Source organism: Citrobacter enshiensis (assembly GCF_029338175.1).
Taxonomy (GTDB): domain Bacteria; phylum Pseudomonadota; class Gammaproteobacteria; order Enterobacterales; family Enterobacteriaceae; genus Citrobacter_D; species Citrobacter_D enshiensis.
In genome coordinates, this window is record NZ_CP119862.1 from 2,473,374 (window position 1) to 2,586,331 (window position 112,958).

Annotated in this window: 117 protein-coding genes and 2 pseudogenes (2 of these 119 cut by a window edge); 60 read left to right on the forward strand and 59 right to left on the reverse strand. The window is 52.4% G+C overall.

The annotated features are described in order from the left end of the window. Positions 1-30, forward strand: partial view of a formate dehydrogenase-N subunit gamma gene (gene fdnI / locus P2W74_RS12050; protein ID WP_162382270.1) — the 3' portion only. The gene continues 624 nt to the left of window position 1, outside the view; 30 of the gene's 654 nt are visible here — the last part of the coding sequence; its start codon lies off the left edge, out of view; the stop codon is at positions 28-30. 72 nt (positions 31-102) lie between these two features. After that, positions 103-573, forward strand: a complete 471-nt coding sequence (locus P2W74_RS12055) for an NUDIX hydrolase (protein WP_276291760.1) — start codon at positions 103-105, stop codon at positions 571-573. Here P2W74_RS12055 and P2W74_RS12060 read toward each other — a convergent pair whose 3' ends face one another. The 6 genes from P2W74_RS12060 to sra all read right to left on the reverse strand — a co-directional run bounded on the left by P2W74_RS12060 (position 574) and on the right by sra (position 7,303). Then, positions 574-858 (reverse strand): HigA family addiction module antitoxin, encoded by a 285-nt coding sequence (locus tag P2W74_RS12060; protein WP_276291761.1) that lies wholly within the window; start codon positions 856-858, stop codon positions 574-576. Next, a complete protein-coding gene (locus P2W74_RS12065; protein ID WP_276295183.1) occupies positions 855-1,136 on the reverse strand; it encodes a type II toxin-antitoxin system RelE/ParE family toxin in 282 nt (93 codons plus the stop codon). Before P2W74_RS12065 ends, P2W74_RS12060 begins: the two co-directional genes overlap by 4 nt. Before the next feature lie 185 nt (positions 1,137-1,321). Beyond that, positions 1,322-2,332, reverse strand: coding sequence for an alcohol dehydrogenase AdhP (gene adhP, locus P2W74_RS12070; RefSeq protein ID WP_276291762.1), 1,011 nt, complete (start codon positions 2,330-2,332; stop codon positions 1,322-1,324). A 238-nt stretch (positions 2,333-2,570) separates the two neighbouring features. Then, positions 2,571-4,289, reverse strand: coding sequence for an ABC-F family ATP-binding cassette domain-containing protein (locus P2W74_RS12075; protein ID WP_276291763.1), 1,719 nt, complete (start codon positions 4,287-4,289; stop codon positions 2,571-2,573). A 996-nt stretch (positions 4,290-5,285) separates the two neighbouring features. Continuing rightward, complete coding sequence (maeA, locus tag P2W74_RS12080; RefSeq protein ID WP_276291764.1) at positions 5,286-6,983, reverse strand: malate dehydrogenase; 1,698 nt, start codon at positions 6,981-6,983, stop codon at positions 5,286-5,288. 179 nt (positions 6,984-7,162) lie between these two features. Further along, on the reverse strand, positions 7,163-7,303 hold the full coding sequence (gene sra / locus P2W74_RS12085; RefSeq protein WP_203357834.1) for a stationary-phase-induced ribosome-associated protein: 141 nt from the start codon (positions 7,301-7,303) through the stop codon (positions 7,163-7,165). 227 nt (positions 7,304-7,530) lie between these two features. On the opposite strand from sra, the gene osmC reads away from it, so the two are divergent. After that, positions 7,531-7,968: a peroxiredoxin OsmC gene (gene osmC / locus P2W74_RS12090; RefSeq protein ID WP_192612216.1), complete on the forward strand. Its 438-nt coding sequence runs from the start codon at positions 7,531-7,533 to the stop codon at positions 7,966-7,968. Between the two features lie 57 nt (positions 7,969-8,025). Here osmC and P2W74_RS12095 read toward each other — a convergent pair whose 3' ends face one another. The 6 genes from P2W74_RS12095 to P2W74_RS12120 are packed head-to-tail and all read right to left on the reverse strand — an operon-like array spanning position 8,026 to position 13,741. Beyond that, positions 8,026-8,796: a 3-hydroxybutyrate dehydrogenase gene (locus tag P2W74_RS12095; RefSeq protein ID WP_276295184.1), complete on the reverse strand. Its 771-nt coding sequence runs from the start codon at positions 8,794-8,796 to the stop codon at positions 8,026-8,028. 11 nt (positions 8,797-8,807) lie between these two features. Further along, positions 8,808-10,202: a GntP family permease gene (locus tag P2W74_RS12100; protein ID WP_203357835.1), complete on the reverse strand. Its 1,395-nt coding sequence runs from the start codon at positions 10,200-10,202 to the stop codon at positions 8,808-8,810. A 43-nt stretch (positions 10,203-10,245) separates the two neighbouring features. Next, positions 10,246-11,169, reverse strand: coding sequence for a 3-hydroxyacyl-CoA dehydrogenase family protein (locus P2W74_RS12105; protein ID WP_276291765.1), 924 nt, complete (start codon positions 11,167-11,169; stop codon positions 10,246-10,248). Beyond that, a complete protein-coding gene (locus P2W74_RS12110) occupies positions 11,159-12,364 on the reverse strand; it encodes an acetyl-CoA C-acetyltransferase (protein ID WP_276291766.1) in 1,206 nt (401 codons plus the stop codon). Before P2W74_RS12110 ends, P2W74_RS12105 begins: the two co-directional genes overlap by 11 nt. Before the next feature lie 10 nt (positions 12,365-12,374). After that, the gene (locus tag P2W74_RS12115) at positions 12,375-13,031 is read right to left on the reverse strand and encodes a CoA transferase subunit B (RefSeq protein ID WP_192612212.1); all 657 of its coding nucleotides are present in this window, start codon (positions 13,029-13,031) and stop codon (positions 12,375-12,377) included. A 2-nt stretch (positions 13,032-13,033) separates the two neighbouring features. After that, the gene (locus P2W74_RS12120) at positions 13,034-13,741 is read right to left on the reverse strand and encodes a CoA transferase subunit A (protein ID WP_276291767.1); all 708 of its coding nucleotides are present in this window, start codon (positions 13,739-13,741) and stop codon (positions 13,034-13,036) included. A gap of 142 nt (positions 13,742-13,883) precedes the next feature. On the opposite strand from P2W74_RS12120, the gene P2W74_RS12125 reads away from it, so the two are divergent. Then, positions 13,884-14,774 (forward strand): LysR family transcriptional regulator, encoded by an 891-nt coding sequence (locus P2W74_RS12125; RefSeq protein ID WP_276291768.1) that lies wholly within the window; start codon positions 13,884-13,886, stop codon positions 14,772-14,774. Positions 14,775-14,787: 13 nt separating this feature from the next. On the opposite strand, the gene P2W74_RS12130 is transcribed toward P2W74_RS12125, so the two are convergent. The 7 genes from P2W74_RS12130 to P2W74_RS12160 form a co-directional block, all read right to left on the reverse strand. Continuing rightward, the gene (locus P2W74_RS12130) at positions 14,788-15,726 is read right to left on the reverse strand and encodes an oligopeptide/dipeptide ABC transporter ATP-binding protein (RefSeq protein WP_276291769.1); all 939 of its coding nucleotides are present in this window, start codon (positions 15,724-15,726) and stop codon (positions 14,788-14,790) included. After that, entirely contained in the window at positions 15,719-16,705 is a 987-nt protein-coding gene (locus P2W74_RS12135; protein ID WP_276291770.1) for an ABC transporter ATP-binding protein, read from the reverse strand. The genes P2W74_RS12130 and P2W74_RS12135 overlap by 8 nt, the downstream gene beginning before the upstream one ends. Next, entirely contained in the window at positions 16,702-17,598 is an 897-nt protein-coding gene (gene ddpC / locus P2W74_RS12140; protein WP_276291771.1) for a D,D-dipeptide ABC transporter permease, read from the reverse strand. The genes P2W74_RS12135 and ddpC overlap by 4 nt, the downstream gene beginning before the upstream one ends. Then, positions 17,595-18,617, reverse strand: a complete 1,023-nt coding sequence (locus P2W74_RS12145; RefSeq protein WP_203357844.1) for an ABC transporter permease — start codon at positions 18,615-18,617, stop codon at positions 17,595-17,597. The genes ddpC and P2W74_RS12145 overlap by 4 nt, the downstream gene beginning before the upstream one ends. A 44-nt stretch (positions 18,618-18,661) precedes the next feature. Then, positions 18,662-20,158 carry an ABC transporter substrate-binding protein gene (locus P2W74_RS12150; RefSeq protein ID WP_412767242.1) on the reverse strand — a complete coding sequence of 499 codons (1,497 nt, stop codon included), beginning with the start codon at positions 20,156-20,158 and terminating at the stop codon, positions 18,662-18,664. A 78-nt stretch (positions 20,159-20,236) separates the two neighbouring features. After that, complete coding sequence (gene ddpX / locus P2W74_RS12155; protein ID WP_276291773.1) at positions 20,237-20,818, reverse strand: D-alanyl-D-alanine dipeptidase; 582 nt, start codon at positions 20,816-20,818, stop codon at positions 20,237-20,239. A 14-nt stretch (positions 20,819-20,832) separates the two neighbouring features. Further along, entirely contained in the window at positions 20,833-21,699 is an 867-nt protein-coding gene (locus P2W74_RS12160) for a MurR/RpiR family transcriptional regulator (RefSeq protein ID WP_276291774.1), read from the reverse strand. Positions 21,700-22,103: 404 nt separating this feature from the next. Here P2W74_RS12160 and hdeB point away from each other — a divergent pair, with 404 nt between their 5' ends. The 7 genes from hdeB (at position 22,104) to P2W74_RS12195 (ending at position 28,560) form a co-directional block, all read left to right on the forward strand. Further along, positions 22,104-22,433: an acid-activated periplasmic chaperone HdeB gene (gene hdeB, locus P2W74_RS12165; protein ID WP_276291775.1), complete on the forward strand. Its 330-nt coding sequence runs from the start codon at positions 22,104-22,106 to the stop codon at positions 22,431-22,433. A gap of 167 nt (positions 22,434-22,600) precedes the next feature. Next, positions 22,601-24,547 carry a methyl-accepting chemotaxis protein gene (locus P2W74_RS12170; RefSeq protein ID WP_276291776.1) on the forward strand — a complete coding sequence of 649 codons (1,947 nt, stop codon included), beginning with the start codon at positions 22,601-22,603 and terminating at the stop codon, positions 24,545-24,547. A 138-nt stretch (positions 24,548-24,685) separates the two neighbouring features. Next, the gene (locus tag P2W74_RS12175; protein WP_276291777.1) at positions 24,686-25,000 is read left to right on the forward strand and encodes a helix-turn-helix domain-containing protein; all 315 of its coding nucleotides are present in this window, start codon (positions 24,686-24,688) and stop codon (positions 24,998-25,000) included. Next, a complete protein-coding gene (locus tag P2W74_RS12180) occupies positions 24,993-26,261 on the forward strand; it encodes a type II toxin-antitoxin system HipA family toxin (RefSeq protein WP_276291778.1) in 1,269 nt (422 codons plus the stop codon). Before P2W74_RS12175 ends, P2W74_RS12180 begins: the two co-directional genes overlap by 8 nt. 197 nt (positions 26,262-26,458) lie before the next feature. Then, entirely contained in the window at positions 26,459-26,857 is a 399-nt protein-coding gene (locus P2W74_RS12185) for a RidA family protein (protein WP_192612199.1), read from the forward strand. Between the two features lie 19 nt (positions 26,858-26,876). Further along, positions 26,877-27,845: a threo-3-hydroxy-L-aspartate ammonia-lyase gene (locus P2W74_RS12190; RefSeq protein ID WP_276291779.1), complete on the forward strand. Its 969-nt coding sequence runs from the start codon at positions 26,877-26,879 to the stop codon at positions 27,843-27,845. A 79-nt stretch (positions 27,846-27,924) separates the two neighbouring features. Continuing rightward, positions 27,925-28,560, forward strand: a complete 636-nt coding sequence (locus P2W74_RS12195) for a helix-turn-helix transcriptional regulator (RefSeq protein ID WP_276291780.1) — start codon at positions 27,925-27,927, stop codon at positions 28,558-28,560. A 70-nt stretch (positions 28,561-28,630) separates the two neighbouring features. Here P2W74_RS12195 and P2W74_RS12200 read toward each other — a convergent pair whose 3' ends face one another. Both P2W74_RS12200 and P2W74_RS12205 read right to left on the reverse strand, forming a co-directional pair. Beyond that, positions 28,631-29,947, reverse strand: a complete 1,317-nt coding sequence (locus P2W74_RS12200) for a glycoside hydrolase family 10 protein (protein ID WP_276291781.1) — start codon at positions 29,945-29,947, stop codon at positions 28,631-28,633. A 105-nt stretch (positions 29,948-30,052) separates the two neighbouring features. Beyond that, positions 30,053-30,340: a VF530 family protein gene (locus P2W74_RS12205; RefSeq protein ID WP_276291782.1), complete on the reverse strand. Its 288-nt coding sequence runs from the start codon at positions 30,338-30,340 to the stop codon at positions 30,053-30,055. 298 nt (positions 30,341-30,638) lie between these two features. Between P2W74_RS12205 and P2W74_RS23600 the strand changes: the two are divergent. The 3 genes and pseudogenes from P2W74_RS23600 to P2W74_RS12215 form a co-directional block, all read left to right on the forward strand. Continuing rightward, positions 30,639-30,798: pseudogene (locus tag P2W74_RS23600) on the forward strand (ISNCY family transposase); the annotation flags it as partial. A 258-nt stretch (positions 30,799-31,056) separates the two neighbouring features. Next, the gene (locus P2W74_RS12210; RefSeq protein WP_276291783.1) at positions 31,057-31,446 is read left to right on the forward strand and encodes a hypothetical protein; all 390 of its coding nucleotides are present in this window, start codon (positions 31,057-31,059) and stop codon (positions 31,444-31,446) included. 47 nt (positions 31,447-31,493) lie between these two features. Then, positions 31,494-32,120 (forward strand): SMI1/KNR4 family protein, encoded by a 627-nt coding sequence (locus P2W74_RS12215; RefSeq protein ID WP_203357859.1) that lies wholly within the window; start codon positions 31,494-31,496, stop codon positions 32,118-32,120. Positions 32,121-32,213: 93 nt separating this feature from the next. On the opposite strand, the gene P2W74_RS12220 is transcribed toward P2W74_RS12215, so the two are convergent. Further along, a complete protein-coding gene (locus P2W74_RS12220; protein ID WP_276291784.1) occupies positions 32,214-32,945 on the reverse strand; it encodes a hypothetical protein in 732 nt (243 codons plus the stop codon). A gap of 171 nt (positions 32,946-33,116) precedes the next feature. Continuing rightward, positions 33,117-34,031 (reverse strand): M14 family metallopeptidase, encoded by a 915-nt coding sequence (locus P2W74_RS12225; protein ID WP_276291785.1) that lies wholly within the window; start codon positions 34,029-34,031, stop codon positions 33,117-33,119. A 246-nt stretch (positions 34,032-34,277) separates the two neighbouring features. Between P2W74_RS12225 and P2W74_RS12230 the strand changes: the two genes are divergently transcribed. Further along, positions 34,278-34,628, forward strand: a complete 351-nt coding sequence (locus P2W74_RS12230) for a GFA family protein (RefSeq protein WP_276291786.1) — start codon at positions 34,278-34,280, stop codon at positions 34,626-34,628. On the opposite strand, the gene P2W74_RS12235 is transcribed toward P2W74_RS12230, so the two are convergent. The 6 genes from P2W74_RS12235 to sad form a co-directional block, all read right to left on the reverse strand. Beyond that, positions 34,591-35,505 (reverse strand): bestrophin family protein, encoded by a 915-nt coding sequence (locus P2W74_RS12235; protein ID WP_276291787.1) that lies wholly within the window; start codon positions 35,503-35,505, stop codon positions 34,591-34,593. The genes P2W74_RS12230 and P2W74_RS12235 overlap by 38 nt on opposite strands. Positions 35,506-35,738: 233 nt before the next feature. Continuing rightward, on the reverse strand, positions 35,739-37,190 hold the full coding sequence (locus tag P2W74_RS12240) for a tagaturonate reductase (RefSeq protein WP_276291788.1): 1,452 nt from the start codon (positions 37,188-37,190) through the stop codon (positions 35,739-35,741). A gap of 105 nt (positions 37,191-37,295) precedes the next feature. After that, a complete protein-coding gene (locus P2W74_RS12245; protein WP_276291789.1) occupies positions 37,296-37,823 on the reverse strand; it encodes a GNAT family N-acetyltransferase in 528 nt (175 codons plus the stop codon). Between the two features lie 152 nt (positions 37,824-37,975). Beyond that, a complete protein-coding gene (locus P2W74_RS12250; protein WP_276291790.1) occupies positions 37,976-38,335 on the reverse strand; it encodes a DUF4186 domain-containing protein in 360 nt (119 codons plus the stop codon). Beyond that, complete coding sequence (gene glsB / locus P2W74_RS12255) at positions 38,335-39,261, reverse strand: glutaminase B (protein WP_203357873.1); 927 nt, start codon at positions 39,259-39,261, stop codon at positions 38,335-38,337. The genes P2W74_RS12250 and glsB overlap by 1 nt, the downstream gene beginning before the upstream one ends. Before the next feature lie 110 nt (positions 39,262-39,371). Further along, entirely contained in the window at positions 39,372-40,760 is a 1,389-nt protein-coding gene (gene sad / locus P2W74_RS12260; protein WP_276291791.1) for a succinate-semialdehyde dehydrogenase, read from the reverse strand. A 102-nt stretch (positions 40,761-40,862) separates the two neighbouring features. Between sad and ptrR the strand changes: the two genes are divergently transcribed. Both ptrR and P2W74_RS12270 read left to right on the forward strand, forming a co-directional pair. After that, positions 40,863-41,729 (forward strand): putrescine utilization regulator PtrR, encoded by an 867-nt coding sequence (ptrR, locus tag P2W74_RS12265; protein ID WP_276291792.1) that lies wholly within the window; start codon positions 40,863-40,865, stop codon positions 41,727-41,729. 209 nt (positions 41,730-41,938) lie between these two features. After that, positions 41,939-43,135 (forward strand): sugar transporter, encoded by a 1,197-nt coding sequence (locus P2W74_RS12270; RefSeq protein WP_276291793.1) that lies wholly within the window; start codon positions 41,939-41,941, stop codon positions 43,133-43,135. Positions 43,136-43,178: 43 nt separating this feature from the next. Here the strand turns inward: P2W74_RS12270 and P2W74_RS12275 are convergent, their stop codons facing one another. Continuing rightward, on the reverse strand, positions 43,179-43,844 hold the full coding sequence (locus tag P2W74_RS12275) for a MarC family NAAT transporter (protein ID WP_276291794.1): 666 nt from the start codon (positions 43,842-43,844) through the stop codon (positions 43,179-43,181). A 259-nt stretch (positions 43,845-44,103) separates the two neighbouring features. Here P2W74_RS12275 and marR point away from each other — a divergent pair, with 259 nt between their 5' ends. The 3 genes from marR to marB are packed head-to-tail and all read left to right on the forward strand — an operon-like array spanning position 44,104 to position 45,189. Continuing rightward, positions 44,104-44,538 carry a multiple antibiotic resistance transcriptional regulator MarR gene (marR, locus tag P2W74_RS12280; RefSeq protein ID WP_162382108.1) on the forward strand — a complete coding sequence of 145 codons (435 nt, stop codon included), beginning with the start codon at positions 44,104-44,106 and terminating at the stop codon, positions 44,536-44,538. Positions 44,539-44,556: 18 nt separating this feature from the next. Further along, complete coding sequence (gene marA, locus P2W74_RS12285) at positions 44,557-44,940, forward strand: MDR efflux pump AcrAB transcriptional activator MarA (RefSeq protein WP_162382109.1); 384 nt, start codon at positions 44,557-44,559, stop codon at positions 44,938-44,940. A gap of 30 nt (positions 44,941-44,970) precedes the next feature. Then, positions 44,971-45,189, forward strand: a complete 219-nt coding sequence (marB, locus tag P2W74_RS12290; protein ID WP_276291795.1) for a multiple antibiotic resistance protein MarB — start codon at positions 44,971-44,973, stop codon at positions 45,187-45,189. A gap of 31 nt (positions 45,190-45,220) precedes the next feature. Here the strand turns inward: marB and eamA are convergent, their stop codons facing one another. Further along, positions 45,221-46,120 carry an O-acetylserine/cysteine exporter gene (gene eamA / locus P2W74_RS12295; RefSeq protein WP_276291796.1) on the reverse strand — a complete coding sequence of 300 codons (900 nt, stop codon included), beginning with the start codon at positions 46,118-46,120 and terminating at the stop codon, positions 45,221-45,223. A 195-nt stretch (positions 46,121-46,315) separates the two neighbouring features. On the opposite strand from eamA, the gene ydeE reads away from it, so the two are divergent. The 3 genes from ydeE to P2W74_RS23805 all read left to right on the forward strand — a co-directional run bounded on the left by ydeE (position 46,316) and on the right by P2W74_RS23805 (position 48,220). After that, positions 46,316-47,503, forward strand: a complete 1,188-nt coding sequence (gene ydeE, locus P2W74_RS12300) for an efflux MFS transporter YdeE (protein WP_276291797.1) — start codon at positions 46,316-46,318, stop codon at positions 47,501-47,503. A 409-nt stretch (positions 47,504-47,912) separates the two neighbouring features. Then, a complete protein-coding gene (gene mgtS, locus P2W74_RS12305) occupies positions 47,913-48,008 on the forward strand; it encodes a protein MgtS (protein WP_000901367.1) in 96 nt (31 codons plus the stop codon). Then, on the forward strand, positions 48,008-48,220 hold the full coding sequence (locus tag P2W74_RS23805) for a hypothetical protein (RefSeq protein WP_456064463.1): 213 nt from the start codon (positions 48,008-48,010) through the stop codon (positions 48,218-48,220). Before mgtS ends, P2W74_RS23805 begins: the two co-directional genes overlap by 1 nt. 23 nt (positions 48,221-48,243) lie before the next feature. On the opposite strand, the gene P2W74_RS12310 is transcribed toward P2W74_RS23805, so the two are convergent. Next, entirely contained in the window at positions 48,244-49,182 is a 939-nt protein-coding gene (locus P2W74_RS12310; protein WP_276291798.1) for a diguanylate cyclase, read from the reverse strand. A 508-nt stretch (positions 49,183-49,690) separates the two neighbouring features. Then, positions 49,691-50,473 (reverse strand): AraC family transcriptional regulator, encoded by a 783-nt coding sequence (locus P2W74_RS12315; RefSeq protein WP_276291799.1) that lies wholly within the window; start codon positions 50,471-50,473, stop codon positions 49,691-49,693. A 97-nt stretch (positions 50,474-50,570) separates the two neighbouring features. Between P2W74_RS12315 and P2W74_RS12320 the strand changes: the two genes are divergently transcribed. Beyond that, a complete protein-coding gene (locus P2W74_RS12320; protein ID WP_276291800.1) occupies positions 50,571-51,716 on the forward strand; it encodes a multidrug effflux MFS transporter in 1,146 nt (381 codons plus the stop codon). Between the two features lie 427 nt (positions 51,717-52,143). Here P2W74_RS12320 and P2W74_RS23605 read toward each other — a convergent pair. Further along, a pseudogene (locus P2W74_RS23605) lies at positions 52,144-52,290 on the reverse strand (DNA polymerase V subunit UmuC); the annotation flags it as partial. 266 nt (positions 52,291-52,556) lie between these two features. Here P2W74_RS23605 and P2W74_RS12335 point away from each other — a divergent pair. After that, positions 52,557-52,928: a hypothetical protein gene (locus tag P2W74_RS12335; protein WP_276291801.1), complete on the forward strand. Its 372-nt coding sequence runs from the start codon at positions 52,557-52,559 to the stop codon at positions 52,926-52,928. 18 nt (positions 52,929-52,946) lie between these two features. Here P2W74_RS12335 and P2W74_RS12340 read toward each other — a convergent pair whose 3' ends face one another. Together P2W74_RS12340 and dcp are read right to left on the reverse strand one after the other, a co-directional pair. Continuing rightward, positions 52,947-53,084, reverse strand: coding sequence for a hypothetical protein (locus P2W74_RS12340; protein WP_276291802.1), 138 nt, complete (start codon positions 53,082-53,084; stop codon positions 52,947-52,949). Positions 53,085-53,374: 290 nt separating this feature from the next. Then, complete coding sequence (dcp, locus tag P2W74_RS12345) at positions 53,375-55,420, reverse strand: peptidyl-dipeptidase Dcp (RefSeq protein ID WP_276291803.1); 2,046 nt, start codon at positions 55,418-55,420, stop codon at positions 53,375-53,377. 137 nt (positions 55,421-55,557) lie between these two features. Between dcp and ydfG the strand changes: the two genes are divergently transcribed. The 3 genes from ydfG to ydfZ all read left to right on the forward strand — a co-directional run bounded on the left by ydfG (position 55,558) and on the right by ydfZ (position 57,468). Next, entirely contained in the window at positions 55,558-56,304 is a 747-nt protein-coding gene (gene ydfG / locus P2W74_RS12350) for a bifunctional NADP-dependent 3-hydroxy acid dehydrogenase/3-hydroxypropionate dehydrogenase YdfG (protein WP_276291804.1), read from the forward strand. A gap of 86 nt (positions 56,305-56,390) precedes the next feature. After that, positions 56,391-57,077: a GntR family transcriptional regulator gene (locus P2W74_RS12355; protein WP_276291805.1), complete on the forward strand. Its 687-nt coding sequence runs from the start codon at positions 56,391-56,393 to the stop codon at positions 57,075-57,077. Positions 57,078-57,264: 187 nt separating this feature from the next. Further along, positions 57,265-57,468, forward strand: coding sequence for a putative selenium delivery protein YdfZ (gene ydfZ / locus P2W74_RS12360; RefSeq protein ID WP_192612166.1), 204 nt, complete (start codon positions 57,265-57,267; stop codon positions 57,466-57,468). Between the two features lie 104 nt (positions 57,469-57,572). Here ydfZ and P2W74_RS12365 read toward each other — a convergent pair whose 3' ends face one another. The 5 genes from P2W74_RS12365 to P2W74_RS12385 all read right to left on the reverse strand — a co-directional run bounded on the left by P2W74_RS12365 (position 57,573) and on the right by P2W74_RS12385 (position 63,843). Further along, complete coding sequence (locus tag P2W74_RS12365) at positions 57,573-59,039, reverse strand: mannitol dehydrogenase family protein (RefSeq protein WP_276291806.1); 1,467 nt, start codon at positions 59,037-59,039, stop codon at positions 57,573-57,575. Positions 59,040-59,189: 150 nt separating this feature from the next. Next, a complete protein-coding gene (locus tag P2W74_RS12370) occupies positions 59,190-60,731 on the reverse strand; it encodes an MFS transporter (RefSeq protein ID WP_276291807.1) in 1,542 nt (513 codons plus the stop codon). A gap of 22 nt (positions 60,732-60,753) precedes the next feature. Further along, entirely contained in the window at positions 60,754-62,160 is a 1,407-nt protein-coding gene (gene uxaC, locus P2W74_RS12375) for a glucuronate isomerase (protein WP_276291808.1), read from the reverse strand. 33 nt (positions 62,161-62,193) lie between these two features. Then, positions 62,194-63,408 (reverse strand): starvation-sensing protein RspA, encoded by a 1,215-nt coding sequence (gene rspA, locus P2W74_RS12380; RefSeq protein ID WP_276291809.1) that lies wholly within the window; start codon positions 63,406-63,408, stop codon positions 62,194-62,196. Between the two features lie 108 nt (positions 63,409-63,516). Then, positions 63,517-63,843, reverse strand: coding sequence for a YnfA family protein (locus P2W74_RS12385; protein WP_276291810.1), 327 nt, complete (start codon positions 63,841-63,843; stop codon positions 63,517-63,519). Between the two features lie 154 nt (positions 63,844-63,997). Between P2W74_RS12385 and P2W74_RS12390 the strand changes: the two genes are divergently transcribed. Beyond that, positions 63,998-64,339, forward strand: coding sequence for a DUF1283 family protein (locus P2W74_RS12390; RefSeq protein ID WP_192612160.1), 342 nt, complete (start codon positions 63,998-64,000; stop codon positions 64,337-64,339). Positions 64,340-64,372: 33 nt separating this feature from the next. Continuing rightward, positions 64,373-64,933 carry a spermidine N1-acetyltransferase gene (gene speG, locus P2W74_RS12395; RefSeq protein WP_276291811.1) on the forward strand — a complete coding sequence of 187 codons (561 nt, stop codon included), beginning with the start codon at positions 64,373-64,375 and terminating at the stop codon, positions 64,931-64,933. 8 nt (positions 64,934-64,941) lie between these two features. Here the strand turns inward: speG and P2W74_RS12400 are convergent, their stop codons facing one another. Together P2W74_RS12400 and P2W74_RS12405 are read right to left on the reverse strand one after the other, a co-directional pair. Further along, positions 64,942-65,616: a YnfC family lipoprotein gene (locus P2W74_RS12400; RefSeq protein WP_276295186.1), complete on the reverse strand. Its 675-nt coding sequence runs from the start codon at positions 65,614-65,616 to the stop codon at positions 64,942-64,944. A gap of 187 nt (positions 65,617-65,803) precedes the next feature. Next, on the reverse strand, positions 65,804-66,187 hold the full coding sequence (locus P2W74_RS12405) for a cupin domain-containing protein (RefSeq protein ID WP_276291812.1): 384 nt from the start codon (positions 66,185-66,187) through the stop codon (positions 65,804-65,806). Between the two features lie 245 nt (positions 66,188-66,432). Here P2W74_RS12405 and P2W74_RS12410 point away from each other — a divergent pair, with 245 nt between their 5' ends. The 6 genes from P2W74_RS12410 (at position 66,433) to clcB (ending at position 73,135) form a co-directional block, all read left to right on the forward strand. Next, the gene (locus tag P2W74_RS12410; protein WP_407649481.1) at positions 66,433-66,738 is read left to right on the forward strand and encodes a DUF1161 domain-containing protein; all 306 of its coding nucleotides are present in this window, start codon (positions 66,433-66,435) and stop codon (positions 66,736-66,738) included. A gap of 375 nt (positions 66,739-67,113) precedes the next feature. Continuing rightward, a complete protein-coding gene (gene ynfF, locus P2W74_RS12415; RefSeq protein WP_276291814.1) occupies positions 67,114-69,549 on the forward strand; it encodes a selenate/tellurate reductase subunit YnfF in 2,436 nt (811 codons plus the stop codon). A gap of 10 nt (positions 69,550-69,559) precedes the next feature. Further along, complete coding sequence (locus P2W74_RS12420; protein WP_276291815.1) at positions 69,560-70,177, forward strand: DMSO/selenate family reductase complex B subunit; 618 nt, start codon at positions 69,560-69,562, stop codon at positions 70,175-70,177. A gap of 1 nt (position 70,178) precedes the next feature. Next, on the forward strand, positions 70,179-71,036 hold the full coding sequence (locus P2W74_RS12425) for a dimethyl sulfoxide reductase anchor subunit family protein (RefSeq protein ID WP_276291816.1): 858 nt from the start codon (positions 70,179-70,181) through the stop codon (positions 71,034-71,036). Between the two features lie 42 nt (positions 71,037-71,078). Then, a complete protein-coding gene (gene dmsD / locus P2W74_RS12430) occupies positions 71,079-71,693 on the forward strand; it encodes a Tat proofreading chaperone DmsD (RefSeq protein ID WP_276291817.1) in 615 nt (204 codons plus the stop codon). 152 nt (positions 71,694-71,845) lie between these two features. Next, a complete protein-coding gene (gene clcB, locus P2W74_RS12435) occupies positions 71,846-73,135 on the forward strand; it encodes a voltage-gated ClC-type chloride channel ClcB (protein WP_276291818.1) in 1,290 nt (429 codons plus the stop codon). Here clcB and bioD read toward each other — a convergent pair. The 3 genes from bioD to P2W74_RS12450 all read right to left on the reverse strand — a co-directional run bounded on the left by bioD (position 73,091) and on the right by P2W74_RS12450 (position 76,160). Then, complete coding sequence (bioD, locus tag P2W74_RS12440) at positions 73,091-73,786, reverse strand: dethiobiotin synthase (RefSeq protein WP_276291819.1); 696 nt, start codon at positions 73,784-73,786, stop codon at positions 73,091-73,093. The genes clcB and bioD overlap by 45 nt on opposite strands. 125 nt (positions 73,787-73,911) lie before the next feature. After that, on the reverse strand, positions 73,912-75,132 hold the full coding sequence (gene mlc, locus P2W74_RS12445) for a sugar metabolism global transcriptional regulator Mlc (RefSeq protein WP_276291820.1): 1,221 nt from the start codon (positions 75,130-75,132) through the stop codon (positions 73,912-73,914). A gap of 128 nt (positions 75,133-75,260) precedes the next feature. Next, a complete protein-coding gene (locus P2W74_RS12450) occupies positions 75,261-76,160 on the reverse strand; it encodes a LysR family transcriptional regulator (RefSeq protein ID WP_276291821.1) in 900 nt (299 codons plus the stop codon). A 218-nt stretch (positions 76,161-76,378) separates the two neighbouring features. Between P2W74_RS12450 and P2W74_RS12455 the strand changes: the two genes are divergently transcribed. Next, on the forward strand, positions 76,379-77,632 hold the full coding sequence (locus P2W74_RS12455) for an MFS transporter (RefSeq protein ID WP_276291822.1): 1,254 nt from the start codon (positions 76,379-76,381) through the stop codon (positions 77,630-77,632). Between the two features lie 76 nt (positions 77,633-77,708). Here the strand turns inward: P2W74_RS12455 and P2W74_RS23610 are convergent, their stop codons facing one another. Further along, entirely contained in the window at positions 77,709-77,801 is a 93-nt protein-coding gene (locus tag P2W74_RS23610) for a KPN_01571 family protein (RefSeq protein ID WP_407649543.1), read from the reverse strand. Between the two features lie 131 nt (positions 77,802-77,932). Here P2W74_RS23610 and P2W74_RS12460 point away from each other — a divergent pair, with 131 nt between their 5' ends. The 4 genes from P2W74_RS12460 to P2W74_RS12475 all read left to right on the forward strand — a co-directional run bounded on the left by P2W74_RS12460 (position 77,933) and on the right by P2W74_RS12475 (position 81,029). Then, the gene (locus P2W74_RS12460) at positions 77,933-79,429 is read left to right on the forward strand and encodes a carboxypeptidase M32 (protein ID WP_276291823.1); all 1,497 of its coding nucleotides are present in this window, start codon (positions 77,933-77,935) and stop codon (positions 79,427-79,429) included. 176 nt (positions 79,430-79,605) lie between these two features. Continuing rightward, a complete protein-coding gene (gene asr, locus P2W74_RS12465) occupies positions 79,606-79,935 on the forward strand; it encodes an acid resistance repetitive basic protein Asr (protein WP_276291824.1) in 330 nt (109 codons plus the stop codon). Between the two features lie 88 nt (positions 79,936-80,023). Further along, entirely contained in the window at positions 80,024-80,107 is an 84-nt protein-coding gene (gene ydgU / locus P2W74_RS12470; protein WP_276295187.1) for a small membrane protein YdgU, read from the forward strand. 100 nt (positions 80,108-80,207) lie between these two features. Beyond that, positions 80,208-81,029 (forward strand): trypsin-like serine peptidase, encoded by an 822-nt coding sequence (locus P2W74_RS12475; protein ID WP_276291825.1) that lies wholly within the window; start codon positions 80,208-80,210, stop codon positions 81,027-81,029. Between the two features lies 1 nt (position 81,030). Here the strand turns inward: P2W74_RS12475 and P2W74_RS12480 are convergent, their stop codons facing one another. The 4 genes from P2W74_RS12480 to P2W74_RS23810 all read right to left on the reverse strand — a co-directional run bounded on the left by P2W74_RS12480 (position 81,031) and on the right by P2W74_RS23810 (position 84,248). Continuing rightward, on the reverse strand, positions 81,031-83,193 hold the full coding sequence (locus P2W74_RS12480; protein ID WP_276291826.1) for a putative bifunctional diguanylate cyclase/phosphodiesterase: 2,163 nt from the start codon (positions 83,191-83,193) through the stop codon (positions 81,031-81,033). Positions 83,194-83,288: 95 nt separating this feature from the next. After that, positions 83,289-83,618, reverse strand: a complete 330-nt coding sequence (gene mdtI / locus P2W74_RS12485; RefSeq protein ID WP_276291827.1) for a multidrug/spermidine efflux SMR transporter subunit MdtI — start codon at positions 83,616-83,618, stop codon at positions 83,289-83,291. Continuing rightward, complete coding sequence (gene mdtJ, locus P2W74_RS12490; protein ID WP_276295188.1) at positions 83,605-83,970, reverse strand: multidrug/spermidine efflux SMR transporter subunit MdtJ; 366 nt, start codon at positions 83,968-83,970, stop codon at positions 83,605-83,607. The genes mdtI and mdtJ overlap by 14 nt, the downstream gene beginning before the upstream one ends. 107 nt (positions 83,971-84,077) lie before the next feature. Next, positions 84,078-84,248, reverse strand: coding sequence for a protein YdgV (locus P2W74_RS23810; RefSeq protein ID WP_456064468.1), 171 nt, complete (start codon positions 84,246-84,248; stop codon positions 84,078-84,080). A gap of 136 nt (positions 84,249-84,384) precedes the next feature. On the opposite strand from P2W74_RS23810, the gene P2W74_RS12495 reads away from it, so the two are divergent. Then, positions 84,385-85,419: an AI-2E family transporter gene (locus P2W74_RS12495; RefSeq protein WP_276291828.1), complete on the forward strand. Its 1,035-nt coding sequence runs from the start codon at positions 84,385-84,387 to the stop codon at positions 85,417-85,419. A 57-nt stretch (positions 85,420-85,476) separates the two neighbouring features. On the opposite strand, the gene pntB is transcribed toward P2W74_RS12495, so the two are convergent. Both pntB and pntA read right to left on the reverse strand, forming a co-directional pair. Further along, positions 85,477-86,865: a Re/Si-specific NAD(P)(+) transhydrogenase subunit beta gene (gene pntB, locus P2W74_RS12500; protein WP_203357910.1), complete on the reverse strand. Its 1,389-nt coding sequence runs from the start codon at positions 86,863-86,865 to the stop codon at positions 85,477-85,479. 10 nt (positions 86,866-86,875) lie between these two features. Next, positions 86,876-88,405, reverse strand: coding sequence for a Re/Si-specific NAD(P)(+) transhydrogenase subunit alpha (gene pntA, locus P2W74_RS12505; RefSeq protein ID WP_276291829.1), 1,530 nt, complete (start codon positions 88,403-88,405; stop codon positions 86,876-86,878). Positions 88,406-88,930: 525 nt separating this feature from the next. Between pntA and ydgH the strand changes: the two genes are divergently transcribed. The 3 genes from ydgH (at position 88,931) to folM (ending at position 92,205) form a co-directional block, all read left to right on the forward strand. After that, positions 88,931-89,875 (forward strand): DUF1471 family protein YdgH, encoded by a 945-nt coding sequence (ydgH, locus tag P2W74_RS12510; protein ID WP_276291830.1) that lies wholly within the window; start codon positions 88,931-88,933, stop codon positions 89,873-89,875. 187 nt (positions 89,876-90,062) lie between these two features. After that, positions 90,063-91,445 carry an amino acid permease gene (locus P2W74_RS12515; protein ID WP_203357912.1) on the forward strand — a complete coding sequence of 461 codons (1,383 nt, stop codon included), beginning with the start codon at positions 90,063-90,065 and terminating at the stop codon, positions 91,443-91,445. A gap of 37 nt (positions 91,446-91,482) precedes the next feature. After that, positions 91,483-92,205 carry a dihydromonapterin reductase gene (gene folM / locus P2W74_RS12520; protein ID WP_276291831.1) on the forward strand — a complete coding sequence of 241 codons (723 nt, stop codon included), beginning with the start codon at positions 91,483-91,485 and terminating at the stop codon, positions 92,203-92,205. Here the strand turns inward: folM and P2W74_RS12525 are convergent. Further along, positions 92,202-92,537: a GlpM family protein gene (locus tag P2W74_RS12525; RefSeq protein WP_276291832.1), complete on the reverse strand. Its 336-nt coding sequence runs from the start codon at positions 92,535-92,537 to the stop codon at positions 92,202-92,204. The genes folM and P2W74_RS12525 overlap by 4 nt on opposite strands. Positions 92,538-92,663: 126 nt before the next feature. On the opposite strand from P2W74_RS12525, the gene rstA reads away from it, so the two are divergent. Further along, complete coding sequence (rstA, locus tag P2W74_RS12530) at positions 92,664-93,386, forward strand: two-component system response regulator RstA (protein ID WP_276291833.1); 723 nt, start codon at positions 92,664-92,666, stop codon at positions 93,384-93,386. A 469-nt stretch (positions 93,387-93,855) separates the two neighbouring features. Here rstA and P2W74_RS12535 read toward each other — a convergent pair whose 3' ends face one another. Next, positions 93,856-94,668, reverse strand: coding sequence for a class I SAM-dependent methyltransferase (locus P2W74_RS12535; protein ID WP_276291834.1), 813 nt, complete (start codon positions 94,666-94,668; stop codon positions 93,856-93,858). Positions 94,669-94,967: 299 nt separating this feature from the next. Between P2W74_RS12535 and P2W74_RS12540 the strand changes: the two genes are divergently transcribed. The 4 genes from P2W74_RS12540 to tus all read left to right on the forward strand — a co-directional run bounded on the left by P2W74_RS12540 (position 94,968) and on the right by tus (position 98,269). Continuing rightward, complete coding sequence (locus P2W74_RS12540; protein WP_276291835.1) at positions 94,968-95,270, forward strand: hypothetical protein; 303 nt, start codon at positions 94,968-94,970, stop codon at positions 95,268-95,270. A 43-nt stretch (positions 95,271-95,313) separates the two neighbouring features. Beyond that, the gene (locus tag P2W74_RS12545) at positions 95,314-95,934 is read left to right on the forward strand and encodes a site-specific integrase (protein ID WP_276291836.1); all 621 of its coding nucleotides are present in this window, start codon (positions 95,314-95,316) and stop codon (positions 95,932-95,934) included. Positions 95,935-95,963: 29 nt separating this feature from the next. After that, a complete protein-coding gene (gene rstB / locus P2W74_RS12550; protein ID WP_276291837.1) occupies positions 95,964-97,271 on the forward strand; it encodes a two-component system sensor histidine kinase RstB in 1,308 nt (435 codons plus the stop codon). A gap of 68 nt (positions 97,272-97,339) precedes the next feature. Next, complete coding sequence (gene tus / locus P2W74_RS12555; RefSeq protein ID WP_276291838.1) at positions 97,340-98,269, forward strand: DNA replication terminus site-binding protein; 930 nt, start codon at positions 97,340-97,342, stop codon at positions 98,267-98,269. On the opposite strand, the gene fumC is transcribed toward tus, so the two are convergent. Beyond that, a complete protein-coding gene (fumC, locus tag P2W74_RS12560; protein ID WP_276291839.1) occupies positions 98,266-99,669 on the reverse strand; it encodes a class II fumarate hydratase in 1,404 nt (467 codons plus the stop codon). The two genes, tus and fumC, sit on opposite strands and share 4 nt — an antisense overlap. A gap of 142 nt (positions 99,670-99,811) precedes the next feature. Next, a complete protein-coding gene (gene fumB, locus P2W74_RS12565) occupies positions 99,812-101,458 on the reverse strand; it encodes a class I fumarate hydratase (protein ID WP_276291840.1) in 1,647 nt (548 codons plus the stop codon). Positions 101,459-101,656: 198 nt separating this feature from the next. On the opposite strand from fumB, the gene manA reads away from it, so the two are divergent. Then, positions 101,657-102,832, forward strand: coding sequence for a mannose-6-phosphate isomerase (gene manA, locus P2W74_RS12570; protein WP_276291841.1), 1,176 nt, complete (start codon positions 101,657-101,659; stop codon positions 102,830-102,832). Between the two features lie 101 nt (positions 102,833-102,933). Next, positions 102,934-104,442, forward strand: coding sequence for a YdgA family protein (locus P2W74_RS12575; RefSeq protein ID WP_276291842.1), 1,509 nt, complete (start codon positions 102,934-102,936; stop codon positions 104,440-104,442). Between the two features lie 84 nt (positions 104,443-104,526). On the opposite strand, the gene P2W74_RS12580 is transcribed toward P2W74_RS12575, so the two are convergent. Further along, positions 104,527-105,555, reverse strand: coding sequence for a Mal regulon transcriptional regulator MalI (locus tag P2W74_RS12580; protein WP_276291843.1), 1,029 nt, complete (start codon positions 105,553-105,555; stop codon positions 104,527-104,529). 200 nt (positions 105,556-105,755) lie between these two features. Between P2W74_RS12580 and malX the strand changes: the two genes are divergently transcribed. The 3 genes from malX (at position 105,756) to add (ending at position 109,635) form a co-directional block, all read left to right on the forward strand. Then, positions 105,756-107,348, forward strand: a complete 1,593-nt coding sequence (gene malX, locus P2W74_RS12585; RefSeq protein WP_276291844.1) for a maltose/glucose-specific PTS transporter subunit IIBC — start codon at positions 105,756-105,758, stop codon at positions 107,346-107,348. Positions 107,349-107,358: 10 nt separating this feature from the next. Beyond that, positions 107,359-108,531, forward strand: coding sequence for a MalY/PatB family protein (locus P2W74_RS12590; RefSeq protein ID WP_276291845.1), 1,173 nt, complete (start codon positions 107,359-107,361; stop codon positions 108,529-108,531). A gap of 102 nt (positions 108,532-108,633) precedes the next feature. Next, positions 108,634-109,635, forward strand: coding sequence for an adenosine deaminase (add, locus tag P2W74_RS12595; protein WP_276291846.1), 1,002 nt, complete (start codon positions 108,634-108,636; stop codon positions 109,633-109,635). A 55-nt stretch (positions 109,636-109,690) separates the two neighbouring features. Here the strand turns inward: add and P2W74_RS12600 are convergent, their stop codons facing one another. Beyond that, on the reverse strand, positions 109,691-110,731 hold the full coding sequence (locus P2W74_RS12600) for an oxidoreductase (protein ID WP_276291847.1): 1,041 nt from the start codon (positions 110,729-110,731) through the stop codon (positions 109,691-109,693). A 241-nt stretch (positions 110,732-110,972) separates the two neighbouring features. On the opposite strand from P2W74_RS12600, the gene blr reads away from it, so the two are divergent. From blr to rsxB, 5 genes are all read left to right on the forward strand, one after another. Next, entirely contained in the window at positions 110,973-111,098 is a 126-nt protein-coding gene (gene blr / locus P2W74_RS12605) for a division septum protein Blr (RefSeq protein ID WP_192614340.1), read from the forward strand. A 304-nt stretch (positions 111,099-111,402) separates the two neighbouring features. Then, positions 111,403-111,618, forward strand: coding sequence for a transcription modulator YdgT (gene ydgT / locus P2W74_RS12610; RefSeq protein ID WP_045442575.1), 216 nt, complete (start codon positions 111,403-111,405; stop codon positions 111,616-111,618). A 91-nt stretch (positions 111,619-111,709) separates the two neighbouring features. Continuing rightward, positions 111,710-112,150: a DUF2569 domain-containing protein gene (locus tag P2W74_RS12615; RefSeq protein WP_276291848.1), complete on the forward strand. Its 441-nt coding sequence runs from the start codon at positions 111,710-111,712 to the stop codon at positions 112,148-112,150. 76 nt (positions 112,151-112,226) lie between these two features. Then, positions 112,227-112,808 (forward strand): electron transport complex subunit RsxA, encoded by a 582-nt coding sequence (gene rsxA / locus P2W74_RS12620; protein ID WP_005121199.1) that lies wholly within the window; start codon positions 112,227-112,229, stop codon positions 112,806-112,808. After that, positions 112,808-112,958, forward strand: the beginning of a protein-coding gene (gene rsxB / locus P2W74_RS12625) for an electron transport complex subunit RsxB (protein ID WP_276291849.1). The gene runs 428 nt beyond the window's last position; 151 of the gene's 579 nt are visible here — the first part of the coding sequence; it begins with the start codon at positions 112,808-112,810; its stop codon lies off the right edge, out of view. The genes rsxA and rsxB overlap by 1 nt, the downstream gene beginning before the upstream one ends.

Genomic DNA, 112,958 nt, shown 5'->3' on the forward strand with positions numbered 1-112,958 from the left:
GCCAAAAAAGAGAGTGAAGAAGGGTTATAATCTCTTTTGACTCTATACAGTAAAAATGGCGCTGAAAAAGGCGCCATTTTTTTATCAAACACGGAGGTTATCATGCACACACGTCCTTCATCCAGGCTCATTGTTCTGAGTTCTGATAACCGGGTACTTCTGTTTCGTTTTGAGCATACAAATGATGCGCTGGCTGGACGGTCATATTGGGCAACACCTGGCGGTGGGCTGGAAAGTGCCGAATCATTTGAAGAGGCAGCATTAAGGGAATTATATGAAGAAACCGGAATCTTACGCGAATTTGCGGGACCGCAGATAGCCAAAAGAAGCTTCACGATGATGTTACCCAGTGGAGAAAGCGTTATTGCTGATGAGCGTTTCTTTTTGATTCGTGTTGAAGGTAAAGAGGCCGAATTTTCTGGCTGGAGCAACCATGAAAAGGCCGTTATCGGCGATCACCGCTGGTGGTCATTAAATGAGTTACGCCATACAGAGGATACGGTGTATCCACTGGATTTGGTGATTGATATCCTTTTGCAGCAAGAAATCCAGGCTCCGGGCCTTAACGATTGATTATTGCGCTGCCAGATGACGGAGCCTTGAAATATCAACGGTTTTTTCGGCTTCTGTCAGACTCCAGGCGGTTTGCAGATTCAGCCACATTTGCGGTGAGCTGCCGATCACCACGGAGAGCTTAATCGCCATTTCTGGGGTTAGCGCCGCTTTTCCGGTTAGCAACCGGCTTGCTGTAGAGGGAGCAATGTCCATTGCTCTGGCAAATTCGCGCAGACTGACGTTAAGTTCGTTCAGCGCTTCCTGAATAATGTCTCCCGGGCGGGGATGATTTGCCATTTTCATGCGTGATAGTCCTCGTAATCCAGTAGGTATGCATCGCCATTGACGAACTCAAAGGTTATTCGCCAGTTCCCCGAGACAGATATCGCCCAAACGCCATCACGATCGCCGCTCAACGGGTGCAGCCTGTAGCCAGGCATGTCGATATCGTTAATATGGCAGGCGGCATCAATAACAGCGAGACGGTGACGCAATCGTTTTACCTGCGTTGCCAGAACGCCTGACGTGCGCCCATGAAGAAACAAGTCACGCAATCCCTTGTGTCTGAAACTCATGATCATCCAAATCATTCTTGTTCCTTCAGGAGGAACGCTATCATTGTTGTTCCGTATGGCGCAACAACATTCGCTACGATGGTCGAAATTTTGTGGGGAACTCGTTTAAAGAGGAAGCAGGAGAGGATATTTGTGGAAAGCGCTTCGCAAAACAAACGGCGACGAGCAGTAAAGCCGTCGCCGTTTACCGATTAACGGCGGAAATCAATCACCATACGGCCACGAATCTGGCCTTGTTCCATCTCTTTAAAGATAGCGTTGATGTCGCCGATCGGACGCAGGGCCACTTTAGGCACCACTTTGCCTTCTGCGGCAAACTGGAACGCTTCGGTCAGATCCTGACGCGTTCCCACCAGCGAACCGACCACCTGAATACCGTCCAGCACCAGACGTGGAATATCCAGACTCATGGCTTCCGGTGGCAGACCAACGGCAACCACACGACCGCCAGCACGCACGGCATCAACCGCCGAGTTAAACGCCGCTTTCGCAACGGCAGTCACCACCGCTGCGTGTGCGCCGCCCGTTTTCTCCTGCACGATTTTCGCCGCATCGTCAGTGCGTGAATTGATGACCAGATCGGCGCCCATTTCTTTGGCGAGTTTCAGCTGTTCGTCGTTCACGTCGATGGCAATCACTTTGGCATTAAAGACGTTTTTCGCATACTGCAGTGCCAGGTTGCCCAGACCGCCGAGACCGTAGACCGCAATCCACTGACCGGGTTTAATCTTCGCGATTTTCACGGCTTTATAGGTGGTGACGCCCGCACAGGTGATGCTACTTGCTGCGGCGGATTCCAGACCATCCGGTACTTTCACCGCATAATCCGCCACCACAATGCACTCTTCAGCCATACCGCCATCAACGCTGTAACCTGCGTTTTTGACGCTCCGGCACAGCGTCTCGTTGCCGCTGTTACAGTATTCACAGTGACCACATCCTTCAAAAAACCATGCCACGCTTGCGCGGTCGCCTGGCTTAAGGGAGGTCACCCCTGGCCCAATAGCAGTGACAACGCCAATGCCTTCATGTCCCAGGATAACGCCGGTTTTGTCGCCAAAATCGCCGTTTTTAACATGGAGATCGGTATGACACACACCACAGCACTCCATTTTCAGAAGCGCTTCACCGTGTTGCAGCGAGCGTAGCGTTTTCTCAGTGATATCAACCTGATGATCTTTAGTGACAACAGCAGCCTTCATAGTCTTCTCCTTATCATGATGGTGAACTGCATAGCGAGTAAAGCGAGTGAGTCTTATTATCCTCTACCTCGTAAGGATTAATTTTTCTGATGATATATGCAAGTGTGAAGAACGATAATTTACGTGTTTTAGCCTGTTTTAACCGTTCACGGACCTGTCAAAGCATAATAAATACTAATATTAATAGCTTGACGAGACTGGCGAGAAAGGGCACCTGGCCGGTGCCCTGATGTCATGCTTATTCTAGCCGCAAAATCAGCGCGTCGATTTCCTGACGCCATTGCGCCTGCAAATGCGGCTTCTGGTGCTTTGGCTTACGCGCCAGGTCATTCGCTAATTGCTGTTCCAGCACAAGCAGCTTTTCCAGCAGGCTATCACTGTCATCCGGGAGGGGATGGGCCGACTCCTGAGCCGTGATAGTCGCCGTCGGCCACGCGACAGACGTTTCCCGAATACGCGTGTTGATCGCCTCGAGATCGTGCCATTCACTCAACACACCCCGCTCAATAAACCAGAAACGGTTACAGCTTTGGCTGATCAACTGTCGGTCATGACTCACCAGCAGCACGCCGCCGCTGAAGGTTTGCAGGGTTTGCGCCAGCGCCTCTTTCCCATCCATATCCAGATGGTTAGTCGGCTCGTCAAGCATCAACAGACTAAACCGCGCCAGCGATAATCCCACAAACAATAACCGTGAACGTTCGCCGCCGCTCAACGTTTTGACCTGCTGCTGATGACGGACCCAGGGAAAACCCGCGCCAATTAGCGCCATCTTGCGTACGTCGGGCTGCGGGGCAAACGGTTCAAGCGCATCAAACAGCGAATCATTATCTGCGAGCTGCTGCAGCGTTTGATCGTAATAGCCCAGTGAGACGCGAGGGTGCAGACGCACACTTTCATTGTCCTGTTGAGACTGAAACTGTTGCCAGAGAAGCCGAAGCAGCGATGATTTTCCGCAGCCGTTACGCCCGACAATGGCAACCCGGTCACCGCTTTTTAGCCGCGCCCCCGGAACAGAAAACAGCACTGGGGTTTCCGCCGCCGGTGACACGAACAGGTCGTTCATCTCCAGCAAACGGTCAGCGCGGACGCTATCACCCTGTAATGTTAGTGACCACTGACTTCCTGCCGTGACGTCTGTCTGCGCGGCTTTCAGACGGGAAACCTGTTTTTCCATCTGCTTCGCTTTGCGGGACAAATCTTCGTTGTCATAAACCCGTCCCCAGTTCGCCAGCCGTTTGGCGCTGGCGGTGACTCTGTCGATCTCTTTTTGCTCTGCTTTGCGGCGTAGCGCATCGCTGACATCCGTGTCCGCTAATGCCTGTCTTGCCGCGCTACAGGGCAGCGCGAACGCGTGCAGGCGACGATCGCGCAGGATCCAGGTGCCGTTGGTGACCGCATCCAACAGATTAGGGTCATGGGAGACCACAACGAAACTGCCTGACCAGCGTTGTAAGAACTGTTCCAGCCACAATAAGGTGGGGAGATCCAGATGGTTGCCAGGTTCGTCCAGTAACAGCAGGTCAGGATTACGCATCAACGCACGGGCCAGTAACAGACGCGTATGCTGTCCGCCACTCAGCACTTGCGCTGACAGTGAAAAATCCTCAGCAGCAAACCCCATTTCCGCGAGTAATGACTCCGCCTGCCATTGCTGGCTGAGGCGCTCGCGTTCCGGCAGTTGCGCCAACAGCGCTTCCCGCAGGGGCAACGAGAGAATGTCAGGCGGTAAATGTTGTTCAACACGGGCGAGATGACAGTGACTGGCCAGAGAAACAGTGCCTGAGGTCGGCGTTTCGCTGCCGTCGAGAATTTTTAGCAGTGTGCTTTTGCCACAGCCGTTGTCACCGATAAGACCTATACGATCGCCTTTTTTCAGCGCAAAGGTGAGATCACGGAATAACGGGCCAAACGCCGTATCAACGTGTAAAGATTGTGCGGTTAATAAAGTGCTCATTGTTGCTTACTCAAGAGTTACAGGCGTGAAAACGCCTCGTCAAACATCGCTGACGATAACCCGGTAAGCCCGAGAGAAGAGGAAAGAGAAGGTAGCTTCGCTCAAGCCGAAGTTATCGCAGCACGATACCGATAACGCTTGAGCACTGACGATCGCCTAATGTATGTGAAGCGATGAAACGTTCACAGTACAGCATAAGTATCCTCCTTTTATTTTCCGAATGTTAATGGGTGGTGAAAGTGTAAGCACAAAGGGGAAATTTCGCCACTGTAAACATCGGCGGGAGGAGAGCCTAATGTTGGTCAGTTAAAGAATCAGGGAGAACCTTTTACTCTGGTGAAGGGTGACGTTCACCTTATGTCCACTGCTTCTCTGCAATCACCCTACCTGTGAACGTGCAAGGGAGGCTCGCCGCCGCCTCCCTTGCAACCCTGGCTCCCGGCGGGAAAATCGTCGCTTCGCGATATATTCACCTTATTCCGTCTGCCTTTCGGGTCGGGGTCGAGCCTGCATCCCTGCAGGCCGTCCCCTCCGCCCGAGTCCCTGCGGGCGGCCCCGGTCAGCCGTCAACGTCTCATCGATTTTCAGCCGGACCGTGGTGTCGCTTCAGCATTCTGACTTTCAGTGATTTCCGTTTGGCTGTTTAAACAACAGCTCAGGTGGTCAGGTGTGGGGAGAGTCCGGCCGAAAATTGCCGACGTGTTTTCGTAAGGCCGGGGGAACCCGCAGGGATGCGGGTTCAGGGCGCGTTTTACAGGGACGTTACCTCGCGCCCGACCCGGTAGCCTGGAGGAATAAGCGGAGGGAGACCGCGAAGCGGCAATTTTCCTGCCGGGAGCCGGGATTGTTAAGGGTGCGGCGATAGCACCCTTAACCCGTTCACGGGGCATGAAATGCCAGAGAAGCGAAGAACATGAAGTGAACGGAACCGTTCGCAAAACCAGCAAATTGGGAGAATAGCCCGGCAAGCATTGCGCCGCCGGGCCATAGGGGGAGTTAGATGGACGTACGGCGGTAATCGCGATATTCCGCCTGCCAGAAGTTATCGTCGATAGCCTGTTGCAGCGCCTCGGCGGAGGTTTTCACCGCCACACCCTGTTGCTGGGCCATTTTACCGACGGCAAACGCAATGGCGCGCGACACGGCCTGGATATCTTTCAACTCCGGTAACACCAGCCCTTCACCGTTGAGCACCATCGGCGAATATTTCGCTAACGTTTCACTGGCCGACATCAGCATCTCGTCGGTAATACGTGACGCGCCTGCGGCGATCACGCCCAGACCGATACCCGGGAAGATATAGGCATTATTACACTGGGCGATAGGATAGGTTTTGTCTTTCCACACCACCGGAGCGAACGGACTGCCCGTCGCCACCAACGCGCAACCTTCCGTCCAGGCGATGATGTCCTGCGGTGTCGCTTCCACGCGAGAAGTCGGGTTAGACAACGGCATCACGATCGGACGCGGACAATGCTTGTGCATCTCGCGAATGATCTCTTCGGTAAACAGCCCCGTCTGGCCGGAAACGCCGATCAAAATATCCGGCTTCACATTTCTCACCACATCAAGCAGGGAGAGCACGTCGTTTTGCGTATCCCACTGGTGCAGATTTTCACGTTTTTGCACCAGTTTGGTCTGGAATGGCAGCAAGTTAGGCATCTGGTCGGTTAACAGACCAAAGCGATCCACCATAAATACGCGCTGGCGAGCAGCTTCTTCGCTCAGTCCTTCGCGCTGGATCTGCGCAACTATCTGCTCGGCAATGCCGCAGCCTGCGGAACCTGCGCCGAGGAAGACGATTTTTTGCTCGCTTAACTGGCTACCCGCAGCATGGCTGGCCGCAATGAGCGTGCCGACGGTGACTGCTGCAGTCCCCTGGATATCATCGTTAAAAGAGCAAATTTCATCACGATAGCGGTTGAGTAACGGCATCGCGTTTTTCTGGGCAAAATCTTCGAACTGCAACAGCACGTCCGGCCAGCGTTGCTTCACCGCCTGGATGAAGTCATCGACAAATTCATAGTACTCATCGTCGGTGATACGCGGATTACGCCAGCCCATGTAGAGCGGATCGTTCAGCAGTTGCTGGTTATTGGTGCCGACATCCAGCACCACCGGAAGGGTGTACGCCGGGCTTATCCCGCCACAGGCGGTGTACAGCGACAATTTACCGATGGGAATACCCATACCGCCAATCCCCTGGTCGCCCAGCCCCAGAATACGCTCACCGTCAGTGACCACGATCACTTTGATATTGTGGTTCGGGACGTTTTGCAGGATATCGTCCATGTTGTGGCGGTTCTGGTAGGAGATAAACACGCCGCGCGAACGACGATAGATCTCAGAAAAACGCTCACAGGCAGCACCAACCGTTGGGGTATAGATGACCGGCATCATCTCATCGAGATGGTTATGCACCAGTCGGTAGAACAGGGTTTCGTTGGTATCCTGAATGTTGCGCAGGTAAATGTGTTTGTCGATTTCAGCTTTGAATCCCTGATACTGGATCCAGGCGCGTTCGGCCTGTTCTTCAATCGTTTCGACGACTTCCGGTAGTAACCCCAGCAGGTTGAAGTTACGACGCTCTTCCGCACTGAATGCGCTGCCTTTGTTCAGGAGAGGAAATTCAAGCAGTACAGGGCCAGCGTAGGGGATGTAAAGGGAACGCGGTTTCTTGGTTTTGATGTCCATGTCACTCACTCTTTTTTGAATTACCGACCCTGGCATTGTCGTTTATCTTCATATGTTGCCTTGCCGCCAGGGAATCGGGCACAGATTATAAAGCATTGTGTATAGGTAGAGGGGTTTTATAAGCAAAAACACCATTGCGGTGGCAATGGTGTTTGTCGTCATATCAACACAGGCGGGGACTAGTTGCTGTCAGCGCGGCGTTTTCTTCCGGTTGGATTGTTGACCACGCTGGTTTTGTCGCCTTCGGTCACGGTTTTACGTTGGTTGGAGATTTTGTGGTCCTGTCCAAGAATATGACGGGCCTGACGGTTCGATTTCATTCTAACTCCTTAATCCTGTTAATGGTTTCAAGGATGAGTCCGCGCGATGTCGGACGAAATACAACCCCATAGAAAGCCGCTCTCAGCGAAAACGGCTTACTGGATGGTCGACCATTTTATCTGAAAGGTCAATGTTTAAGCGGTAATTCAGAACGTTCTCTTATCTATCCGGTTTGCGTACAGGCGTCCTATACTTGTTATCCCGACGACAATTAAGGAGAGTAGCAATGACGATCCATAAGAAAGGTCAGGCACACTGGGAAGGCGACATTAAACGCGGAAAAGGCACCGTTTCAACCGAAAGCGGCGTGCTGAACCAGCAGCCTTACGGGTTTAACACGCGCTTTGAAGGCGTCAAAGGCACCAACCCGGAAGAGCTGATTGGCGCCGCGCATGCGGCCTGTTTCTCGATGGCGCTTTCGTTGATGCTGGGAGAGGCCGGATTTACGCCAACCTCAATCGATACCACGGCAGATGTCTCACTGGATAAAGTGGATGCCGGTTTTGCGATCACCAAAATTGCGCTGAACAGCGTGGTGGTGGTGCCCGGTATTGATGCGTCGACCTTTGACGGGATTATCCAGAAAGCGAAAGCCGGGTGCCCGGTATCTCAGGTATTGAAGGCAGAAATTACCCTTGATTATCAGTTACAGTTAACACCGTAACTGACCCTGTTGCGCTTACCGGCCTGCGATCGCGCAGGCCGGTAAAGGTAACAAGATTTACTGCGCGACCCAGCCGCCATCCATATTCCACGCCACGCCGCGCACCTGAGCTGCCCCTTCGGAACATAAAAAGAGCGTCAGCTCGCCAAGCTGTTCTGGGGTGACAAACTCACGGGAAGGCTGTTTTTCCGCGAGCAGCGCATCGCGGGCGCTTTCCGGCGCTGCGCCGTCGGCAATCCGTTTGTCGATTTGCTGCTGTACCAGTGGCGTCAACACCCAGCCAGGGCAGAGGGCGTTACAGGTCACGCCGCTTTGCGCTGTTTCCAGCGCGGTGGTTTTGGTCAGTCCCACCACCCCGTGTTTTGCCGCCACATAGGCGGATTTCTCTTTCGAGGCGACCAGCCCATGTACCGAGGCAATATTGATGATGCGTCCCCAGTTACGCTCGCGCATCCCCGGCAGCGCCAGTCGCGTGGTGTGGAACACGGACGAGAGGTTAATCGCAATGATGGCGTTCCATTTTTCCACCGGAAAGGTCTCAACCGGGGAAACATGCTGGATCCCGGCATTGTTGATGAGAATATCCACGCCGCCAAACTCGCTTTGCGCGTAGCGCATCATGTCGACGATTTGTGTTTCATCACTGAGATCGGCGCCATGATAGCCCGGCGTGGTGCCGTATTGCGCCACGCGATCTTTTGCCGCCTCAATATCGCCAAAACCATTAAGAATAATGTTAGCGCCTGCTTTGGCGAGCACCTGCGCAATCCCCAATCCAATACCGCTGGTGGAACCGGTAACCAGAGCGGTTTTACCGTGTAAATTCATCATGATTCTCCTCAGACAATGCCGGTGGCGTAAAAGACGCCGATAACAAACAGAACGGCCAGACTTTTAATCACGGTGATGGCAAAAATCCCGCCGTAAGCCTGACGATGACTCAATCCGGTGATCGCCAGCAGCGTAATCACCGCCCCGTTGTGCGGCAGCGTGTCCATACCGCCACTGGCCATTGAGGCCACGCGGTGTAGCACTTCCAGCGGAATGTTCGCCGCGTTCGCCGCCGCAATAAAGGTGTCGGACATCGCCGCAAGGGCAATACTCATCCCACCCGATGCCGAGCCGGTGATCCCGGCAAGCGTGGTGACGCTAATGGCTTCGTTGAGTAGCGGATCAGGAATGGCCGCCAGCGCTTTCGACAACACCAGAAAACCTGGCAGGGCGGCGATAACAGCACCGAAACCGTATTCTGATGCCGTATTCATTGCCGCCAGAATGGCGCCGCCAACCGCGGTTTTACTGCCTTCCGCCATGCGGCCATGAATATTGCGATAACCGAACACCACCACCAGGATGATCCCGGAAATCAGCGCCGCCTCAACGGCCCAAATCGCGGTGATTTTGCCCACTTCGGTGGTAATCGGTTTGGCAAGGCCAGGAAGTTCCAGCTGATGCGTCGCACCGTACCACTTCGGGATCCAGCGGGTAAACAACAGGTTAAACACCCCCACCAGAATCAGTGGCGAAATCGCAATGATCGGGTTCGGCAGATTAATATTATCCGGCGTTTCCGGCTCATTGAGCAGATTGCTACCGTACCCTTCGTTTTTCGCCTGCGCTTTGCGACGCTGGCGTTCCAGATAAAAAAGCCCGACGCAGATGATAAACAGCGAGCCAATTAATCCGAGCCAGGGCGCCGCCCAGGCATTGGTACCAAAAAAGCTGGTCGGGATGATGTTCTGGATCTGCGGCGTTCCCGGCAGGGCATCCATGGTGAAGGAAAACGCCCCCAGCGCCACCGTTGCCGGGATCAGCCGTTTAGGAATATTGCTTTGTCTGAACAGTTCCGCCGCGAACGGATACACCGCAAACGCCACCACAAACAGCGACACCCCGCCGTAGGTCAGCAGCGCACAGACCAGCACAATCACCGGAATGGCATGCCGCCGCCCCAGGATATTGATTGCCGCGGCGACAATCGAGCGGGAAAAACCGGACAGTTCGATCAACTTGCCAAACACGGCGCCCAGTAAGAAGACGGGGAAGTAGAGTTTTACAAAGCCGACCATTTTCTCCATGAATAAACCGGTAAAGGTCGGGCCAACGGCGCTCGGATCCGTCAACAGAACAGCGCCTAATGCCGCGATGGGGGCAAACAGGATGACGCTGTATCCACGATAGGCTGCCAGCATTAGCAGGCCCAACGCGGCCAGGGCGATTAACACACTCATCAAGACTCCTCAATATCATTGTTATAGTGGGGTACAGAAAGAGAAGTTACGGCTTTAAGGCAAAGCGCAGTTGATGTTCCCGACGCTGTTGGATGTACTCCTTACGGGCGTCATCCCAGCGATAAAATCCCTGACCGCTGCGTAAACCCGTCTCACCACGCGCCACTTTTTCCGTGACCAGCGACAGCATGTCGCTGCCGGTTGCCAGTTCAGGCAGCAGATGCCGACAGATATCCTGCACCGTTGAAAGACCGGTCATGTCTGCGGCTTCGAGCGGTCCCACCATGGCGTAACGGCGACCTAACGACGCGCGCATCACCTGATCAACCACCTCGGCGCTGGCGATCCCGCTTTTCACGATATGCAGTGCTTCACGTAACAGGGCGAATTGCAGACGATTACCGACAAACCCAGGCGCGGCGCGATCGAGCACCACCGCTTCCAGCTGCATGTCAAGCAGGAGATGTTGTAGCCAGCCCGTCAGCTCAGGCCGGGTGGCGGTGCCGGGCACAATTTCGACCAACGGGATAAAGTGGGGTGGATGCCAGAAATGGGCAATCAGCAAGCGCTCAGGGTGCTTCAGCGGCGCGGCCAGCGCGTCCGGCGGCAGCCCGCTGGTATTACTGGCGATCACCGTGTCGGGACCAATGCACGCTTCCAGCTGTGCATACAGCGCATGTTTAAGCTCAAGGCGTTCAGGGATGGCTTCTACCAGAACCTGCGAGGAGGCGACATCCTGCAGCGTGGTGGTGCCTTTCAGTCGGCGAATCACCGCCGTTTTATTCTCGGGCGAAAACTGCCCGGTGGCGATCAGCTCATCAAGAATTGATCCTGCAACGGCGCTAATTTCGGCAATTCTGGCGCTATCGGTATCAAACAGCCAGACTTCATGCCCGTAACGGGCAAAGTGGGTGGCAATCCCGACGCCCATCAATCCCGCCCCGAGGACGGCGAAGTGGTTACTTTGCATGATGGGCTCCCGTTGGGCGTTCCACCGCCAGCGCCACGCCCTGGCCGCCGCCGACGCACAGCGTCGCCAGCCCTTTGGCAACATCACGGCGCGCCATTTCATGCAGCAGCGTCACCAGAATACGGCAGCCGGATGCGCCGATCGGGTGGCCCAGCGCAATGGCGCCGCCGTTGACGTTAACCTTGTCACTGTCCCATTGCAGCGAATCGCCGACCGCCAGCGCCTGGGCGGCAAAGGCTTCATTGGCTTCGATAAGATCAACGTCATTAAGCGTCCAGCCCGCACGGGACAAGCACTCGATACTGGCATTCACCGGACCGATACCCATGATTGACGGGTCAACGCCAGAAACCGCATAACCGGAGATGCGTGCGAGGACCGGCAGATTCAGTGCTTGCGCTTTACGGGCGCTCATCACCATCACTGCCGCCGCGCCGTCGTTGAGAGAAGAGGCATTTCCCGCCGTGACGGTGCCGGTTCCCGGGCGAAACGCCGGTTTGAGCTGTGCCAGTTTTTCGGCGGCGGTATCCGGTCTTGGTTGCTCATCGGTAGTGACCAGACGCGGCGGTTTTTTGCCCTGTGGAACGCTAACCGGAGTGATTTCCGCGACAAAGCGCTCTGATTCCATTGCAGCTGCCGCGTTTTTTTGCGAACGCAGGGCGAAAGCGTCCTGACGCTCCCGGCTAATGGCGAACTGTTCCGCCAGATTCTCTGCGGTAATGCCCATATGGTAATCGTTGAAGGCGTCCCACAGTCCGTCATGCAACACGCTGTCTTTCAGACTCGCGTGACCCAGGCGCAGTCCGGCGCGGGCGCCGTCGAGAAAGTAGGGGGCATTACTCATGCTTTCCTGTCCCCCGGCAATGACGATTTCCGCATCGCCGCAACGAATCGCTTGCGCGGCTTGCTGTACCGTTTTTAGCCCGGATCCGCAGAGCAGATTCACGGTCACGGCAGGCGTTGTGACGGGTAAACCGGCGTTTAACGCACTTTGCCTTGCGGGGTTTTGTCCGCTGCCGGTGGTGAGTACCTGACCAAAAATCACTTCATCAATCAGTTCAGGCGAGACGGCGGTTTTCTCCAGCAAGGCCTTAATGACCGCCGCGCCGAGTTCAACAGCGGAAAGGGGCGCCAGCGCGCCATGAAAACTGCCAATCGGTGTCCGCGTTGCCGCGACAATAACAACGTCCTGCATGATGTTCTCCTCAGGCAAAGTGCATTTCAGGAACCCGATCTGCAACGATCAGCTTGCCTGCGGTTTTCTCAATGATTTCTTCCACGCTGACGCCAGGGGCTCGTTCACGCAGAATGAACGCGCCATCGGCGATGTCGAGTAACGCCAGGTCGGTCAGAACACGTTTGATACATCCCACGCCGGTCAGCGGCAGGGTGCAGGCGGGCAGTAATTTGGATTCGCCGTTTTTGGAGGCGTGGGTCATGACGACGATGATGTTCTCGGCGCCGGCAACCAAATCCATTGCGCCGCCCATCCCTTTCACCATCTTGCCGGGGATCATCCACGAGGCGATGCTGCCGTTGACGTCGACCTCAAACGCGCCGAGCACCGTCAGATCGACGTGACCGCCACGGATCATGGCGAACGATTGCGCAGAATCGAAAATGGCTGCCCCTTTGCGGGCCGTTACGGTCTGCTTCCCGGCATTGATCATGTCGGCGTCGAGTTCCCTTTCGGTCGGAAATGCCCCCATGCCCAGCAAACCGTTTTCTGACTGCAGCATCACGTCCATTCCGTCGGGAATATAGTTCGCGACCAGCGTAGGAATGCCAATCCCCAGATTGACGTAGTAGCCGTCGCGCAGTTCGCGGGCGACACGCATCGCCATTTGTTCACGCGTTAACATGGTCAGACTCCTTGGGCTCGCAGGGTGCGTTGCTCGATACGTTTTTCGAAATGCCCCTGGATAATGCGGTTGACGAAAATACCGGGGGTATGGATGGCGGCGGGATCAAGCTCGCCGGGAGGGACAATCTCTTCAACTTCCACCACCGTGATTCGCCCGGCGGCGGCCATTAAGGGATTGAAGTTTTGCGCGGTATGGCGGTAAATCACGTTCCCGTACCAGTCGGCTTTCCAGCCTTTAACCAACGCGAAATCACCGGTGATCGCCCGTTCCATGATGTAAGGACGACCGTCAAATTCACGTACCTCTTTGCCTTCAGCGACGGGCGTACCGTAGCCGGTAGCGGTAAAGAAGGCGGGAATGCCCGCGCCGCCAGCACGCAATTGCTCTGCCAGTGTTCCCTGCGGTGTCAGTACAGCATCCAGCTCGCCGCTCAATACCTGTTTTTCGAACAGCGCATTTTCGCCGACATACGAGGCAACGACTTTGCGTACCTGGCGGTTGTCCAGCAGGATGCCAAGCCCAAAACCGTCCACGCCGCAGTTATTCGACACCACCGTTAACCCCTGAACACCCCGGCGGCGAACTTCCTCGATCAGGTTCTCCGGAATGCCGCATAAACCAAACCCGCCCGCCAGCAGCGTCATGTTGTCGGTCAGTCCTTCCAGTGCCTCTTTATAGGTGGCAACCCGTTTATCCAGTCCAGCCATACACTTGCCCCTCCTGTTAACCTTGCCGACATCATTAGGGGCGAAAAATGATTTGTTAATTTTAAATTTGTGACTCACTCATTTGGTTTTTTTATCAATTTAATGTTAATTAAACGTATTCAATAGGTTAAAGAGAAGAAAAATGAGAATGAGCATCAAACAGTTACGCGCGTTTTTAGCGGTAGCTCACACTCTTAATTTTGCTCATGCCAGTGACCGGCTGAATATGTCGCAACCCGCACTGAGTCTGGCCATTAAAGGGCTGGAAGAGGCGCTTGGCGGGGCGCTCCTGTTGCGAACGACCCGTAAAGTCACGCTAACCCAGGAAGGGGAAACGTTTCTGACGATGGCGCGACAGCTGCTCGCCGACTGGGAAAACACCGAAGAGGCGATGCGCCAGCGGTTTACCTTACAACGCGGAAAAGTCTCCGTTGCCGCCATGCCGTCCTTTGCCGCCAATGTGTTACCGCCGGTACTGAAAACCTTTCGCGATCACTATTCCGGGATCAATGTCACCGTCCACGATGTGATTAATGAACAGGTGATTGAGATGGTCAGTGAAGGGCGGGTGGAGATGGGCATTGCGTTTGAACCGGAGTTTTCCGGGCACCTCCATTTTACGCCGCTGGGGATGGATCGCTTTATCGCCATTGTTCCACCTGACAGTAAACTGGCCGCGCGTGAACGCATTTGCTGGCGAGAACTGCTGAGTCTGGATTTCATTGCATTACAGCGTCCCTCGGCGGTTCGCCTGATGCTGGAAGAGAAGCTGGCGCAAAGCGGTCGGCCGCTGGAAGTGGCGCTCGAAAGTCACCAACTGGTGACTATCGGGCGTCTGGTGGCGAACGGATTAGGCGGCAGCGCGGTACCGGCGTTATGCCGCACCCAAATGACTGAACTGGGCGCGACCTGTCTGGATCTCGACGGGCCGGTGATCGAGCGCCGGGTTGGGGTGCTGTGCGCGGCGCATCGAAAACTGTCAACGGCGGCCCAGGCGCTGATGGAAACCCTGAAAAAGGCCTACAACGCCTGACGCAAACCGGGCATCAACGATCCTCAAGCGCCCGCCAACAGCGCACGTCACGCCCCGACTCCTGCGGGAGTAACGCCTGCTTTTTCTCGCATCCCTGCGTCGCTAACGGGCAACGGTCGCGAAAAAAACAGCCCTGCGGCAGGGTTCGATTACCGGGAAGTTCGGTTTTACGCAATACGAGATCTTCCGCCAGCGGCACGCCTGTTTTCGGTACTGAATCAAGCAACAACCGCGTATAGGGATGCGCGGGCGTGGTTAATACTTGCCGGGCATCACCCAGTTCAACAATTTGCCCAAGATACATCACCGCGACGCGATCGCTCATGTGCCTGACCACCGAAACGTTATGTGAGATCAACACATAGGTCAGGTTTCTGCGGGCCTGGAGAGAAACAAGCAGATTGAGGATTTGCGCCTGTACGGAGATATCCAGCGCCGACGTGGGTTCATCCAGCACAATCACATCCGGCTCAGAGGAGAGCGCCCGCGCGATAGCAATACGCTGGCGTTGCCCGCCGGAAAACGCATGGGGAAGACGGTCGAGATACTCCGGACGAATTCCCACCAACAGCGCCAGCTCTTCCGCCAGCGCACGGCGTTCACGCTCGCTGTTATGCTTTTGGATCCAGACCGGTTCGGTAATGATCCGCCAGATCGGCAATCGGGGGTCGAGCGAGGAGAGCGGGTCCTGAAACACCATCTGCATCCCCTTGTTTGATCCACGCCCCCGGGAGCATTGCCCCTGACTGGGTTTCAGCATCCCCATCAACAGCTGCGCCAGCGTGCTTTTGCCGCAGCCGGACTCTCCGACAATGCCGAGGGTTTCTCCCTCGCGGATCTGCAAATCCAGTCCGTTCAGGGCGTGAACCCGTTCGGTGACGCGCCCCAGCCAGTTGCTGCGGGCCGGAAAATTGACGTGCACATCCTGTAGCGCCAGTAAAATATCAGACATGCGTTGTCTCCAGTTGCGGATACCAGCAGGCAGATTGCTGCGTCGTGTCGCCTGTGCGGCGCATCGGCGGGATAACATCACACTGCCGTCCGGCGGCGAAACAGCGCTCGCGGAAGGCGCATCCGGTAGGTAAATGGGTGAGATTCGGGACGGTGCCGGGGATCGCGGGCAGCGGTTGTCGAGGCTGGCCGTGTTCCGGGGCGCATTTCAACAAACCGATAGAGTAAGGATGCGTGGGATGGCGAATCACGTTTTCCGTCGGGCCGCTTTCGATAACGCTGCCGGCATACATGACATACAGCCTGTCACACAGCTGCGACACCACCGCCATATCATGGCTGATAAACAGCACGGCTGTCCCGCTGGCGCGCGCTTTATGTTTGAGTAAGCGCAACACCTGAAGTTGTACCGTAACATCCAGTGCGGTTGTGGGTTCATCGGCAATGATCAGATCCGGCTCGCAGGAGAAGGCCAGCGCGATCATCACACGCTGGCGCATACCGCCGGAAAGCTCAAACGGAAATCGCGACATCACCTGAGCGGCGTCCGGGATTTGCATCTCTTCCAGCAGAGCGATAGCTTTCTGCCGCGCATCGTAACGGCGCATTGGCTGGTGGTGGCGGATCACTTCCACCATCTGTTGCCCAATGCGTCGGGTCGGGTTCAGCGCGGTCATCGGCTCCTGGAAAATCATCGCCACCCGCGCACCACGCCACTGGCGCATCTGTTTTTCACTGGCGTTCAGAACATCTTCACCCAGTAATGAGACGCGTCCCTGATGAATGCGATAACTGCCTTCCGGCAGCAAACGCATCGCCAGCATCGCCGTCACCGACTTACCGGAGCCCGACTCGCCAACCACGCCAACAATTTCGCCACGCTGAATATGCAACGACACCCGGTTCAGGGCATGAACCTCGCTGTTGTAGCCCGGAAAACTCAAATGCAGACCTTCAATTTCCAGTACGGGTTGCGTCATGACTGTTTTCCTCCGGCTTTGGGGTCCAGCAGATCGCGAATACCGTCGCCAAACAGATTAAATCCCACGGCGGTGATGAGGATCGCCGCGCCGGGGAAGGCGCAATACCACCACTGGTCGAGAACATAATTACGGCCAATCGCCACCATCGCGCCCCATTCTGCGCTCGGCTGTTGTGCGCCGAGGCCAATAAAGCCCAGCGTCGCGGCCATCAGGATCGCGCTGCCGATATCCAGCGAGGCCTGAACAATCAGCGGCGGCAGCGAATTGCGCAAAATATGCCAGCTGATCAAATGCCAGCGTGATGCGCCATAGGTCCGTGCCGCCTGCACATAGGCGTACTGACGGACAACCAGCGTTTGTCCGCGCGCGAGGCGCACATAAAACGGGATACGGACAATAGCGATCGCCATCATGGCGTTAAACAGACTGGGGCCGAGAGCCGCCGCCAGCGCCATGGTGAGCACCAGCGAGGGAATCGACAACATAATGTCCATCATGCGCATGATGACGGCATCGGCACGCCCCCCCATCACGCCCGATAAACAGCCGAGCAGCGAACCAATGCCGCCCGCAATACCGACCACCACCAGACCGGCAACGATAGATTGCTTGCTGCCCACCAGGACGCGGCTGAACAGATCGCGTCCGACTTCATCGGTGCCAAACCAGTGGCTGGCAGAAGGCGGCAGCAGGCGGGCGGTTAAATCGATGGCGTTCGGGTTATAGGGCGTGACCCACGGCGAAAACACCATCAACAGCAGCATCAGAACAATAATGACGCCGCCAATCAGCGTCAGCGGACTGCCTTTGATAAGCCACCATAGCTTCGCCCAGTCGATGCGACGGCGGGTAGTTTGCGGTGGCGTCTGCGTTTCCTCGGTTAACATCATTCAGCACCTCCGCGACCAATACGGGGATCGATCCACAGGTAGAGTAAATCCACGAGCAGATTCACCAGCACGTAAGCAAAAGAGACCACCACGGCAAAGCCCATGACGGCGGGGAAGTCGAGCGCCTGAATTGAGGTCACGACCCATGCGCCCATCCCCGGCCAGGCAAACACCGTTTCGGTGAGTACCGCGCCATAGAGCAAATCGCCTAACGCCAGTCCCAGAACGGTAATGGACGGGATCAACGCGTTAGGCAGCGCATAACACAACACGATGTACCAGCCTGGCAGACCGCTGGCGCGCGCGGTACGAATATAATCCTCGCTCAGTTGTTCCAGCATCGCGGAGCGAATTTGACGCGCCACAATGCCCAGATGCACAAAAGCGAGGGTCAGTGCGGGTAAGATCAGGTGCTGTAGTGCATTGAAAAAGACCTCGCCATTGCCTTCCAGCAGGGCATCGATCAGATAAAAACCGGTGACGTGATTCGGCGGGTCCAGCCAGTCGTCGAGCCGTCCGCCGCCAGGCAGAATTTGTAGATGACCGTAAAACAGCACAATCACGCCAAGCCCCAGCCAGAACGCCGGGGTTGAAATACCGGTAATGGCCATCAGACGCACCAGATGATCCAGCCAACGGTTGCGCCATACGGCGGATAAAATGCCCAGAGGAATGCCGATAACCAACGCCAGCAGCAGCGAGCAAAACGCCAGTTCCAGCGTCGCGGGGAAGAAGACGCGCAGTTCGTCCATCACCGGGCGTCCGGTACGAATCGAGGTGCCCAGATCGCCATGAAAGAGATCGCTCACATAGCGAAAGAACTGGATATACAGCGGCTGGTTAAGCCCTAACTGCTGGCGAATATTCTCCACAATCTCGTCGCTGGCGCGATCGCCTGCCAGCAAGCGCGCAGGGTCGCCAGGAATCAGATGTGAAATAATAAAGGTAATCACGCAAACCCCAGCGACTACCAGGACGAGTCCCCAGCATCGCTGACGTAAAATGGACCAGAAAGTCATTGGCTTCCCCTTGCGGAGCCAGTACGGCTCCGCATCAACGTGGCTTATTTGCTCATGGTGGAAATATTGAATACCTGCTCCAGCATCGGGTTGAATACAAAGCCTTTGACCTCTTTGTTCATCGCCAACTGGTAGTTTTTCTGGAACAGATAAACGTAAGCGGCCTCGTCAATCACGATGGTTTGCGCCTGTTGGTAATCCTTCGTCCTCGCCATCTGGTCGGTGGTGGCCAGCGCGCTATGCAGCAGTTTGTCGACGTCGGCGTTTTCATAGAATGAGCGGTTGCCCGGCAATCCTTTCTTATCGGACTCAAACCAGTAGTTCATGAACATATAGGGGTCGGCGAAATCCGGGCTCCAGTTACCAATAGCGATGTCATAATCACCTTTGCCGACGCGGTCGCGCATGGTGGCATTCGCCAGTTTTTCCAGTTTCACAGTGATGCCAAGCTTACTGAGGCTGGCCTGGGTCGCGAGGGCGATCGGTTCCCAGTTCGGATCGTTATCCGAATAGAGGAAGCTGAGGGTCTTCGGTTTGGCGGCAACGTTCTCCCACGCGGCTTTGGCTTTTGCCTCGTCTGTACTGTATTGCATCGCATTGGCATCATAGCCCCACATGCCTTCCGGAATCGGCCCACGCATCTGCTTGCCGTTGCCGCTCAGAATGCCGTTCACCATGCCCGGATAGTCTGTTGACCAGGAGATAGCGCGGCGTAAATCAACCTGATTCAACGGCGCTTTACTGTTGTTGAGATAGAGATACGTCACCCGCAATGACGGATACTCGGCCACCGTCACGTTGCCTTCCTGTTTTAACGCGGTGAGCTGATCAACCGGTAAGGCATCCGCGATATCGATGTCCCCGCGCGACAGTTGCAGGCGACGGGAGGCGCTCTCGCCAATGATTTTCACCGATACGCGTTTAAACGCTGGTTTCGCGCCAGCGTAATGGGGGTTTGGCACCAGGATCAATTGCTGGCCTTTCTGCCAGCTTTTCAGCATAAAGGGTCCGGAACCCGCCGTGTTCTGCGCCAGAAAACCGCGCGCATCGTCCGCCGCATGCTCTTTCAACACCGCCGGGTTGATGATGGAGGCGCCATCGTTAGCCAGCGTATACAGGAACGGCGCAAAGGGCTGAGTCAGCGTAAATTTCACCGTATGATCGTCAAGCGCTTCCACTTTCAAATCTTTCGGGAAGGCTTCCGCTGGCCCCTGACCAATCTTCAACAGACGCTCAAACGAGAGCTTCACCGCCTCGGCGGTCACCGGTGTACCATCCGCAAATTTGGCCTCGTTATTGAGCGTGAAGGTCCACTCTTTTTGATCGTCAGAAGCTTTCCAGCCGCTCGCCAGATCGCCTTCCACCTCCGTAGAGCCTTTGCCGCCCTCCGTTTTGTACTGCACCAGGCGCTGATATGAGGGATAGGTCACCGTCCAGTCGTTGTTGTCGATGGTGACCGCCGGGTCGAGGGTTTGCGGATCGGCCGCTTTGCCGATCACCAGCATATCTTTGGGGACGGCGGCATAACCTGGCAACGCCATTGCCAGAGCTGCGGCGATCAATGCAAGGCGAAACAGCGAGGCTAATGTGATTGTTGTATTCATGACCTTGCTCCAGAATTAAAGTGTGTGTTGTGTTGTCGTGGGTGAAAAACAGGCAATGCAGTCGTCGAGTAAGGGGTATTTCGCGGCGGCGGGTAACTCGAAATGCCACCATTCGCTGCCGATCCCGACAAAACCGCCACCGAACATAATCGCGTTCAGCAGCAGGCGATTTCGCTGTGCCTGCGGCGGCACCGACGGGTGATACGCATGAGAACGGTCGTGCATTTCGTCAAAACCCGCGCCCATATCCAGCACCTGACCGTTTGCGTCCTTTAGCGTGACGTCGATAGCGGTGCCGCGGCTGTGATTCGACCCAATCGCCACATCAACCACATACTGCGGGTCAGGGCAGACCTCCCACAGAATAGATTGCGCTTGCTGAGGGCGATAAGCGTCGTACACCACCAGAGACAAGCCCGCCAGTTGCGCAATGCTGATGCTTTTTGCCAGCGCAGCAACGGCGTCTTTGTGTAACAGGCAACGCGCTTCCCGATAAATGGGCGCGCCGGTGAGGTTATCGGCCGTGGCGTATTTGAGATCGATATGCAGTGACGGGAAGATCGCCGCTACATCGCGCAGTACGGGGTTTTCTGACATAGCACAGTTCCTGTTTATTGTTCGAATTGACCAAATTCTTGTTGTAATTGACGGTTGGTGTGTAAGCGTTCGGCGAGGGTATCGCCCAACTGCTCAACCACGCTGGAGAGTAATAAGTTGAACAGACAGCTGACGGGCGCCAGGGAATCCCAGAAATGCCCGGTATCGGTTTTTACCTGTAATAAATCAATGGAATAGTCTCTTGCCCACGGACACCAGACATCGGTGACCAGCGCCAGCGGAATGTGCCGTTCACTGGCCACGCGACAGTAGTGCCGTGCGGTGGCGGAGTAAGCGCGGGTGTCGGTGATCACCACATAGGGCTGCGTAAACCCTGAATTCAGCGATTCAACCCAGCTCCCTGATAACCCTTCGGAATAACTCACTTTAGGGCGCAGATATTCCAGATGGCTAAAAAAAGCGTTAGCGATCCCGCGAGTCGACTGGATCCCCAGAATGTAGACGGCTTCTGCGTGAGCCAGTTGCTGTGCAATCCGTAAAAACGTTTCACTTTGCGCCAGTTGATAGACATGGCTAATGGCGTCAACTTCCAGCGATAACGACTGCTGCGCGCGGTCCGGCAACCGCTGTTGTTGCTGCCACGATCCCAGACGCTCGTTCATTCCCCAGGGCTGATAGGGGATAGAGGGGAGTTCGCGCAGACTCGCTTTGGCATCCTCAAGATTGCGAAAACCGAGTTTACGCAAATAGCGTCCCACCGTGATCCCGCTGGTGCCAGTCGCTTTGGCGATGCCGTCTGCCGTTTCAAAGGGGATCTGCGCCGCATGGGTCAACAACCAGCCTGCAACACGCTTTTCGCTTGGCGTTTGCTGACTGAATGTGCGTTCAATACGGGCAAATAACTCAGGTTTCACTGTCATTACCGTCTCGCTGTTAAGTCGCTGTCAGATGCCGCGTTGCTGTTATCTGATTAACAATGCAGGACGCGTGCCATACCCTCGACCGCCGTCCCGACGCCCCTTTTGTTAAATCTCGGTAATTTTTAATTAACTAATGATCAACATTTGTGCAGCGTAGTTCACTTTTGGTGCAACGGCTGTAGAGGCGGGGGCGGAATATGTTGAATTCGTAGACACGATCACAAAGCGCAGGGGGTTTTAATGTCTGATACATAAAAATCAGCCGCCGGAAATATCAATAATAGCCATAACAACCGCCAGCGACTTTATTCCTGAAATGTCTGGGGTATTATTTCTTCCGTCCTACATTAACGGTTTAAAGCGCGTGTGTAGATATTAATTATTGTGTTTATGGAGTCACAAAAATGAATAAGTTCTCCCTTTCTACAGCAGGTATTTTGGTGGCGGCGCTGTTGACCAGTGTAAGCGTAAGTGCAGCAACGGATAACGCCAAAACTGAAGTCACACCCAAAGGTATGAGCTGTCAGGAGTTCGTTGATCTGAATCCGCAAACCATGGCGCCGGTAGCTTTCTGGGTGCTTAATGAAGATGAAGATTTCAAAGGCGGTGACTTTGTTAGCTTCGACGAAACCGTGACCACAGCGGTTCCGTTAACCGTTGAAATTTGCAAAAAACATCCTCAGAGTGAATTAAGTAAAATTAAAGACGAAATCAAAAAAGAATTATCTAAATAAGTTTTAGCGTTATTAAAACCCGGCCAAAGTGCTGGGTTTTGTTATTTGTGACATTGTCACCTTCAAGTCATTAAGCGATCACCATGCTTTATCACCCAACCGCCATAAAGATATAAATTTGCGTGCCGATACTGGTTAAACGTTCGCCTTTTGCATAAGGAGTTTGTATGGCCTGGTATCCCTCACGTATTTCTACCCGTTTAACCCTCGGCGGCATTTTGCTGTTGGTCGTCACCACGCTGGTCATCGTGGCGATTATGCTGTGGCGCGGTCAGCCACGGGTTATCGAGATCAATTCCGCCCTTATTGAGGAGACGGGACAAGGTCTGACCCGGCATCTTAGTACTGTCTTATCACGTATTGAAGGGGAAACCGTCACCCTCGCGCGGATGGCCGAAGTGCTTCCCAATGATGAGGCGCTTTATCGCAGTGTGGTTCCCCATCTGATTGGCGAGCAGAATAATGCAATGATTACCGGCGGCGGGATCTGGCCAGAACCGGATGCCTTTACGCAGGGCGTAGAACGTCGAAGTTTTTTCTGGTCGCGTAACGCCGAAGGAAAGCTGATATTTTCAGATGACTACAACGTGCCTGGCGGCAACGGTTACCACAGCGAAACCTGGTATCAGCAGGCGAAAGGGCATTCTCAGGATAGCTGTCTTTGGTCTGATGTTTATCGTGATGCGATCTCCGGTGTCAACATGGTGACCTGTAGCATTCCGTATCGTCACGCAGGTGCGTTTGCTGGCGTCGCCACTACCGATATCCGTCTGGATAATGTCGCGACGTTTATGCAGCAACAGGGTAATAGCACTGGCGGCTACGCCTTTGTGGTGGATAAGCAGGGGCAAATTCTCTATTTCCCGCAGGCTGACCCGGCAAAATACAAGACGTTCAGCGATCTGCTCAGCACGTCTGACTGGCTGACGCCTGTGGCAGAGAGCCTGAAATCACTACGCGGCAGCGCTGAGATGACATCCATGGCGCTCGAACATGACAACATCCTTAACGCACCTTCACGGGTTATGCTGTTCCCGATGCCGGACACCGGTTGGGTGGTCGGTCTGGTCACACCGCAAGAGCGCATTGTCGGCCTGGCGAAAGTGATGATGCAGGATGTTCTTGAAGTCCTGATCCCGATTATGACGCTGTTGCTGGTGGGTGCATGGCTGGTGGTGCGCAGGCTTATCTCCCGGCTGGATGACACACGCCGCGCCCTGGATGATATTGCGCAGGGGGAAGGCGATCTCACCCGACGTCTGGATGTGCGCGGGAAAGATGAAATTTCTGATATCGCCCAGGCATTCAACCTTTTCGTCGACAAAATAGCTGCCATTTTGATCAACGTGCGTAGCAGTAGCGTCGTTGTTGCCAGCAACGCCGTCAGTCTGGCAGACAGCAATACGGAGTTATCCACGCGCGTGACGCAGCAAGCGGCAGCCCTTGAGGAGAGTGCGGCGGCCATGGAACAGTTAAATGCGACCGTGCATCAAAATTCAGGCAACACACAGTTAGCGGACGAGTTATCCGAAAGCACCGCGCAAACCGCGAACCGCTGCGGCGATGTGATGCAGGGGGTGATTTCGACCATGGATAACGTCAGCGCGTCATCCGGGCGGATGGTAGAGATTGTGGCGGTGATCGACAGCATTGCATTCCAGACGAATATCCTGGCGCTCAATGCGGCGGTTGAGGCCGCACGGGCCGGTGATGCCGGGCGGGGATTTGCGGTTGTCGCCTCAGAAGTGCGTACACTGGCGCAGCGTAGCGCCACTGCCGCGCAAGAGATCAAAACCTTAATTGATGGATCGGTCTCGCATGTGAATACCGGAAGTCAGCAAATTCATCATGCGGGTGACCGACTGGAAGAACTGGTCAGCAATGTACGGCAGGTAAGACAGTTGATGGGGGAGATCCGTGTTGCGGGGGAAGAACAGCGTAAAGGGGTTTCTGAAGTGACGCTGGCCGTCACCGAAATGGACAGTACCGTTCAGCAGAACGCCTCGCTTATTGACGATGCGGCGACGCGTACCCAGGTGCTGAAGGAAGAGGCGGAGCAGCTGGCACTGCTGGTTTCTTCGTTCAGACTGCCGGAACCTGTCACGGCCAGTTAACTCCAATATTAAGTGCATTAAACTGCATTAGTGCACTTAATTCTTTTATTTTGGGTGTTGTGCTGGTTTGCGCACATTCATAATTAACTCTATAATATTGTGGATAAAGTGCAATTAAGCGAGATAAGCCACCCTATTATGGATTTAATGCTCAGAACGCCCGTTGAGATCGTCAAACTTCTCTGCGAACGATTACGCAAAGAACGCCTGTCAAAACAGATGACCCAGGCGGAGGTCGCCGCACGCGCAGGAATTGGCGTGAATACCGTGTCGAATCTCGAGGCCGGACGAAATGTGGGCTTTGAGGGGCTGGTCAGAGTAGCCGTGGTGCTGGGTTTAGGGGATGAACTGGAAAACCTGTTCAAACCGAAAATTGTGAGCCTCGATGACATGGTGCGCTACGAGGAGAGTTCAGCACGTCAGCGCGTGAGAAGGAAAAATGACGATGCCTGAACACATTGATGTCTTTTATGAAGGATGGGGGGAACGCTGGCGTTGGGGCCGACTGATGTCGTCCACCGCCATGACGGGACGCCCGTTGATTGCCTTCGAATACAGTGAGGAAGCCGTACGCAAAGGCTTTGAACTCTCCCGCTTGACCCTGCCTCTCAACGGTCCTCGCTTACGACAAGGTTTTCCCGCCCATCAGCTTGGTCTGCCTGGCCCCGTTTATGATTCATTGCCCGATGGTTGGGGAATGCTGCTCATGGATCGATTGTTTAAACGACGGGGACTCAATGCCGCGCGCATTGGCCCTCTGGAGCGATTGACCTGGATCGGCAGTAATGCGATGGGCGCCATGACATTCCAGCCGGTTCAGCCGGACGCACAAACCGTCAGCGCACAGGAGATCCCCCTTATTCAGTTAGCCTCTGAAGTGCAGGAAGTGTTGAGCGGCGAGGGCGGCGAGTTCCTGCAAAAGTTACTGCAGATGGGCAGTTCGCCGCAGGGCGCAAGACCTAAGGCGTTACTCTATCGTGACACTGTCACAAAAAAATTCACCACGTCACCGCAACCCGGATACGAAAGTTGGTTAATCAAATTTCCGGCCAGAAATGAGCACGCGGAAGTCTGCGCCATTGAAGCGGTGTACTCTGAATGCCTGCGTCGGTGCGGTATTGCCACCCCGGACACCGCTTACTTTTCGCTGGATGATCAACAGGCTGCGTTTGCCACGCGTCGCTTTGACCGCAACAACGATCGCCGTGTTCCGATGCAAAGTCTGGCCTCTTTTACCGGGGCGAATTATCAGGTTCCGGGGGCGCTGGACTATCGCAGTTTTTTACGCGCCACCCAGATATGCACCAACGATGTCAGAGAAAAAGCCGTCGCCTTTGAGCGAGTGGTCTTCAACGTGGTGTTTAACAATCGGGACGATCATCCGAAGAACTTTGCCTGGCTGATGTCCGCAGAGGGCAACTGGACGCTGGCCCCCGCTTATGATGTCACCTGGTGTGAAGGGCCTGGCGGCTATCACCAGATGGATGTCATGGGCGAGGCATTAGATATCGACAGAAAACATCTGCAGACGCTGGGCGAACAGGAAGCGGAGTTAATGCCGGAGAAGGTGGCCGAAATCATCGCGAAGATTTGTGCGGTCGCAGCCAGATTCAGTGAGATAGCGAAAGACCTGTATCCCGGACACATTACCCAGGCAACGCTTAACACAATACAAAAACGGATCGCTGAAAATATCCGTCGTCTGAACGCATGACCTGACCAAACCACAGGTCGCTGATGCCTAAAAAGCCGTGTTGAATACCCTCAACACGGCTTTTTTATTGGATTTATGGTTGCTCAAAATGTGATCCCGGGGCAGAGAAAAGGGTTGGCGAGCAGGAAGAACCGCGTTATATATACATAAAGTATTAAATTAGACGTTTTGTATTATAACCTATACGGAGAATACGTATGTCTTCCGACATTATCCTCAGAAACATGACGTCCGGCGTGAGCCCTGCAGGCCACTATTCGCACACCTGCACCGCCGGGGGTTTTGTGTTTGTCTCGGGTCAATTACCCGTTACTGCAGCGGGTGAGATCAATCCCGCCGCCTCGTTCGAGGAGCAGGTGCATCAGGTGCTGGCAAACCTCGATGCCTGCCTTGCGGCGGCGGGAACAGACCGCGCTTCACTGGTGTCGGTCAGAATCTATGTCACCGATGTCTCGCAATGGCCCTTGTTCAATCAGATTTACGCACAATGGCTGGGAGAGTTTAAACCTGCTCGCGTGGTGGCTGGCGTTGATGCGCTTCATTATGGATTTGCCGTAGAAGTTGAAGCCGTTGCCCTTGCTCGTTCGTCTTCCTGAACTATTCGGAGTTAACAACATGACTTCACTGCAATTCCCTGAGTACAACGATGTGGTTGCTGCGGCACAGCGCATCGAAGGCTATGCTAACCGCACGCCGGTGCTGACCTCCCGTACGGTGAATGACGCGTTTTCGGCGGAGGTATTTTTCAAGTGTGAAAACTACCAACGTATGGGCGCATTTAAGTTTCGTGGTGCGATGAACGCCCTCAGCCAGTTTACGCCGGAGCAACGCGCGGCGGGCGTCGTGACGTTTTCTTCCGGCAATCACGCCCAGGCCATTGCGCTGGCGGCAAAGCTATTGAACATCCCCGCGACAATTGTCATGCCGCACGATGCGCCTGCGGCAAAAGTGGCGGCGACAAAAGGGTATGGCGGCAATGTCGTTGTTTACAATCGCTATACCGAAGACCGCGAGCAGATTGGCCGGGATCTGGCGACAAAACACGGACTGACGCTCATCCCACCCTACGATCACCCACACGTGATTGCCGGGCAGGGGACTGCCGCCAAAGAGTTGATCGAAGAGGTCGGCCCGCTCGATGTGCTTTATGTTTGTCTGGGCGGCGGTGGATTGCTTTCCGGTTCGGCGTTGGCCGCTCGACATTTGTCGCCAGAGTGCAGAATTTATGGTGTCGAGCCAGAAGCGGGCAATGATGGACAGCAATCATTTCGCAGTGGCAACATCGTCCACATTGATACCCCCAAAACCATTGCCGACGGCGCGCAAACCCAGCATCTTGGGCAGTATACGTTTCCGCTCATTCAGAAACACGTCGATGATATTCTTACGGTTTCCGATCAGGAACTTATTGACTCAATGATCTTTTTCGCCGAGCGGATGAAAATGGTGGTTGAGCCGACCGGCTGCTTAGGGTTTGCTGCGGCGCGGGCCAATAAAGAACGGTTACACGGGAAACGGGTCGGGATCATTATCAGCGGTGGTAACGTCGATATCAGCCGTTATAGCGAGTTTCTGGCGGGCTAAATACGTGAGGATATCTGGCAGCAGATATCCTTTTTCTTTAGACTGCACCGGGAATATTGCGTCGTTCGCAGGAGAGAAAATGTCTAAACCCGAGGAAAATTCACTGTTAGGCCAACTTGATATCATTGCTAAAGGGCTCAGTGAAACCTTTTCGCCATTCTGCGAAGTTGTTGTGCACGACCTTAAAAATCCCGAACATGCGATTCTCGCGATCCATAACAACTTATCCGGCAGGGAAGCAGGGCAGCCCGCGACCGAGTTGGGGCTTGCACGTATTGCCTCGCCGGATTTCCCCAACATTGTGGCGAACTACGCTAATCAATTTGCCGATGGCCGTCCGGTGAAAAGCACGTCGATTGGCATTAAAGATAATGAGGGCAAGTACGTCGCGGCCCTGTGTCTGAACGTAGACATGACGCTCTTTCGGGGCATGCAAAGCGCGTTAGCGCGCTTCACCGAGATCGAAAACACCGCCGTACAGGAACATATCGAACCGACAGGATCTGAGGCGATCCGCCAGCGTATCGACAGTTACGCCGCCAAACGTGCGACCACGGCACGCGCACTCAATGTTGCCGACCGCAAAGCCGTTATTCAGGAATTACGCAAAGACGGTCTTTTGGATGTGAAAAAATCGATGGAGACTATCGCTCAGCATCTCGGTATTTCCAGAGCAACGGCGTATCTCTATGCCCGTCAGGAAAGTGAAATATAGCTCAACCCGACAACGTGCAATCTACTGGCTGCACGTTGCCAGGCGTTAATGACAGGGAAGGGAAGGCCCGTTAACTGCCCCAGCGACTTCTCAGATAGTTGACCGCCTGCTGCGTTTGCGGCTGGTTGAGATAGTCTTCTCTGAACAGGATCGTGCCGCTAATTTGTGGCACCGATTCATTCAAATCAAGCTGCTTTTTAAGCTCCGGCACGCCGCCATTGACCATCCAGTCCGGTTCATTTTTGGAGGGTTCGCCCACTTTGTACAGGGCAATGCCGATATAGAGCCGCGTGTTGGTCGGTTTCACGACATCGGCCCACCATTTTGCCAGCACATCATAACGGGCCGCGCTGCGCGAAAAAGGCCAGTAAATTTGCGGGGCGATGTAATCGAGTAATCCTTGCTGAACCCAGCGACGCGTGTCGGCAAAGGATTCATCGTAGGCAGCGGCGCCTCGCGTATCGGAACCGGCGGGATCGTGTGAGCGATTACGCCATACACCGGCCGGACTCACACCAAATTCAACGTCAGGTTTAAGCTTATTAATGGTGCGCGAAACTTGTTCTATCAGTAATTGCGTATTGTGCCGACGCCAGTCCGCTTTCGACGCGAATGCGCCGCCGTATTTTCGGTAGGTTTCATTATCATTGAGCGTGGAACCTGGGGACTCTGTATAGAAGTAGTCATCAAATTGCACGCCATCAACCGGATAACGTGAGACGACTTCAGCGACGATGCTGGTTATCCAGTCACGTGCCTCCGGAATACCCGGATCGAGAACAAAACGATCGCCTGCAGTTCGAATCCAGTCACGATGCAGTACATAAACGCTGGAAGGATGTTGCGATACGGTGCTGTTCAGTTCGGCGACGGTCGACGGTTTCGTGTTGGTGGAGACGCGATACGGATTAAACCATGCATGCACTTTCATGCCGCGTTTATGCGCTTCATCAAGCATAAATTGCAGCGGGTCGTAACCCGGATTTTCGCCGATGGTGCCGGTCATGAGATCTGACCAGGGCAAAATCTCCGAAGGCCAGAGTGCCGTACCGTCGGGCTTAACCTGGAAAAATACGGTATTGATACCAATGCTTTTCAGCTGATCCAGCTTATCGGTTAGCGCTTTTTGCTGCTGACGGACTCGACTGGCGGTATCACTCACATTGACAGATGACACCGGCGGCCAGTCAAGGCGAGAAACCGTCGCCAGCCAGATACCGCGCATCGGCTCCTGACTCTGTTGAGATTTACCCGGTGTGACTGGCGTTGACGGAGTGACAAGCGAAACCGGAGGTTCTGAGGAACAACTGGAAAGTAAAAGCGCCATTGCGATAAGTGAGAATGACTTTTTAGCCATGAGCTGGAAGCGACGAGAGCAAATATCCATGTATGCCTGTTTTCCGGTGATCACGTGAGAAGGTCATTCTCGTATTATTCGAATTTAAGTCAATACGAAGCGTGCGGTATACAGGCTGACGGGCAGTGCAGGGGATTAATCCTGCTTGCTGCGCCCCTCGGTCCACGGATTAAAAGCAGGTTCATCCTTTGCTTCAGGCTCCGCATCATTCAAAGAATCAAGGTACAGCGCTTCAACTTCCGCGCGGGCCCACGGCGTGCGCCGCAAAAATTTTAAACTCGATTTGACGCTTGGGTCATTCTTAAAGCAGTTGATGTTGATCAGTTGAGCCAACTTCACCCAGCCATAACGTGCAACAAGTGCATTAATTTGCATTTCAAGCGTCACGCCATGTAAAGGATCTTTAGAAAAGTGAGCAGTCACAGGATGTCCCGGCAATTCAGATTTGGGGTGAGGGTACAAGAAAGTGGCGTCATCAGCAATGTAGTGCCAGCAATAAAGAAGCTGGCTGGCGACTATTTTGTACCGATAGATTCAATTTAACATAATATACATTATGCGCACTAATGTTGTAGAGGCTTAATGCTAATGTCCGTTCTGGGCTTTTTCCTCAGGGTTAAGATATCCGTCACGTAGTCTCTCCACCGAGGATTTAACCGACTCAAAATCCGGTTACGTATGAAGGTGTTCGAGGCTTGCGTTCAGTAATCACGGGTATCATCGAACTATTGTTGAACCATCTTTGCTGAAATCCCCAGGCGCAGCGCATGAAAAACTTGTTCAGATTGATGGATGTGAGCACCACTGGTTTGAAGATCGATGCCACTGGCTATGTTGATGATGCGACCAGCCGACTTATGCAGCTCCTGTTCGTCAGTTCTGGTTACAATATGATAAGAAGCCTTATCTGCTTGAAGATTAGGAAAACGGCACTTCCCTGCCCTTTGCCATTTACGCCTGGCTATTAGGGATGCTTTTTTTGGTGCCTTTAAAGGTGCTATAGCTCGGTTTAACTATGCAGCAACGTTCCCGTAATCAGCTACAATCAGCCAGTTTGAGTAACATCATGGTGTTGATTACAAACCAAATGAAAATAAAAACGCTTAACTGGTTAAATTTTAAACAGAAAAGGAAATTTCATGAATTCAGATGAGCTGCAGTTTTATGAAGACGACGAAGGCATTACCGTTGATTTAATTCTGCAGGCCTTCGGTCCTGATCCGGTCCAGTGCATAAATCTTGAGTCTGAGTTTGCGGTTCAAAAAATGAAAGACGACATCGATTTTCTCGTTAAGAGACAGAATGATTTCTACCAGATAATCAATGCAGAAGCCAAACAATATTGTGCCCGTGTATACGGAGCCAGCGTGAATGATCTTACACTGGTAAAAATATACCTTTCTCCTGAGGATAAGAGTCAATTTGGCTTCATGTTTGCCACTTCCCTTGACCCGGAGCATGGATTAGGGTTTAAATTTCATGGAATTGAAATGAAAAAAACAGGAAGTAGTGAAACAGCATTTCTGTGAACCTTCAAATACATATTAAATATTAAATATTAAGGCAGTGATAATAAATGAATTTATCTTCCACCGACGCCACATCAGCCAGTCATACCCCGCCATTGGTCTGGCCAGAATTTACCAATGACAAGGCGCAATTAGAGTGGTGGCTTGCCTGCGTCAAGGCATATCGCGCGGAGTGGGCAAAACCTGCGAGCCTCACGCCAGTTAACGCCCAGGAAATTGATGCGCTTGAACAGCGTCTTGCTTGCCCACTTCCAACGCCGTTACGCACGTATCACGAAAACATTGGTGTACTGGATCTATCCGAAAGTTTGTGTAGCGTGACGCCTGTGAAATACAGCAATATTGAACCACTACTTGATGCTTATCCCGGTATTACAGATATTCTGGAGGATACGCCTGAATCAACCTCGCTATGGACGCTGGTTAATCAACTTATTGTCTTTGGCGACTATCTTGGCAACGGTAATTTATGGTGTTTTCACCGCAATACCGGCGAAGTCTGGTATTTTGATCATGACAGCTCACCTATGCTAACGAAAATGTTTACCGATGTGGGTCAGTACCTCGATATTCTGATGTTCATGTGCCTGTTGTTTATTCATGATGAGGAAGGAAATGAGGAACTACTGCGAGAGCGCCTGGGCGATGAAATCGTAGAAAAATGGATGTATTAGGGGTTCAACGCAGAAAACTATTTTGCTACGCCCCTTAACGACATAATTTGTCACACCGATACCGGTTGACGATCACTAACAACCAATGTGTCCCTACTGAAACGGCCAGGCGACACGTTCCGTTATTTTTGGCTGAGTTGATGCTTTTTCAACAAATGCGGGCCAGGCGTATGATTTAGTAATAAATTTCCATGAGTAATACGCTTTACCCTCATCAATAAACTTCAGGTTCAGAAGCGACCAATCCTCATCATGACAATGTGAGGTTTTGGCATACTCCTCTGCGGTAAAACACGCCCTGATCATCGCCTTTGATGAAAAAAGGACGTCTTTAAATGCCACCTGAGATGAGCCATCATCATTCAGCATGATAAAATCAGCATACTCTTCTTCACGGCTACCACCGGAATACAATGCCTGCCATTTCGTCACTAAAGCAATTGCCTGTTTTGTTTTGCTCAAGGGATATAAAGCCGGATAGATATATACCTTATCTTTTATCAGGTCTTCACTCATCGCATTTTCATCGTTATTTTTATTGTCGAACTTCCATTGCCCTTCCTTGATGTAATCGTCATTTTTTTTGCGGAATTTTATCATCTCAAGTGTGGGCTCTATTAAGTAAAAAACATCCTCTAGACCTTTTGCTTTCCAGACCTTTGTTTCTTCCCCACAACGGTTTATAGCGGCCTTACATACACCCGTATACTGCTCACTGCCTTTTTTTAGTGCAATAAATGCAGTGGGTTTTATTGTGTTGATATTCCCTTGCGCCATCAAAGGGAAAGAAACTGCTGTAACCCATAAAACCACGCAATGCTTCATGATATCGTCCTGACCTGAATATTTTTACATGAAAGGAATTCCCTTTCACCTTGTCATTGTATCGACCCCAACGCCAGTCGCAGATACAACGGTTGTTTATTTTACTCTCAAAGCGAATGAAAATCCCTTTTCATTTTTTAGCTAATATTTGCTTGAGAAATCCGCTTGCCTTTAATTATCCAGAGCAAAGTTCAGCGCCGCTTTCACCGCCTCGACCTGGGCAATGATGCACTCTTCCGGATTTGTTTTTTCGCTGTCCGGATACACTTCGGTTGTCGTGGTAAAGCGAGCACCGGTCATGGTTGAACAAAGATGATAGTGACTATTCGGATATTCAACGACCCCCGGACTCGCCACCCGAAATCCCAGTATTTTCCCTTCTGCGTTGGAAGGCGCTATGTGGGTCACTTTTTCCACGGCAGCAATGATCGCCTGTTGGAAATCTAGCTGAGAATTTTCTTCGTCGCTGACCAGGTAAAATCCATCCGGGACAACGTCCGGGATATATTGCCCGCCGTCCCTGGCCGCAAGTGCCGGACGGAATTCACTTTCGTCGCTATCCGTTGTCTCATGGAGATCGATATGTACCCGAAATTGTTCCCGCAGCGGCGCAATCAGCGACATAAGCGCCTGGGCCTCTTCCGCTTTCCCTTCGGCGTAGAAGCTTCTGTTTGGATCGATGAGATGATAATTCCAGCGTGATATCCGTTCAAACGCCCACGGACTGACACAAGGCGCAACCAACAGATTCATTTTGCCTTTGTATTCCTGGCCGTGCTCCTTTAAAAACCGCAGCGCGCCCAGCACACCGCTGGTTTCATAGCCATGTACGCCGCCGGTGACGAGAGCCGCCGGTAAAGATTCATCCCAGTCATCGCTGCGCAGCGCCATTAAGGGATAGGTATCACTGGCACAGGTTATTTCACCGTACTTAACAATCTTATATTCGTTGCCAAGCATTCGGATTTGACTTAATACATCGTCATAGGACCGTGACGGTAACTGGTTCTTACGCCATTGCTCACGCTCAGATTCTCCCCAGGGCTGTCCGGGAGTGCCAATTGGATAGAAATTCGCTGATGTCATGGTTTCTGCTCAATGATCAATAAAAAGTGAATTAGGTATGACGTCATCTCGACATCATGTCTTAATTGAACTGAATCACAATAAATCAACAACCGGCAACCATCAATCCCGAACGCCCCCAAAATGCCGATGAATGTTGTTAGCAATCAGTATCTTTGAACTCTCCTCGCCTTTTTTCCATTGAAGACTGGTTGCCTGACAGATCATCTGATAGTGTTTTGAGACACAAATTTCAGGAGATGGGCGATGACGAAAGTGTACACCGGCGGCTGCCTCTGCGGTTTTATCCGTATCAGTGCCCGCTCGCCCAGAAATCCTCACACCTGCTCATGCACTCTCTGTCAGAAGCACACGGGAGCGCACAGCGTCAGATGGGTAGAATTTGATACTCAGGATGTCCAATGGACGGGGAAAGGCGGTAAACCGGCGACGTGGCGCTCATCTGAATTCTCCAGCAGAGCCTTTTGCCCCCGTTGCGGAAGCTCGATAGGCGCGATTGATGATGCGCCCACCGTTGCTCTCTTAACCGGCTGTTTTGACGACGCTGTCCATGCGGAATTTACGTCAACTGATAATGCCTGTCAGGGATCTGCTTGACCGGGATTGTTGTCTCATCGTTCATCTGCAACAAATCAATTTCGATGGCATTGCAAATTGCATCCAGCGGCAGATCGTTGTTTTCAGTGCCAAACGGATCTTCCAGCTCTTCTGCCAGCGTATCGAGCGAAATAAAGGTATAGGAAATCAGCACTGAAATAAACGGCGTCATATAGTGCAAATCCATCACCAGAGCGAAGGGCAACATAATACAGAACAGATACACCGTGCGATGCAAAATGAGCGTGTACGCAAAAGGAATGGGCGTATTCGCGATGCGTTCGCAGCCAGCCAGCACCGCTGACATATCATTTAACCTATTGTTTAAACTGTGAAATAATATATCAGACAGTTGCCCTTCCCGCCGACGAACCGCCAACCACTCGCCCATCAACAGTAAAATGCGGTTTGCCGGTGAATGAGAAGAAAAGACGCGCTGCAGATCCTCGGCACTGAGGTATTTCGCCAGCGGTTCCGCCTGCTGTTGTCGACGTAATGTCATGCGTAAACAGTGCGCAAAGGCAATTTGCAAACGGACAAACTGCCCTAATTCGCGATCGTCTGGCAACGTGGTTTTCACTTCACGCAGTAACGAGCGGGAAGCAATCATCAACTGTCCCCACAAATGCCGGGCCTCCACGTAACGCGCATAACAGGCATTGTTGCGAAAACCCAAAAATATGGCGATGGCGACACCGAGAATGCTGAAAGGCGCAAGAGTAAATTTGATGCCCAGCATCGTATACCACGGCAGCATGATGATCACCGCGATAGAGAGTATGAAATTCAGGAGCAGTCGGGAGAAGATTTTGGATAAAACGGAGCCGTGCCAGACGAATATCTGGCGGAGCCAGTGCTGTTGAGGTCGAACAATCATGATTATCTTCGGAAAATGGGAAAGCGGGAACATTAAACGTGATCGCGATCAATGTTGCAAGTTTCTCTAAAACTCTAAAAAGAGAGTTAGCCCCCTTTTCTCGCTGCCAGACGCCAGCGGCGCCAGTGCAGCAGACCAGCGTAATATTAATGGCACATCATTGTATGTTGTAACTAATGTGGATTGATTAAAAAACCCGGCCGGAACCGGGTTAATACTTCAGCGAGGCGCAATTAGCACAGTGGTTTCACCGCTTCGCGCATCCCTTTCGTCAGGATGGCATCCAGGCAGGCACTGACCTGATCGACCAGACCGGAGACCTGGGTCAGGTCCTGTTCCCAGTGTTCTGCCACCGCCAGCACAGTAGTCACCAGCTCATGCGTGCTGATCGCACCGTCGCGATGCTGATTCCACAGTTGCTGATAGCGCTCAATCCAGTGCGCATCGTCCTGAACCGGATAAGACTCCCCATCGCGTTCTGCGCGATAGAACGCAATCAGCGCGGCCAGCGCAAACGTCAGACGCGCGGGTAGTGTTCCCTCCGCCTGCTGTCCTGCCAGTAACTGAGGTAAAATTCGGGTGCGGAATTTCGTCATTCCGTTCAGCGCGATAGAAAGGAGCTGATGCTTGATGTACGGGTTACGAAAACGCCCTGTCACCGCACTGGCAAAAGAAATCAGCTCATCACGCGGAAGATCGAGTACCGGGATAATTTCTTCATAAATGGCTTTTTCGACAAACGCGCAGATCTCTGCGTCGTTCATCGCTTCGCCCACGGTATCCAGACCTGCCTGGAATGCCACCGGAACCAGTGCCGTATGCGCGCCATTCAGAATGGCAACCTTGCGCTCTTTGTAAGGCTTGATGTCATCAACAATCAGCACATTCAGCGGGTATTTATCAAGACGTAACTCAGACGCCAGTGACTTCGGCCCTTGGATCACAAACAGATAGAAGTGTTCGGCGGTGTCAAGAAACGCATCGTGGTAACCCAGCGTATCTTCAAGTTGTGCCACTTCATCACGCGGGTAACCAGTGACAATGCGATCCACCAGCGTTGAGCAGAAGGCGTTAGCCTGATCCAACCACAGCAAGAATGCCTCAGGAAGCGCCCACTCTTTTGCGTAGCGTTGAACCAGTTCCCGCAACGCATCGCCATTATAGTCAATCAGTTCGCATGGAATGATTACCCAGCCTTTATCAGACGCTCCTGCAAACTGCGTGTAGCGCTCAAACAGCAGTCGGGTCAGTTTTGCCGGATAACTGACTGCAGGCGCATCTTCGAATTTATCACCTGCGTGGTAGCTGATCCCTGCTTCGGTCGTGTTAGAGAAAACAAAGCGGATGTCAGGGTTATGCGCCAGTTTCAGGAACTCATCGTATTCGCCATACACGCTGATTTCACGGTTCACCGAACGGATCAGGCGGGCATCGCTGACCGCTTCGCCATTTTCGTTCAAACCGCGAATGATGGTGGTATAGAGACCGTCTTGCGTACTGAGTGACGGGGGGAATGCGCTTTCGATGGGACGGACAATCACCACACCGGCATTCAGATCGGTATGCTCGTTCAGCAGATCAACCTGCCAGTCAACAAAAGCACGCAGGAAGTTCCCTTCGCCAAACTGAATGATACGCTCAGGATAATGGGCGCCAGGAAAATCGCGACGGTTTAGAGTTTTCACAATGGGTTCCCTTTTGATTAGTCATACAACCTGATTGAATTGGTCCAACAGGTTAGCAAACTTTAATACAATGAAACCCTGTTTTGATCAACTCTCGATCACAAATTACAGGTATTTATAGAAAACTGTGGTGCCCGTCAACGTCCCGTCCGGCATTTGTGCGTACTCAGGTATCTCCCCCGCTTTCTGCCAGCCGCAATTTTGGTAGAACAACTCTGCGCCGCTTCCCGTAGCGGTGTCCAGCACCAGCAACGATTTGTGATTTTGCTTTGCGCAGATCTCCAGCATCTCCATTAAACGCCGGGCGATACCGCTGCGGCGCGCGGACGAGTGAACCAACAGTTTGGCCACGTCGGCGCGATGTGGTTGATTCTCAGGCTGATCCAGCAGGAGTTGCACCGTACCGATGATAACCCCTGCGCCATTTTCAGCCGCCAGGACTATACGCTCTCCACCAGCAACGCCCTCGGCGACCGCCGTCCAGAAAGGGAGGGATTTTTCACGACCAAAAGGGAAGACAAAACTGACGGACGCGCCCTGGTTAACGCAATCCTCAAGCACATCGCTCAGTTCATTGATTCGGTTGCGGATACGCTCTGCGTCGAGGATAAAACAGGAATGAGTAGCAGCCATAGGATCTCCTTGATTGACTGCACTACCATGCACTTCCCCTTTTTTCTACACAAGCGCGACTGTCATAGGATTGCGTTATGTTTTACCTACACGGCATCTTTTCACGAGTTATTTTGTGGTTATTACCGGCCCACCGGGAATCGTTTATTTTGTTATGGCTGATTCATCTGGATAACTAACCAATGATGAATCACCGCCACAACATACATTTGCTGCTCCTCGCTGAGCGGTTGCCCCTGAGGGATTTGGTGCCATTTTTCCAGACAGCCGCGACAACAGGTTGCCGTGGCATGCTGGGCAATAAAAACGGGATGACCGCGCATGGGCGTTTGCTTGCCATCATTGGCGGGCATTGCGGGGGCCAGTCGTTTTGCCACAAAGTCTGCCGCGTGTTGATCGATGACCTGCGCTCCTTTATCCCAGCAATACAGTCTCTCTTTCGCGCCAAGATGAAACCGGGAACGAAATGTGGAACGAGACAGCCGGGTAAACAGAGAGTCTGGCACGTTCATCAGTAGACTGAGCGTCCTAATTGTTGAGTCAGCTGTTCAAGTACGGCGATACCTGCCAGGGAGTTTCCGGCAGTATCCAGCTCAGGACTCCAGACGGCAATCGCCATTTCATGCGGTACAATCGCAACAATGCCGCCGCCAACGCCCGATTTCGCGGGCAGCCCTACTCGCCAGGCAAACTCCCCAGAGTTCTGATACATTCCGCTGGTTGCCATCAGCGCGTTGATTTGTCTGGCCTGCATCGGCGTCACCACCGGGTCATTAAGATGAAAAGCGTGTCCCTGATTCGCCAGAAAAACAAACGTGCGGGCCAGTTCAACGCAATTCATTTTCAGCGCGCAATAGTGGAAATAATTCTGCAAAACCGTGGTGACATCATGCTGAAAATTACCGAATGATTTCATCAGCCAGGCAATCGCCGCATTACGCGCCGAATGCTCGAACTCCGAACGGGCCACGGTAGAATCATAGACAATATCGGGAACACCGCTCAGTACGCGCACCACCTCCAGCATACGCTGACGCGGGGCGCTCAGCCGTCCTTGTAACATGTCACAGATCACCAACGCACCGGCGTTGATAAAGGGATTGCGCGGAATGCCCTGCTCCATTTCCAGCTGCACCAGCGAATTGAAGGGAGAACCCGAGGGATCTTTTCCCACGCGCTGCCAGATCTCATCCTCCTGGTAGTGACGCATTGCCACTGCCAGACTCAGCACCTTCGAAATAGACTGAATGGAAAAGCGTTCCTGCGAATCACCGGCCTGATAGAGTTGTCCATCAACGGTACAAATGGCGATACCCAGTTTGGAACCATCAACGGTGGCTAACGCTGGAATGTAGTCGGCAACTTTTCCCTGACCAATTAACGGGCGAACCTGCGCCAGAATGGTCTCTAATACTGAATTGTCCATGGCCCTGGCCACAATGTGCTCCTTGCCCGCGGGTCTGAAAAGGTCTGCGAGTATAACAGAGCTGAATATGCGACGTCAGGCCGGGAGAGACAATCGCGCCTCCTGACGAGGCGCTTTATACATCAGACGCGGTTTTTCCAGACCGTCTGTACGTTACAAAACTCATGCAACCCAAAATGTGAAAGCTCGCGGCCAAAACCGCTTTTCTTCACCCCGCCAAATGCCACCCGCGCATCGCTGGCGCTATAGCCATTGATAAACACGCCGCCGCATTCCAGCTGGCTGGCCATCTCCTGTGCGCGTGTTTCATCGGCGGTGAAAATCGTCGCCGACAGGCCGAAATCACTGTCATTGGCAAGTTGTAAGGCATGCCCGGCACTCTTCGCCACCGTGATTGCCGCCACCGGACCAAACAACTCCTGGCGAAATGCCGTCATTTCAGGAGTGACATCCCCCAAAACCGTTGCCGGATAGTAGTTGCCTTCCCCGGCGATTTTTTCTCCGCCCAGTAATAAACGTGCGCCTTGTGCGACCGACGCCATCACCTGTTGGTGGAGTTCATCACGCAAATCAAAACGCGCCATCGGCCCGAGATCGTTTTCCTCGTCAAAGGGGTTACCCATTTTCAAGGCGACAGCCGCCGCAACGAAGCGTTCGGTAAACTCGTGGGCAATGCCTTCTTCAACAATAAAACGTTTCGCGGCAGCACAAACCTGTCCGGTATTCTGATAACGGCCAGCGACGGCTGCTTTCACCGCCAGATCCAGGCAGGCATCGTTCAACACAATAAACGGATCCGAACCGCCCAGTTCCAGCACGCATTTTTTCAGCGCTGCCCCCGCCTGAGCGCCAATAGCAGCGCCAGCGCGAACGCTGCCGGTGACCGTGACCGCCGCAATACGCGGATCATTAATCATCTGGCTGACGCCCGCATTGCTGGCGTTGAGCCAACCGTAAACACCTTCTGGTATCCCCGCATCGGCAAAAACGTCCGCAATTAACCCGGCGCATCCCGTCACATTCGGGGCATGCTTTAAGAGATAGCCATTGCCCGCCAACAGGATGGGGATCGCCCCGCGCAGCACTTGCCAGAGCGGAAAGTTCCACGGCATCACCGCCAGAATGGTTCCCAGCGGGCGATACTCAATCACCGCTTGCTGATTTTCCACCAGCGTCGGCTCAGGATTAAGCATTGCAGGACCGTGTTCGGCATACCAGTCGCACAGGTTGGCGGATTTTGCCACTTCGCCGCGCGCCTGGGCGATCGGTTTCCCCATCTCACGCGTTATGCATTGCGCCATCTCTTCAGCCCGCAGTCGCAATGCCTGCCCGACATTGCGCAGTTTCTGCGCCCGGTGCGCGACCGTCGTGCGCTTCCAGGCGGCAAAACCACTGGCGGCCAGAGTGAGGGCCTGCTCAATTTCGCTGTCGCTACTCCAGGGCATGGCCGTCAAATGCGCTCCCGTTGCGGGGTCCACTGAAATTGCATGTGTCGCTGATGTCGGGTTCATAGGTTTCTCTCTTCATCACAGGGAATGGCAATATCATGACCCCGTTTACTCTTTCTGAAAATTGAATAATATTAACCACACCATTCACAAAAAGAGAAAACCATGGACCTGACGCAACTGGAAATGTTCAATGCTGTCGCACAGACGGGAAGCATTACCCAGGCCGCCGCGAAAGTGCATCGTGTTCCGTCTAACCTCACGACACGTATTCGCCAGCTTGAAGCCGATCTCGGGGTGGATCTGTTTATTCGCGAGAATCAGCGTCTGAGGCTTTCTCCGGCAGGCCATAACTTTTTGCGTTATAGCCAGCAGATCCTGGCATTGGTCGATGAAGCGCGGATGGTGGTTGCCGGTGATGAACCGCAGGGACTGTTCTCCCTCGGCGCGCTGGAAAGTACCGCAGCCGTGCGGATTCCCGCCACGCTGGCCGAATATAACCAGCGTTATCCTAAGATCCAGTTTGCCTTATCCACCGGGCCTTCCGGCACCATGCTGGAGGGCGTACTGGAGGGCAAACTGAATGCCGCCTTTGTGGATGGCCCCATTAACCACCCCGGTCTTGAAGGGATGCCTGTCTACCGTGAAGAGATGATGATCGTCACCCCGTGCGGTCACCGCGCTGTGCACCGTGCGAGTGATGTTAACGGAAGTAATATTTACGCTTTTCGCGCGAACTGCTCTTACCGTCGCCATTTTGAAAGCTGGTTTCATGCCGATCGCGCCACACCGGGTACGATTCATGAAATGGAGTCCTATCATGGAATGCTGGCATGCGTTATTGCCGGTGCGGGCATCGCGTTGATTCCTCGCACGATGTTAGAAAGTATGCCCGGACATCATCAGGTCGACGCCTGGCCGTTAACCGAGGAGTGGCGCTGGCTGAATACCTGGCTGGTTTGGCGACGCGGCGCAATGACCCGACAACTTGAAGCCTTTATGGAACTGCTGCCACCTCAAACGCGGGTATAGCATCGCCTTATGCGCGTGCGCGCCGCACAGAGAGCAAGTCAATTTGTGACAACGTCACCACCAGCAATGCGAACACGGAGCGTTCAGAAGTGGTGTCACTTTTTTAGCGACTAAAAAACGTGACATTAATCACAAAGTGATTGTGTTTTCGCCAGAAAACGTTTTAAGATCCTGACCTAACCCTTTCGCAATAAGCCCCATTACTTTTTATGTCAACACGCATTGTTTCCCGTAAAGTCGCGTGGCTACGGGTCGTTACGCTTGCTATTGCGGCTTTTATCTTCAATACCACCGAGTTTGTCCCCGTCGGCTTACTCTCTGATATTGCGCAAAGCTTCCACATGCAGACTGCACAGGTCGGTATTATGCTGACTATCTACGCCTGGGTTGTGGCGCTGATGTCGCTTCCCTTTATGCTACTGACAAGCCAGGTGGAACGACGCAAACTGCTGATCTGTTTGTTTGTGCTGTTTATTGCCAGCCATGTGCTGTCATTTCTGGCGTGGAATTTTACCGTTCTGCTCATCAGCCGTATCGGCATCGCCTTTGCGCATGCGATTTTCTGGTCGATCACAGCCTCGCTCGCCATCCGCCTGGCCCCTGCCGGTAAACGCGCACAGGCGTTGAGCCTGATAGCCACCGGAACCGCACTGGCAATGGTGCTCGGAATTCCCATCGGTCGCATTGTCGGGCAATACTTTGGCTGGCGTACCACTTTCCTGGCTATCGGCATGGGAGCGCTGGTCACGCTTGTGTGTCTGTTCAAGCTCCTGCCCACCTTGCCCAGCGAACATTCCGGTTCGCTGAAAAGCCTGCCGCTACTGTTTCGCCGCCCTGCGTTGATGAGTCTTTATCTGTTGACGGTGATTGTGGTGACCGCCCATTACACGGCATACAGCTATATCGAGCCGTTTGTGCAAACCGTGGCCGGGTTGAGCGCCAACTTTGCCACTGTGCTGTTGCTCATTCTCGGCGGTGCCGGGATCGTCGGCAGCGTGGTTTTTGGTAAGTTGGGCAATCGGCATGCCTCCGCGCTAATCACCCTTGCCATTGTCCTGCTGGTGGGGTGCCTGCTCCTCCTGCGCCCCTCCGCCGACAGCGAAACACACCTGGCGATATTGAGCATCTTCTGGGGGGTAGCCATTATGGTTATCGGTCTGGGTATGCAGGTGAAAGTACTGGCGCTGGCGCCGGATGCGACCGATGTCGCGATGGCGTTATTCTCCGGCATCTTTAATATCGGGATTGGTGCAGGCGCGCTGGTGGGTAATCAGGTGAGTTTACACTGGTCGATGTCTGCCATCGGCTATGTCGGCGCCGTTCCGGCGGTTATCGCGTTAGTCTGGTCAGTGATTATTTTTCGCCGCTGGCCTGTCTCGCTGGAGGAGCAGCCGCAACCGCAGTGAAAAGACAGAAAAGGCCCGACATTTTCGCGTCGGGCCTTAGGTTTTAGTGGTAGGTTTTAATAATTTCCAGAATACCGTTAATGATAAACTGTACGCCCATACAGACCAGCAGGAAGCCCATCAAGCGCGAAATTGCCTCAATTCCCCCTTTGCCGACCAGACGCATAATCGCCCCGGAACTGCGCAGGCTGCCCCACAGAATGACCCCCACAATCGCAAAGATCAGCGGCGGCGCGACAGCAATAACCCAGCCAGGAAAATCGGAGCCATCACGCACGGTTGAGGCAGAACTGATGATCATGGCAATCGTACCCGGCCCCGCCGTACTTGGCATTGCCAGTGGCACGAACGCAATATTGGCCGACGGTTCGTCTTCCATCTCTTCGGATTTGCTTTTTGCTTCCGGCGACTCGTGCGCTTTCTGCTGTGGAAACAGCATTCTGAAGCCGATAAAGGCGACAATTAATCCCCCGGCAATCCGCAGCCCCGGGATCGAAATGCCAAACGTATTCATGACTAACTGACCGGCGTAATACGCCACCATCATGATCGCGAACACGTAAATCGACGCCATCAGCGACTGACGGTTACGCTCTACGCTGTTCATGTTGCCAGCAAGCCCGAGGAACAGCGCCACGGTAGTCAGTGGGTTGGCGAGCGGCAGCAGAACCACCAGACCCAGCCCTATCGCTTTAAACAATTCTATCATGGGTAATCTCTTCTCCAGTCGCTCTTCAGTTAGCGGCAAGTATAAGTTCAAATGAGCGCTGACCGCTATTTCAGCGATGTAAGCATTCATTTTCCCATCACATCTATAATCTGTAATTATCATTAAGTTATTAAAAGCTAAACCATCAGCCTAATGAACCGTTTTAGCAAATTGTGTCATCACAGTATTCATTCATTTGACTTATACTTGCCTGGGCAATAGTATCTGCCGTGACTAACTACTTGCCGGGGCAACCATCGTGAAAAGCACCAGTGACCTTTTCAATGAAATCATTCCACTTGGCCGCTTGATCTACATGGTAAATCAGAAAAAAGATCGTTTGCTAAACGACTATCTGTCACCGCTGGATATCACCGCCTCGCAGTTTAAGGTGCTGTGTTCCATCCGCTGCGCGGTGTGCATTACCCCGGTTGAGCTTAAGAAAGTGCTGTCTGTTGATCTTGGCGCATTGACGCGCATGCTTGACCGCCTGGTCTGTAAAGGCTGGATCGAAAGACTCCCAAATCCCAACGATAAACGCGGCGTGCTGGTGAAACTCACCGAACACGGCGCGGCAATTTGTGAGCAATGTCATCAATTAGTAGGACAAGACCTGCACCAGGAACTAACAAAAAACTTAACGGCGGATGAAGTGGCAACACTTGAGTATTTACTCAAGAAAATCCTGCCGTAAACAGAAAGAGGTAAGACGATGTCCAGACGCAACACTGACGCTATCACTATTCATAGCATTTTGGACTGGATCGAAGATAACCTGGAGTCGCCGCTCTCACTGGAAAAGGTGTCAGAGCGCTCAGGTTACTCCAAATGGCACCTGCAACGGATGTTTAAAAAAGAAACCGGCCATTCATTAGGTCAATACATCCGCAGTCGCAAAATGACTGAGATAGCCCAGAAATTAAAAGAAAGTAACGAGCCGATTTTGTACCTGGCAGAGCGTTACGGCTTTGAGTCACAGCAAACGCTGACCCGGACGTTTAAAAACTATTTTGATGTGCCGCCGCATAAGTTCCGCATCACCAATATGCACGGCGAATCCCGGTATTTGCTGCCGCTCAATCAGTGTCACTGCTAATCGCCTGTTAACGACGTAATCGAGGAAATCATGAAATTTTTGTCTTCTGCAATGCTGGCTCTGCTGCTTGTCGTCTCCGGCCAGAGTGTTGCGGAGCAAACTGCCCAGCCCACAACACAAACGAATCGCGATGTGATGGTCATACCCACTGCGCACGATCAATCCCCTTTCGATTTCAATCACATGGGGGCAGGCAGCGATAAGTCCGACGAGTTAGGCGTACCCTATTACAATCGGTATGACCTCTAATTCGTTTTGCCCCGTCACTGCGGGGCTTTTTTTACCCTCTCGCCTGCGCCGGTTTGCGTAAACGAAAACCGAACACATTGATATACAGCCCCGCCATAATCAGCACTGCGCCCAATAATTGCAGCCCGGTTAACGTTTCATCCAACAGCACGGCGGCACTGGCCAACCCGACAACCGGAACCAGCAGGGATAACGGCGCCACACGCCAGGTTTCATAACGTCCCAACAGCGTGCCCCAAATCCCGTACCCGACAATGGTGGCAACGAAGGCAAGATAGACCAGCGATAACACCGTCGTGGTATCAAGACTGACCAGGCTTTGCATCATGCGCTCGGCGCCATCCAGAAACAGCGAGGCGAGGAAAAAAGGAATAATCGGGATCAACGCACTCCAGACCACCAGCGACATGACGGCCGGGCGCTCCGCATGCTGCATGATCTTTTTATTAAAGATATTCCCACAGGCCCAACTGAGCGCGGCGGCCAGGGTGAGCATAAATCCGGTCATCGCCACATGTTGCCCGTTGAGGCTGGCTTCAATCAGCACCAGCACGCCAAAAATCGCCAGCGCAATACCTGCCACCTGTTTGCCCTGCAAACGCTCACCGAACGCAAACGCCCCCAGAACAATGGTGAAAAAAGCCTGCGCCTGTAATACCAGTGACGCCAGCCCGGCGGGCATGCCGAAGTTGATGGCGCAAAACAGAAAAGCAAATTGCCCAAAACTGATCGTCAGACCGTAACCCAGCAGAAGCTTCAGCGGGACTCTGGGGCGGGCAACAAAGAAAATCGCCGGGAACGCCACCAGCAGGAAGCGTAATCCCGCCAGCATCAGTGGCGGCATATTGTGTAATCCCACTTTGATGACGACAAAATTCAGCCCCCATACCACCACGACTAATAATGCCAACAGCCCGTCTTTACGCGACATCCCCTGACCTCTGCAATTATTAAATTTTTGTAAACAAGTTAACTTAGCGGAAATCGCTGTCCAGCAACAGATCATTAATTCAGGTAGGCCGTGCAAGGCACTTTCGGACAACTTATTAGGTATACATCACAATTTTGCCGTGCTATTCCTTCCTGATAGTTAAAAAAAAAACAACACGCATTGTCGGGCAGGAAAATGAACACCACTCTGAGACGGTCAACCCTTGCATTACTCGCCTCATCGCTATTGCTGACCATTGGTCGTGGCGCCACGCTGCCGTTCATGACCATTTATCTGAATCGCCAGTATGCGCTGAGTGTCGATCTGATTGGCTACGCCATGACGGTGGCGCTGACCATCGGCGTGATCTTCAGTCTTGGCTTTGGCATTCTGGCGGATAAATTCGATAAAAAACGCTACATGCTGGTGGCGATTTGCGCCTTTGCCTTCGGGTTTATCGCGATCCCGCTGGTGCATAGCGTCACTCTGGTGGTACTGCTGTTTGCGCTTATCAACTGCGCCTATTCCGTTTTTGCAACGGTGCTGAAAGCCTGGTTTGCCGATAACCTCTCAGCCACTACGAAAACGAAAATTTTTTCGCTCAACTATACCGTGCTCAACATTGGCTGGACCGTTGGGCCGCCGCTCGGCACCCTGCTGGTGATGCAAAGCATTAACCTGCCTTTCTGGCTGGCGGCCGTCTGTTCTGCCTTCCCGTTGGTTTTTATTCAGACGTGGGTAACCCGGTCAATGCCCCCTGTCGAAGGCATGAACACCTCAGTGTGGTCGCCGTCCGTCCTGCTGCGCGATAAAGCATTGCTCTGGTTTACCCTCTCCGCGTTTCTCGCCTCGTTCGTGGGCGGCGCGTTTTCATCCTGTATTTCCCAGTATGTGATGGTCGTCGCTGACGGCGATTTTGCCGAGAAAGTGGTCGCGGTGGTGTTACCGGTGAACGCCGCAATGGTGGTCAGTCTGCAATATGCCCTCGGGCGCAGGCTCACTGCTGCGAATATCCGCCCGCTGATGGCAGCAGGCACCCTGTGCTTCATTATTGGCCTGGTGGGTTTTATGTTCTCCGGAAACAACCTGATCCTGTGGGGCGTTTCTGCCGCCATCTTTACCCTCGGTGAAGTGATCTACGCGCCGGGGGAATATATGTTGATCGACAATATTGCCCCTGCGGGCATGAAAGCGAGCTATTTCTCTGCACAGTCGCTGGGCTGGCTGGGCGCGGCCTTTAACCCGTTAGCGAGCGGCATCATTTTAACCACGCTTCCCGCCTGGTCACTGTTTGCGGTACTGATTGTCGCCATTGGTCTGGCATGGGTGATGATGCTCAAAGGCATGCGCGTTAAACCCTTGCAGCAGCCGGTAACCTGTTAAATTATCCATGACCGTGCAGGTGCGACGCCTGCACGGTCATAAATTTATGATAGCCATCAGACCGCGCACACCTTCTGCGTCTCTATTCTCACCCCGCCCGCATTGAATAATAGTGCCCCGAGATATCAACAGAGAGTGCGTGCCGCCAGAGTATTTTTGTGACGTTGTCACTTAAAAAGTGATACGTTGCGATGACCGTGGTCAGCAAATAACGCTGACGGGTTCCTTCTACATGTCGCTATTTTGGTTACCCTTTTTCATATTCTGCGCCCCCTGGCGTTAAAAAACTTACGCTAAATTTGAAATAATCACCTAATTCAGCATTTGTTTAAGTTGATGCTGATAGGATGGATGTTAACGAGATGAAATAAAGGTAGACGAGGAAACACATCAAAACAGGAGACATAATATGCTGGGTAATATGAACGTATTTATGGCGGTACTGGGAATTATTTTATTTTCTGGTTTTCTGGCCGCGTACTTTAGCCACAAATGGGATGACTAATGAACGGAGATAACGCTGCGCCGACATGGCCCCTTGTTGCATCACTGCACAAGGGGCCATTTTTTTACCTGAATAACGGGCAAAAAAAACCGCCGGATGAACCAGCGGTCAATGCTTGCATGGATAGATTTGTGTTTTGCTTTATACGTTATCTGGCAATTCCCTGCGAAGACAACGGATCGCATACACCCTATCACTGCCAATCTCAATGAAGGTTAAACAATACGGAACTAAGTCAGCCAACAACCTGTTTTGTAAAGGTCTGGTGAACGGGTTCACGACGTGTAATCCGGGTGATTTTGTGCTGCTCATCCATGAACATACAGCGATTTCTGCCCGTTTGCTTACCCTCATACATGGCCTGGTCTGAGCGGCCCAACACCACATCCAGAGGTTCTCCAGGCTGCGCGCGGGTCACGCCCCCGGTCACAGTGATGTTAATCTCGCCGCCGGGGTATTGAATGCTGTTCTCGGCGATTAAGTGGCAGATACGCATTCCGGCCTGACACGCCATGTCGTCTGTCTGTGCCCTGATGATGATGATAAATTCTTCACCGCCGTAGCGGTACGCCGTTTCGTCATGCCTGGCCCACGCCGCGAGATTCGCCGCCAGAGTCCGTAACACAACATCGCCAACCAGATGACCATAAGTGTCATTAACGGACTTGAAGCGATCGATATCCAATAAAAACAGATATAAATTAAATGGGCTGGCATCAATAAGCTGGCGGTCAAAAGACTCATCCAGGACACGTCGCCCCGGTAACCCCGTCAATATATCCATATTACTCCGGATATTAAGCAGGTATATTTTGTAGTCCGTCACTGCGGCAGTAAACGCTAATAATGCATTCTGAAAATGCTCAAAATGTTCTGGTAGCCATCTTTTTTCGACAATCGCCAATAGCAAAACACGGCCACTGGCATGCATTTTGGCATGTGCTGCATTTATCTGATAGAGATATCCTGTCTCATCACCGTCACGTGCCGGATGATTATTTAACCATTTACCAAATTCACACAAACAATGTGAATCGGCATTTGAAATCTCTGGCTGAGTTATATCAGCAGAAACCACGCAGCGAAACATTTTGACCAGCCATTTATAATGAGCATCAATAGATTGATTCAGACTCAGTAAAATTATATCTATTTCAGCGGTTTTTCTAATCATCGGTCCTCCTCACTCATACATCCTTGATGTTATAGAGTCTAGCGATAGAAAAACATATTTTTGTCAATTTAATCATAGAAACACCGTCGCGGGACGCAGCCATTTACAACCCTATGATTCTAAACAAAAGCCAGGTAAAAAAAGTAGATAATCCTAAGCCAACAATAAAAATTTCAGGGGATATCCGTCATCATTCTGGTTACCTGCGCGACAATCCGAATTAATACGGGTATATATATCGAAATGGATAGTTCATTTTTCGCCCAAATTATTCACCGCTCAATTATTCAATACTTGTGATATTCATGTCGACAATAATATATCTGTGTCATCGTCCAGGGTTCATGATCGGGTATGACCCCGATCATTCAGAATGAGAATTACTGACTTAATCCGCGAGGTTGCTTTTTAATCGGACAGTACTTACCTCTTAACGAAACGGTCTTGTTTAGATGGAAAGGATGTAATGTAAAATAGAAGTGAGTCATTATTTAATATTGAATGTGTTCTACTCACCTCCGGCTCGCGCCTTATTTGAATAATGTTTTGGTGTTATACCTGTATGCTGACGGAAAAATGCGATAAATGCACTGTCGCTGACAAATTCCAGTTGCTGCGCAATTTGATTTATATTAGCTCCATCAGCAACCAATTCCATTGCCTTCAGCAATCGCCATTGTTGTCTCCAGCTCTGATAATTCATCCCCGTATCTCTGATAAAAATTCGACTAATCGTGCGCTCACATGCACCAACTCGATGCGCCAGTTGGCTCAGTCGTGGAGGTAATTCGCCCCTGCGCACGCTGTCCAGCCATGAGCACAGACGCGGATCTGAGGGAAACTGTAATCTCCAGTTCTCACTACGCGCTGTGTGTAGCTCTTCACTAAATACGGTGATCAGGCTGGCCTGTTGACTCGCAGGCATGTCCCATGACCAAAATGCCATCCGTTCAATGACTTCGTAAAAGAGAGGATTTACCGCTACAACCTGTAATGGCATATCAGGAAATGGCAACGTAGTTGAAAAATACAGCGAGCGGTAAGCCATAACGCCACGCATCATGGCACGATGAACAGTGCCTGCGGGGATCCAGGCAGCACGACGCGGTGGAAGTAAGCATAAGGTTTTTTCCAGCTCAATAGTGATACAACCCGCAGCAGAAAATAGCAATTGATGGCGACGGTGGTTGTGTCGACCAGAATCATGCAGCCCCAGATCGGCTGCAATACCTATTACTGGGGTATCGAAGCTATCTGCGTCAAAAAATTGATCCGGATTAATTTTAGCCATTTGTCCGATATTTTATATATTTAGTCCTTATGATTGTAATGTGACCACTTCCTTTCCGCAATAATGGTATCTATTCCCTCATTATTGAAGCATCGCTATGAATACTATTAACCGGCCACCACTGTGGTTGCTAACTCTGCTGATCATGTTTCCGCAACTCGTGGAAACAATCTACAGCCCGGCGTTACCAAACATTGCTCTTACATTCAATGTGAGCAGTGAACGTACCGCTCAGACACTTTCAGTTTACTTTGTCGCCTTTGCTATTGGCGTAGCACTATGGGGTTGGTTGAGTGATCGCATTGGTAGACGTCTTGCCATGATGTTTGGCCTGACCTGCTATGGGTCAGGAGCCGTGATGGCGATAGTTGCTACAGATTTTAATATGTTGTTATTGGCTCGCATGTTGTCAGCTCTGGGGGCTGCTGCAGGATCTGTCGTGGTGCAGACTATGTTACGGGACAGTTATGAATCCACGAACCTGGCTCGCGTATTTTCTATCATGGGGGCTGCACTGGCAGTCAGTCCGGTGTTTGGTTTGGTGAGCGGGGGCTGGATTGTGAGTATTTACGGTCATATTGGGGTATTTATTGCACTGTCGTTGCTGGCGATATTGCTGCTGGTACTTACTGCCTTTATGCTGCCGGAAACACGGCCGTTAAATACAATCACACCTCGTCTGGGCTGTCTGGCTGTCCGCATGGCGTGTGACAGTTCGCTTTGGCGAAATGCAATGCTGGTTTCACTGTTCAATGCAATGATCTTCAGTTATTACAGCCTGGCACCTTTTCTTTTCGAGCGGTTGGGTTGGGGAGCCAGAGCATTTGGGTGGACGGGATTACTACTGGCGATTGCCTCGCTATCTGGAAGTCTTCTGAACCGGAAGTTACTGGTCACAGGTTTGGAACCTGTGCAATTGGTTCGTTATGCTTGTAGTTTGGCCCTGTTATCCAGTCTTGTCGCATGGATCTTACAGAATTCGCCGTGGATTTTAATGCCTGTTACCGGAGTGGTCGTCGCCTATGGGATTGCGATACCTAATATACTGAGCAATGCTCTACGTCACTATCGGGAGCAAGCGGGAACTGCCGGAGCATTATTCGGATTGACCTACTATTTACTGCTAGGTGTGATGCTGGGAGTCGCTGGTCTGGTACAACAGTTGGGGCTTGTTCTCACAGCCTGCGCGCTGACAGCCTGGTTATGTAAACCCCTTCGCGTATCAGAATTAGCCACTATGTGATGATAGTTAGCCAGGCTCTTAATAGCCGACGCCTTGACTCGCAAATTTGTTTGCCGCGTTGTGTGAATTTACGGGCAATAGCACTGATGTTTGTTCAAGAGTTGAAATCCAGCAACAAGCAAAACTGCGTGACACAGGGAACTGAAAATTTAAGCTTTGAGAAAGCTAACCAGTACCTCGGGCTAGCACTGTGCCAAGTATATTTAAACAACGACTGAGATTTGTTACCGAAATGTCTGGTCTGGATAGAGAGCGTCTACTCAAATGGATAATTGCGTGGTGCGGTCTCTCAACAACAATTTCACTCGACAGCAACGATACAGCATCCACTACATTAGAAGTTGCTGAGCTGGCAATTACCGAATTGGTTCAGTGAACAGACAGTGACGTCTGCTTCTCGCTGTGGGCTGGATACCCTGCCCGGCAAAGTAAAGCGTTCCCCGCCGTCTTTGGTGTTGAGGTGTTTCGTTGGCGCGAATTCTTCCAGCGCCAGGCAGGGTTCTCCGCGTAACTCACGCACCGTTCGCTCCAGCACGACGTTAAAATGTTTACGGATAGAACGGATGTCCGCGTTACAGCCGCGCTGATAAGCTCTATCGGCGCATAGCGACGGGCTAAAATGCGACGTTTTACACGCGCGATCAAAATGCGCTCCTGTCGTTCTTCATTCTTCAGGCGCTGTTCACGGTCTCTTTCCGGGGAACTCTCCCCGACTTCCAGTTCGTCGCCATCCGTAGCGGGTGCTCTGTGATTTTGGGAAGAGGATTGCAATAAATTGTCTTTAAAGTTGATTGGTCACACTGCCGATAATATTCAAACTCATTCAAAAAAGGTCAACTGATGCAAACTGTTAATACTTACAAGGATCTCGCAAAAGCCATAGCGTGCGATTCCAATAAAATTGAAATAACTGGAGATATAACAAAAGGGACCGTGAGAATTGTCACCAGTGGTGCAGTGTCATGGGCTATTGCAATCGGAGCTATTGGAATCGCATACGCTGCAATTGCCATGATCCCTGCATCAGGCGGAACTAGCACCGCCATATCAGCAATTGCTGCTCCTGCAGCAGTAGCGAGCATCGGCGTATCAGCGACTACTGCAGCCATTGCTATTGCAACTGGAGCAGGTTCACTTGCAGTGATTAAAAAATTGAGAGGTTATAGGGTCGAGTCGCATTCTGACGGTAAAGCGATCCTGGTTAAAAAGTAACAACAAATATGCCCATCACTAAGCAAGGCTTAAATAATTTTGCATCGCCAGCGCGTATAACACTACGCCTGGTGTCGCCTCCGGAAACACAGTGGCGAAAGTGATCCCTACCGTAGCGGAGGTCACCCCACGGGCAATTGTGATTGGCTCAGACATCGTTATTCCGTGTATAGAGATCAGGCTTCACGGGCTGGATTTATCAACAAAGCACGTCCGTTAGCCTGAATAAGAAACGCCGCCAGTCGGCAGCCAGATAGATGTGTTAACAATTCATGCGGATTGGTTTATAAATAAAGGTATTACGACAGGGTGTGTGTGAAAGTTAGCGCCATTTCCCCTGCTCATTTTTCAGAATTCAAGAAGTTATTTTGGAGAGATTTTGGGGAAGTAAAATCTCATAAAAAACCGGGCATCGCACCCGGTTCCTTTCCCTACAAGAAAAAGCTTTATCCGTTTAACCCACGATTCTCCAGCATCGAATCAATTCGCGGATCGTGGCCGCACCACTGGCGATAAAGTTGAGCTAAATCAGTGCTATTGCCCCGAGACAAAATCACCTCCCGGAAGCGCTGACCATTTTCTCGTGTTAAGCCGCCCTGTTCGACAAACCACTGATAGCCATCATCCGCCAGCATCTGCGTCCAGAGATAGGCGTAATACCCTGCCGCATAACCTCCGCCAAAAATATGGGCGAAATAAGTACTACGGTATCGCGGCGGCACGGACTGGAGATCGATCTCCTCAGCCGCTAGCGCCTGCGGTTCAAAACTGTCCACGTCCGCGACGGGGGAATCCGCCGACAGGGTATGCCAGCGCATATCCAGTAAGGCAGCACTCAGTAACTCCGTCATGTCATAGCCTTTATTAAACAAGCTCGCCCGGCGCATTTTTTCTTGCAGCGCATCAGGCATTTTTTCTCCCGTTTCAACATGCCGGGCATAACGAGCGAAAACAACAGGATGGCTCGCCCAGTGTTCGTTGATCTGCGACGGGAACTCAACAAAGTCACGTGGCGTATTGGTTCCTGACAGGGTCGCGTAACGCTGGGTTGCAAACAAACCATGCAGCGTATGTCCGAACTCATGGAACAACGTGATCACATCATCCCAGAGTAATAACGCCGGTTGTCCTGCAGACGGTTTTTGATAGTTGCAGACGTTGTAAATGACCGGTCTGGTTTCGTTGAGCGTTGACTGTTCGACGAAGTTGCCCATCCAGGCGCCGCCGCTTTTTGACTCACGCGCGAAGAAATCACCGTAAAACAACGCCAGCCCGACGCCGTCACTTTCGAATATTTCCCAGACGCGGACATCAGGGTGGTAAACCGGGATATCAAAACGCTCAATAAACTTGATGCCAAACAGCTGATTTGCCGCCCAGAAAACGCCCTCGTTCAGGACGGTGTCTAAGGCGAAGTACGGCTTGAGCTGCGTTTCATCTAACGCGAACTTCTCGCGGCGTACCTGCTCGGCATAGAACGCCCAGTCCCACGGCTGCACCGTGAATCCGCCCTGCTGTTGATCAATGATTTTCTGGATCTCTGCCTGTTCATCAAGCGCACGCTGACGCGCGGCGGGAACAATAGCCCGCATAAACGCCAGTGCGGCCTCAGGCGTTTTCGCCATCTGATCGGCAATTTTCCACGCGGCATAATGGGCAAAGCCCAGTAGTTTGGCCTGTTGAGTGCGAATCTCCACCAGACGCAACACAATGGCGCGCGTGTCATTGGCATCATTTTTTTCTGCCCGGTGCCATGCGGCCTTGAAGAGATTTTTCCGGGTCTGTCGGTCGCGCAGCGTGGCGAGCGCCGGTTGCTGCGTGGTGTTGAGCAATGGAATTAGCCAGCGCGCCGAAAGCCCCTTCTCTACGGCGGCATCGGCCGCATGGACGATCTCTTCGGGACTGAAACCGTCAAGCGCGTGAACCGTATCCACCACCAGTCCACCCGATTTATTCGCCGCCAGCAATCGCTGGTTAAACTGGCTTGTCAGCGTCGCTGACTCGGTGTTCAGCCGTTTCAGTTTGTCCTTATCGGCATCACTGAGTTGCGCCCCGGACAGGACGAAGCGCTGATGAATCACCTCCACCAGCCGTAAGGATTCTGCATCCAGTTTCAGCGTTTGACGCTGCTGCCAGACGGCGTCCACGCGCGCAAACAGGGCACCGTTTAGATAGATATCATTCGCCAGCGCGGCAAGCTCGCCGGAAAACGCTTCATCAAGACGTTGCAATTCGTCGTTGGTATGCGCCGCCGTCATGGCGAAAAACACGCTGGTGACGCGCGTCAGCAACGCACCGCTTTGCTCCAGCGCTAAACAGGTATTGGAAAAATCCGCTGCCTCGGGGTTTTGTACAATCGCATCGATTTCTGCGCGTTTTTGCCGCATTCCTTCATCAAAGGCGGGACGGTAATGGCGGTCCTCAATCAGATCAAAACGCGGAGCCTGATACGGCAACACACTGTTACTTAAGAATGGATTTGTTAACGACATCTTTCACTCCCGAAAACGATTTGTTCAATAGAGTAGGCCTCCCTTGAAATGACCGCAATCTCGTTAACCAGGATTACCCCCTAACAGATATCGCGTGCTATGGTAGTACAACACAAAAAGCGTTGAGGAACAGTGAGATGATCGTTTTAGTTACCGGTGCAACGGCAGGCTTTGGTGAGTGCATTACACGTCGTTTTATTGAGAATGGCCATAAAGTGATTGCCACGGGCCGCCGCCAGGAACGCCTTCAGGAGTTAAAAGATGAGCTGGGAGAGAACCTGCTAACGGCACAACTGGATGTGCGTAATCGCGCAGCCATTGAACAAATGCTGGCATCGCTCCCCGCCAACTGGCGCAACATCGATATTCTGGTCAACAACGCTGGGCTGGCTCTCGGGCTTGAACCCGCACACAAAGCCAACGTTGACGACTGGGAAACCATGATCGATACCAACAATAAAGGCTTGATTTATATGACTCGCGCCGTGCTGCCGGGCATGGTTGAGCGTAATCGTGGTCATATCATCAACATTGGCTCTACGGCAGGCAGTTGGCCGTACGCCGGTGGCAACGTCTATGGTGCAACCAAGGCGTTTGTTCGCCAGTTCAGCCTTAACCTGCGCACCGATTTACACGGTACCGCGGTTCGCGTCACGGACGTTGAGCCGGGACTGGTAGGCGGAACCGAGTTCTCAAACGTTCGCTTCAAAGGTGACGATGCGAAAGCGGGCAAAGCCTATGAAAACACAACGGCATTAACCCCCGAAGATGTGACTGAAGCGGTATGGTGGGTGGCCACATTACCCGCTCACGTGAATATCAATACCCTGGAAATGATGCCCGTAACACAATCCTTTGCCGGACTGAGCGTTCATCGAAACTAATTACGCTACCCGGCCTCTGGCCGGGTATAGCCCACGGCAAAAAAATGGTAGAATAACCGGGTTAACTTTCTAAAAAGTAAGAGCGTATGACCGTCGAAACGCAACTCAACCCTACACAGCCGGTAAATCAGCAAATATACCGCATTCTTCGTCGTGACATCGTGCATTGCCTGATTGCACCTGGCACACCGCTTTCTGAAAAAGAAGTTTCTGTACGCTTTAATGTTTCACGCCAGCCCGTGCGGGAAGCGTTTATCAAGCTGGCGGAAAATGGACTGATCCAGATCCGTCCGCAGCGCGGTAGCTATGTGAACAAAATTTCGTTGTCGCAGGTGCAGAATGGGTGTTTTGTCCGTCAGGCGATAGAGTGCGCGGTTGCCCGTCGCGCTGCGTCAATGATGACTGACAGCCAGTGCTATCAGCTGGAACAGAACCTGCATCAGCAGCGTATTGCGATTGATCGTAAACAGCTTAATGATTTCTTCCAGCTTGATGATGAGTTTCACCAGAAACTGGCGACCATTGCTGATTGCCAACTGGCCTGGGACACCATTGAGAATATTAAGGCGACAATTGACCGTGTGCGCTATATGAGCCTCGATCACGTGTCACCGCCTGAGATGCTGCTCAGACAGCATCATGATATTTTTGCCGCGCTCGAAAAGCATGACGCTGACGCCGTTGAACGTGCGATGACTGTCCACCTGCAGGAAATCGGTGGATCCGTACAGCTTATTCGCCAGGAAAACAGCGACTGGTTTAGCGAAGAATAATTCTCCCCCTCACCCCTCACGGGGTGAGTTCTCACTCGTTTTTCTCCCCGCACATCCTTACCAAAAAAGCCGTGAGCTTGATCAAAAACAAAAAAAATCCTTCGCAAGAGGCGTATTTATATGACGCCCGTTACGTGGGACTAAAAGCCCACGGGCTTTGACGGTAAGTTAGAAAGGAGAAAACACCATGATGACATACGATCGTAACCGTAACGCAATCACCACTGGCAGCCGGGTCATGATTAGCGGCACAGGACATACGGGGAAAATTACTTCAATTGATACCGATGGCCTTGATGCAGCACAGATCCGTCGCGGGAAAACCGTGGAAGTTGAAGGTTGTGAGGGTAAGTTTGCGCCCATCGAACTGATTCGTCTCGGCATGAACTAAATGGTGTCAATGCCGCCCCTGGCGGCATTGCAATGATGTTACTGCCGGGAAGCGACACCGCCATTCCCGGCTACATCCAACACATTTCGACGACGTCAGTACGGTTATTTCTGTTTCGCTGCGTACGTTGCAACGGTCGCTTTCGCACCGTCTGCCAACAAAGACAGATACGCGTCAGTCACTTTGCGGGTAAACAGACCTTCATGTGGCAGCTCATTACCGAAGATCGCGTCAATGCCCAGCAACGCCTGAACGCGGCTTTCACCTTCCTGGCTTTCCTGAACCGCTTTCTGAATAACAGGGAGCAGCGGATCGTTTACCTCAATCGCATTGCCCTGCTCGTCCACACCACCGACGTAGCGCATCCAACCTGCAACGCCCAGCGCCAGCAAATCAAAACTGCTGTTATGCGCCAGATGCCAGCGAACAGAGTCCAGCATACGCTGAGGCAGCTTCTGGCTACCGTCCATCGCAATCTGCCAGGTACGGTGGCGCAACGCCGGGTTGCTATAGCGTTCAATCAGTAAGTCGGCGTAACGCTTCAGATCGACGCCTGTCACTTTCAGGGTTGGTGCCTGTTCCTGCAGCATCAACGCACGCGCTGCGAGACGGTAATTTTCGTCTCCCATACAATCATTGATATGCTGATAACCCGCCAGATAGCCAAGGTATGCCAGGAAAGAGTGGCTACCGTTCAGCATGCGCAGCTTCATCTCTTCAAACGGGATGACATCGGCAACCAGTTCGGCACCGGCTTTTTCCCATTCCGGACGCCCTGCTGCAAAATTGTCCTCAATCACCCACTGGCGGAACGGCTCGCACGCCACACCCGCAGGGTCGCGCACACCAGTTAACTGTTCAATTTTGTCCAGCGTATCAGGGGTGACGGCAGGAACGATACGGTCAACCATCGTGGAAGGGAACGTGACGTTTTGTTCGATCCACTGCGCCAGTTCAGCATTAACGGCACGCGCATAAGCCATCACCACATTACGCATCACATGACCGTTCTCAGGCATGTTATCGCAGGACATCACGGTAAATGCAGGCAAACCTGCCGCTTTACGGCGCGCCAGCGCTTCAACAATAACCCCCACCGCGGACTTAGGCTGCTGCGGGTTTTGCAGATCGCCTGCGATCATCGGGTGATCCAGCATCAGTTGCCCTGTCGCCGGAGAATGACAATATCCTTTCTCAGTAATCGTCAGGGACACAATCGCAACCTGCGCCTCGCACATCGCACCCAGCACAGCTTCAAGACCATCGACCTGGGCATGCAGGGCATTTTTCACCACGCCGACAACTCTTGCCGTCCAGGCATCTGCCGACATTTCTGCCACGGTGTACAGGTTATCTTGCTGTTTCAGGTCGGCAATCTGCTGCTCGCCGCCGATCAGGTTGACTTCACAATACCCCCAGTCACTGTTGTGCTCTGCTGCCAGAATATCGGTGTAGACTCCCTGATGCGCACGGTGAAACGCACCAAACCCCAGATGAACAATACGCGGCACCAGTTTGGTGCGATCGTAGTCCGGAAGCGCAGCCTTTGCCGTTAAGAGCTTGTTTTGCATTGTATGACCTACTTTTTAATGAAATCAGGACCGTCTCAGAGTAACGCCTGTATGGTTGTATGTTTTGATTTGAATTAAGCTTTTTGCAATTGGTATGACATCATCTTGAAGTTATGTGACACCCCTGCCTCGCGGCAGGGATGCCTTTTATTAACTCATCGTGATGGTTGAGGTTTTCTTAACGACCGTCTTATCCGTTTCGCACCATAGCGCGTCATAAGAATAGCCAGTCAGATCTTCGACAATGCGGCGGGTTTCAGGATCCACATCCTGCTTCGCACCATTGGCTTTTAAACGATCAATTTCATCGACAAAAATTTTGTGGGTTCGTTTATTCAGATGGAATGTTACCGCCTGCCACATCGCCAGAATTAACAGCCCCGCAGTTCCTGCAAATAGCAGCGTAGCAATGGTATTAACGGCTTGTTCAGGCTGGACCTGACTCCCCTTCACAAATCCTCCACTCTGCAACATCAAACCCACGATGAAAGTCGCGATAGCGACCGTCGTCTTACGGGAGAAGGTCATCACTGCGGCAAACAGACCTTCACGACGTTGGCGGGTGATCATTTCATCAATGTCTGGAATGAACGGGAATACGTTCCATGGGGTGAACTCCAGCACGCAACGCCCCACCTGATACACCGCGGCAAGAACCACCAGCAATGTGACTTTGCTATCCCCCGGGAACTGGTACACCATAAACAGACCGATCAGACACAGCATCATCAATGTGTAGGCAAAAACGTAAAGCCGTGATGGGCCGTATTTAATGATCGCTACCCCTGCCAGAAGTGTGACGGGTAACCCAACGATGCTCATTGACAACAATGTACCTGCCAGTGCTGAAGAAACGTTCAGGCAGTAAACACAGAAAAAGACAAAGACTGTGTTGTAGACATCTTTCGCCGTAAAGGAAAAAAGATAAATGGCCAGATGTTTTCTGAACGCACGCACTTTTAACGTCGAGGCATATTCTTTGAACAGTTGTCCTACCAACGCCACCTTTTCCGCAAGCGTAGTGGGTTGGCTACTGCACTCAAGTTCTGCCAGCATTTCCGGCGTTAAATCACGTTCCCATGTCACCTTCCAGGAAATAAATACGCATACCATGAACATCACCGCAAAGACCACGCCGTTGATAAAATAGGCATTGGGGTCATGTTCCCCGAAATGACCGATTAATAACCCCGGAATGAATGTTGCGAGGAAAGTCCCGGTTGCAGAAAGAAACATACGGCAGGTGGAAAGCTTCGTCCGGCCATTAAAATCTTTTGTCATTTCAGAAGGTAATGTTTCCCATGGAATCAATACCATCGCAGCGATAATTTCAAATGCCAGGTATACTGAAAGGTAGAACCAGAAATTCATTCCAGTCACCCACAGTAAAATATAAACCAGCATTAATGGCGCGCCAATGAGCAAGAAGAAACGTCTTCTGCCAAATTTTTTACCTAGCGCATTTTTATAAAAATGGTCAGTAAAAGAGCCCATAAATAAGCTAACAATCGCATCGACGATCCTTGCAATCGCCACTATCGATGCAGCCTCTACTGGCGACAGCCCGACAAACGTGGTATAGAAAAACAGGAGCCATGCGCCAATAACCGTAAATGCACCGCCTCCCATAATATCTGTCATGCCATAGCCGATACTAGTTGGAATTGTTATTTTTCTATTGGTACGAGTCATGTTCTATCCTCAACAAAACGTCTCAGAATTTAAAATAGTTATTGGCATTATCGTGGCAAATATTTCTAATCATTCGCGTCAGGATTTGTTGATTATTCGGCACCTCACCTTTATCGACCCATCCACCGATGAGATTGCAGAGTATTCTGCGAAAGTAGTCGTGCCGGGTATAGGAAACAAAGCTACGTGAGTCCGTCAACATGCCGATGAAATGCATCAGTAATCCCTGATCGGCCAGGCTATTTAACTGATTCTCCATCCCGCGACGCGTATCGTTAAACCACCAACCGGAACCAAACTGCATTGGTGAATTAACGCCGTATTCTGCACTCTGGAAATTAGCGATAGTCGTCGCAACCACGTCGTTATAGGTCGCATTGAGGTTATAAAGAATGGTTTTCGGCAATGCGTTTGCCTGTGCCATTGCATCCAGCAACTGATTGAGCGATGACGCGAGATGCGACTGATCGTTGATCGAATCAAACCCCGTATTAATGCCCAATTGTTGACACATTTGACGGTTATTATTGCGGATCGCACCGAAGTGAATCTGCATCGCCCAGTTTCTTTGCTTGTAGTGACCGGCGAGCATGACAAAAATAGAGCTATTGAGCTGTGCTTCTTCTGCCCCCGTCAGGAGCGCGCCTCCTGCCTTACGGGAAAAAAGGTCATTCACATGTTCCGGTTCACTTGCCTGATAATCAATACTGACCGGACCATGATCGGAAATACGACAACCGTTCACATGAAACCAATCAATACGTTTGCCAATGGCCTCGGCAAAGTGATCAAACGTTTCTATCCTGACATCCGTTAACTGAGAGAGTTTTGTAATAAAACATGCGAACTCAATCGCGTTTTCATTAAACACATCATCCGGGCGAAATGTCGGCAGAACCTTAATGGAAAAGGTTTCATCCTGTTTTAATAACCGATGATACTCCAGAGAATCCAGCGGCGCGTCGGTTGTACAAATAACCTCTACGTTTGAACGCTCCATTAAATAACGCGGTCTAAAATCGTTCTGTTTAATCACCCGATTGCAGTGTTCCATCACATCACGCCAGTTCTGGCTATCGAGGTTCACATTGCAGTCAAAATATTTACTCAGCTCCAGATGGGTCCAGTGATACAGTGGATTACCAAAAGCAACTTCCACTGTCTCGGCCCATGCCTTGAATTTATCTTCAGCACTTGCATCACCGGTAATAAAACGCTCATCTATGCCATTGGCGCGCATCGCACGCCATTTATAATGGTCGCCAGCAAGCCAAAGCTGGGTAATATCTTCAACGCTTTTATTTTCGTAAATGTCTTTTGCGTCAAGATGGCAATGATAATCGATGATCGGCAGATCTTTTGCGACGTCATGATACAACCGAGCACCGACTTCATTGTCGATCATGAAACGATCATTAATGAAGTCCATGTTTAATTTCCTGTATTAGCTAATTCGCTTTAATTACCAGTTCCACAAGGTGCCATCTTCCAGACGTGCCACAGGCAAATAGGCCGGTTCGTAGGGATATTTCGCCGCCAGTTTTTCATCAAACTCGATGCCCAGACCCGGTTTATCGCCAGGGTGCATATAACCGTTGTCAAACGTCCAGTTATGCGGGAAAACTTCCAGCATTTGCTCGGAATATCCCATGTATTCCTGAACCCCGAAATTCGGCACCCACAGGTCAAAGTGCAGCGCCGCAGCCATACAAACAGGAGAGAGATCGGATGGGCCGTGTGAACCGGTACGAACCTGATACAGAGAGGCAAAATCAGCGATACGGCGCATGCCGGTAATGCCGCCTGCGTGTGTAATCGTGGTACGGATGTAGTCGATCAGTTGCTCTTCAATCAGCTGTTTACAATCCCAGATGCTGTTAAAGACTTCGCCGACCGCGATAGGCGTGACCGTATGCTGGCGGATCAGGCGGAAACATTCCTGGTTCTCCGCAGGTGTGGGATCTTCCATCCAGAACAGGCGGTGGTCTTCAATGCTCTTACCAAAACGCGCCGCTTCGATGGGCGTCAGGCGGTGATGCATGTCGTGCAGTAAGTGCTCATCAAAACCAAATTTGCTGCGCACGGCTTCAAACAGTTTGGGGGTAAAGTCGAGGTATTTCTCCGTTGACCACAGTTGCTCTTCCGGCCACTGCCCTTTTGTCGCAGGCTCGTAAGCCTGCCCTTTCCCCTTCGCCATGCCGTAGGTAGTTTTCATACCCGGTACGCCGCACTGCACGCGGATCGCTTTAAACCCCATCTCTTTATGACGGGCATAATCTTCCAGCACATCGTCGACCGTATGACCGGTAGTGTGGCAATACACCATCACGCCTTCGCGAGAAGCACCGCCCAGCAACTGATACAGCGGCATGTTGGCGGCTTTCGCTTTGATGTCCCACAGCGCCATATCAACAGCAGAGATGGCCGACATCGTGACCGGGCCACGACGCCAGTAAGCGCCTTTATAAAAGAACTGCCAGATATCTTCGATCCGGTGCGCGTCACGGCCAATCAACTGAGGGCAAAGATGATCTTTCAGATACGATGCGACCGACAACTCACGCCCATTGAGCGTAGCATCGCCAAGACCGGTAATACCGTCTTCCGTCGTAATCTTCAGAGTAACAAAGTTACGTCCCGGACAGGTGACAAAGACTTCAGCCCCTACAATCTTCATTTTTATTCCTTACATCTCTTGTGTGATGCAGAGAATTTACCTAACTGAGCTACTACCATACAAGTATAGCGATCAAAAAATCGCTCATTCGTCACAAAAATGGGACGCTTAAACGCGTCCCCAGCCCGCCACGATAATCAACATGCCACAAAGCGCTATCGCAGCGCCTGACCAGTCATACACACTGAGCTTTATGCCGTCGACAAAACGCAGCCACAGCAAGGCTGTGCAGACATAGACGCCGCCATAGGCCGCATAAACTCGCCCGCTGGCCGCCGGATGCAGTGTCAGCAACCAGACAAACAGCGCCAGTGAAACGCCCGCCGGAACCAGCAGCCAGGCCGTTGCGCCCCGTTTAAGCCAAAGCCAGGGTAAAAAGCAGCCTATGATTTCGCATAGCGCCGTAACAAAAAAGAGCAGCGTGATTTTTAGCATTATTCGTATTGAGTGACCGTCGATTTAACCATGATACGTCAGAATATTCTCAACGTATCCATGCCCTTAAGGCGGGTATGCCCTGCGCGCGGAAATAGTGTAGAATTTGGGCGCATTAAACCGCTTTTAGCCCATTCATTTAAAGGAACTGACAATGAACAAAACACTTAGCAAACGCCTGTGCCTGACGGCAATGCTTACGCTGGGTGCCGTCATGTACACCACTTGTGCAATGGCAGAAACCAGCAAACTGGTGATTGAATCCGGTGACAGCGCACAAAGCCGTCAGCAGGCCGCGATGGAAAAAGAACAGTGGAACGATACGCGTAAGCTGCGCAATAAAGTGAATACACGCACAGAAAAAGAGTGGGATAAAGCTGACGCGGCGTTTGATAAGCGCGATAAATGTGAACAAAGCGCGAATATCAACGCGTACTGGGAACCGAATACCCTTCGCTGCCTGGATCGTCGCACCGGCCGCACTGTTGCACCTTAAATAAAAGTTCACGAAGGAATGTAAGGATATCGTATGACAAGCGCCCAGAGTGTCAAACTACGCCCGCTTGAGCGCGAAGATTTACGCTTTGTACACCAGCTCGATAATAACGCCAGCGTGATGCGTTATTGGTTTGAAGAACCCTATGAAGCCTTTGTCGAGCTGTCAGATCTGTATGACAAACACATTCATGACCAGAGCGAGCGCCGCTTTGTCGTGGAATGTAACGGCGAGAAAGTCGGTCTGGTTGAACTGGTCGAAATTAACCATGTGCATCGCCGGGCCGAATTCCAGATCATTATTTCTCCGGATTATCAAGGGAAAGGTCTGGCCTCTCGCGCAGCAAAACTGGCGATGGATTACGGTTTTACCGTGCTCAATCTCTACAAGCTGTACCTGATCGTCGATAAAGAAAACGAGAAAGCGATTCACATCTATCGCAAATTAGGTTTTATGATCGAAGGTGAATTAATTCATGAGTTTTTTATCAACGGCGAATACCGCAATACCATTCGGATGTGTATCTTCCAGCAGCAGTATTTGGCGCAACACAAAACGCCAAGTGCTAACCTGCTGAAACCCACCGCGCAGTAAACTGCGGTTTAGTAATACTCAATGGTATTTTTAATGGTGTAACTCCGTTCAACTGCTGGTTTAGCGCTTTCATCGACAATAATAAGCTGGCAGTTGACCGGGTTGGCGTGGGCGTCATATTCGCAGGTTTGCTTCACATTCCCCACGGGCCGGTCGTTAAGCAGAGTCACGGCGGTATAATCCATTTTTTTTAGCGGGTCCGCAGACGGTTTAGAATTGACCGACAATTTATTGTCTTTGGTGACCGTGGTCTTGCCCAACGGATATCCATCAGCGTCGTAGCGGTACTGCACGTTCATCTCTTTGCCCGCTGCGCTAACGACGAAACCGTTATCATCGGTATCCCAGACAACCCCTGCCGAAGGCAATTCCGCCAGTTGGCATTTCCCCTGCAAGCGCACCCTTTTTTCCAGCGTTTCGGCATCACGGTAAAAATTGGCGTCCAGCACTAATGCCAGGCCGGTATTGTTTTCCACATCGTGAAGTTCAAGCGTATCAAAGCAGCCTTCCTGCGATAACGTGCCGCTGACCCGTTTCGCCACTTCGCCTTTATCATTCATCAATGTCTGGCTGAAATCTTTCACGGGACCCCGTAACGGATCAAAATCAAATTCATTGGAAAAGCTGGCCATTTCCGGCGTGTACGAAACCAGACTTGTTGCGTTGTCACATCCAGCAACCATCACACACAGAAAACTCAGGAGCGCCTTTTTCGTCACATTATTCACCGCGTTACAGGGAAGATTCTCAATCATATTAGCAAATACAGAGGGTTACACCACAGTTTTGTCCACAAAGAAAAGGCCCACGCCGAAGAATGGGCCCTCTATACGATGATAAATGACGATCATCGCACAGGTCTTTTTTGCTTTATGGCGAGTCAGTACAGCCACCCTCTTTATGTTTAGCCCAATCGACCATTCCCTGGAAGTCAACAATGACCACGGATTCATCTCCCACAACCCAGGCATCGTGGCCGGGAGGAATGCGTGACAAGCTACCGGGCAGACAATCGAATTCAGAGCCATCGTCCATTTTCACCCGCAGTACCCCGGCAACGTGATACTGAAAATGAGGTGCTTCACAACTCTTCGTACCGACGATGGGCTGCACGGACGTCGCCCATCGCCATCCTGGCTCCAGAACCGCACGACCGACGATCGCTCCCCCTATATTCAGGAGCTCCAGTCGTCCATACGGAAACTCGCGCACTTCGTCGGGAATACCGAATGATTTCACTTCTGCAATGTCCATTGCGCACCTCCTTAGATTGAATACGCGCATGGTCGCCCTCAAAGTATACCAACGGCGGTTGTTTTTTGTGCGCCCCCAGGGCGGCATGCAGTAATAATGATGAGGACAAGCGGGCTGTATTGGTTTGGGGATATTTGGGAAAGTGACGTTATTTTTAAGAACCCTCAACGGGTTGCGTTCAAATACAGAGGCGTATACTACAGATGCTATGCTTTATTTATTGTTTTCTATAGAAGGAGTGGATGATGAACCTAACCAGAGGAATTGCCGTCTTTTTACTGATGACCGCCTCCCCGTGGGTGATGGCTGCACCGGAATCGTGCGAAAGAGTCAAAAGCGATATTGAGCAGCGGATCATCAACAACGGCGTAGCGGAATCGAGTTTTACCTTAAACATCGTGCCGAACGATCAGGCCGATCAGCCTGATTCGCAGGTTGTGGGGCATTGTGCAAACGACACCCACAAAATCCTCTATACCCGCACGAGTAGCGGAAACGCTCCAGCCAACAGCAGCGCATCTCAGGACGGACACGCCGTCGAACCGCAGTAATCCCCCTTTCGCCCTCCGTTCCCGGAGGGCATCACTTATATTGATATGGATTAATAACCACTCATCTAATAAGTGTAAACTCCCTAAATGATTAGCAGGATATTAGTTTCTATCTAAATCATTTTATAACACGTTCGTTACCACAGTGTGAGTATGTCCAGAGATGTGCAGCATGGAGGCATTACTGCGCCCTGCCTCCTGGCTAAAGGGAATCCGCAGCACACTCATTTGGTGGAAATCGAGAAAATATAAATCCCGCTTCTGAGACGTTAACCGGCGTTTCAGGGACACCTTACGTGGCGGTGATTCCCGGCAATTGCACCCTGAATATCACGCATTTCTGTTTATTAAACTGGATAAGCAAAGTGAGTTTCTATGAAAATTCCCGCACCTGAGGCACTGATGAACGCAAGTGTCAGTCGCCGTAGTCTGGTGAAAACGTCAGCCATTGGTAGCCTGGCACTCGTCAGCAGCGCATTCACCCTCCCTTTTTCTCGCCTCTCCCACGCGGCAAGTAGCGTTTCTCCTGACCCTACGGAGGAAAAAGTCGTCTGGAGTTCCTGTACCGTCAACTGCGGCAGTCGTTGCTTGTTACGTTTGCACGTCAAAGATGACGCGGTTTATTGGGTGGAATCTGACACGACTGGCGACGATACCTACGGTAATCATCAGGTACGTGCCTGTTTACGTGGACGCTCTATTCGTCGGCGTATGAATCACCCGGATCGCCTCAAGTATCCGATGAAACGTGTGGGTAAGCGTGGAGAGGGTAAATTTGTGCGCATCAGTTGGGATGAAGCGCTGGATGCCGTCGCGAACAACCTTAAACGTATTCTTAAAGATTACGGCAACGAAGCGGTACACGTTCTGTACGGCACTGGCGTTGATGGCGGAAATATCACCAATTCCAACGTCCCCTATCGCCTAATGAACGCCTGCGGTGGCTATCTCAGTCGCTACGGTAGCTATAGCACCGCACAGATTGGCGCGGCCATGAGCTATATGTTTGGCAGTAATGATGGCAATAGTCCTGACGATATCGCCAATACGAAGCTGGTGGTGATGTTCGGCAACAACCCGGCAGAGACGCGTATGAGCGGCGGCGGCGTGACATACTATGTCGAGCAAGCACGCGAGCGTTCGAACGCGCGAATGATCGTTATCGACCCACGCTATACCGATACCGCAGCCGGACGCGAAGACGAATGGTTGCCGATTCGTCCCGGAACTGACGGTGCGCTGGCCGCCGCCATCGCCTGGGTGCTGATCACCGAAGACCTTATTGATAAGCCATTCCTCGACAAATACTGCATCGGCTATGATGAAACCACCTTGCCCGCCTCGGCGCCACGTAACGCACACTATAAAGCATATATTCTTGGCGATGGGCCGGATGGCGTAGCCAAAACCCCGCACTGGGCATCCCACATTACCAGTATCCCGGCAGAGAAAATCATCCAAATAGCACGTGAAATCGGCTCGGCCAAACCCGCTTATATCTGCCAGGGTTGGGGACCACAACGGCACTCCAACGGTGAACAAACCGCCCGCGCCATTACGATGCTCTCCGTGTTGACAGGCAATGTCGGTATCAATGGGGGTAACTCTGGCATGCGTGAAGGTTCCTGGGATCTCGGCGTGGAGTGGTTTTCCATGCTGGATAATCCGGTGAAAACGCAGATTTCCGTCTTTACCTGGACGGACGCTATCGATCATGGCACAGAGATGACGGCAACTCGTGACGGTGTCCGCGGCAAAGAGGCGCTGGATGTTCCCATCAAATTTTTGTGGTGTTATGCCAGTAACACCCTGATTAACCAACACGGCGATATAGCTCACACTCATAAGGTCTTACAGGATGACAGCAAATGCGAAATGATCATCGGGATTGAGCATTTTATGACGGCGTCTGCCAAGTATTGCGACATTCTTTTGCCGGACCTGATGCCCACCGAGCAAGAAGATCTCATTTCACACGAGTCCGCTGGCAATATGGGTTACGTGATTCTGGGCCAACCTGCGACTCAGCGTAAGTTTGAACGTCGTCCTATCTACGAAATCCTTTCTGAGGTGGCAAAACGCCTCGGCCCGGATGTCTGGCAAAAGTTCACTGAAGGTCGCTCACAGCATGAATGGGTCCAATATCTGCATGCTAAAACCAAAGAGCGCAATCCGGAAATGCCAGATTATGAAGAGATGAAAACCACCGGTATTTTCAAAAAGAAATCTCCGGAAGAGCACTACGTTGCCTTTCGTTCATTCCGTGAAGATCCCGTTTCGAACCCGCTGAAAACGCCTTCAGGGAAAATAGAAATTTACTCCGAGCGACTGGCAACCATCGCTAACACCTGGGAATTAAAGGCCGATGAAATAGTGCATCCGCTTCCCGCATACACCCCGGGGTTTGACGGATGGGAAGATCCTATTCGTAAAACGTACCCGTTACAGCTCACCGGATTCCATTACAAAGCGCGAACCCACTCCAGCTACGGCAACATTGACGTTTTACAGCAAGCGTGCCCGCAGGAAATCTGGATCAACCCGCTTGATGCCACACCTCGTGGAATCTCCAACGGTGATACCGTTCGCGTATTTAACAATAACGGACAGATGCTTATTCCCGCTAAAGTGACACCCCGCATTCTGCCAGGTGTGACCGCCATGGGGCAAGGCGCATGGCTCAACGCGGATATGTTCGGCAACCAGGTCGACCACGGCGGTTCATTGAATATTCTGACATCTCACCGACCGTCGCCTCTTGCGAAGGGAAACCCTTCTCACAGTAACCTCGTTCAGGTTGAAAAGGTCTAAGGAGTAACCGATGACAACCCAGTATGGATTTTTTATTGATTCCAGCCGTTGCACCGGTTGCAAAACCTGCGAACTGGCCTGTAAAGACTACAAAGATTTAACCCCGGACGTCAGTTTCCGTCGCATTTACGAATATGCCGGCGGCGACTGGCAGCAAGATAACGGCGTATGGCACCAGAATGTCTTTGCCTATTATCTCTCCATCGCCTGCAACCACTGTGAAGATCCGGCCTGTACCAAGGTCTGCCCAAGCGGTGCGATGCATAAACGTGAAGACGGTTTTGTGGTGGTGAACGAAGATATCTGCATCGGTTGCCGTTATTGCCATATGGCCTGCCCGTACGGCGCGCCGCAATACAATGCCGCCAAAGGTCACATGACCAAGTGCGATGGTTGTCACGACCGTGTCGCCGACGGTAAAAAGCCGATCTGCGTGGAGTCCTGTCCGCTGCGTGCGCTGGATTTCGGTCCCATTGAAGAGTTGCGTAAAAAACATGGCGATCTGGCCGCTGTCGCACCGTTACCGGGCGCGCATTTCACGAAGCCCAGTATTGTGATCAAACCTAACGCCAATAGCCGTCCGACCGGAGATACCACCGGTTATCTGGCAAATCCGAAGGAGGTGTAAGATGGGAAGTGGATGGCATGAATGGCCGTTAGTGCTGTTTACAGTACTCGGGCAATGCGTCGTCGGCGCATTGATTGTGAGTGGACTGGGTTGGTTCGCTGTCAAAGATGATACAGCAGGCAGGCAGCGGATTGTCCGCAGCATGTTCTTTCTCTGGGTCATCATGGGCGTCGGTTTTCTGGCCTCAGTCATGCACCTGGGTTCACCGCTGCGAGCATTGAATTCGTTTGGTCGTGTAGGCACATCAGCGTTAAGCAATGAAATTGCTTCTGGTGCACTCTTTTTCGCGGTAGGCGGATTCTGGTGGCTGGTGGCAATTTTCGGTAAAATGCCGGAAGCCATGAGTAAACTGTGGTTAATCGTCAGCATGGTGCTGGGTGTGGTGTTTGTCTGGGCGATGACTCGCGTCTACCAGATAGATACGGTGCCCACCTGGTATACTGGTTATACGACGCTGGCCTTTTTCCTGACGGCGTTCCTGAGCGGCCCCTTATTCGCCGTACTTCTGTTACGCTCTGCGCGGGTGAGCTTCAACAGTACCCCCTTTGCAGGTATTAGCATGTTGGCACTGTTAGCAAGTGTTGTCGTCATCATACAGCAGGGAGTATCGCTGGCGGGCATACACAGTTCAGTACAACACGCCAGTGCATTGGTCGGAAACTATGGCGGTTGGCAGGTGTGCCGCATGATATTCCTTGTGGCGGGTCTGGGCTGCTGGATATGCCCTACTGTCCGGCGTAAAGAGCCGCATATTGCCGGATTGCTGCTCGGATTACTCCTTGTGCTTGGCGGCGAAATAATCGGGCGCGGTCTCTTTTATGGTCTGCATATGACGGTCGGTATGGCGGTTGCGGGCTAATAAACTCGTGCGGAGAAATCCGCACCTTTTAGGATGTATTGCATGACCTCATTTTCACAACGTAACGAGTACTCGATGGCGGCGCGCGTGCTTGGTGCCCTGTTTTACTACGCGCCAGACAGTGCTGAAGCCACCCCATTGGTCCACGCATTAACCACCGAAGGCTGGCAGAAACAGTGGCCGCTTGCGCAGACGCTGTTAACGCCGCTGGTGGCTACCTTTCAGGCTGAGTGCGATGAATCGCTGTCTGAGGCCTGGCAGCGGTTGTTCGTTGGCCCGTGGGCGTTACCTTCACCGCCCTGGGGATCCGTCTGGTTAGACAGAGAAAGCGTGCTCTTCGGCGACTCCACACTGGCGTTACGCCAGTGGATGCGAGACAACGGCATCCAGTTTGAGATGCAGCAAAATGAACCCGAAGATCATTTTGGTTCTCTTCTGCTTCTGGCTGCATGGCTCGCAGAGAATGACCGCCACACAGAATGCGAACAGCTTCTGGCCTGGCATCTGCTTCCCTGGTCGAGCCGTTTTCTGGAAGTTTTCATTGAGAATGCCAACCATCCATTTTACCAGGCACTCGGCGAACTGGCGCGGCAAACGCTTGCCAGTTGGCAGTCACAGTTGTTAATTCCCGTCGCGGTGAAACCGCTGTTCCGCTAAGATTACAAGCGTCGTTAACGTTTATCGACTCGATGGGTCGGTAAGCGTTAACGTTCTCCGCTAACCACGGCAATCGACACGAACGGTTTTGCTTCTTTTCGCATTTCACCGCAAACTACCGTTATCAAAATCACATCACACTGCGATTATTCATGCATCGTTTACATGCTTACCCCGATCTTCGCACCCTGTTTCGCCGTTTATGGCTCGCCGCATCAATGGGAATTTTTGCCGCGCTAGCGGTGAGCGGATTTCGCTATGCGATGCTGCTCCTCGAAGAGATATTGTTGAGTAATGACACCGGGAGTCTGGTCAATGCCGCAGCCGGTCTTTCACCGCTAAGGCGTTTACTCACCCCCGCCCTCGGTGGGTTCGTTGCCGGAGCCCTGCTGTGGGGCTGGCAAAAAATGAATCAACAACGCCCGCATGCGCCTACCGATTACATGGAAGCCCTGCAGACGGATGACCCCTTTGATTACCGTTCCAGCCTGGTGAAATCGCTGGCGTCGTTGTTGGTGGTTGCCACGGGGAGCGCCATTGGGCGTGAAGGTGCCATGGTGCTGCTGGCCGCGCTGGCCGCCTCCGCTTTTGCACAACGTTTTGCGCCCCGTGATGAATGGAAACTCTGGATTGCCTGCGGAGCCGCAGCGGGTATGGCGAGCGCTTATCATGCACCGCTGGCCGGTAGTCTGTTCATTGCAGAGGTCCTCTTCGGCACATTAATGCTGGCGTCACTGGGACCGGTCGTGATCTCCGCCGTTGTCGCGTTACTAACGACCCATGCACTCAACGACAACAGCGCGCTGCTCTACACGGTTCACCTGTCCCTCGACCTGCATGTGCGGGAATACGCGCTGATTATCAGCATGGGGCTGGTCGCCGGTCTCTGCGGCCCGTTGCTGATGTGGTCAATGACGGCGACTCACAACGTTTTTTTACGGCTTCAGCTAGCGCCACCCTGGCAACTGGCGTTGGGGGGCCTGGCGGTCGGATTACTTTCCCTGTTGACGCCAGCGGTATGGGGAAATGGCTATAGCGTGGTGCAGTCCTTTTTGTTATCCCCGCCGCTGCTTTCCGTGATTGCCGGGATCTTCATCTGTAAATTGCTGGCCGTGCTTGCCAGTAGCGGTTCCGGCGCACCTGGCGGCGTGTTTACACCCACCCTGTTCGTCGGCCTGTCTGTTGGTATGCTGTTTGGCCGTCTGTGGGGGATCTGGCTTCCGGGTCCGGATGAAATAGCGATTCTGCTGGGATTAACGGGAATGGCAACGCTACTGGCAGCCACCACGCATGCGCCGATAATGTCTACGCTGATGATTTGTGAAATGACCGGGGAATATCGTTTACTCCCCGGACTGCTGATGGCTTGCGTGATCGCGTCGGTATTATCGCGAACGTTACGCCACGACTCTATCTACCGACAGCACGCTGCCAAGCATTGACATGCGGATGTACTGCCCGAGTTCACGTTGCTCTGCACGAGGAAGATACGGCAGTTCACCGATCAAAGGTGCAGGGATTTTTTTACCCAGCACATCAATGATCCCTGCATAATGTGCAAGACCTGGGTTGATACGGTTTGCAACCCACCCCATCAAAGGCAGTCCATCATTGGCAATGGCCTGCGCCGTCAACAGCGCATGATTGATGCAGCCTTCCTGGATCCCCACCACCATCAGTACCGGGAGTTGCTCCTGCACGACCCACTCGGATAATGGGCGAAGGTCATTCATCAGACTCCGCCACCCGCCAGTGCCTTCTACAACGACGTGGTCCACCTTTTCACTCAGACTCGCCAGACCGTTGGACAGCAAGGTGTAATTGATGGGACCACTGTGCGCCACGCTACTTTCATCTTCGCTTAACGCAATAGGGTTGATGGCCTCATAAGGCAATTCAAGAGAAGAGACACTCTGCAGCACCAGCGCATCTTTGTTGCGCAACCCTTCGGGTGTCTCTTTGCTTCCTTTGGCGACAGGTTTGTAACCCGCGACAGTTTTACCCCCTGACGCTAACGCTTGTAGTAATGCGCGGGAAACCACTGTCTTCCCAACAGAAGTGTCTGTACCTGTAATAAAGAAACGCTTCAGCATCACTAACTCCACCGTTATGCTTCAAAAATATAAGCCAGGAAAATAATACAGTGGAGAAAGTCTAAGGTATGACAAGGGGGATCGGCTTGAGATAGCGCAATTTTTCTTACGACAGTGAAAAAATGTTAACCCTGTAATAGACGAATCAACAAAGAGCCGTTATACATCGCGTCTTTTACCAGCGCCGCGCCCGCCATCGTTCCCTGATTTGAAAACTGCGTGCTCTCCACGACAATGTTCTTACTGTAGGCCGGGAGCGCTTGCTGGCGAATGCTGTCGGCAATGGCGGGGAAAAGAATATCCGCCGCTTTGCTTAATGGAGAACCGATCAGGATTTTTTGCGGGTTAAATAAATTCACCATGATGGCCAGAATACGCCCCACATGGCTTCCGACGCCGCTGATGATGTCCTTCGCCAGTAAATCCCCTTCGAGGGCGGCCTGACACAGCGAATCCACCGTTAATGGCTGACCGTGTAGCGTAGAACTCATCGACTGATTGAGTCGTAATTGCGCCAGTTCGAGGACGCTGTCCACGCTGGCAATGGTTTCCAGACAGCCGTGATTACCGCAATAGCAGCGTTTACCGTAGGGATCCACCTGCGTATGACCGATCTCAACCAGGCTACTGCTCCCCGCATGCAGCAAATGACCATCGGTGATGACGCCCGCCCCCACGTTGTGATCAATCACCACCTGAATAACATCGCGCGCGCCGCGTGATGCGCCGAACAGCGCCTCGGCCATCGTCCATGCGCTGATATCATGCTGAATATAGACCGGTACACCGGTATGTTGCGCCAGCGTTTCACCCAGCGCCATCTCTTTGACGTCATCATAAAATGGCATACGGTGGACGATGCCATTCTCAGTATCAATAATGCCTGGCATGGTGACGGCGATAGAGGTTAACCGCTCAAGTTGCTGTTGATGGCGGATAAAAAACTGATCGACCAGCGTGATGATACGATCAAGCAGCGGGATGTCGGCGATAAGGGGAAGTTCAAGACACTCCTCCACAACCAGTTTGCTGCTCAGGTCGCGCAAGGCGAGGAAAATCTCACCGCGGCTGATGCGGATAGACAAGTAGTGCCAGGCTTCGGTTTCCACCATCAGCCCAACAGCAGGACGACCACGGCTACCCGCTTCTTTGATCTCCAGCTCCTGCACTAAATGCGCTTCCAGCATTTCGCGGACAATTTTTGTAATACTGGCAGGCGCCAATTGTGCCAGGCGTGAAAGATCAATACGCGATACCGGCCCCAGCTGATCAATCAGGCGATATACCGCGCCTGCGTTGGTCTGCTTGATTTGATCGATATGCCCAGGCTGACTATCAGCAACCACCTCTGACTCCCTTTATTTTCGCGCTCCGAAATAATCTGTAGGCTATGGTGAAGGACTTCAACACTTGTCGTCAAATTTTTGCGTAGCCGTGTGATTTACCGCACATTTTCACTGCTTTTTAAACTAAATTAAGCACGACTTACTGCGGATAACAACTGATGGCGAAACCGCTGCGCGGCGTGACTTTGTTCATGGTGTTTCGGCCAGACCAGCCACATTTCCGAAACAGCATCGGCTTCAGCGATCGGTATCCAGCACATTTCATCAATCTTCACGCGTTGAAAGGAGGCAGGCAGAATCGAAACGCCCAGCCCCGCCGCCACCAGCCCAATGATGGTCATCGCCTCCCCAACCTCCTGGGTAATAACCGGCGTCAGGTTATAGCGCCGCATCAGCCCGAGGATATCGTCATACAGCCCCGTCCCGACGTGAGGATCAAAAAAGACAAACGGTTCCTTCGCCAACTCGACCAGGGTCACCACCGGCTTTTGCGCCAGTCTGTGCTCGCGAGGGATCATCGCCATCAACGGCTCGTGCAGTATCACTTCCCGGTTCAGCGTATCCGGAAGCAGTGTATTGCGCAGCAATCCCATATCCAGCGCCCCCTCGCTCAACGGTGCAATCTGTTCACGGGTATTCATTTCGCGGGTCTGCATATGTACATCAGGAAAATCCTGACGAAACCCGGAAAGGGTATCGGAGACCGCTTTAATAAAGGGCGCCGAGGAGGTGAAACCGATGCGTAATTCCCCCGCCTCTCCCTGATGCAGGCGTTCCGCCCGCGCTGCGGCCTCATTGACCAACCCCAAAATTTGCCGACTGTCGGCCAAAAACTGCCTCCCGGCGGCCGTCAGCGCCACGCTGCGATTGGTTCGCGCCAACAGTCGCGCCCCAACCTGCTGCTCAAGGATCTGAATCTGTTGGCTCAGCGGTGGTTGAGAAATATTAAGACGCGCGGCGGCGCGACCAAAATGCAGTTCTTCCGCAACCGCCACAAAATAGCGTAAGTGACGCAGCTCAATATTCATATTTTAAAAGTATTATTTGAGATTATTAATATATTAGACAGAATATTTTGATTTTCCTACTCTTAAGTCTGATTCTTCAGCCGCTTTGTTGTAGCCCGTCGGGATAGGGGATGGACACGTTCCCAGGCCCGAATGGCGCGAAAAAAGCTTAATGAGTCAGTTTTTCAGGTGGTCATACCCGTCACCTAAACTACGGGGATGCTAAGCAAGGATTTCACGTGAGCCGTACTACTATTGTCGATACCGCCCCGGCAAGCGATATTGATGAACCGATTATTTCCCAGCCGAATCAATTTATAAAACGCGGCACCTCCCCGTTTATGCGCGTCACACTGGCGCTTTTTTCTGCCGGACTGGCGACATTCGCCCTGCTCTATTGCGTACAGCCGATTTTGCCTGTGCTGTCCCATGAGTTTGGCGTATCGCCAGCCAGTAGCAGTATCTCTCTTTCCATCTCGACCGGAATGCTGGCCATCGGTTTACTGTTTACCGGCCCGCTTTCCGATGCCATCGGCCGCAAACCGGTGATGGTGACCGCACTGCTTCTCGCCTCCTGTTGTACGTTACTGTCAACCATGATGACCAGCTGGCACGGCATTCTGATCATGCGAGCATTGATCGGGTTGTCGTTGAGCGGCGTTGCGGCGGTGGGAATGACCTATTTGAGCGAAGAAATTCACCCCAGTTTTGTGGCGTTCTCTATGGGGTTGTACATTAGTGGCAACTCCATTGGCGGTATGAGCGGACGCTTGATCAGCGGAGTCATTACGGATTTTTTCAACTGGCGAATTGCGCTGGCGGCAATAGGTTGTTTTGCGCTCGCCTCGGCATTAATGTTCTGGAAAATATTACCGGAATCCCGTCATTTCCGTCCCACCTCGCTACGGCCTAAAACGCTGTTCATCAACTTTCGTCTGCACTGGCGTGACCGGGGTTTGCCGTTACTGTTCGCCGAAGGCTTTTTGTTGATGGGGTCATTCGTCACACTGTTTAACTACATCGGCTACCGGTTGATGCTCTCCCCCTGGGAGCTGAGTCAGGCCGTTGTAGGGCTGCTCTCCGTTGCTTACCTCACGGGGACCTGGAGCTCGCCAAAAGCCGGAGCCATGACCACTCGCTATGGCCGCGGTCCGGTGATGCTGTTTTCGACGGGTGTGATGCTGGTTGGTCTGCTAATGACGCTGTTCAGCGCTTTATGGCTGATCTTTGCCGGTATGCTGCTTTTTTCTGCCGGTTTTTTTGCCGCGCACTCTGTCGCGAGCAGTTGGATTGGCCCTCGCGCGCGGCGGGCAAAAGGCCAGGCATCATCGCTTTATCTTTTTAGCTATTACGTAGGATCCAGTATTGCCGGGACACTCGGCGGCATATTCTGGCATAACTATGGCTGGAATGGCGTTGGCGGGTTTATTGCGCTGATGCTGGTGCTGGCGATACTGGTCGGCGCACGCTTACATCATCGACTACACGTCTGAAGAAAAGAACCCCGGACATCACGCTCTGTGTAAAACGTCATGCCCGGGTATTCTTCCCATCTCGACCGACAACCGGCTACCACATTCCCAGGATGGAGGATGCCCCCACCATTTCCCTGACGGCGTCCAGTGCCAGAAGAACAAATACAACCCAAATGATCGGATTCATAATGCTGTGCGCGTTTGTTTTTATTTTCGAGGGGCGATTTTACCGCTCCGCAGACTAAAAAAAGGTACCGGTCAGCAAAACACCCTATTATGGTGGGAGTCATGACCTGCACAATCCGCCGAAGAGGATACATGGACAATAAAAACTATCAACAACTCACCCGCACCTTTCTGCGTTTATCCCGTTTTTCCCATCTCTCTGCCATCGCCAGCTGGGATATGTTTGCCATGATGCCTCCCGGAGGAAGCCGCGCCAGAGGTGAAGCGCTGGCTGAACTGAGCGTTCTGGAGCATCAAATCATTACCGATCCCACCGTTGCACAGTGGATTGACGCTGCCGGGCAGGAGGATCTCGATGAGATTGAACGCGCAAACCTTCGCGAGATGACACGCCTGCATCATCAGGCGTCACTGCTGCCTGAGTCGCTGGTCGAGGCAAAATCCCTGGCGGGAAGCCGCTGTGAACATGCCTGGCGCAGCCAGCGTCCGGCAAATGACTGGCAAGGGTTTTCGCAAAATCTCAAAGAGGTGGTGAAATACAGCCGTGAAGAGGCGCGCTTACGCGCTGAAGCCAAAGGCTGCACGCCCTACGATGCGCTACTGGATGTCTTTGAGCCGGATATGACCAGCACGCAACTGGATGTGCTGTTTGCGGACGTGAAAAGCTGGCTTCCTGATCTGCTGAACAAGGCGGTCGCCAGGCAGTCCCAGCGCCCGCTAGTTGCGCCGGTGGGGCCATTCCCAACGTCGGTTCAGCGCGAACTGGGACTGGAAACCATGGCGTTGCTGGGTTTTGATTTCAACGGCGGACGTCTGGACATTAGCGCCCATCCTTTCTGCGGCGGCGTACCGGAAGATGTGCGGATCACTACGCGTTACGATGAAAACGAACTTCTCAGCGCGCTATTTGGCGTGATCCACGAGACGGGACACGCACGCTACGAGCAAAATCTGCCGCGTAATTGGCCCGGACAGCCCATCGCGCTCGCACGTTCTACCGCTATCCATGAGTCCCAGAGTCTGTTTTTTGAAATGCAGCTGGGTCGCAGTCAGGGGTTCCTGAAGCAGCTGATCCCGGCGGTTAAACGTCACTTTGGCGATCAAGGTGCCTTTGACGAGGCGAACTTCATGGCCTGGAATCAGCAGGTGAAACCCGGATTCATCCGCGTGGATGCCGATGAAGTCAGCTACCCCGCACACGTGATCTTACGTTATGAAATTGAGCGGGCGCTGATCAACGGTGACATCGACGTTGACGACATTCCAGCGCTGTGGAATGAGAAAATGCAGGCCTGGCTGGGACTGTCGACTGACGGTAATTATCGCAACGGGTGCATGCAGGATATTCACTGGACCGATGGCGGATTTGGCTACTTCCCGTCCTATACGCTGGGCGCCATGTACGCCGCACAGCTATTTAGCGCCGCAAGCCGGGCGTTACCGGATCTGAACGCACACATCGCTGAGGGTGACCTTACCGCCCTGTTCGACTGGCTGCGACAAAACATCTGGCAACACGGGAGTCGGTACACCACCGCGCAGCTCATTACACAGGCAACCGGAGAACCCCTCAGTAGCCGGTACTTCCGCGAGCACCTTGAGTCGCGTTATTTATCATTGCCTCGCTAAACCAGATTGCCCGATAGCGCAGGCTTATCGGGCTTCTCTACCGCTTATTCCCCATCTTGTACATATCGTTACACGCCGATACCAATGACTCACGGAAGCCCTGAATTTACAGCGATATAGTTATTTCAACGGCCCCGCAGTGGGGTTGAATGAAAAACCAAATCGAGGGTATTAGAATGAAAAAAGTATTAGCTCTGGTTGTTGCCGCTGCTATGGGTCTGTCTTCCGCTGCATTTGCTGCCGAAACCGCAACATCCACTACCGCTCCAGCGGTCACCAAATCGGCTTCCGCGACCACCGCACATCACAAAAAACATCACAAAGCCGCTACCCAGAAAGCGCCCGAACAGAAAGCGCAGGCCGCTAAAAAGCACACCAAAAAGACCGCAACCAAACCTGCGGTAGAACAAAAAGCCCCTGAGCAAAAAGCGCAGGCTGCTAAAAAACACACCAAAAAACCGGTAAAACACGAAGCGGCTAAACCAGCAGCTCAGCCTGCTGCGTAAGACTTCTCCAGGTTCAATGGCGCTCCCCCGCGCCATGACACACGGCGCTAAATTATTATGATTTAGCGCCGTCCTTTTGGAGGGTGAGATGGTGCCTCGTTACCGTTTTGAGTTCATTCTTATCGCACTTATTTTATGTGCGCTTATCGCCACCCACTTTTATCTTTCCTGATGTAGTTATCTGATTTTACTCCCACTTTTTTGCCGTCCCGTCTATAGTATTTACTGAGGGTTTGCTTTTAATAATCATAATTGCCCACACAGAGTGTGATATGCAGAAAACCATTGCTGTATTACTGGCTTCAGTTTGTCTTTCTCCTGTCGTGACTCATGCGGATGAGGTTGATACGACTGCCACGGATACCCCTGAAGTCAAAACACTGTTTTTTGGTCATGATGATCGCGTACAGGTCGCTGACCCAACCCAACCGCCCTGGGATGCGATTGGGCAACTGGAGACCGCCAGCGGTAACCTCTGCACCGCTACGCTCATCTCACCGCATCTGGCGCTGACGGCGGGACACTGTTTGTTGATCCCACCGAAAGGTAAACCGGATAAAGCCGTCGCCTTACGTTTTGTGTCGAAAAAGGGACTCTGGCGCTACGAAATTCACGGAATTGAAGGACGGGTCGCTCCCTCACTGGGAAAGCGTCTGAAACCGGACGGCGATGGCTGGATTGTTCCCCCTGCCGCGGCATCCTGGGACTTCGGTCTGGTGGTGTTACGCTACCCGCCCTCCGGCATTACGCCACTGCCCTTATTTGAAGGCGATAAAGCGGCGTTAACCGCTGCGCTGAAGACCACCGAACGTAAAGTGACGCAGTCGGGTTATCCGGAAGATCATATCGATGCGCTGTATACACACCAGGATTGTCTGGTCACCGGTTGGGCGCAAACGTCGGTCCTCTCTCACCAGTGCGACACGTTGCCTGGCGACAGCGGTTCGCCATTGATGCTGAAGACCGATGCAGGTTGGCAGTTGATTGGCGTGCAAAGCTCCGCCCCGGCGGCCAAAGATCGCTGGCGGGCGGATAACCGCGCGCTCTCCGTCACGGGATTTCGCGACCAACTGGAAGCGCTTGCCCAGCAATAGCTCAGCAGTGGCGTTGCTGGCGCAGCTGTAACAGCGATTCGATCGGCATCGGCTGGCTAAAGTAGAAGCCCTGAAGCTGGTCGCATCCGGCAAGACGCAGCAGCTTCATCTGTTTTTCTGTCTCCACGCCTTCCGCAATGACCGCCATCCCGAGCGCGCTGGCAATACGAATGGTGCCGCTCACCAGCGCTGACGCCTGATCGTCATCATCCACCAGCCCTGCCAGCGATTTATCTATCTTAATGGTGTCGAAGTTAAACCGGCGTAAATAACCGATGCTCGAATATCCGGTACCGAAATCATCCAGCGCCACCGCCGTACCCAGCAATTTTAAATTCGCGATGGCGGCGCGTGCCCTTTCCGGGTTTTCCAGCACATACGTTTCGGTAACTTCCAGCTGTAAACGGCCAGCCGGAAACCCGGTTTCCTGCAGCACGCCCGCCACTTTGTTCTCAAAATCCGGGTCACGGAACTGAGCGGGAGAAATATTCACCGACAGCTTAAGATCGCTCAGCGGCTGGAGATCAAAACAGGCGCGGCGCAATACAAACTGGCCGAGCCGGTAGATCAGCCCGCTGGTCTCGGCAATGCGGATAAACTCATCCGGTTTTAATGCACCAGCGGGTCGACGATGCCAGCGAGCCAGCGCCTCAACGCCAATCATTTTTTGCGATCGGGCATCAACAATAGGCTGATACCAGACATCGAACTCTTCTCTTTCCAGACCGAGACGAATGTCATTTTCGATGACAATTTCTCGTTCCCGAACGCTGTTGAGTTCAGAATCATAATGCGTAATTCGCCCCTTGCCGGTACTTTTGGAGTGATACATCGCGATATCCGCCCGCCGGAACAGCTCTGAACTGGTGCTTTCCACCAGCAAGCCACTCGCAATACCAATGCTGGCGCCAATGTGGATGGTTCTTTCCCCCAGGCTAATGGGCGTATTGAGATAATCAAGAACACTGCCCGCAAATGCCGCCGCATGTTCTTCCGCCCGTTCGCCTCCGACCATCATCGCAAACTCATCCCCGCCCATGCGCGCCAGCATCCCTTCCGGAGGGATTTTATCTCTCAGCGTTTGGGCAATGGTGACGATCAGCTGATCGCCAACGTGATGACCATAAATGTCATTGACGTCTTTAAATCCATCCAGGTCGATAAAGACCACGCTTTTCGTTCCCGGCTCACCGCTTAACCTGGACTGTTCCAGCTTTTCAATTAACGCGCGGCGGTTTGGCAAATGGCTTAACCAGTCAATACGCGCTATACGTCTTGCCTGCTGCTCACCTTTTGCCAGTTTATAGAGGCCAACGCTGCTCAACAGTATAAAGAGCAGGATTAACGCGGCGGCCAACATGACGATCTGCGTAATATCGGTTGAAGCAGCCTGCGCCGCCTGGACACCGGGCTGACGCGCCTGCCAGCTAAGATAACCGAGCAACTCTCCGGCCGAACTTTTCAGTGGTACGCTGGGACCTGCCGAGGGTTCAGCAGTATAGGCGAGGTCGTCTATCTGAAAGGTTTTACCCAGTCCACTCAGGATCTCTGGATTGAGATGGCGGGTAATGACCAGGTAACGACGTGCGCTTCCCTGAACGGGAAACCCTTCCGTCATCGGGCGGATCAACCCGATACCGACAAAAGCGACACCTTCCCGGGTGCGGGTTATTCCAGCGTAAATATTTTTTTCGGTGGCGAGAGGTTGAGCATGTTGGTCGATCAAGAACTGCATGCCTCGCCCCAAAAATCGGAGGTTATCTTCCGTAAACGGCTTACCGCGGAATGCACCCCATAAAAGGTGAAAGTGCTCGTCAAGGATAAACGTACCGTCATACAGATTATTGATTTTAAGGCCTGAGCCCCAGGTCTTATATAACCACGCGGTATCTAACGTGGGTCGATACGCTTCTTTGACCGCCTCGTCCCAGACCGCGTTGTCCAGCACCAGCGACCACATGCGATTCACCGAGGTTTGAACCGCACCTTGCACCGACAGCGCCGTACGGCGGTCGTCAATTTCGTTGGTTTTGGTACTGATCAGGTGGAGGGAAAGATAAAGCAAAGCCACGACCGAGATTATCAGACCGATCCCGGCCATAAAAATCATGACAAACAGCGTTTTCGCTGTAGGAATATTACGCCAGTGCAACCAATTTGCCATTCGGTTCCCTCGCCCGTCGCCTGACTAATTGTATTATTTATAGCGTACTACAGCCGGAGAATTTCGCTGCCTGATTCTTGCAGGCAGCGATCACATCAGGCGAGTTTTATCATGATCATACCGGCCAACAGCAACACCACGCCTACCCAGCCTTTGTTATTCAGACGTTGGCCAAACAGTACCCAACCCGCTGCCAGCGTGGCGGCAATACCAAACCCGCCCCACAACGCGTACGCCACGGAAAGGTCGATACCTTCTACGGCCTGAGACAGCGCACTAAACGCGGCCAGGACGGCGGCGAGAGACAACACACCGTAAAATTTACGCCGAAAACCGTCAGAGAATTTCAGAAAGACGTTGGCGACAATTTCCAGCACGATGGCGGCCGCCAGCCAGGCGCCGTGTACCCATTCAAACTGTTGCATGCGTCGCCTCTTTCACGGTTTTCGCGGGTTTTCGCGTACCGGATTTAATCAGCACAATGCCGAGTACCAGGGTCGCCAGACCCGCGATTTTCATCGTTGACAACGCTTCATCAAATAACAGCACACTAAACAACGTAATAAATAAAATACCGATCCCTTCCCACAAGGCATAGGCGACGCCAAGGGCTATTTTTTTAACCGCAAACGAGAGAAAAATATACGAGAGGGTGATCATTACCAGCATCAAAATAAAACCTGTGTTGCCATCGCTAACACTAGCCCATTTCATCGACAACGTTCCGGTAATTTCGGTCGCAATTGCCAGCGCTAATAAAATCCAGTAAAACATGATACTTCTCCTGCTTGAGAATATAGTCCTGCGGATCTGCTGCATGCAGCAAACCAAAAATAAAATCAGATAGCTCAGCGCGTCGCGCCAGCTCAGGCAGAAGAAAGGGACTAAAGCGCGTTGCGCCAGAGCTGCTCACCAGCAAGCAGGAAGGTAGAAGAAGTACGAAGGTGTGTCGATGTAGAAAAAAACGTTCTGAACAAATTGTCCATAATATTACAATTATCCGCAGTGTTGCTTCTCGTCATCGCGGATGATAATTGTCCTCGGTAGTTAAACACGCCTGATTTGTACCACAGCTACAGATTTAACTCAAAACCTTTTCACTTCTTTACCTCAACGGTCTGATTTTTAGTAGCGCAGTTCGACACAAATCACATTATTATAAACACCAGGAAGCAAAATTCAGGAATTACCATGGCAAAACCGATTATCACGCTCAATGGTCTAAAAATAGTGATTATGCTGGGAATGTTAGTCATCATTCTCGCGGGAATTCGTATTGCGGTGGATATCATTGTCCCCTTTATTTTAGCGTTATTTATTGCCGTTATTTTAAACCCGGTCGTACAACGGATGGTCAAATTACGCATCCCCCGAGTGCTGGCGGTGTCATCACTGGTCGTCATCATTGTGATGGCGATGGTGCTGCTGCTGGCGTATCTGGGAACCTCACTCAATGAACTCGCACGAACGCTGCCACAGTATCGCTCATCGCTGATCATCCCGCTGAAAAGCATTGAACCGTGGCTACAACGCGCAGGGATTGGCGTTTCTGTGGATGAACTGGCGAAATTTATCAACCCTAACGCGGCCATGACCCTGGTCACTAACCTGTTGACCCAACTGTCTAATGCCATGTCGTCTATCTTCTTACTCCTGTTGACCGTCGTCTTTATGCTACTGGAAGTTCCACAACTGCCCGGCAAGCTAAAACAGATGATGGCCAACCCCGCAGAGGGCATGGCCGCCATCCAGCGCGCGATTGACAGCGTTTCGCATTATCTGGTGCTGAAGACCGCCATCAGCATTGTGACGGGTCTGGTCGCCTGGGGAATGCTGGCGGCGTTGGATGTCCGTTTCGCTTTCGTCTGGGGGCTGCTGGCCTTTGCGCTGAACTATATTCCTAATATTGGTTCCGTGCTGGCGGCGATTCCGCCTATCGCCCAGGTGCTGGTATTCAGCGGATTTTACGACGCGCTTGTTGTACTGGCGGGATATCTGGCGATCAACCTGGTGTTCGGTAATATCCTCGAACCCCGGATCATGGGACGTGGATTAGGGTTGTCGACGCTGGTGGTGTTTCTCTCATTGATTTTCTGGGGATGGCTGCTCGGTCCCGTTGGCATGCTGCTCTCGGTGCCGCTGACCATCGTCGTTAAAATCGCCCTTGAGCAGACAACGGGCGGTCAGAGCATTGCGGTTTTGCTTAGCGACCTCAACAAAGCCTGATATAAAAAAACGGCCTCCGCAGAGGCCGTTCACATCATTGCCGGATGGCAACTCTCTTTAAAGCGCTTTCAGAATGGCATCCACGCTGGCTTTGGCATCACCAAACAGCATGTGGGTGTTTTCTTTAAAGAACAGCGGGTTCTGCACGCCTGCGTAGCCGGTGTTCATGGAGCGTTTGAAGACGATAACGTTCTGCGCTTTCCACACTTCCAGAACGGGCATACCGGCAATCGGGCTACGCGGATCGTCGAGCGCCGCCGGGTTAACGGTGTCGTTCGCGCCAATCACCAGCACGGTGTCGGTGTCGGTGAAATCGTCGTTGATCTCATCCATTTCCAGCACGATGTCGTACGGCACTTTCGCTTCCGCCAGCAGTACGTTCATGTGGCCTGGCAAACGCCCCGCCACCGGGTGGATACCGAAACGCACTTTGATACCCCGCGCGCGCAGCTTCTCGGTGATTTCAGCCACCGGATACTGTGCCTGCGCCACCGCCATGCCGTAGCCTGGGGTGATGATCACCGAGTGGGAGTTTTTCAGCATGTCAGCGGTGTCTTCCGCATTGATTTCGCGGTGCTCACCCACTTCTTCATCATCCCCGGTTGAAGAACCGTCAGTGCCGAAGCCACCGGCGATCACGCTGATAAACGAGCGGTTCATCGCCTTACACATAATGTAAGACAGAATCGCACCCGAAGAACCGACCAGCGCACCGGTCACAATCAGCAGATCGTTACTCAACATAAAGCCCGCTGCTGCTGCCGCCCATCCTGAATAGGAGTTCAGCATGGAAACCACCACCGGCATGTCCGCGCCGCCGATCGACGCCACTAAGTGCCAACCGAACGCGAGCGCGATAATGGTCATCACCAACAGGGCGAGAACCTGCAGGCCGACGCTTTCGGTACGGACAAAGAGCACCATCAGCAGGAAGGAGACCACCAGCGCCGCCAGGTTCATTTTGTGGCGGTTCGGTAACATCAGCGGTTTGGAAGAGATCTTCCCACGCAATTTGCCAAACGCGACAACAGAACCGGTAAAGGTGACCGCACCAATGAAGATACCGAGGAACACTTCCGTCAGGTGAATGTTCACCAGAATCGGCTCCAGACCGGCTTCGTGGTACAGGTAGCTGTTGAAACCAACCAGCACGGCAGCCAGACCGACGAAGCTGTGCAGGATCGCCACCAGCTCCGGCATTTCGGTCATTTCAACTTTCTTCGCCAGACGAATACCAATCGCGCCGCCGATGATCATCGCCACCAGAATCCAGGCAACATTGCCGGTATCCGGGCCAAAAATCGTGGCAATCAGCGCAATCGCCATCCCGGCGATACCAAAGTTATTACCCTGCTGGGAAGTTTCATGTTTCGAAAGCCCCGCCAGACTGAAAATAAACAGGATCGCGGCAACAATGTATGCAGCTGTAACTAATCCTCCAGACATGTGTTACCCCTTAGTTTTTCCGGAACATTTTCAGCATGCGCTGAGTCACGGTGAAGCCACCGAAAATATTAATACTGGCGATAAGCACCGCAATAAAGCTCAGGAAGCTCACCCAGCCGCCCTGGCCGATTTGCAACAATGCCCCCACCACAATGATCCCCGAGATGGCGTTAGTGACCGACATCAAGGGGGTATGCAGCGCGTGCGAGACGTTCCATACCACGTAGTATCCCACCACGCAGGAAAGCGCGAACACCGTAAAGTGACCGAGGAACTCTTTCGGCGCCACATCCGCCAGCCAACCGAAGAGGATGATCGCCAGGGCCATAAAGGCGAATTTACGCCACGGCGAAGCCGGTTTTGCGGGTTCTTTCGGCGCATGGGCCGCTTTTGCCGCAGCCTGCGGTTGGGCAGAAACCTGGATCGGCGGTGCCGGCCAGGTGATTTCGCCGTCGCGCACCACCGTGACGCCACGAATCACCACATCGTCGAAATCAACGGTGACATTACCGTCTTTTTCTTTGCACAACAGCTTGAGCAGATTGACAAGGTTAGTGCCATACAGCTGGGAAGACTGCGTCGGCAAGCGACCCGGCAGGTCGGTATAACCAATCACTTTCACGCCATTTGCGGTGGTCGTGACCTGGTTCGGCACGGTGTATTCGCAGTTGCCGCCGTTTTGCGCGGCCAGATCGACAATCACACTGCCCGACTTCATGGAGTCAACCATTTCGCGGGTGATCAGTTTCGGCGCGGGTTTACCCGGAATAAGCGCCGTGGTGACGATAATGTCGACCTCTTTGGCCTGCGCCGCAAAGAGTGCCATTTCCGCTTTGATAAACGCTTCAGACATGACTTTGGCGTAACCGTCGCCGCTGCCCGCGTCCTCTTTAAAATCCAGTTCGAGGAATTCAGCGCCCATACTCTGGACCTGCTCTTTGACCTCCGGACGGGTATCGAATGCGCGAACGATCGCCCCAAGACTGTTTGCCGCGCCAATCGCCGCAAGACCCGCGACGCCAGCGCCAATCACCATCACTTTTGCCGGAGGCACCTTCCCCGCAGCGGTGATTTGACCGGTAAAGAAGCGGCCAAATTCATGCGCAGCTTCAACGATAGCGCGATAACCGGCGATGTTCGCCATTGAGCTCAGGGCATCCAGAGACTGCGCGCGAGAGATACGCGGCACGGAATCCATTGCCATGACGGTGACATTACGCTCGGCAAGTTTTTGCATTAATTCCGGATTCTGCGCAGGCCAGATAAAACTGACCAGCGTAGTCCCGGCGTTCAGCAACGGAATTTCTTCATCTTCTGGCGCATTGACCTTCAGGATTACCTCTGACTGCCAAACCGCATTTCCATCCACAATTTCTGCGCCTGCTTGCACAAACGCCTTGTCGTCAAAACTTGCCAGTTGACCTGCGCCGCTTTCAATCGCGACGGTAAAACCCAGTTTCAGCAGTTGCTCAACCGTTTTCGGCGTCGCGGCGACACGGGTTTCATTGGTAAACCGCTCTTTTGGTATGCCAATTCGCATAATATTCCCTTCCATCGTTTTTTTTGATGATGGTTTGTCAGTGATCGCAAGATGCATACGCACACTTGCGGAAGAGGTAAGCTTTACCTCTGCAAAATAAAACAGTAACAAACTCTTTATAACCTACTGAAAATAGCGCCTGTGATCTAGCGCCAAAAAACAGTATTTATTGCTAAATTGGCAAAACATGAACGATTCAGCCTGCAGACAGGGATAATGACCTTGAAATAGCGTTCAAAGGCCGATAATCCGCTCAAGCGGAGCGGCAAAACATGATTTAGCGCCACCCACAAACATATATTTAACATTAAATTAACTTATGCAATTCATAGACTTCATTAGATTTGGCGCTTAAAAGCCTGTTTTTTAGACATATCAGGCAATGTGATCGGCTTTGTAATGTCACGTGACACGATGAGTGAAAAATGACGCAGACATTGACAGGGATTAAATGCAATAATCAGCCACGTTTCTAGTCAATAACAATACCAGTACCTGGTTTGCGCAAGGCGAAGGATTATTTTTATGAAGCTTAAGAACACTCTCCTGGCGTCCGCACTTCTTTCTGCGACTGCTTTTTCTGTAAATGCAGCGACAGAACTGACGCCGGAGCAAGCGGCAGCACTGAAACCTTATGACCGTATTGTGGTCACCGGTCGTTTTAATGCCATTAGCGATGCGGTGAATGCTGCATCCCGCCGTGCAGATAAAGAAGGTGCAGCCTCTTTTTATGTTGTTGATACATCTGACTATGGCAGTGGCGGTAACTGGCGCGTCGTGGCCGACCTCTATAAAGCCGATGCTGAAAAAGCGGAAGCCTCCAAAAATCGCGTGATTAACGGCATTGTAGAATTACCAAAAGATCAGGCCGTTGCGCTGGAACCGTATGACACCGTGACGGTGCAAGGTTTCTTCCGTAACCAACCGGAAGTCAATGACGCGATCACCAAAGCGGCAAAACAGAAAGACGCTTACGCCTTCTTTATCGTTCGCCAGATTGACGCCAACCAGGGCGGCAATCAGCGTATCACCGCGTTCCTCTACAAAGCGGATGCGAAAAAACGTGTGATTCAGAGCACTGACGTGATTCCGGCTGATTCCGAAGCGGGACGCGCGGCTCTGGCCGAGGGCGGCGAAGCGGCGAAGCAAGTTGAAATCCCGGGCGTTGCAGCAACCGCTGCGCCAAGCGCTGATGTGGGTCGCTTCTTCGAAACGCAATCGACCAAAGGTGGACGTTACACTGTCACTCTTCCGGACGGAACGAAAGTCGAAGAGCTGAACAAAGCGACGGCCGCCATGATGGTGCCTTTCGACAGCATCAAGTTCACGGGTAACTACGGCAACATGACGGAAGTCTCGTATCAGGTTGCTAAACGTGCCGCGAAAAAAGGTGCCAAGTACTACCACATCACTCGCCAGTGGCAAGAACGTGGTAACAACATGACCATCAGCGCCGATCTGTATAAATAAGGCGCATCAGTAGCAAAATAAGGCGGCTTTTTGCCGCCTTTAGTATTTTTAATCATAAATCTTCCCATGATTATTGCATGCGCTCTCTTCTCTCCGTAAAATCCCGCGCCTTGAGTTGCTTTCACTATTTTTATGCATTTTGGCAAAATAATTATTCTCCCACTCTCGTTTTTACAACTGGATATCGATGGAAAAGAAACTGGGTCTGAGCGCGCTCACCGCGCTGGTACTAAGCTCAATGCTTGGCGCAGGTGTTTTCAGTCTGCCGCAAAACATGGCGGCAGTTGCCAGCCCGGCGGCATTATTGATTGGTTGGGGTATCACCGGCGCAGGCATTTTACTGCTGGCCTTTGCCATGCTGATCCTGACGCGTATTCGCCCCGACCTTGATGGCGGGATCTTCACCTACGCGCGTGAAGGCTTTGGCGAGCTGATTGGCTTCTGCTCCGCATGGGGGTACTGGCTATGCGCCGTCATCGCCAACGTCTCCTATCTGGTGATTGTCTTTTCGGCCCTCAGCTTCTTTACCGATACGCCTGAGCTGCGTCTTTTTGGCGACGGCAATACCTGGCAGTCAATCATCGGCGCATCCGTGCTGCTGTGGGTGGTTCACTTTCTTGTGCTGCGCGGCGTGCAAACGGCGGCAAGCATTAATCTGGTCGCCACACTGGCAAAACTCCTGCCGCTCGGACTGTTTGTCATCCTGGCGTTCATGTTGTTTAAGCTCGACACCTTCCGTCTCGATTTTACCGGTCTGGCGTTGGGCGTCCCGGTCTGGGAGCAGGTGAAAAACACCATGCTGATCACGCTGTGGGTGTTTATTGGTGTGGAAGGCGCGGTCGTCGTTTCCGCGCGCGCCAGAAACAAACGCGACGTTGGACGCGCCACGCTGCTGGCTGTCATCTCCGCGTTGGGCGTTTATCTGCTGGTGACCCTGCTCTCTCTCGGCGTGGTTGCCCGTCCGGAACTGGCGGAGATTCGTAACCCCTCGATGGCCGGTCTGATGGTCAAAATGATGGGGCCGTGGGGCGAAATCATTATCGCCGCGGGGCTGATTGTCTCAGTGTGCGGTGCGTACCTGAGCTGGACCATTATGGCGGCGGAAGTGCCATTCCTCGCCTCAACACACAAAGCGTTCCCGCGTATTTTCGCGCGTCAGAACGCTCAGGGCGCGCCGTCGGCGTCGCTGTGGTTAACCAATATCTCTGTCCAGGTTTGTCTGGTCCTGATCTGGCTCACAGGTTCCGATTACAACACGCTGCTGACCATTGCCTCTGAGATGATTTTGGTGCCTTACTTCCTGGTCGGCGCCTTCTTGTTGAAGATTGCTACGCGACCTCTTCACCAGGCCGTGGGTGTCGGTGCCTGCATTTATGGTTTATGGTTGTTGTACGCGTCCGGCCCTATGCATCTGTTACTGTCGGTGGTGCTTTATGCACCAGGACTGCTGGTCTTCCTCTACGCCCGCAAGACACATACGCACGATAATGTGTTAAACCGTCAGGAAATTGTCCTGATTGGCCTGCTGTTAATGGCTTCGGTTCCAGCGACGTGGATGTTGGTGGGGTAAGAATCGCCCCATCGTTTGATACCAAAAGGAGATTACGATGGGTAAGCATCCGTCCTTGCCAATTCTTATCACCGGTGGAGGCCGTCGTATCGGCCTCGCCCTCGCGTGGCACTTCCTGAATCAGCAACAGCCGGTCATTGTGAGCTACAGGACGCGCTATCCTGCCATTGAGCTTTTAGAAAAGGCCGGTGCGGTATGCATTCAGGTCGATTTTTCAACCGATGAGCGCGTGCTGTCCTTTGCGGAAGAGGTCAAAGCAAAGACCGACGGATTGCGCGCGATTTTGCATAATGCCAGCGCCTGGAGAGCGGAAACAGCCGGTTCGCCGCTCTCCGATGTGCTGTCATCGATGATGCAGATTCACATCAATACCCCCTACCTGCTCAACCACGCGTTAGAAAGTCTGTTAGTCGGTCGCGGACCTGCCGCCAGCGACATTATTCACTTCACCGATTACGTTGTAGAGCGCGGCAGCGACAAACACATTGCCTATGCGGCCAGTAAAGCGGCGCTGGACAACATGACCCGCTCATTCGCCCGAAAACTGGCCCCGGAAGTTAAGGTTAACGCCATCGCCCCTTCGCTCATTTTATTCAATGAAGGCGATGATGCTGAGTACCGCGAGCAGGCGCTGAATAAATCGCTGATGAAAATAGCGCCAGGCGAAAAAGAGATCATCGACGTCGTTGATTACCTGCTCACCAGCAACTTTGTGACAGGACGTAGTTTTGCCGTTGATGGTGGTCGCCACTTACGTTAATGCAGTTTGATCCAACAGACGATCAGCAGCCAGGCGCTCAAACCCCAGCACACTACCGAGCCGCCAAGGGCGATCGGTAAGCGCATAAAACCGGTGAAGTACCACAATGAAACCAGATACACAAAATAGGGAATAATCGACCACATGCTAAACACAATGGTCGTGCGTAACGCCTCTACCCCGCGCTCACTGGCCACAATATAGTGAGCAATAAGCGCAAAGGTGGGAAACAGAGGGATTAACCCGGCGATATAATAGTTTTTTGTTTTTGCCAGCACACCGATCAACACCACCACCAGCGCACCCAGCGCGGCTTTTATGACGAGTCCCATTCCTCTGCCTTAACACATCGATAACATCAGTCTCTAGCATAACGGAAGCGCTCTCGTTTAGAAAAGATTAATAGCAGGGAAAACAGCGGCGGTGTATGTTGTCGTTTTATTTTCATAATGAATGATATGAACACCATCGTATTTGTCGAAGATGAACCGGAAGTGGGCTCGCTGATTGCTGCCTACCTGGCCCGGCATGATATTGAGGTCATTGTTGAGCCTCGGGGCGATCGGGCTGAAGAGGTTATTCTGCGCACGCAACCCGATCTGGTGTTGTTGGATATCATGCTGCCAGGCAAAGACGGTATGTCCATCTGCCGCGACCTGCGCGAGCGCTGGCATGGCCCCATCGTTCTGCTCACCTCGCTGGATAGTGATATGAATCATATCCTGGCGCTGGAAATGGGCGCCTGCGACTACATTTTGAAGACCACGCCGCCTGCCGTTCTGCTGGCTCGCCTGCGTTTGCATCTACGTCAGAGCGAACAGTCACCCCAGACAAAAGGCTTCCAGAACGCCATCGTCGCTCCGCACAAAACGCTACGCTTTGGCACGCTCGCCATCGATCCCATTAACCGTACAGTGGTGTTGTCTGGCGAGCAGGTTTCGCTTTCCACAGCAGACTTTGAGCTTTTGTGGGAGCTGGCAACGCATGCCGGGAAAATAATGGATCGCGATGCGTTGCTGAAAAACCTGCGGGGCGTAAGTTATGACGGGCTGGATCGCAGTGTGGACGTGGCGATATCCCGTCTGCGGAGAAAATTGCAGGATAGCGCTACCGAACCTTACCGAATTAAAACGGTTCGCAATAAAGGATATTTGTTTGCTCCCCATGCCTGGGAAGAGTAAGGGTATTAACTGACAAGCACTCACAGATACTGATGAGTTAATGTCCCTTTTCGTGTCCCCAAGCCCCAAAATTTGCCCCCTACCGAACGCCTAAAAACCAGATTCTGCGAGGCGTTTTCCAGTTCTAAATTTACAAACATGTCGATGCGCTCACCCTCACCTTGTTCAGCGTGCTGAATGGGCAATGGCCACGCAACTTGACAGCCTTCCCCTGCAGGACATGCGGATTGACCTTCTCAACACCTCCGGCCTTTACAGCCTCCGGACCGTCGTCAGTCATACCCTGAAGAATTGTCCAACCTGGTTAAAGGCTTTGGCATCGCCACGGCTCGCCAGGTACATATCGTCTGTATCCACTATGCGGCGAAACAATAGTCACTGACAGAACAACTATCGAGACTCTCAGTAATAGTTTAGTACTGAGGGCCTCTGGCTTTCGTATTAACCACGAGAAGTGAGAACCTTGAAACTATGGTTTCCTGGCAAGGTAAATAGCGGTAACGAAATTACGCTTCACCGTTCCGCCAAAGTCGTTATTCACGATCCTCTCTATTTCATTGAGGAATGATGCGCGTTCTATATCACTCAGTCGCGCAACTGGCGAGAACGTTGAAACCAATTGCCTGGTCTGTCGGGCATCCATTACTGATTCCCATCTGAACTCATCACTAATAATCTCGGTAAACCCGACGCTTGTCAGGTCATTGGTCCTTTCTCTTTTTTGTAGTGGATAAGGATAGCGGTGACCTGCCTTATGTGAAGGACTTGCACTCAGGGGAGCAAACAATTGACCTGTTCTTTGCATAAAAGCATCCATGTTATTTGGGTCGCCAAAAACAGTCCACCACATGGCATACCATCCTCCGGGCCGCAAAAGCTGGAATATCCTTTTGAGTCCTTTAACGGGTTCAATCCAGTGAAAAGACGTGGCTGCAATACCCAGGTCAAAGTAGCCTGTTTGCAGCTTTGCATCTTCAAAGGTGGAATTTAGTATCGTGAATGAGTCCTGAGAATACCTATTCAGTCTTTCCTTTAACTTTATAGCCAAACTGTGATCAGGTTCGATTGCGCTTACCTGATACCCCATATCAAGCAGATGCTCCGTTGCCTGCCCCGTCCCCGGCCCAATCTCGAAAGCCCGGCGGTGAACTTCTGGTGCGCAATGCTGTTCCAGTAACGCAAATATGCGTAACGGGTAATCAGGCCTGCCCTCCTGATAAGCATTCGTGTCTCTACCAAATAAAGTCCGTCCTTCTTTAAGAGGAATATGCACTTGCATCATATTGTTATCCTTAATGTTATCTAACAATTTCGGACATAAGACATTCAGCCATCACAGTCGTGATGGCTATTTTCTAATTCTTCACATGTCCTTATTCAGTAGGGATAACCCTACCCCCAACATGAGTAAATAACTTCGACTAAAAGAAAGGAATTATGAGCTTACAACACAAGACAAATGCGGAATTGATCGAAGCGACGGCAAAACTGGCAAGTTACAGCGAAGCAGGTCCGGCGCTTAAAGAGTTAATGTCCCGTTGGTAGGCACAGCGGCAACTAAACAATCTTAACCACCAGCAAATGATCGCACTGGCAGCAGAGAGCGAAACTATCCGGCAGTTCGCAATCAATCAGGCCAATAAAACTGCGGATGTGATTAGTCTGCTGGATACGATCCCGTTGAATGCTGAACAGCAAGCCATTGCAACAGCCAGTGTTGAACAACATACGCCTCAGTTCACGCTGAAGAACGCCATTAACCAGCTTCGCGCTGTGGAAGTTGTCGATTTGCAGACTGCGCTGACACAGAAGTTTTCAGAATCCGCTCGCATTAAGCAAATGGATACTCTCGATTTGATGGCGGTGTCCTTTTCTTCAGAGTGAATACGAAACCTTTCTCAATACAGCGCCTTCAAAGCAAAAAAATATGTGGCAGGTGGCATTTTATACTGGCGTTCGCCCCGGGGAACTCTGCGCACTTGCATGGGAAGATATTGATCTGGAAAAAGGTGAAATGCGGATCAACCGCAACCTTACCCAGCAAGGGATATTTGGTCCGCCAAAAACCAAAGCAGGCAACAGGACAATCAAGCTACTGGCTCCTGCTTTCGAGTCATTGAAAGCACAAAAAACACTGACAGGTCATTTCGAAAGGGTCCCCATCGAGATCCAGATGCGCGAGTTTGGAAAAACAGAAAGCCAGGAACTGCGCTTCGTATTCATGCCGCGACAAGAGAAAGGAGAACAGGCCAGCCACTACTCAGTGAATTCGATAAGCTCACTCTGGAACGTAACCATACGTCGCTCGGGTGTTCGCCGCCGCCGCCCATATCAGACCCGGCATACCTATGCATGCTGGATGCTCTCTGCTGGCGCCAATCCTGCATTTATCGCAAGCCAAATGGGCCATGAGAATGCAGAAATGGTTTATACAGTGTACTCTGCCTGGATAAGCGCGCTTGACGGCGATCAGATTGCATTTCTGAACCAGCGTATCAGTGGATATAGTCATGCCCCCCACATGCCCCCAGGGGACAAGGCGCACTAGCTAACGTATTGAACTTCCGGTAAATTATCATGAAGAAGCTGTTTGTGCAGTTTTATCTGTTGCTGTTTGTCTGCTTTCTGGTCATGACCTTGCTGGTTGGTTTGGTTTATAAATTCACTGCCGAGCGCGCGGGCAAGCAATCGCTCGACGATTTGATGAAAAGTTCGCTGTACCTTATGCGCAGCGAACTGCGCGAGATCCCTCCCAGCGACTGGGGAAAAACCCTTAAAGAGATGGACCTCAATCTCTCGTTCGATCTGCGTGTCGAACCGCTGAATAAATACACACTGGATAGCGTCACGACGCAGCGACTGCGGGAAGGCGATATCGTCGCGCTTGACGATCAATACACGTTTATTCAGCGCATTCCGCGCAGTCACTACGTGCTGGCCGTGGGGCCGGTGCCGTATCTCTATTTTCTGCATCAAATGCGTTTGCTGGATATGGCGTTGATGGCCTTTATCGCTATCTCCCTCGCCTTTCCGGTCTTTATCTGGATGCGTCCGCACTGGCAGGAGATGTTAAGGCTGGAGTCCGCAGCGCAGCGCTTCGGCGAGGGACATCTCACCGAGCGGCTCCATTTTGACAATGGTTCCAGCTTCGAACGCCTGGGGATCGCCTTTAACCAAATGGCGGACAACATCAACGCCCTTATTGCCAGTAAGAAACAGCTTATCGATGGCATTGCCCACGAGCTTCGCACCCCGCTTGTTCGTTTGCGCTATCGCCTGGAGATGAGCGACAACCTGAGCGAGCAAGAGTCGCTGGCGCTGAATCGCGATATTGGTCAACTGGAAGCGTTGATTGAGGAATTGCTGACCTACGCTCGCCTCGACCGGCCGCAAAATGAATTAAAGCTCACGGTCCCCGACCTCCCCGTCTGGCTGGCGGCCCATCTTGACGATGTGCAAAGCGTCAATCCTGAACGTGAAGTCCATCTGAGCAACCTGGTATCTGGCGATTACGGCGCGCTGGATATGCGACTGATGGAACGCGTGCTGGATAACCTGCTCAACAATGCCTTGCGCTATTGCCATTCCACCGTGCACGTCAGCCTGCTGTTAGCGGGCAACCATGCCACACTGCGCGTTGAGGATGATGGTCCGGGTATCGCCCCTGATGCACGTGAACGCATCTTTGAACCGTTCGTACGTCTTGACCCTAGCAGGGACCGCGCCACCGGTGGCTGCGGACTGGGTTTAGCCATCGTGCACTCTATTGCGCTGGCGATGGGCGGCAGTGTGAACTGCACAGAAAGCGCGCTGGGCGGTGCGCAGTTCAGTTTTAACTGGCCGGTCTGGCATAACATCGTCGATTTTCCTCCTGTCAGGCCCTAACCGCACGGTGGTCAGGTGCGGGATGATGTGGTATATAATAAGTATGTTGTAACTAAAATGGTGAACATATGGCCCGCTACGATCTCGTTGACCGCCTCAATGGTACCTTTCGCCAGATAGAGCAAGAACTGTCCACCCTGACGGAAAAGCTTGAGCAGCATACCTTGCTGATTGCGCGTGTCTTTTCTCTGCCAGAAGTGACAAAAGAGGCCGAACATTCGCCGCTGGAAACCATCGACGTTAAACAGCATCTGGGGAAGGAAGCCGAAGCGCTTGCTTTGCGCCATTACCGTCACCTGTTTATCCAGCAACAGTCTGAAAATCGCAGCAGCAAAGCCGCGGTACGTCTGCCGGGGGTTCTCTGTTATCAGGTAGATCATGCCACGCAGGCGACGCTCGAAAACCAGATCCAACGCATCAACCAGTTAAAAACCACGTTTGAGCATCTTGTGACGGTCGAATCCGCCCTTGCGCCAAATGCACGTTTCGAATGGGTACACCGGCATTTACCTGGGCTTATTACGCTGAATGCTTACCGCGCACTGACGGTTATTCGGGATCCGGCCACCCTGCGATTTGGCTGGGCAAACAAACATATCATCAAGAATTTGCGCCGCGATGATGTTCTGGCGCAACTGGAGAAGAGTCTGAACTCGCCGCGTAGCGTTTATCCGTGGACCCGCGAAGAGTGGCAGACCAAACTGGAACGCGAATATCAGGACATCGCCGCCCTCGGACAACACGCCAGACTGAAGATTAAGCGACCGGTGAAAGTACAACCTATCGCCAGAGTCTGGTACAAAGGGCAACAGAAACAGGTTCAGCATGCCTGCCCGACACCGCTTATCGCGTTGATTAATACGGATAACGGCGCTGGCGTACCGGATATTGGTGAATTGTTAAACTACGATGCTGAAAATATTCAGCACCGTTTTAAACCCCAGGCACAGCCGTTACGATTGATCATCCCACGGCTGCACCTGTATGTGGCGGATTAATGGCCCGGTTTCATACTACCGACCATCAATTCCGGGCGGACCCAACTGTCGAACTCCGCTTCCGTAAGGTAGCCTAACGCCAGGGCTGACGCCTTCAACGTCAGTCCTTCTTTATGCGCTTTTTTGGCGATTTCTGCGGCTTTGTCATACCCAATATGCGTATTGAGCGCCGTCACCAGCATCAACGATTCGTTGAGCAACTGGTTGATGCGCTCACGATTCGGCTCAATTCCCACGGCACAATGCGCGTTAAAACTCTCCATACCGTCTGCCAGCAAACGAACAGATTGCAGGAAATTATGAATCACCATCGGACGATAGACGTTCAGCTCAAAATTGCCTGATGCTCCGCCCATATTCACCGCCACATCATTGCCCATCACCTGGCAACACAGCATGGTCAGCGCCTCGCACTGGGTCGGGTTCACTTTGCCTGGCATGATCGAACTTCCCGGTTCATTTTCCGGGATCGCTAATTCGCCAATCCCGCAGCGTGGACCTGACGCCAGCCAGCGTACATCGTTGGCAATTTTCATTAGCGACGCCGCCAGCCCCTTTAACGCACCGTGCGCATGAACCAGCGCATCACAGGTTGCCAGCGCTTCAAATTTGTTCGGCGCAGTGACAAACGGCGCGCCGGTAATGACCGCCAGTTCATCCGCCACGCGACGAGCATACTCCGGATGGGTATTCAGCCCGGTTCCCACTGCCGTCCCGCCCAGCGCCAGTTCCGCGACGTGCGGCAAACTATGCTCAATATGGTTGAGATTGTGTTCCAGCATCGCCACCCAGCCCGAAATCTCCTGACCGAGCGTTAGCGGCGTCGCATCCTGCAGGTGTGTACGACCAATTTTGACAATATCCGCAAAGGCGTGGGATTTTTCAGTGAGCGTTTTGGTCAACACCTTCAACTGTGGGATCAGCTGGTTGCGCAGCGCCAGCAACGCCGCGACATGCATCGCCGTCGGGAAGACATCGTTCGAACTCTGGCTCTTGTTGACGTCATCATTCGGATGCACTTTGCGTTCCATGCCGCGAATGCCGCCCATCAGCTCGCTGGCACGGTTTGCCAGCACCTCGTTCATATTCATATTGCTCTGGGTTCCCGACCCGGTCTGCCAGATAGCCAGCGGGAACTCATCAGCATGTTTGTCAGCCAGCACTTCATCTGCCGCCTGCCTGATAGCAGAGGCTTTCTCCGCCGACAGCAAGCCTAAATCTTCGTTGACCTTTGCCGCTGCGCGCTTGGTCAGCGCCAGCGCGTGGATCAGCGAGACGGGCATTTTCTCCGTAGAAATACGAAAATGCTCCAGCGAACGCTGGGTTTGCGCGCCCCATAGCTTATCTGCCGGGACATCAATCGCGCCCATCGAATCTTTCTCGCGACGTACCGTTACCATGACCTGCTCCTTATACAATCATTTGATTAGGTTATGTTTCGACATGGCCCACATGCTTGCGGTCTACTAAGTATCAACGAAATCGGCACCGCCATTTGGTGGTTTGTGCGGTAAAAAAAACCGCCCCGAAGGGCGGCTGACGTTACTTAACGCAGCGTGCGCACTGCGACGTCTGAATCTGTTGGAAGAAATCGTTACCTTTATCATCCACAAGGATAAAGGCCGGGAAATCTTCGACTTCAATTTTCCAGATAGCTTCCATCCCCAGTTCAGGATATTCCACACACTCCAGGCTCTTGATACTGCCCTGAGCCAGTACCGCCGCCGGACCGCCAATACTGCCAAGATAGAAACCGCCGTGCTTATGACACGCATCGGTGACCTGTTGGCTGCGGTTGCCTTTCGCCAGCATGATCATACTGCCGCCAGCCGACTGGAGCTGATCCACATAGGAATCCATACGTCCTGCGGTGGTTGGACCAAGCGAACCAGAGGCATACCCTTCTGGCGTTTTCGCCGGGCCGGCGTAGTAGATAGGATGATCTTTCACGTACTGCGGCAAACCTTCACCGTTATCCAGACGCTCTTTCAACTTCGCGTGAGCAATATCGCGCCCCACGATGATGGTGCCGTTCAACGACAAACGCGTCGACACCGGATACTGAGACAGTTGCGCAAGGATCGCTTTCATCGGGCGATTAAGGTCGATCCGAACCGCCTCACCTTCACCAGCCTGACGTAACGCTTCCGGGATGTATTTCCCCGGGTTGTGCTCGAGTTTCTCTACCCAGATACCTTTACGGTTGATCTTGGCCTTGATGTTGCGATCCGCAGAACAGGAGACGCCCATTCCCACCGGACATGACGCACCGTGACGCGGCAGACGAATCACCCGGATGTCGTGTGCGAAATATTTCCCGCCAAACTGCGCGCCCAGCCCAAGATTTTGCGCTTCAATCAGCAGCTCTTTTTCCAGTTCGACATCACGAAACGCCTGGCCGTGCTCGTTCCCTTCGGTTGGCAGTTCGTCATAATATTTTGCCGACGCCAGTTTAACGGTCTTCAGCGTCGCTTCCGCCGAGGTGCCGCCAATCACAAAGGCGATGTGGTACGGTGGACAAGCCGCCGTCCCCAGCGTACGCATCTTATCGACCAGATAATTTTTCAATTTTCCGGGTGATAACAGGGCTTTGGTTTCCTGATACAGATAGGTTTTGTTCGCCGACCCGCCGCCTTTGGCAATACACAGGAATTTATACTCGTCGCCATCGACGCTGTAGAGATCAATCTGCGCAGGCAGGTTGGTGCCGGTATTGACCTCTTTGTACATATCCAGCGCGGCGTTTTGCGAATAGCGCAGGTTATCTTCGATGTAGGTGTTATAGACACCGCGGGCAAGCGCGGCTTCATCGCCGCCGCCCGTCCAGACACGTTGACCTTTTTTACCGACGATAATCGCCGTACCGGTATCCTGGCAGGTTGGCAAAATACCTTTCGCAGCGATGTCGGAGTTACGCAAAAATTGCAGTGCGACATACTTATCGTTTTCGCTGGCATCCGGGTCATGAAGAATATCGGCCACCTGTTGCTGATGCGCAGGACGCAACATAAAAGAGGCATCATGGAATGCCTGTCGGGCGACGAGGGTTAAGGCTTCCGGTGCAACCTTGAGCACTTCCTGCCCGGCAAACTCGGCAACGGAAACATGCTCACTGGTCAGTAGATAATATTCGGTGTCATCCTTTTGGAGGGGAAAAGGATCCTGATAATGGAAGGGTTTGTTTGACATTGTACTCTCACTTACAGCTCGGTCTGTTTATACTCTGGGCAGATTTTCCAAAGCCCTGCTAAAAAGCAATTCACCTATCCTACACATTTTTTTAACAAAAACTGAGACAAGGACGACTTTTTACGTGCAGAGGTTACTTCCACCGGGTTTCTTGCTTTAATACACGCATTAATTTCCACATTGAAACAAGGCTTGATAATGCAAAAACTCATCAACTCAGTGCAAAACTATGCCTGGGGAAGTAAAACTGCGTTAACAGAACTCTATGGGCTCGCCAATCCGTCTCAGCAGCCGATGGCTGAACTCTGGATGGGCGCTCACCCGAAAAGCAGCTCCAAAGTTCAGAATGCTAACGGCCAGACCGTCTCATTGCGCGACGTGATCGACAGCAACAAATCTGCACTGCTTGGCGATGCTGTCGCTAAACGCTTTGGTGAGCTGCCGTTCCTGTTTAAAGTGCTGTGCGCCGCGCAACCGCTCTCCATTCAGGTACACCCGAACAAACACAATTCTGAAGTCGGATTTGCGAAAGAGAATGCCGCGGGTATCCCGATGGATGCCGCGGAGCGCAACTATAAAGATCCGAACCACAAACCTGAGCTGGTTTTCGCCCTGACGCCATTTTTGGCGATGAATGCGTTTCGTGAGTTTTCCGAGATTGTCTCTCTGCTACAGCCGGTTTCCGGCGCACACCCGGCCATTGCGCACTTCCTGCAAGCCCCTAATGCAGAACGTCTGAGTCAGCTCTTTGCCGGCCTGCTCAATATGCAGGGTGAAGAGAAATCCCGTGCGCTGGCGGTGTTAAAAGCCGCACTGAACAGCCAGCAAGGCGAACCGTGGCAGACTATCCGTGTTATTTCTGAGTTCTACCCGGATGACAGCGGCCTCTTTTCACCGCTGCTGCTGAATGTGGTCAAACTGAACCCTGGCGAGGCCATGTTCCTGTTTGCCGAAACCCCGCATGCGTACCTGCAAGGCGTGGCGTTGGAAGTCATGGCGAACTCCGACAACGTACTGCGTGCCGGATTAACGCCAAAATACATTGATATCCCGGAACTTGTCGCCAACGTTCAGTTTGTGGCAAAACCTGCGTCGCAACTGCTGACCACCCCGGTCAAAAACGGTGCGGAACTGGACTTCCCTATCCCGGTGGATGATTTTGCGTTTTCCCTGCATGACCTGTCTGCACAGGAAACGGCAATTGCCCAACCAAGCGCGGCCATTCTGTTCTGCGTTGAGGGTGAAGCGGTACTGAGCAAAGGCGAAGAACGGTTGGTCCTTAAGCCGGGAGAGTCGGCATTTATTGGCGCACAAGAATCTCCGGTTTCTGCCAGCGGCGTGGGCCGTTTAGCCAGGGTTTATAACAAGTTTTAGCAACATACTGAATTTTTTAACAACTCTTGCTAAGCTAGTAAGTGGCTTATAACTTATCCAGGCGGATTCTCCCGCCTGGTTTCATTTTATGGATAATCGATATGAAAAAATCGCTGGTAGCTGCGGGAGTCATCGTTGCACTTGGCATCGTCTGGACGGGTGGCGCCTGGTACACAGGGAAGAAACTGGAAACGCATCTTTCCGAGATGATTTCTGAGGCTAATACCCAACTTAAACTGAATTCGCCTGAAGCGAACATAGAACTCAGTTATCAGAACTACCAGCGTGGCGTATTTAGCAGCCAGTTGCAGTTGGTGGTAAAACCCATCGCAGGCAAAGAAAGTCCATGGATGAAACCAGACCAAAGTCTGGTGGTGAATGAAGCGGTGGATCACGGTCCCTTCCCGTTCGCCCAGTTGAAGACGCTGAATCTTGTCCCTTCAATGGCGTCAGTCAAAACCACCCTGGTGAACAATGCGTTTAGTAAGCCGTTGTTTGATTTCGCCAAAGGTGAGTCACCGTTCGAAATTAATTCCCGTATCGCCTACAGCGGCGACACGCGCTCCAATATCGCTATCAAGCCATTGAGCTACGAAAATGAAGGCGAAAAAGTGGCATTCAGCGGGGGTGAATTCCAGCTCGACGCAGACAAAGAAGGGAGCATCCTTTCTCTGACAGGTGAAGCGCAAAGCGGACTGGTTGATGCCGTCAATGAATATAACCAGAAAGTACAAATCACCTTTAATAACCTGAAAACCGACGGTGCCAGCAGCGTCGCCAGTTTTGGCGGGCGCATAGGTAACCAACAGCTGTCGGTAGAAAAACTGGCAATCTCAGTCGAAGGCAAAGAGATGTCGGTACTGGAAGGGATGAACATCAGCGGGAAATCCGAACTGACGCCTGATGGCAAAACCATCAACAGCCAACTGGACTACACGCTTAAGAGCCTTAAAGTTCAGGGGCAGGATTTGGGTAGCGGTCAACTGACGTTGAAAGCGGGCCAGATTAATGCTGAAGCCTGGCACCAGTTTAGTAAGCAGTATAACGCGCAAACACAAGCGCTGATGGCACAACCGGACGTGGTGCAAGATCCTGACCTTTATCAGGAAAAAGTGACTGAAGCGTTTTTCACCGCCCTGCCGCTGCTGTTGAAAGGCGAACCGGTGATCACCGTTGCGCCATTGAGCTGGAAAAACGCCAAAGGGGAAACCGCGCTTAATTTATCTCTTTTCCTGAAAGATCCGACAACCTCAACCGTTGAGCCGCAAACTCTGTCGCAGGAGCTGGACCGCTCTGTTAAATCCCTCGAGGGTAAGCTGACGATCCCGGTGGATATGGCCGTTGAGTTCATGACGCAGGTCGCAAAGCTTGAAGGTTATCAACCGGAGGAAGCGGCCAGTATGGCGAATCAACAGGTAAAAGGTCTCGCCGCGATGGGACAAATGTTCCGGATCACGACGATGCAGGATAATGCCATTGCCACCAGCCTGCAGTACGCGAACGGTCAGGTGACGCTTAACGGGCAAAAAATGCCGTTGGATGAGTTTGTGGGGATGTTCGGCATGCCAACGCTCCCTGTTCCACAAGCGCCTGCCGTACCTCAGCCGTAATTTTTCAACACGCAGTCTGCCCGATGACATTACGCTCATCGGGCAATTCCCTCTCCGACAGGTTCAGCCGTTGCGCCAGAACGCTTACTTCTGGGTGATAAGTCGGGCCGAAATGGTCTGGCTACGCGACACGCTCTCTTCGTGACCGATCTTCTGCAGGATGCGTTCCGCCAGGGTATACCCTATCTCGCGGGCGGGGGTACAGGCCCAGACAATGGGCAAATCATCCAGTGCATGTTCCGCAACATCGGCAAACGCCGCCAACGAAATTTGCTGATCAAAATAGCGATCCACGCCGCTTTCGCCACTTTGACGGCCTGCGCGCATCAGTCCAAACCACGCGCCCATGGCGATGGTTTCGTTGTAGCAGACCACCGCGCTGATGGTTGGGTTGTGTCGCAGCAAGGCGGTGATCGCTTCGGCTGCCTGCTTCTGGCTGGAAACACATTCCAGTACCCAGTCGCTGTGAAATGGCAAACCGAATTTTAAGAGGGTTGCGCAATAGCCGCCAACGCGCTCGGCCCGGGTCAAGGATGAACTTTGCCCGCCTAACCATGCAATGCGTTGATGCCCGTGGCGAATGAGATGCTCGGTCAGCAACTGCGCCGCCTGCATGTTATCCGGGCGGACCGTATCCACTTCATCAAGGTAACTGGCGCGTGAAGCAAAAACGACGGGGATCCCTTTTTCCTCTGCGAGTTGTCGCAAGGTATCGCTGCTGCCTGCCGCACCGGCAATCACCACGCCATCGACGCCCTGATTGAGCAACATAGAAAAACGTTGCGTTAGCTGTTCGCCGTCCTGGCCGCCGTGGAGGAGAAAAACCATCCGCCCCTGCGACTCCAGCGCTTCCGTCAGCCCGGCAGTCAGTTCTGCATAAAAAGAGGCCGACAGGTCACGCACAATCAATCCAATGACGCCACTCTGCCCGCCGCGCAGCGCCGAAGCCTGACGATTGCGAACAAAACCGAGCTGTTCAATCGCCGCATTCACCCGTTCGCCAGTGGCCGACGAAATGCGGCCTTTGCCGCTAAGAACCAGGGAAACGGTACTGACAGAGACACCCGCAGCCAACGCAACATCATGGATAGTAATTTTTTTGGCTATGGCCATGAAAACAAAAAACTCCCCCGAAAACGTGACCTACCCGAGCCTTCACCGGATAGAGATAAAACGTTTTATCAATTACTTATATTTATACGCTTTATTATCGTTCGGTAATGTGATTTATGCCGCACTAAAATTAGGTAAAACGTTTTATCTTTTCGTCCCACGAACCTACACACAGCTTTCTTTTCACAAGGAATCGTTAGATGACGACGAGAACAACGCCAAAAATAACGTTATGGGAGTTTTTTCAGCAGCTGGGGAAAACGTTTATGTTGCCCGTGGCCCTGCTGTCATTCTGCGGGATCATGCTGGGCATCGGCAGCTCTCTGAGCAGCCATGACGTTATCACTCTGATCCCGGCGTTGGGAAATCCTGTGCTACAGGCCCTGTTTACCTGGATGAGTAAAGTCGGCTCATTTGCGTTCAGTTTCCTGCCGGTGATGTTCTGTATCGCCATCCCGCTCGGGCTGGCGCGCGAAAACAAAGGCGTTGCCGCCTTTGCCGGATTCGTGGGCTATGCCGTGATGAACCTTGCGGTGAACTTCTGGTTAACCGCGAAAGGGATCCTTCCAACCACCGACGCCGCGATTCTGAAAGCCAACAACGTACAGAATATTCTGGGGATCCAGTCGATCGACACCGGGATCCTCGGCGCGGTTATCGCCGGGATTATTGTCTGGATGCTGCACGAACGTTTTCATAACATCCGTCTGCCGGACGCGCTGGCCTTCTTTGGCGGCACCCGTTTCGTTCCGATCATCTCCTCTGTGGTAATGGGAGTTGTCGGCCTGGTCATCCCGCTGGTGTGGCCGGTGTTCGCCATGGGGATCAGCGGACTGGGACACATCATTAACAGCGCCGGTGATTTCGGCCCGATGATTTTTGGTACCGGTGAACGCCTGCTGTTACCGTTTGGTCTGCACCATATTCTGGTGGCGTTGATTCGCTTCACCGAAGCGGGCGGCACGCAGGACGTTTGTGGCCATAGCGTCAGTGGCGCATTAACCATTTTCCAGGCACAGCTGAGTTGCCCGACCACCCACGGTTTCTCTGAAAGCGCTACGCGCTTCCTGTCTCAGGGGAAAATGCCGGCTTTCCTCGGCGGTCTGCCAGGCGCGGCACTGGCCATGTATCACTGTGCCCGCCCGGAAAATCGTCACAAAATTAAAGGGCTGCTGATTTCCGGTCTGATCGCCTGCGTCGTCGGCGGGACGACAGAACCGCTGGAATTCCTGTTCCTGTTTGTCGCGCCCGTGTTGTATGTCATTCATGCCCTGCTGACAGGTCTTGGGTTCACCGTCATGGCGATTCTGGGTGTCACTATCGGTAACACTGACGGCAATATCATCGACTTTGTGGTGTTCGGTATTCTGCATGGCCTCTCCACGAAGTGGTATCTGGTGCCGGTGGTGGCCGCCGCCTGGTTTGCGGTCTACTACGTGATTTTCCGCTTCGCCATTACCCGCTTTAATCTGAAGACGCCGGGTCGCGATACGGAAATTGCCAGCAATATTGAGAAAGTCGTGGCCGGTGCGCCAGGAAAATCCGGCTATAACGTTCCGGCCATCCTCGCTGCGCTGGGTGGCAGTGACAATATCGTCAACCTGGATAACTGCATTACACGTTTACGTTTGTCGGTTAAGGACATGTCGCTGGTGAATGTACAAGCGCTGAAAGACAATCGCGCCATCGGCGTGGTACAGCTGAACCAGCACAATTTACAGGTGGTCATTGGTCCGCAGGTACAGTCTGTTAAAGACGAAATGGCCAGTCTGATGAACACCGTTCAGGCATAAGGATAGCAATATGTTCGATTTTTCGAAGGTCGTCGACAGGCACGGTACCTGGTGTACGCAGTGGGATTATGTCGCCGACCGTTTCGGTTGCGCCGATCTGCTGCCGTTTACGATTTCTGATATGGATTTCGCCACTGCCCCCTGCATTCTTGAGGCGCTGAATCAGCGCCTGACGCACGGTGTTCTGGGGTACAGCCGTTGGAAAAACGAGGAATTTTTAGGCGCCATTAGCCACTGGTTTTTGACGCGCCACCGTACCCCGATTGACCCTCAATCGGTGGTGTACGGTCCCTCCGTTATCTATATGGTCTCTGAGTTGATCCGCCAGTGGTCCAATGTGGGCGAAGGCGTGGTCATCCATACCCCGGCTTATGATGCTTTTTATAAAGCCGTTGAGGGTAATCAACGCACCGTTCTGCCTGTTGCGCTGGAAAAACGTGATAACGACTGGTTCTGCGACATGACAAAGCTCGAGGCCGTGCTCGCTCGCCCTGAGTGCAAGATCCTGCTTTTATGCAGTCCTCAGAATCCCACGGGCAAAGTCTGGACCCGTGATGAACTGGAGACCATGGCAGCGCTCTGTCATCGTCACGGCGTCCGGGTTATTTCTGATGAGATTCATATGGATATGGTTTGGGGAGATCACCCTCACATCCCCTGGAGCAACGTGGCGCGCGGCAACTGGGCGCTGCTGACCTCCGGATCCAAGAGTTTCAATATCCCGGCATTAACCGGGGCATACGGGTTTATCGAAGATGAAAGCAGTCGGGAACGCTACCTGAGCGCCCTGAAAGGCCGCGATGGTTTGTCTTCACCGGCAGTTTTGGCGCTCACCGCGCACATTGCCGCCTATCAGGACGGCGCGGAGTGGCTGGATGCGCTACGCGACTACCTCAGCGATAACCTGGACTTTATCGTGCAGTCGCTGAATACGGCATTTCCAGAGCTAAACTGGCAGGCGCCGCAATCCACCTATCTGGCGTGGATCGATCTTCGTCCGTTAAACATTGATGATAAAGCATTACAGGATGCGCTGATTCATCAGGAAAAAGTCGCCATTATGCCCGGATATACTTACGGTCAGGAAGGCAAGGGATTTGTGCGCCTGAATGCCGGTTGCCCCCGCTCGAAACTGGAAAAAGGCGTTGTCGGTTTGATCAACGCTATCCGCGCCGTACGTTAACTCTGGTTGCGCAATGAAATTAATCATTGCGCAACATAGATTTTACCCCCCGTTTGTTTTTATAATAGCGAGCACTTTTATATTCAAAAAATGAGTGCGACCATGATTGATACTTCCCTTCCGTTAACTGATGTTCATCGCCACCTTGATGGCAACATTCGTGCCCAAACTATTCTTGATCTTGGCCGCCAGTTTAATGTGTCCCTCCCCGCTCAGACACTTGAAACCTTGATCCCACATGTGCAGGTAACCTCGACAGAACCTGACCTGGTCAGTTTTCTCTCAAAGCTGGACTGGGGCGTGAAAGTGTTGGCCTCGCTGGACGCCTGTCGTCGCGTGGCCTACGAGAACGTTGAAGATGCCGCGCGTAACGGTTTGCATTATGTTGAGCTGCGTTTTTCGCCGGGTTACATGGCAATGAGCCATCAACTCCCGGTTGCGGGTGTGGTCGAAGCGGTCATCGCTGGCGTGCAGGAAGGCAGCCGGGCGTTCGGCGTTGAAGCGCGTCTGATCGGCATCATGAGCCGCACATTCGGTGAAGCGGCATGCCTGCAGGAACTTGAGGCATTGTTGGCCCACCGCGATCGCATCACCGCCCTCGATCTGGCTGGCGACGAACTCGGATTCCCGGGCAGTTTGTTCCTGTCGCACTTTAATCGCGCACGTGACGCTGGCTGGCATATTACCGTCCACGCTGGTGAAGCCGCCGGTCCGGAGAGTATCTGGCAGGCCATCCGTGAACTGGGCGCTGAGCGAATTGGACATGGCGTAAAAGCCGTAGAAGATCGTGCGTTAATGGATTTTCTGGCTGAGCAACGTATCGGTATTGAATCGTGTCTGACCTCCAATATTCAGACCAGCACCGTCGCATCGCTCGCCGTACACCCACTGAAAACGTTCCTTGAGCACGGCGTGATGGCCAGCCTCAATACCGACGATCCTGCGGTACAAGGAGTGGACATTATTCACGAATACACCGTCGCGGCGCCTGCGGCAGGTCTGACACGTGAGCAGATTCGCCAGGCACAGATCAACGGTCTGGAAATGGCCTTCCTGAATGACGCGGAAAAACGCGCTCTGCGCGAAAAAGTGGCTGCGGCGTAAGTGTTTCGTTGCCGGATAAGCCACGCTTATCCGGCATTATCGAAAAGGGAGAAAATCAGGCAAGGCTCAGCGTTGCGCGGTGTTTCGCTGATTCAATACCCAGTTCAATCAGTTCCATAATTTGAATAGCCTGACTCGCCGGAACCGGATTTTCACCGTTACCGTTCAGCGCATCGCGGATACCAGCATAATAAGCCGGATAGTTACCCGGAACGGTCAGCCAGGACTCTTCCACACGTTCTTCACCCTCAACACGCGTTAAGACACCATCACGCATATCGTAACCCCAGTCTTCCTGTGGCAGACGTTCGCCATTTTTCAGGCGTTCTTCTTGCGGATCAAGACCATATTTTACAAAGCTTGCGCGCGAACCGTGCACGATGTAGCGTGCCGATTCCGCTGCCGCCAGCATCGTGCCATGCAGAACGATCCGGCGCTGTGGGTAGGCCAGCACAGCATGGAAGTAATCGGTAGATTGAGCGCCCGGACGCAGTTGCGCGAGATCGACCGTCATGCTGACAGGTAAGCCGAACAGATTGATGGCCTGATCGAGCAAATGCGGCGCCAGATCATACCAGATACCGCTGCCCGGACCGCCCTGTTCCCGCCAGCGGTCGCGAACCTGCGGACGAAAGCGGTCAAAGTGAGATTCAAAATAAGCCACCTCGCCCAGCACACCATCGGCCAGCAGCGCCTTCAGCGTCAGGAAATCACTGTCCCAGCGTCGATTGTGGAAAACGGAAAGCACCCGCCCGAGACTGCGGGCTAATGACTCCAGCTCACGCGCTTGTGACAGTGTCACGGTAAACGGTTTATCCACCACGACATGTTTCCCCGCTTCCAGCGCGGCTTTTGCCAGCGGGAAATGCGTGTCGTTCGGGGTGGGGATCACAATAAGGTCGATATTCGGATCGTTGAAAAGATGCTTAGGCTCAGAGACAACCGTCACCGAAGGCCAGTCAGCCTTCACTTTTGTTTCATCACTACTGGAAACCGCCACCAGCTCCAGTCCAGGCGTCCCCACGATCAAAGGTGCATGGAAGGTTTTGCTGGCATAACCGTAACCGATTAACCCAACGCGGATGTTGTCACTCATGTTATCGCCTCTCATTACAGAACATTCACATTTCACACTATCCCATAACCACTCACAATAGTTTAATGGCCTTACAACGACAAAGGCCATTAATTAACTTAAGTCAAACAAATGCCACTTTACCTAAACTTGTTGCGAAAAAGTCGTTGAAATCGTTCCCGATAAACTTGCCGTCTTAAATGTTGATGGGTAACATTTGCACCCTGTGTTTATGGATAAATCAAAGCAAATGTCGTCAGTAATGAATCGTCTTATTGAATTAACAGGCTGGGTTGTTCTTGTGGTCTCCGTCATTCTTTTGGGAGTGGCCACTCATATCGACAATTACCAACCTCCAGAACCTACCGCCACCGTTGGGAAAAAATAAACGTCGCCGGGTTGAGACGCCGTACACCGCATGAAGCGAGGATGTTTACCGTTTGGTCATCCCGAGAATCCGCTGCAAATTTATCAAAAAAGGATAAATGTACCGCGTCCAGACCCGACGCTTATTGCCTGTTTTAATGAAGCGCGTTACCCTTCCGGCTGGTGCCTAATTGCGCCAGCCAGTTTATACGTAAGAACTATCTTATTTTGAAAATCACGTGGCGCTTAACCTTCCCTGCGCCTGGTTGTGTATTTTCATATTTACTACTCCGTTGGTGTTATTTTTTTAATATGGATCCCCGTTTATGACTGTCCAGGATTATCTATTAAAATTCCGTAAAATCAGTTCACTCGAAAGTCTGGAAAAGTTGTTCGATCATCTTAACTACACGCTGACCGACGATCGGGACATTATCAATATGTACCGCGCCGCCGACCATCGTCGTGCGGAATTGATCTCCGGTGGACGCCTGTTTGATGTCGGTCAGGTACCTAAATCCGTCTGGCATTACGTGCAATAACGAAGAGAGTAGCGCTCACCGTTAAAAGATTTATAATAATCGCCCCAAAATAGAGGGTATGCCTGTTAGCGCCAGCAAATCTGGAGAAGATATGACCACAACACCGGCACAACGCATCGGAGGCTGGTTGCTTGGCCCGTTAGCCTGGCTGTTAGTCGCGCTATTGAGCGCATCACTGGCACTGTTGCTTTACGTCACCGCGCTTGCGACTCCGCAAACGTTAAAAGCGCTGAGTGAGCAAGAGACGGGCAACTTAGTGCTCTGGGGCATTTCATTTTTGACTGCGATTGCGATGTGGTATTACACGCTGTGGCTGACGATTGCGTTCTTCAAGCGCAGGCATTGTGTGCCTAAGCACTATATTATCTGGCTGCTGATATCGGTATTACTGGCCATCAAAGCATTTGCATTTTCGCCAGTGCCCGATGCGTTTGCCGTTCGCCAACTGTTGTTTCCGTTACTGGCGGCAGCCCTGATGGCGCCCTATTTCAAACGTTCAGCGCGCGTAAAAGCCACGTTTGTGAACCCGTAATAACCTTACAGTTAACCTGTTGTCGCCTGCTGTAGATTGACAGATAATAGGCGGCTTTTTTATTTCAGGCCGAAAAATGACTGATTACCTGCTGCTCTTTGTCGGAACTGTACTGGTCAACAACTTTGTACTGGTTAAGTTTCTGGGCCTTTGTCCATTCATGGGAGTTTCCAAAAAACTGGAAACCGCGATGGGTATGGGGCTTGCTACCACTTTTGTAATGACACTTGCGTCTATTTGCGCTTGGTTGATCGACACCTGGATCCTGATCCCGCTCGATCTCATCTACCTGCGCACGCTGGCGTTTATTTTAGTCATTGCCGTGGTCGTGCAATTTACCGAGATGGTGGTGCGTAAAACCAGTCCAGCGCTGTATCGTCTGTTGGGGATCTTCCTGCCGCTTATCACTACCAACTGTGCGGTGTTAGGCGTGGCGCTGCTCAACATCAACCTCGGTCATAATTTTCTGCAATCGGCACTGTACGGTTTTTCCGCTGCCGTCGGCTTCTCTCTGGTCATGGTGTTATTCGCCGCTATTCGTGAACGCCTCGCCGTGGCAGACGTTCCCGCCCCCTTCCGTGGCAACGCAATAGCGCTGATTACCGCCGGTTTAATGTCATTAGCCTTTATGGGCTTTAGTGGTTTGGTGAAGTTGTAATGAACGCTATCTGGATTGCCGTTGCCGCCGTGAGCCTGCTGGGTTTGGCGTTTGGCGCCATTCTGGGTTATGCCTCCCGCCGTTTCGCGGTTGAAGATGATCCGGTTGTTGAGAAAATTGACGAAATCCTGCCGCAGAGCCAGTGTGGAC

What these genes read in the sequence shown, in the direction of transcription:
- P2W74_RS12055 (WP_276291760.1), top strand. Translation starts at nt 103, where the DNA reads ATGCACACACGTCCTTCATCCAGGCTCATTGTTCTGAGTTCTGATAAC.
- P2W74_RS12060 (WP_276291761.1), bottom strand. Translation starts at nt 858, where the DNA reads ATGAAAATGGCAAATCATCCCCGCCCGGGAGACATTATTCAGGAAGCG.
- P2W74_RS12065 (WP_276295183.1), bottom strand. Translation starts at nt 1,136, where the DNA reads ATGATCATGAGTTTCAGACACAAGGGATTGCGTGACTTGTTTCTTCAT.
- adhP (WP_276291762.1), bottom strand. Translation starts at nt 2,332, where the DNA reads ATGAAGGCTGCTGTTGTCACTAAAGATCATCAGGTTGATATCACTGAG.
- P2W74_RS12075 (WP_276291763.1), bottom strand. Translation starts at nt 4,289, where the DNA reads ATGAGCACTTTATTAACCGCACAATCTTTACACGTTGATACGGCGTTT.
- maeA (WP_276291764.1), bottom strand. Translation starts at nt 6,983, where the DNA reads ATGGACATCAAAACCAAGAAACCGCGTTCCCTTTACATCCCCTACGCT.
- sra (WP_203357834.1), bottom strand. Translation starts at nt 7,303, where the DNA reads ATGAAATCGAACCGTCAGGCCCGTCATATTCTTGGACAGGACCACAAA.
- osmC (WP_192612216.1), top strand. Translation starts at nt 7,531, where the DNA reads ATGACGATCCATAAGAAAGGTCAGGCACACTGGGAAGGCGACATTAAA.
- P2W74_RS12095 (WP_276295184.1), bottom strand. Translation starts at nt 8,796, where the DNA reads ATGAATTTACACGGTAAAACCGCTCTGGTTACCGGTTCCACCAGCGGT.
- P2W74_RS12105 (WP_276291765.1), bottom strand. Translation starts at nt 11,169, where the DNA reads ATGCAAAGTAACCACTTCGCCGTCCTCGGGGCGGGATTGATGGGCGTC.
- P2W74_RS12110 (WP_276291766.1), bottom strand. Translation starts at nt 12,364, where the DNA reads ATGCAGGACGTTGTTATTGTCGCGGCAACGCGGACACCGATTGGCAGT.
- P2W74_RS12115 (WP_192612212.1), bottom strand. Translation starts at nt 13,031, where the DNA reads ATGTTAACGCGTGAACAAATGGCGATGCGTGTCGCCCGCGAACTGCGC.
- P2W74_RS12120 (WP_276291767.1), bottom strand. Translation starts at nt 13,741, where the DNA reads ATGGCTGGACTGGATAAACGGGTTGCCACCTATAAAGAGGCACTGGAA.
- P2W74_RS12125 (WP_276291768.1), top strand. Translation starts at nt 13,884, where the DNA reads ATGAGAATGAGCATCAAACAGTTACGCGCGTTTTTAGCGGTAGCTCAC.
- P2W74_RS12130 (WP_276291769.1), bottom strand. Translation starts at nt 15,726, where the DNA reads ATGTCTGATATTTTACTGGCGCTACAGGATGTGCACGTCAATTTTCCG.
- P2W74_RS12135 (WP_276291770.1), bottom strand. Translation starts at nt 16,705, where the DNA reads ATGACGCAACCCGTACTGGAAATTGAAGGTCTGCATTTGAGTTTTCCG.
- ddpC (WP_276291771.1), bottom strand. Translation starts at nt 17,598, where the DNA reads ATGATGTTAACCGAGGAAACGCAGACGCCACCGCAAACTACCCGCCGT.
- P2W74_RS12145 (WP_203357844.1), bottom strand. Translation starts at nt 18,617, where the DNA reads ATGACTTTCTGGTCCATTTTACGTCAGCGATGCTGGGGACTCGTCCTG.
- P2W74_RS12150 (WP_412767242.1), bottom strand. Translation starts at nt 20,158, where the DNA reads ATGGCGTTGCCAGGTTATGCCGCCGTCCCCAAAGATATGCTGGTGATC.
- ddpX (WP_276291773.1), bottom strand. Translation starts at nt 20,818, where the DNA reads ATGTCAGAAAACCCCGTACTGCGCGATGTAGCGGCGATCTTCCCGTCA.
- P2W74_RS12160 (WP_276291774.1), bottom strand. Translation starts at nt 21,699, where the DNA reads ATGACAGTGAAACCTGAGTTATTTGCCCGTATTGAACGCACATTCAGT.
- hdeB (WP_276291775.1), top strand. Translation starts at nt 22,104, where the DNA reads ATGAATAAGTTCTCCCTTTCTACAGCAGGTATTTTGGTGGCGGCGCTG.
- P2W74_RS12170 (WP_276291776.1), top strand. Translation starts at nt 22,601, where the DNA reads ATGGCCTGGTATCCCTCACGTATTTCTACCCGTTTAACCCTCGGCGGC.
- P2W74_RS12175 (WP_276291777.1), top strand. Translation starts at nt 24,686, where the DNA reads ATGGATTTAATGCTCAGAACGCCCGTTGAGATCGTCAAACTTCTCTGC.
- P2W74_RS12180 (WP_276291778.1), top strand. Translation starts at nt 24,993, where the DNA reads ATGCCTGAACACATTGATGTCTTTTATGAAGGATGGGGGGAACGCTGG.
- P2W74_RS12185 (WP_192612199.1), top strand. Translation starts at nt 26,459, where the DNA reads ATGTCTTCCGACATTATCCTCAGAAACATGACGTCCGGCGTGAGCCCT.
- P2W74_RS12190 (WP_276291779.1), top strand. Translation starts at nt 26,877, where the DNA reads ATGACTTCACTGCAATTCCCTGAGTACAACGATGTGGTTGCTGCGGCA.
- P2W74_RS12195 (WP_276291780.1), top strand. Translation starts at nt 27,925, where the DNA reads ATGTCTAAACCCGAGGAAAATTCACTGTTAGGCCAACTTGATATCATT.
- P2W74_RS12200 (WP_276291781.1), bottom strand. Translation starts at nt 29,947, where the DNA reads ATGGATATTTGCTCTCGTCGCTTCCAGCTCATGGCTAAAAAGTCATTC.
- P2W74_RS12210 (WP_276291783.1), top strand. Translation starts at nt 31,057, where the DNA reads ATGAATTCAGATGAGCTGCAGTTTTATGAAGACGACGAAGGCATTACC.
- P2W74_RS12215 (WP_203357859.1), top strand. Translation starts at nt 31,494, where the DNA reads ATGAATTTATCTTCCACCGACGCCACATCAGCCAGTCATACCCCGCCA.
- P2W74_RS12220 (WP_276291784.1), bottom strand. Translation starts at nt 32,945, where the DNA reads ATGAAGCATTGCGTGGTTTTATGGGTTACAGCAGTTTCTTTCCCTTTG.
- P2W74_RS12225 (WP_276291785.1), bottom strand. Translation starts at nt 34,031, where the DNA reads ATGACATCAGCGAATTTCTATCCAATTGGCACTCCCGGACAGCCCTGG.
- P2W74_RS12230 (WP_276291786.1), top strand. Translation starts at nt 34,278, where the DNA reads ATGACGAAAGTGTACACCGGCGGCTGCCTCTGCGGTTTTATCCGTATC.
- P2W74_RS12235 (WP_276291787.1), bottom strand. Translation starts at nt 35,505, where the DNA reads ATGATTGTTCGACCTCAACAGCACTGGCTCCGCCAGATATTCGTCTGG.
- P2W74_RS12245 (WP_276291789.1), bottom strand. Translation starts at nt 37,823, where the DNA reads ATGGCTGCTACTCATTCCTGTTTTATCCTCGACGCAGAGCGTATCCGC.
- P2W74_RS12250 (WP_276291790.1), bottom strand. Translation starts at nt 38,335, where the DNA reads ATGAACGTGCCAGACTCTCTGTTTACCCGGCTGTCTCGTTCCACATTT.
- sad (WP_276291791.1), bottom strand. Translation starts at nt 40,760, where the DNA reads ATGAACCCGACATCAGCGACACATGCAATTTCAGTGGACCCCGCAACG.
- ptrR (WP_276291792.1), top strand. Translation starts at nt 40,863, where the DNA reads ATGGACCTGACGCAACTGGAAATGTTCAATGCTGTCGCACAGACGGGA.
- P2W74_RS12270 (WP_276291793.1), top strand. Translation starts at nt 41,939, where the DNA reads ATGTCAACACGCATTGTTTCCCGTAAAGTCGCGTGGCTACGGGTCGTT.
- P2W74_RS12275 (WP_276291794.1), bottom strand. Translation starts at nt 43,844, where the DNA reads ATGATAGAATTGTTTAAAGCGATAGGGCTGGGTCTGGTGGTTCTGCTG.
- marA (WP_162382109.1), top strand. Translation starts at nt 44,557, where the DNA reads ATGTCCAGACGCAACACTGACGCTATCACTATTCATAGCATTTTGGAC.
- marB (WP_276291795.1), top strand. Translation starts at nt 44,971, where the DNA reads ATGAAATTTTTGTCTTCTGCAATGCTGGCTCTGCTGCTTGTCGTCTCC.
- eamA (WP_276291796.1), bottom strand. Translation starts at nt 46,120, where the DNA reads ATGTCGCGTAAAGACGGGCTGTTGGCATTATTAGTCGTGGTGGTATGG.
- ydeE (WP_276291797.1), top strand. Translation starts at nt 46,316, where the DNA reads ATGAACACCACTCTGAGACGGTCAACCCTTGCATTACTCGCCTCATCG.
- mgtS (WP_000901367.1), top strand. Translation starts at nt 47,913, where the DNA reads ATGCTGGGTAATATGAACGTATTTATGGCGGTACTGGGAATTATTTTA.
- P2W74_RS23805 (WP_456064463.1), top strand. Translation starts at nt 48,008, where the DNA reads ATGAACGGAGATAACGCTGCGCCGACATGGCCCCTTGTTGCATCACTG.
- P2W74_RS12310 (WP_276291798.1), bottom strand. Translation starts at nt 49,182, where the DNA reads ATGATTAGAAAAACCGCTGAAATAGATATAATTTTACTGAGTCTGAAT.
- P2W74_RS12315 (WP_276291799.1), bottom strand. Translation starts at nt 50,473, where the DNA reads ATGGCTAAAATTAATCCGGATCAATTTTTTGACGCAGATAGCTTCGAT.
- P2W74_RS12320 (WP_276291800.1), top strand. Translation starts at nt 50,571, where the DNA reads ATGAATACTATTAACCGGCCACCACTGTGGTTGCTAACTCTGCTGATC.
- P2W74_RS12335 (WP_276291801.1), top strand. Translation starts at nt 52,557, where the DNA reads ATGCAAACTGTTAATACTTACAAGGATCTCGCAAAAGCCATAGCGTGC.
- P2W74_RS12340 (WP_276291802.1), bottom strand. Translation starts at nt 53,084, where the DNA reads ATGTCTGAGCCAATCACAATTGCCCGTGGGGTGACCTCCGCTACGGTA.
- dcp (WP_276291803.1), bottom strand. Translation starts at nt 55,420, where the DNA reads ATGTCGTTAACAAATCCATTCTTAAGTAACAGTGTGTTGCCGTATCAG.
- ydfG (WP_276291804.1), top strand. Translation starts at nt 55,558, where the DNA reads ATGATCGTTTTAGTTACCGGTGCAACGGCAGGCTTTGGTGAGTGCATT.
- P2W74_RS12355 (WP_276291805.1), top strand. Translation starts at nt 56,391, where the DNA reads ATGACCGTCGAAACGCAACTCAACCCTACACAGCCGGTAAATCAGCAA.
- ydfZ (WP_192612166.1), top strand. Translation starts at nt 57,265, where the DNA reads ATGATGACATACGATCGTAACCGTAACGCAATCACCACTGGCAGCCGG.
- P2W74_RS12365 (WP_276291806.1), bottom strand. Translation starts at nt 59,039, where the DNA reads ATGCAAAACAAGCTCTTAACGGCAAAGGCTGCGCTTCCGGACTACGAT.
- P2W74_RS12370 (WP_276291807.1), bottom strand. Translation starts at nt 60,731, where the DNA reads ATGACTCGTACCAATAGAAAAATAACAATTCCAACTAGTATCGGCTAT.
- uxaC (WP_276291808.1), bottom strand. Translation starts at nt 62,160, where the DNA reads ATGGACTTCATTAATGATCGTTTCATGATCGACAATGAAGTCGGTGCT.
- rspA (WP_276291809.1), bottom strand. Translation starts at nt 63,408, where the DNA reads ATGAAGATTGTAGGGGCTGAAGTCTTTGTCACCTGTCCGGGACGTAAC.
- P2W74_RS12385 (WP_276291810.1), bottom strand. Translation starts at nt 63,843, where the DNA reads ATGCTAAAAATCACGCTGCTCTTTTTTGTTACGGCGCTATGCGAAATC.
- P2W74_RS12390 (WP_192612160.1), top strand. Translation starts at nt 63,998, where the DNA reads ATGAACAAAACACTTAGCAAACGCCTGTGCCTGACGGCAATGCTTACG.
- speG (WP_276291811.1), top strand. Translation starts at nt 64,373, where the DNA reads ATGACAAGCGCCCAGAGTGTCAAACTACGCCCGCTTGAGCGCGAAGAT.
- P2W74_RS12400 (WP_276295186.1), bottom strand. Translation starts at nt 65,616, where the DNA reads ATGGTTGCTGGATGTGACAACGCAACAAGTCTGGTTTCGTACACGCCG.
- P2W74_RS12405 (WP_276291812.1), bottom strand. Translation starts at nt 66,187, where the DNA reads ATGGACATTGCAGAAGTGAAATCATTCGGTATTCCCGACGAAGTGCGC.
- P2W74_RS12410 (WP_407649481.1), top strand. Translation starts at nt 66,433, where the DNA reads ATGAACCTAACCAGAGGAATTGCCGTCTTTTTACTGATGACCGCCTCC.
- ynfF (WP_276291814.1), top strand. Translation starts at nt 67,114, where the DNA reads ATGAAAATTCCCGCACCTGAGGCACTGATGAACGCAAGTGTCAGTCGC.
- P2W74_RS12420 (WP_276291815.1), top strand. Translation starts at nt 69,560, where the DNA reads ATGACAACCCAGTATGGATTTTTTATTGATTCCAGCCGTTGCACCGGT.
- P2W74_RS12425 (WP_276291816.1), top strand. Translation starts at nt 70,179, where the DNA reads ATGGGAAGTGGATGGCATGAATGGCCGTTAGTGCTGTTTACAGTACTC.
- dmsD (WP_276291817.1), top strand. Translation starts at nt 71,079, where the DNA reads ATGACCTCATTTTCACAACGTAACGAGTACTCGATGGCGGCGCGCGTG.
- clcB (WP_276291818.1), top strand. Translation starts at nt 71,846, where the DNA reads ATGCATCGTTTACATGCTTACCCCGATCTTCGCACCCTGTTTCGCCGT.
- bioD (WP_276291819.1), bottom strand. Translation starts at nt 73,786, where the DNA reads ATGCTGAAGCGTTTCTTTATTACAGGTACAGACACTTCTGTTGGGAAG.
- P2W74_RS12450 (WP_276291821.1), bottom strand. Translation starts at nt 76,160, where the DNA reads ATGAATATTGAGCTGCGTCACTTACGCTATTTTGTGGCGGTTGCGGAA.
- P2W74_RS23610 (WP_407649543.1), bottom strand. Translation starts at nt 77,801, where the DNA reads ATGAATCCGATCATTTGGGTTGTATTTGTTCTTCTGGCACTGGACGCC.
- P2W74_RS12460 (WP_276291823.1), top strand. Translation starts at nt 77,933, where the DNA reads ATGGACAATAAAAACTATCAACAACTCACCCGCACCTTTCTGCGTTTA.
- asr (WP_276291824.1), top strand. Translation starts at nt 79,606, where the DNA reads ATGAAAAAAGTATTAGCTCTGGTTGTTGCCGCTGCTATGGGTCTGTCT.
- ydgU (WP_276295187.1), top strand. Translation starts at nt 80,024, where the DNA reads ATGGTGCCTCGTTACCGTTTTGAGTTCATTCTTATCGCACTTATTTTA.
- P2W74_RS12475 (WP_276291825.1), top strand. Translation starts at nt 80,208, where the DNA reads ATGCAGAAAACCATTGCTGTATTACTGGCTTCAGTTTGTCTTTCTCCT.
- P2W74_RS12480 (WP_276291826.1), bottom strand. Translation starts at nt 83,193, where the DNA reads ATGGCAAATTGGTTGCACTGGCGTAATATTCCTACAGCGAAAACGCTG.
- mdtI (WP_276291827.1), bottom strand. Translation starts at nt 83,618, where the DNA reads ATGCAACAGTTTGAATGGGTACACGGCGCCTGGCTGGCGGCCGCCATC.
- P2W74_RS12495 (WP_276291828.1), top strand. Translation starts at nt 84,385, where the DNA reads ATGGCAAAACCGATTATCACGCTCAATGGTCTAAAAATAGTGATTATG.
- pntB (WP_203357910.1), bottom strand. Translation starts at nt 86,865, where the DNA reads ATGTCTGGAGGATTAGTTACAGCTGCATACATTGTTGCCGCGATCCTG.
- pntA (WP_276291829.1), bottom strand. Translation starts at nt 88,405, where the DNA reads ATGCGAATTGGCATACCAAAAGAGCGGTTTACCAATGAAACCCGTGTC.
- ydgH (WP_276291830.1), top strand. Translation starts at nt 88,931, where the DNA reads ATGAAGCTTAAGAACACTCTCCTGGCGTCCGCACTTCTTTCTGCGACT.
- P2W74_RS12515 (WP_203357912.1), top strand. Translation starts at nt 90,063, where the DNA reads ATGGAAAAGAAACTGGGTCTGAGCGCGCTCACCGCGCTGGTACTAAGC.
- folM (WP_276291831.1), top strand. Translation starts at nt 91,483, where the DNA reads ATGGGTAAGCATCCGTCCTTGCCAATTCTTATCACCGGTGGAGGCCGT.
- P2W74_RS12525 (WP_276291832.1), bottom strand. Translation starts at nt 92,537, where the DNA reads ATGGGACTCGTCATAAAAGCCGCGCTGGGTGCGCTGGTGGTGGTGTTG.
- rstA (WP_276291833.1), top strand. Translation starts at nt 92,664, where the DNA reads ATGAACACCATCGTATTTGTCGAAGATGAACCGGAAGTGGGCTCGCTG.
- P2W74_RS12535 (WP_276291834.1), bottom strand. Translation starts at nt 94,668, where the DNA reads ATGATGCAAGTGCATATTCCTCTTAAAGAAGGACGGACTTTATTTGGT.
- P2W74_RS12540 (WP_276291835.1), top strand. Translation starts at nt 94,968, where the DNA reads ATGATCGCACTGGCAGCAGAGAGCGAAACTATCCGGCAGTTCGCAATC.
- P2W74_RS12545 (WP_276291836.1), top strand. Translation starts at nt 95,314, where the DNA reads ATGTGGCAGGTGGCATTTTATACTGGCGTTCGCCCCGGGGAACTCTGC.
- rstB (WP_276291837.1), top strand. Translation starts at nt 95,964, where the DNA reads ATGAAGAAGCTGTTTGTGCAGTTTTATCTGTTGCTGTTTGTCTGCTTT.
- tus (WP_276291838.1), top strand. Translation starts at nt 97,340, where the DNA reads ATGGCCCGCTACGATCTCGTTGACCGCCTCAATGGTACCTTTCGCCAG.
- fumC (WP_276291839.1), bottom strand. Translation starts at nt 99,669, where the DNA reads ATGGTAACGGTACGTCGCGAGAAAGATTCGATGGGCGCGATTGATGTC.
- fumB (WP_276291840.1), bottom strand. Translation starts at nt 101,458, where the DNA reads ATGTCAAACAAACCCTTCCATTATCAGGATCCTTTTCCCCTCCAAAAG.
- manA (WP_276291841.1), top strand. Translation starts at nt 101,657, where the DNA reads ATGCAAAAACTCATCAACTCAGTGCAAAACTATGCCTGGGGAAGTAAA.
- P2W74_RS12575 (WP_276291842.1), top strand. Translation starts at nt 102,934, where the DNA reads ATGAAAAAATCGCTGGTAGCTGCGGGAGTCATCGTTGCACTTGGCATC.
- P2W74_RS12580 (WP_276291843.1), bottom strand. Translation starts at nt 105,555, where the DNA reads ATGGCCATAGCCAAAAAAATTACTATCCATGATGTTGCGTTGGCTGCG.
- malX (WP_276291844.1), top strand. Translation starts at nt 105,756, where the DNA reads ATGACGACGAGAACAACGCCAAAAATAACGTTATGGGAGTTTTTTCAG.
- P2W74_RS12590 (WP_276291845.1), top strand. Translation starts at nt 107,359, where the DNA reads ATGTTCGATTTTTCGAAGGTCGTCGACAGGCACGGTACCTGGTGTACG.
- add (WP_276291846.1), top strand. Translation starts at nt 108,634, where the DNA reads ATGATTGATACTTCCCTTCCGTTAACTGATGTTCATCGCCACCTTGAT.
- P2W74_RS12600 (WP_276291847.1), bottom strand. Translation starts at nt 110,731, where the DNA reads ATGAGTGACAACATCCGCGTTGGGTTAATCGGTTACGGTTATGCCAGC.
- blr (WP_192614340.1), top strand. Translation starts at nt 110,973, where the DNA reads ATGAATCGTCTTATTGAATTAACAGGCTGGGTTGTTCTTGTGGTCTCC.
- ydgT (WP_045442575.1), top strand. Translation starts at nt 111,403, where the DNA reads ATGACTGTCCAGGATTATCTATTAAAATTCCGTAAAATCAGTTCACTC.
- P2W74_RS12615 (WP_276291848.1), top strand. Translation starts at nt 111,710, where the DNA reads ATGACCACAACACCGGCACAACGCATCGGAGGCTGGTTGCTTGGCCCG.
- rsxA (WP_005121199.1), top strand. Translation starts at nt 112,227, where the DNA reads ATGACTGATTACCTGCTGCTCTTTGTCGGAACTGTACTGGTCAACAAC.